Annotated in this window: 63 protein-coding genes and 3 tRNA genes (1 of these 66 only partly in view); 30 read left to right on the forward strand and 36 right to left on the reverse strand. The window is 50.2% G+C overall.

The features are described 5' to 3' along the window. From JTN23_RS17290 to JTN23_RS17305, 4 genes are all read right to left on the reverse strand, one after another. A protein-coding gene (locus JTN23_RS17290; RefSeq protein ID WP_247236285.1) for an efflux transporter outer membrane subunit crosses the window boundary here: on the reverse strand, window positions 1-1,287 show its 5' portion. 156 nt of this gene lie to the left of the window's left edge; the window shows 1,287 of its 1,443 coding nt (coding positions 1-1,287); the start codon lies at window positions 1,285-1,287; the stop codon falls past the left edge of the window. Between the two features lie 13 nt (window positions 1,288-1,300). Beyond that, a complete protein-coding gene (locus tag JTN23_RS17295; RefSeq protein WP_247236286.1) occupies window positions 1,301-4,459 on the reverse strand; it encodes an efflux RND transporter permease subunit in 3,159 nt (1,052 codons plus the stop codon). A gap of 71 nt (window positions 4,460-4,530) precedes the next feature. Further along, the gene (locus tag JTN23_RS17300) at window positions 4,531-5,697 is read right to left on the reverse strand and encodes an efflux RND transporter periplasmic adaptor subunit (protein ID WP_247236287.1); all 1,167 of its coding nucleotides are present in this window, start codon (window positions 5,695-5,697) and stop codon (window positions 4,531-4,533) included. Between the two features lie 173 nt (window positions 5,698-5,870). Then, window positions 5,871-6,302, reverse strand: coding sequence for a hypothetical protein (locus tag JTN23_RS17305; RefSeq protein ID WP_247236288.1), 432 nt, complete (start codon window positions 6,300-6,302; stop codon window positions 5,871-5,873). Window positions 6,303-7,045: 743 nt separating this feature from the next. On the opposite strand from JTN23_RS17305, the gene JTN23_RS17310 reads away from it, so the two are divergent. Next, on the forward strand, window positions 7,046-7,714 hold the full coding sequence (locus JTN23_RS17310; protein ID WP_247236289.1) for a sterol desaturase family protein: 669 nt from the start codon (window positions 7,046-7,048) through the stop codon (window positions 7,712-7,714). A gap of 92 nt (window positions 7,715-7,806) precedes the next feature. Here the strand turns inward: JTN23_RS17310 and JTN23_RS17315 are convergent, their stop codons facing one another. Together JTN23_RS17315 and JTN23_RS17320 are read right to left on the reverse strand one after the other, a co-directional pair. Next, window positions 7,807-8,472: a YdcF family protein gene (locus tag JTN23_RS17315; protein WP_247236290.1), complete on the reverse strand. Its 666-nt coding sequence runs from the start codon at window positions 8,470-8,472 to the stop codon at window positions 7,807-7,809. Between the two features lie 44 nt (window positions 8,473-8,516). Further along, complete coding sequence (locus JTN23_RS17320; RefSeq protein WP_247236291.1) at window positions 8,517-10,955, reverse strand: malectin domain-containing carbohydrate-binding protein; 2,439 nt, start codon at window positions 10,953-10,955, stop codon at window positions 8,517-8,519. Window positions 10,956-11,283: 328 nt separating this feature from the next. Here JTN23_RS17320 and JTN23_RS17325 point away from each other — a divergent pair, with 328 nt between their 5' ends. Further along, complete coding sequence (locus JTN23_RS17325) at window positions 11,284-12,204, forward strand: hypothetical protein (protein ID WP_247236292.1); 921 nt, start codon at window positions 11,284-11,286, stop codon at window positions 12,202-12,204. Window positions 12,205-12,278: 74 nt separating this feature from the next. Here the strand turns inward: JTN23_RS17325 and hemA are convergent, their stop codons facing one another. Further along, window positions 12,279-13,541, reverse strand: a complete 1,263-nt coding sequence (hemA, locus tag JTN23_RS17330) for a glutamyl-tRNA reductase (RefSeq protein ID WP_247236293.1) — start codon at window positions 13,539-13,541, stop codon at window positions 12,279-12,281. Between the two features lie 280 nt (window positions 13,542-13,821). On the opposite strand from hemA, the gene JTN23_RS17335 reads away from it, so the two are divergent. The 3 genes from JTN23_RS17335 to JTN23_RS17345 all read left to right on the forward strand — a co-directional run bounded on the left by JTN23_RS17335 (window position 13,822) and on the right by JTN23_RS17345 (window position 18,057). Continuing rightward, window positions 13,822-15,090: a sensor histidine kinase gene (locus tag JTN23_RS17335; protein ID WP_247236294.1), complete on the forward strand. Its 1,269-nt coding sequence runs from the start codon at window positions 13,822-13,824 to the stop codon at window positions 15,088-15,090. A gap of 403 nt (window positions 15,091-15,493) precedes the next feature. After that, on the forward strand, window positions 15,494-16,576 hold the full coding sequence (locus JTN23_RS17340; protein ID WP_247236295.1) for a hypothetical protein: 1,083 nt from the start codon (window positions 15,494-15,496) through the stop codon (window positions 16,574-16,576). A gap of 2 nt (window positions 16,577-16,578) precedes the next feature. Beyond that, complete coding sequence (locus JTN23_RS17345; RefSeq protein WP_247236296.1) at window positions 16,579-18,057, forward strand: MBOAT family O-acyltransferase; 1,479 nt, start codon at window positions 16,579-16,581, stop codon at window positions 18,055-18,057. A 160-nt stretch (window positions 18,058-18,217) separates the two neighbouring features. On the opposite strand, the gene JTN23_RS17350 is transcribed toward JTN23_RS17345, so the two are convergent. Then, complete coding sequence (locus tag JTN23_RS17350) at window positions 18,218-18,745, reverse strand: hypothetical protein (RefSeq protein WP_247236297.1); 528 nt, start codon at window positions 18,743-18,745, stop codon at window positions 18,218-18,220. Between the two features lie 131 nt (window positions 18,746-18,876). Here JTN23_RS17350 and JTN23_RS17355 point away from each other — a divergent pair, with 131 nt between their 5' ends. Next, window positions 18,877-19,929, forward strand: a complete 1,053-nt coding sequence (locus JTN23_RS17355) for an acyl transferase (RefSeq protein ID WP_247236298.1) — start codon at window positions 18,877-18,879, stop codon at window positions 19,927-19,929. A 53-nt stretch (window positions 19,930-19,982) separates the two neighbouring features. Here JTN23_RS17355 and JTN23_RS17360 read toward each other — a convergent pair whose 3' ends face one another. Both JTN23_RS17360 and JTN23_RS17365 read right to left on the reverse strand, forming a co-directional pair. Further along, window positions 19,983-21,146: a sigma-54-dependent transcriptional regulator gene (locus JTN23_RS17360; RefSeq protein ID WP_247236299.1), complete on the reverse strand. Its 1,164-nt coding sequence runs from the start codon at window positions 21,144-21,146 to the stop codon at window positions 19,983-19,985. A 291-nt stretch (window positions 21,147-21,437) separates the two neighbouring features. Continuing rightward, window positions 21,438-22,136 (reverse strand): DsbA family oxidoreductase, encoded by a 699-nt coding sequence (locus JTN23_RS17365; protein ID WP_247236300.1) that lies wholly within the window; start codon window positions 22,134-22,136, stop codon window positions 21,438-21,440. 246 nt (window positions 22,137-22,382) lie between these two features. On the opposite strand from JTN23_RS17365, the gene JTN23_RS17370 reads away from it, so the two are divergent. The 7 genes from JTN23_RS17370 to JTN23_RS17400 all read left to right on the forward strand — a co-directional run bounded on the left by JTN23_RS17370 (window position 22,383) and on the right by JTN23_RS17400 (window position 32,254). Continuing rightward, a complete protein-coding gene (locus JTN23_RS17370) occupies window positions 22,383-22,982 on the forward strand; it encodes a gluconate 2-dehydrogenase subunit 3 family protein (protein ID WP_247236301.1) in 600 nt (199 codons plus the stop codon). An 81-nt stretch (window positions 22,983-23,063) separates the two neighbouring features. Further along, window positions 23,064-24,785 carry a GMC oxidoreductase gene (locus JTN23_RS17375; RefSeq protein WP_247236302.1) on the forward strand — a complete coding sequence of 574 codons (1,722 nt, stop codon included), beginning with the start codon at window positions 23,064-23,066 and terminating at the stop codon, window positions 24,783-24,785. A 100-nt stretch (window positions 24,786-24,885) separates the two neighbouring features. Next, window positions 24,886-26,541, forward strand: coding sequence for a CotH kinase family protein (locus JTN23_RS17380; protein WP_247236303.1), 1,656 nt, complete (start codon window positions 24,886-24,888; stop codon window positions 26,539-26,541). Between the two features lie 2 nt (window positions 26,542-26,543). After that, the gene (locus tag JTN23_RS17385; RefSeq protein WP_262918554.1) at window positions 26,544-27,767 is read left to right on the forward strand and encodes an acyltransferase family protein; all 1,224 of its coding nucleotides are present in this window, start codon (window positions 26,544-26,546) and stop codon (window positions 27,765-27,767) included. A gap of 191 nt (window positions 27,768-27,958) precedes the next feature. Further along, window positions 27,959-28,822 carry an alpha/beta hydrolase gene (locus JTN23_RS17390; RefSeq protein WP_247236304.1) on the forward strand — a complete coding sequence of 288 codons (864 nt, stop codon included), beginning with the start codon at window positions 27,959-27,961 and terminating at the stop codon, window positions 28,820-28,822. Between the two features lie 147 nt (window positions 28,823-28,969). Further along, window positions 28,970-31,015 (forward strand): beta-L-arabinofuranosidase domain-containing protein, encoded by a 2,046-nt coding sequence (locus JTN23_RS17395; RefSeq protein ID WP_247236305.1) that lies wholly within the window; start codon window positions 28,970-28,972, stop codon window positions 31,013-31,015. Window positions 31,016-31,150: 135 nt separating this feature from the next. Beyond that, window positions 31,151-32,254 (forward strand): DNA topoisomerase IB, encoded by a 1,104-nt coding sequence (locus tag JTN23_RS17400; RefSeq protein WP_247236306.1) that lies wholly within the window; start codon window positions 31,151-31,153, stop codon window positions 32,252-32,254. Between the two features lie 131 nt (window positions 32,255-32,385). Here the strand turns inward: JTN23_RS17400 and JTN23_RS17405 are convergent, their stop codons facing one another. From JTN23_RS17405 to ruvB, 5 genes are all read right to left on the reverse strand, one after another. Further along, window positions 32,386-32,685 (reverse strand): hypothetical protein, encoded by a 300-nt coding sequence (locus JTN23_RS17405; RefSeq protein ID WP_247236307.1) that lies wholly within the window; start codon window positions 32,683-32,685, stop codon window positions 32,386-32,388. Between the two features lie 948 nt (window positions 32,686-33,633). Next, window positions 33,634-36,444 carry an ATP-binding protein gene (locus JTN23_RS17410; protein ID WP_247236308.1) on the reverse strand — a complete coding sequence of 937 codons (2,811 nt, stop codon included), beginning with the start codon at window positions 36,442-36,444 and terminating at the stop codon, window positions 33,634-33,636. Window positions 36,445-36,715: 271 nt separating this feature from the next. Next, window positions 36,716-36,961 carry a hypothetical protein gene (locus JTN23_RS17415; protein ID WP_247236309.1) on the reverse strand — a complete coding sequence of 82 codons (246 nt, stop codon included), beginning with the start codon at window positions 36,959-36,961 and terminating at the stop codon, window positions 36,716-36,718. A 105-nt stretch (window positions 36,962-37,066) separates the two neighbouring features. After that, window positions 37,067-38,083 (reverse strand): hypothetical protein, encoded by a 1,017-nt coding sequence (locus tag JTN23_RS17420; protein ID WP_247236310.1) that lies wholly within the window; start codon window positions 38,081-38,083, stop codon window positions 37,067-37,069. A gap of 150 nt (window positions 38,084-38,233) precedes the next feature. Continuing rightward, window positions 38,234-39,262 carry a Holliday junction branch migration DNA helicase RuvB gene (gene ruvB, locus JTN23_RS17425; protein ID WP_247236311.1) on the reverse strand — a complete coding sequence of 343 codons (1,029 nt, stop codon included), beginning with the start codon at window positions 39,260-39,262 and terminating at the stop codon, window positions 38,234-38,236. A 122-nt stretch (window positions 39,263-39,384) separates the two neighbouring features. Here ruvB and JTN23_RS17430 point away from each other — a divergent pair, with 122 nt between their 5' ends. Together JTN23_RS17430 and JTN23_RS17435 are read left to right on the forward strand one after the other, a co-directional pair. Beyond that, a complete protein-coding gene (locus JTN23_RS17430; RefSeq protein WP_247236312.1) occupies window positions 39,385-39,576 on the forward strand; it encodes a hypothetical protein in 192 nt (63 codons plus the stop codon). Between the two features lie 160 nt (window positions 39,577-39,736). Beyond that, window positions 39,737-41,029 (forward strand): M23 family metallopeptidase, encoded by a 1,293-nt coding sequence (locus tag JTN23_RS17435; RefSeq protein ID WP_247236313.1) that lies wholly within the window; start codon window positions 39,737-39,739, stop codon window positions 41,027-41,029. 5 nt (window positions 41,030-41,034) lie between these two features. Here JTN23_RS17435 and JTN23_RS17440 read toward each other — a convergent pair whose 3' ends face one another. Together JTN23_RS17440 and JTN23_RS17445 are read right to left on the reverse strand one after the other, a co-directional pair. Further along, complete coding sequence (locus JTN23_RS17440) at window positions 41,035-41,697, reverse strand: type II toxin-antitoxin system VapC family toxin (RefSeq protein WP_247236314.1); 663 nt, start codon at window positions 41,695-41,697, stop codon at window positions 41,035-41,037. Continuing rightward, window positions 41,645-42,256, reverse strand: coding sequence for a hypothetical protein (locus tag JTN23_RS17445; RefSeq protein WP_247236315.1), 612 nt, complete (start codon window positions 42,254-42,256; stop codon window positions 41,645-41,647). The genes JTN23_RS17440 and JTN23_RS17445 overlap by 53 nt, the downstream gene beginning before the upstream one ends. Before the next feature lie 86 nt (window positions 42,257-42,342). Here JTN23_RS17445 and JTN23_RS17450 point away from each other — a divergent pair, with 86 nt between their 5' ends. Beyond that, the gene (locus JTN23_RS17450) at window positions 42,343-42,807 is read left to right on the forward strand and encodes a hypothetical protein (RefSeq protein ID WP_247236316.1); all 465 of its coding nucleotides are present in this window, start codon (window positions 42,343-42,345) and stop codon (window positions 42,805-42,807) included. On the opposite strand, the gene JTN23_RS17455 is transcribed toward JTN23_RS17450, so the two are convergent. The 7 genes from JTN23_RS17455 to rimP all read right to left on the reverse strand — a co-directional run bounded on the left by JTN23_RS17455 (window position 42,804) and on the right by rimP (window position 49,972). Then, window positions 42,804-43,043 carry a hypothetical protein gene (locus tag JTN23_RS17455; RefSeq protein WP_247236317.1) on the reverse strand — a complete coding sequence of 80 codons (240 nt, stop codon included), beginning with the start codon at window positions 43,041-43,043 and terminating at the stop codon, window positions 42,804-42,806. The two genes, JTN23_RS17450 and JTN23_RS17455, sit on opposite strands and share 4 nt — an antisense overlap. A gap of 18 nt (window positions 43,044-43,061) precedes the next feature. Then, entirely contained in the window at window positions 43,062-43,739 is a 678-nt protein-coding gene (locus JTN23_RS17460; RefSeq protein WP_247236318.1) for a hypothetical protein, read from the reverse strand. A 243-nt stretch (window positions 43,740-43,982) separates the two neighbouring features. Further along, on the reverse strand, window positions 43,983-44,333 hold the full coding sequence (locus JTN23_RS17465) for a hypothetical protein (protein WP_247236319.1): 351 nt from the start codon (window positions 44,331-44,333) through the stop codon (window positions 43,983-43,985). Window positions 44,334-44,386: 53 nt separating this feature from the next. Further along, a complete protein-coding gene (locus JTN23_RS17470; RefSeq protein WP_247236320.1) occupies window positions 44,387-44,719 on the reverse strand; it encodes a hypothetical protein in 333 nt (110 codons plus the stop codon). A 203-nt stretch (window positions 44,720-44,922) separates the two neighbouring features. Then, on the reverse strand, window positions 44,923-48,036 hold the full coding sequence (infB, locus tag JTN23_RS17475; RefSeq protein ID WP_247236321.1) for a translation initiation factor IF-2: 3,114 nt from the start codon (window positions 48,034-48,036) through the stop codon (window positions 44,923-44,925). 124 nt (window positions 48,037-48,160) lie between these two features. After that, complete coding sequence (gene nusA, locus JTN23_RS17480) at window positions 48,161-49,402, reverse strand: transcription termination factor NusA (RefSeq protein WP_247236322.1); 1,242 nt, start codon at window positions 49,400-49,402, stop codon at window positions 48,161-48,163. An 87-nt stretch (window positions 49,403-49,489) separates the two neighbouring features. Further along, complete coding sequence (rimP, locus tag JTN23_RS17485; protein WP_247236323.1) at window positions 49,490-49,972, reverse strand: ribosome maturation factor RimP; 483 nt, start codon at window positions 49,970-49,972, stop codon at window positions 49,490-49,492. 169 nt (window positions 49,973-50,141) lie between these two features. Between rimP and JTN23_RS17490 the strand changes: the two genes are divergently transcribed. From JTN23_RS17490 to JTN23_RS17500, 3 genes are all read left to right on the forward strand, one after another. Further along, on the forward strand, window positions 50,142-51,227 hold the full coding sequence (locus JTN23_RS17490; protein ID WP_491630935.1) for an endonuclease/exonuclease/phosphatase family protein: 1,086 nt from the start codon (window positions 50,142-50,144) through the stop codon (window positions 51,225-51,227). A 123-nt stretch (window positions 51,228-51,350) separates the two neighbouring features. After that, entirely contained in the window at window positions 51,351-52,070 is a 720-nt protein-coding gene (locus JTN23_RS17495; RefSeq protein WP_247236325.1) for an HAD hydrolase-like protein, read from the forward strand. 25 nt (window positions 52,071-52,095) lie between these two features. Beyond that, window positions 52,096-53,238 (forward strand): TIGR03364 family FAD-dependent oxidoreductase, encoded by a 1,143-nt coding sequence (locus tag JTN23_RS17500; RefSeq protein ID WP_247236326.1) that lies wholly within the window; start codon window positions 52,096-52,098, stop codon window positions 53,236-53,238. Here the strand turns inward: JTN23_RS17500 and JTN23_RS17505 are convergent. From JTN23_RS17505 to JTN23_RS17520, 4 genes are all read right to left on the reverse strand, one after another. Next, window positions 53,165-54,466 carry a DUF5690 family protein gene (locus JTN23_RS17505; protein ID WP_247236327.1) on the reverse strand — a complete coding sequence of 434 codons (1,302 nt, stop codon included), beginning with the start codon at window positions 54,464-54,466 and terminating at the stop codon, window positions 53,165-53,167. The genes JTN23_RS17500 and JTN23_RS17505 overlap by 74 nt on opposite strands. 159 nt (window positions 54,467-54,625) lie before the next feature. Further along, the gene (locus JTN23_RS17510) at window positions 54,626-56,512 is read right to left on the reverse strand and encodes a CocE/NonD family hydrolase (protein WP_247236328.1); all 1,887 of its coding nucleotides are present in this window, start codon (window positions 56,510-56,512) and stop codon (window positions 54,626-54,628) included. Window positions 56,513-56,610: 98 nt separating this feature from the next. Beyond that, window positions 56,611-57,138 (reverse strand): DinB family protein, encoded by a 528-nt coding sequence (locus tag JTN23_RS17515; protein ID WP_247236329.1) that lies wholly within the window; start codon window positions 57,136-57,138, stop codon window positions 56,611-56,613. A gap of 153 nt (window positions 57,139-57,291) precedes the next feature. Then, the gene (locus tag JTN23_RS17520) at window positions 57,292-58,215 is read right to left on the reverse strand and encodes a PE-PGRS family protein (protein ID WP_247236330.1); all 924 of its coding nucleotides are present in this window, start codon (window positions 58,213-58,215) and stop codon (window positions 57,292-57,294) included. Between the two features lie 90 nt (window positions 58,216-58,305). Here JTN23_RS17520 and aspS point away from each other — a divergent pair, with 90 nt between their 5' ends. Next, complete coding sequence (gene aspS / locus JTN23_RS17525; protein WP_247236331.1) at window positions 58,306-60,066, forward strand: aspartate--tRNA ligase; 1,761 nt, start codon at window positions 58,306-58,308, stop codon at window positions 60,064-60,066. A 321-nt stretch (window positions 60,067-60,387) separates the two neighbouring features. On the opposite strand, the gene JTN23_RS17530 is transcribed toward aspS, so the two are convergent. After that, on the reverse strand, window positions 60,388-60,777 hold the full coding sequence (locus tag JTN23_RS17530; RefSeq protein WP_247236332.1) for an HIT family protein: 390 nt from the start codon (window positions 60,775-60,777) through the stop codon (window positions 60,388-60,390). A 154-nt stretch (window positions 60,778-60,931) separates the two neighbouring features. On the opposite strand from JTN23_RS17530, the gene JTN23_RS17535 reads away from it, so the two are divergent. Then, window positions 60,932-61,615 carry a 3-keto-disaccharide hydrolase gene (locus JTN23_RS17535; protein ID WP_409049457.1) on the forward strand — a complete coding sequence of 228 codons (684 nt, stop codon included), beginning with the start codon at window positions 60,932-60,934 and terminating at the stop codon, window positions 61,613-61,615. A gap of 108 nt (window positions 61,616-61,723) precedes the next feature. Then, entirely contained in the window at window positions 61,724-62,602 is an 879-nt protein-coding gene (locus JTN23_RS17540) for a hydroxypyruvate isomerase family protein (protein WP_247236333.1), read from the forward strand. A 106-nt stretch (window positions 62,603-62,708) separates the two neighbouring features. On the opposite strand, the gene JTN23_RS17545 is transcribed toward JTN23_RS17540, so the two are convergent. From JTN23_RS17545 to JTN23_RS17555, 3 genes are all read right to left on the reverse strand, one after another. After that, window positions 62,709-66,674 (reverse strand): AAA domain-containing protein, encoded by a 3,966-nt coding sequence (locus tag JTN23_RS17545; protein ID WP_247236334.1) that lies wholly within the window; start codon window positions 66,672-66,674, stop codon window positions 62,709-62,711. 2 nt (window positions 66,675-66,676) lie between these two features. Next, window positions 66,677-67,777 carry a TerC family protein gene (locus tag JTN23_RS17550; RefSeq protein ID WP_247236335.1) on the reverse strand — a complete coding sequence of 367 codons (1,101 nt, stop codon included), beginning with the start codon at window positions 67,775-67,777 and terminating at the stop codon, window positions 66,677-66,679. Between the two features lie 204 nt (window positions 67,778-67,981). Next, window positions 67,982-69,106, reverse strand: a complete 1,125-nt coding sequence (locus JTN23_RS17555) for a type III polyketide synthase (protein ID WP_247236336.1) — start codon at window positions 69,104-69,106, stop codon at window positions 67,982-67,984. A 144-nt stretch (window positions 69,107-69,250) separates the two neighbouring features. Between JTN23_RS17555 and JTN23_RS17560 the strand changes: the two genes are divergently transcribed. The 4 genes from JTN23_RS17560 (at window position 69,251) to JTN23_RS17575 (ending at window position 70,571) form a co-directional block, all read left to right on the forward strand. Further along, window positions 69,251-70,123, forward strand: a complete 873-nt coding sequence (locus JTN23_RS17560; protein ID WP_247236337.1) for a UbiA family prenyltransferase — start codon at window positions 69,251-69,253, stop codon at window positions 70,121-70,123. 114 nt (window positions 70,124-70,237) lie between these two features. Beyond that, a tRNA-Gly gene (locus tag JTN23_RS17565) sits at window positions 70,238-70,310 on the forward strand. Window positions 70,311-70,380: 70 nt separating this feature from the next. Next, window positions 70,381-70,466: transfer RNA gene (locus tag JTN23_RS17570), tRNA-Leu, on the forward strand. Between the two features lie 32 nt (window positions 70,467-70,498). Next, window positions 70,499-70,571 (forward strand) — tRNA-Gly (locus JTN23_RS17575). Window positions 70,572-71,191: 620 nt separating this feature from the next. Here the strand turns inward: JTN23_RS17575 and JTN23_RS17580 are convergent. From JTN23_RS17580 to JTN23_RS17590, 3 genes are all read right to left on the reverse strand, one after another. Beyond that, window positions 71,192-72,229, reverse strand: coding sequence for a formylglycine-generating enzyme family protein (locus JTN23_RS17580; RefSeq protein WP_247236338.1), 1,038 nt, complete (start codon window positions 72,227-72,229; stop codon window positions 71,192-71,194). Window positions 72,230-72,681: 452 nt separating this feature from the next. Beyond that, complete coding sequence (locus JTN23_RS17585) at window positions 72,682-74,190, reverse strand: sulfatase family protein (RefSeq protein ID WP_247236339.1); 1,509 nt, start codon at window positions 74,188-74,190, stop codon at window positions 72,682-72,684. 317 nt (window positions 74,191-74,507) lie between these two features. Beyond that, on the reverse strand, window positions 74,508-76,148 hold the full coding sequence (locus JTN23_RS17590) for a hypothetical protein (RefSeq protein WP_247236340.1): 1,641 nt from the start codon (window positions 76,146-76,148) through the stop codon (window positions 74,508-74,510). Window positions 76,149-76,465: 317 nt separating this feature from the next. On the opposite strand from JTN23_RS17590, the gene JTN23_RS17595 reads away from it, so the two are divergent. Continuing rightward, window positions 76,466-76,852, forward strand: coding sequence for a hypothetical protein (locus JTN23_RS17595; RefSeq protein ID WP_247236341.1), 387 nt, complete (start codon window positions 76,466-76,468; stop codon window positions 76,850-76,852). 242 nt (window positions 76,853-77,094) lie between these two features. Next, on the forward strand, window positions 77,095-80,055 hold the full coding sequence (locus tag JTN23_RS17600; RefSeq protein ID WP_247236342.1) for a DEAD/DEAH box helicase: 2,961 nt from the start codon (window positions 77,095-77,097) through the stop codon (window positions 80,053-80,055). A gap of 14 nt (window positions 80,056-80,069) precedes the next feature. Here the strand turns inward: JTN23_RS17600 and JTN23_RS17605 are convergent, their stop codons facing one another. Next, window positions 80,070-80,591: a phosphoribosyltransferase family protein gene (locus JTN23_RS17605; protein WP_247236343.1), complete on the reverse strand. Its 522-nt coding sequence runs from the start codon at window positions 80,589-80,591 to the stop codon at window positions 80,070-80,072. A gap of 137 nt (window positions 80,592-80,728) precedes the next feature. Here JTN23_RS17605 and JTN23_RS17610 point away from each other — a divergent pair, with 137 nt between their 5' ends. Together JTN23_RS17610 and eutC are read left to right on the forward strand one after the other, a co-directional pair. Continuing rightward, entirely contained in the window at window positions 80,729-82,099 is a 1,371-nt protein-coding gene (locus tag JTN23_RS17610; protein WP_247236344.1) for an ethanolamine ammonia-lyase subunit EutB, read from the forward strand. Between the two features lie 29 nt (window positions 82,100-82,128). After that, complete coding sequence (eutC, locus tag JTN23_RS17615; RefSeq protein WP_247236345.1) at window positions 82,129-82,896, forward strand: ethanolamine ammonia-lyase subunit EutC; 768 nt, start codon at window positions 82,129-82,131, stop codon at window positions 82,894-82,896. Window positions 82,897-82,978: the final 82 nt, after the last annotated feature.

Here is an 82,978-nt window from a genome sequence, read left to right on the forward strand (position 1 = left end):
AGAGACCGAAACCGCCTGCTGGAGCGCCAGTGCCTCCTGTGACTTAAGATCCGCTATTTTTTCCAGGTTCTCAATGCTTCGCATGCTGGTCACCACTTCCTGATAGGCTCTCACAACGGCCTGATTATAGATAGACAATGCTTCCAGACTACTTGCCTGCGCCCATAGCCTTCCGGCCTCCAGTGCTTTACGATTGAGTAAAGGTGCCGATAAGCCCCCTAGCAGGCCGTAAGCCAGCGAAGCAGGATTAAATAGATAAGCGGCCGTGAAGGCATTGAACCCAGCGTGCGCCGAGATCGTAAGCGAGGGTAGAAAAGCCGCCCGCGCTGCCTGCAGATCAGCTCTGGAGGCCCTCAGCTCAAGCTCGGCCTGCCGGATATCCGGACGACGGCGCAGCATACTAGCCGGCACACCCGCACTAAGCTCCTCAGGCAGCTTCTGCTGAAGGATAGATTCGCCCCGGGTGATGGGCTGCGGGAACCGGCCCAGCAGGGCGTTGATCTGATTTTCGACCTCAATAATCTGCTGCTGCTTCTGCACCTCGAGGCTCTGGGTATTCAGGAGCTGAGCCTTAAACTGCCGTACTGCCAGCTCGTTGGCCCTCCCCGCTTCTTTTTGAATCTGGATAGTCTCCAGGGCTGACTCCTGCAGCGTCTTGTTCTTCCGGATGATATCCAGCTCATTATCCAGCGTGAGCAGTTGGTAGTACAGACTGGCTACTTCCGCGACCAGCCGGGTCACTACTAGTTGCCGTCCCTGCTCAGTAGCCAGGTACCGGGCATAGGCGGCTTCTCGCAGAGTTCTTAATCTCCCCCAGATATCCACCTCCCACGAACTCCGTAGTCCCAGGAAATAGTCGGGCAGGACACGGGGTATCCGACGGTCCTCATCAATATTAGGCGAGAAGTTGGTGTCGTAGTTACCGACGCCATCCATGGTGTAGTCTCCGTACTTGCGTACTCCGGTCGAACCCTCTACCTGAACCGACGGGATCAGAAGCCCCTTGGTACGGAGGACATCCGCCCGTGCCATTTCGATACGCTGCACCGCAATCTTCAGATCAGGATTACTCCGCAGGGCCGTATCAATCAGCGATACCAGGTAAGGGTCCTGGAAAAATTCCTTCCAGGGTACCCGCCCGATACTTGTGGTGTCGGCCTGGCCGGTAAAGGTTTCTGTTGCCTGAATGGTGGAGGGCATCTTGACGGGGGCCAGCATTTTACAGCCCCCCAGCGTCAATAGCCCCAGTAGTAAGCTTACTCTATATAAATATTGGAACGAATGCATAGGTAAAATAAAGTTAGTAACTCGATACGGCATCTTGCTCCATTGGCTGGGTCTTTCCCGGCTTACGCCGGTCGGTCAGACTGGCAAATAGTACATACAGCCCCGGGATCAGGATAACCCCGAACACAGTACCTATCAGCATTCCTCCGGCGGCCGCCGTACCGATTGAGCGGTTACCAAGGGCACCCGCTCCGGTAGCTATACACAGAGGAATCAGACCCGCGATAAAGGCAAAGGAGGTCATCAGGATCGGACGCAGACGCTCGGTAGCTCCCTCGATGGCGGCCTTCACCACCGACAGCCCCTCCTCGCGTCGCAGAATAGCGAACTCCACGATCAGAATGGCGTTTTTACCTAATAGACCAATCAGCATCACCAGTGATACCTGTGCATAGATGTTGTTCTCGAGGCCCAGCAGCTTCAGGGCCAGGAAGGCTCCGAATATACCCGTTGGCAAGGACAGGATCACCGGTAGGGGCAGCAGGAAGCTCTCGTACTGAGCCGCCAGCAGCAGGTACACAAACACCAGACAGATCAGGAAGATGTAGATAGCCTGGTCACCCGACAGGATCTCTTCGCGGGTCATACCCGACCACTCGTAGGTAAAGCCTTTGGGCAACTTCTGCTTGGCTACTTCCGCTACGGCGTTGATGGCATCCCCACTACTAAATCCGGCCGACGGACTACCGTTGATCATAGCCGAGGTATACATGTTGTAGCGGGTGATCTGCTCCGGACCATATACCCGCTCCAGTCGCGCAAACGAAGAGATAGGGATCATCTCACCCCGGTCGTTCTTCACAAACATCTTGTTGACATCCTCCGGCGCCAGGCGGTAGTGCGGATCTGCCTGTACCATTACCTTGTACATCTGCCCGAACCGGATGAAGTTGGAGGCATAGAAGCTTCCGAACAGCGTCTGCAGGGTACTCATGGCGTTCTCCACCGTTACCCCCTTCTGGGCGGCCACATCCTGATCCATGTGGATGAGGTACTGCGGATAGCTGGCATCAAATCCCGAGAAGGCATTGCTGATGGCCGGATGCTTCTGAAGCTCTTCGATAAACGCATTGGCAACGCGTGCCGTTTGCTGTAAGTCGCCGCTACCGGTCTTATCCAACAGACGTAGCTCGAAGCCACTGGAGTTACCGAAGCCGGGTACCGTTGGTGGCGGGAAGTACTCGATCCTGGCATCGTAGATGGACTTGGTTTTTTCCTCCATCAGGGCAATGATGTCATCCACCGACCGCTCCCGCTCATCCCAGGGCTTAAGGTTGATCATCCCCATCCCATACGAAGCCCCTTCCGACTCCGTCATCAGACTATATCCTGAAAGCGTCGATACCGACTCTACCTCATCAATAGAGGCGGCAGCCTTCTGAACTGCATCCAGTACGGTTTCTGTCCGCTCCACCGTAGCACCCGCCGGGGTAGTGACGTTCACATAAAGCATCCCCTGATCTTCAGTCGGAATAAAGCCCGAAGGAAGAACTGTATTAACTCCCCAGGTAGCTACACAAAAGGCGATCAACACGCCCAGGGTCACCACCCGCCGGCTGACGATACGGCTCAGTAGTCGCTGGTAACTACCCGCTACGGAATCATACCCACGGTTGAACCCGTTAAAGAAGCGCTGCAACCATGTATTTTTCTTTTCTTCGTGGTGCGTATTTTTCAGGAGCAGAGCGCACAGAGCCGGGGTCAGGGTAAGCGCATTGATACCTGATATAACGATGGATATAGCCAGCGTCAGTGAGAACTGCCGGTAGAATACGCCGACCGGGCCCGTCATGAAGGCAACGGGTATAAACACCGCTGACATTACCAGCGTAATGGCTACAATCGCGCTACTGATCTCTTTCATAGCCGAGAATGTAGCCTCGCGAGCCGACATGTCTTCCTGGGCCATCTTGGCGTGGACGGCCTCTACCACCACAATGGCATTATCCACCACAATACCTATGGCCAGTACCAGCGCAAACAGGGTAAGCAGGTTGATGGAGAAGCCCAGCATCTGCATAAACGCGAAGGTACCTACCAGCGCCACCGGCACTGCCAGGGCGGGTATGAGCGTGGAGCGGAAGTCCTGCAGGAACAGGTACACGATAATAAATACCAGTATGAAGGCTTCAAACAGGGTACGTACTACCTCCTGGATTGAAGCATCCAGGAAGCGCGATACATCGTACGAAACGCTGTATGTCATGCCCGGCGGAAAGGATGTTTCCTTAAGCTCGGCCATCCGCAGCTTCACGTTTTCGATTACCTCGCGGGCGTTGGAACCCGGACGCTGCTTAAGCATGATGGATGCCGAGGGGCGTCCGTCCGACTTGGAAGCAATTTCGTAATCCAGCGATCCGAATTCAATTTCAGCTACATCCCTCAGCTTAAGCATGGAGCCGTCCGGATTGGCCCGAATGACTATGTTTTCGTACTGCTGGGGCTCAAACATCTTACCCGTGTAACGCAGTACATACTGAAGGCTTGGGGAGGTGCGGCCTGAGCCTATCCCTGATTTACCGGGGGCGGCTTCTACGTTCTGAGCCCTGATGGCCTCGATTACCTCCTCGGTTGATACATTGTAACCTACCATACGATCAGGCTTAAGCCATACCCGCATGGAGTAGTCGCGATGGCCCATGATCTGGGCAAAGCCTACGCCGTCAATCCGCTTAAGCTCAGCCAGTACGTTGATGTCGGTGAAGTTGTACACAAACTTCTCCCCTACTGTAGGGTCCGAGCTTGTGATATCGAGGTACATCAGCATACTGTTTACCTCTTTCTCCACCATCACCCCCGCCCGGATTACCTCTTCGGGCAGCTCATCAATAATAGTCTGTACGCGGTTCTGAACGTTAACCGCGGCCAGATCCGGATCAGTACCTACCTCAAAGAACACCGTAATAAGGCTCATTCCGCTGTTGGAAGAAACGGACGTCATGTAGGTCATGCCTGGCACCCCGTTAATAGCTCTTTCGAGCGGAATAGCCACTGCCTTGGTACAAACCTCGGCGTTGGCCCCGTTATAGTTGGCCGTCACCGTCACCGAAGGAGGAACAATCTCCGGAAACTGTGTAACAGGCAAGCCTATCAGCGCCAGTACCCCCAACAGGGTAATGATCAATGATATGACCAGCGAAAGGACCGGCCTCTTTATAAAAATATCAAACATGTAGTGTAGTCAGTTAAGTACCAATAAATTAGTATCGGGTCGTATCCCTCTATCTATTCTCTGCTTGTAGCCTATTCTCTGCTTGTAGCCAGACGCTCCGACTCTGCTGGTCCTTCTTTACTATCCAGCGATACATACTTAGGCAGGATCTTAGCTCCATCCTTGAGGCTCTGGATACCTTCGTACACTATTTCATCTCCCGGCTCAAGACCTGACTCAACGACGTAGAAGTCCGCGGTGCGCGTCCTGGGCAGGAAGTTTTTCATCTTTACCTGCTTGTTCTTATCTACTATGTACACATAGTTTTTGTCCTGTATTTCAAATACGGCCTTCTGTGGTACCAGCACGACGTCCTCAATGGTATTGGTGAGTCGTACTTTACCGGATGAACCATGCTTGAGTATGCGTGTAGGATTGGGAAAGCGGGCCCGGAAGGCAATGGAGCCGGTACCTTCGTCAAATTCGCCCTCCATAGTCTCTATATTACCCTTATTGGCGAAGTGCGAGCCATCGGCCAGCATAAGCTCAACCTCTTTGTTATGATTACCCTTGTTGAGTCGGTTGGCTTTGACGTACTCGAGGTACTCTTTTTCCGAAACATCAAAGTACACGTACACCGTATTGATATCAGAAAGGGAAGTAAGCAGCGTACCTTCGTCGATCAGACTACCGACCTTGTAGGGGAGCCGGTTAATGATACCGCTAAAAGGGGCTTTGATGGTCGTATTAGCCAGACGAATGGAAGCATTGGCGAGAGCAGAGCGGGATTCCATGATTTTGGCTTCCACGGCAGCGTACCGGGCCTGGGCTACTTCGAGTTCCGTTTTGGAGACTACGTTCTTGTCAACCAGTAGCTTTACCCGATTCACTTCCAGCTGGGCTGCCTTGGCTTCGGCTATTGCACTCTGCAGGTTAGCCTTGGCCGAGGCTACTTCCGCCTCATATTCTTCATTATTGATTCTAAAAAGGGTTTGTCCTTTGCTTACATATCTGCCTTCGTCAACATACACTTGCTCAAGGTACCCCTTTACGCGGGCGTAGATATCCACGTTTTGTATCGCCTGGATATCTCCCACATATTCGCGATGAAGATCTGTTTGTTGGGCCGTCAAGCGCATCACCGGAAACTCCCGGACCGTACTTACCGGTTGTTCGGTTTCGCTTTCCTTGCTGCTTACTGTACAGCCACCAAGGCAGACAGCCAGCAGGAAGAGCGGATAATTCAGAAACTTATTCATAATAAACTTGTATGGTTGGGTTGAAAAATTGCTTAATAGAGATCTACCCAAGCAGTAGCATTGCCCATGGGTATAGGATTGTCACAATCACCGAAATGACAGGACAACCACCGAAGCGGAACCTATACAGGCACCACATCGGCATCCGGAAAAGTCACAAGGAATGGAAGACGTTACCCCTGCGGAGGAGGTACCGGTAATTGTATAAGTGGATGATCCCACTTTAGCAGATAAAGCATCATAGATGCCCGGCTTCGCAGCTCCAAGTAGTCGGAGCCAGATGACAGGACAGTATCATCATCATAATCCAGTTTGATCTCCTGATCAGCCGAATCATGCTTACTTAGGCCGGTAGTAGAGTCTACGGGAATAGCCTCCAGAGGACCATCATCCTGGGAATATATATTTTTGATTAGAGAGCGGTAGCAGCGCGGCCACTTGGTTTTGAGGATCTGCTCTTTAGCGCAGCTGCTTTTATTACCAGCTAATAATAGCTCAGTCCTATTATTTAGCAGAATGTTCACATTCTTGGCAGAACATTCCGTACTCAGAAAAGAAGAGTGGAGTAATGTCAGAATAAGTACTATGTGCAGTACAGTATTCATAATTTTGGTTTGTAACTGGTATGTATCTGCCTTACTTTAATAAAGCATCTGGTTGTATTTTTCTAATATACTCAAAGTAATAAAATTCTGAGGTAATATGCTCTATATTTCTTCATAAAATATACCTAATTGTCCATAAGTTACAATTTTATGCACTTGTCCGGTTCCAGAAGGAGTGTAATGAGAGATATATGTGGCGAATCTCCGACTCAATGGCACAATAATTTATTATATAGATAGCTCCCTCCGCAGCGGCCCTTCATCAAAAGAGTACAAGCGCTTCCAGGATCTAACCAGTGCGCACGGAATTCACATAAATATAACAATATAACATGAGGCTGGTTTATAGAATATATTCAAGAGAAACGATTAGAATATACCTACTAGTCACGGCAAATAAGCTTTTTTAGAGATGGATAGAAACGGAGCGGGGCGAAGAAAAAGTAAGGCATTAAGCCAGCACAAACTAGTGAAATCATAGAGCTGGCGGAGCAATCCTGAGAGCATGAAGGAGCAAAAATTTGATTAAGAATTTATTGACTCATACCACCTTATAAAGCCTCTGTGTTACAGTCAGAATCCCTATAAAACTGACACTTTCACAAAGGTTGTGTAACGACAAAATAAGGTGGAACAGGAACCAAAAAAAAAGCTCGAATGTAAATTAATCATTGAATTCCGCCTGTCTGAGTAACTTTTTGACTTAGAAGTTTTATTCGTCAACCGAAAAAATCATCAACGCCATGGCAAAAGACTACGTTAATTCCTACAAGCCTAAACATAAGGGTTCCAAACAGCTTTTCGAAAATCCAGTCCTTGAAAGGCTATCGCGTACACACATTTCCGTTCCGGTCTCGATGTACCTCGTTACATCAGTTGCGTTTGGCTGGTATGCCTTTACGTATACGGATATGAGCAACGGATGGATACTATCTCTGTTTTTCCTGGGCCTGCTGACATTCACGTTTGTAGAGTACTGGGTACACCGCAGCATTTATCACATAGAGCCTACTACTCCTGCCCGGGCTAAGTTTCAGTACACCATGCACGGCGTACACCACGAGTACCCCAAAGACAAAAGCCGCCTGGCCCTGCCTCCGATCCTGGCCATTCTGATTGGTGCTATGCTCTTCGGGATTTTCTTCGTATTGATGGGGGAAGCCTCCTATGCATTCTTCCCGGGCTTTCTGGTAGGATATGCCGGGTACCTGACCATTCATTTCCTGGTGCACGCGTACAATCCGCCCAAGAACTTCTTCAAGTACTTATGGATCAACCACGCGATTCATCACTACAAAGACGGAGATACTATGCTGGGCGTGTCGTCGCCACTGTGGGACCATGTATTTGGTACAACCGAGCCCAAAGCGGATGAGAACCTAAAACGACAGGCCGTAGAGCGTGGCCTGTAGTAGTAGCAGCTACCGTTGGGTAGCTACTACTCACTTTATAGCTATTGTACAGGAGCTTCGGCTCCTTTTTTTGTTTCTGAAGGAAGACCGGGCTACTTCATCAGGTGCCCGTCAAAGCCCAGCTCGACCAGGCGCTCCCAGGCTTTCCATACCTGTTCGGGAATCTCCTGATGGATCTGAAAGCCCAGGGCCGGGTACTCCCGAATTCGCTGCAGATCTCCTACCATGATATGAATCACCCGCTCCATGGTAATATCTTCGTTGGGATAATCCTGGAAAGACAGCTGCGGAGAAGTTACTATTAACTTCTGATGAGGCAGGTACATACGGCAGGTAGCATAGGCACGTCGCTCCATATTGGGCTTTTGTACCACTATATACGACGTAGGAGTAAGCCCGCGCTCAGCTAGCAACCGGTGGGTAAACTGCAGGTTTTCGCCTGTATTGGTGGATTTGTTCTCTACCAGCATAGCCTCGTCCGGTACTCCCATTTCGCGGGCAATTCGCGCAAACTGATCGGCTTCCGGCTCGGTCCATATCTCTTTGGTAAAGTTGCCCAACCCACCCGAAAATATGAGCAGCGGAGCGTAACCATCCAGCCAGAGTTGGGCGCCTCTTTCGGCCACCCGCGGGTCGTGGCTTCCTAGTACAAATATACAATCGGCCTTTTCGAGCGTATGATTCAGACGGTGGTAGTCCCAGATAAGCTCAGCTAACTGTAGTACCTCCTCGGTAAGCAAAGTCTTCGTGTTATGCATTGGTAATAGGTCGCAAACTTTCAATAGCAGCAACTACTAAGTAGTTACTGTTTTACTACTTTGCGAATATATACCTTTTCAGGCGTAACTACCTTAAGTATATAAGTACCACTTGCCAGATTATCCAGGTTAACAGAGCGGGCGCCCTGGGCACCAGCTACCTGGCGTACTACCTTGCCGCTGTTATCCAGCAGGTAGTAGCTGGCCTGGCCGGTGCTGCTACGCTCGATGCCTTCTTCGTCCGTCTCTACCAGATCCACAAATACTTCGTCGATGGCCGGATTGGGATAGAGCGTCAAAGAAGTGGCCCCGGCTGTACCTGCCTTACCCTTCAGGGTAGCTATATCAGGCTCAGTAACTCCGACTCTGGCCCCTGAGGGTGCTGTGCTCAGGCCATAGATCTCAATGCCACATACCAGAGGATCTTCGTTGATACGCTCAAACAGTACGGTTAGCTTGCCATCGGCTACCTGTACTTCAAAAGTCTTTTTGAGGGCATTCCTGAGGCCTGCTTCTTCCCGGATCTGGAAGTTAGAGGCTACCGTACTTCCTTCCATCAGGATATTGAATACCCGGGTTACACTGCTTACCGACTCTACAAAGTATAGATTAACCCGGTACCAGCCCGACGCTGCCGCCACAGGAAACTCCCACACCATGTTGCCTCCCCCCCGACTGTCACGACGCATAGTCTGGAATAGCTCGGTAGGTGCGCCGGTTGTATTGGTAGTTACTGCCATGGTACCAGGTGTACTGGCGGCGGCCGCTACGTTGGTGTAAGGGCTGGGGCTAGTCTGGGTGTCAGTAGACCAATTCAGCTCCGAATTGATCAGCTCAGCACCTCCGGCATTGACTCTGAATAGCAACTGAGGAGAAGCAGGCGTATCAAGTACATACAGATTGACCACCTGGCTGCTGGTTCCGCCCGTACCATCACTGACTGTAATGGTAAACTGAAAAGTACCCGTCTGCCCCTGAGGGTTGATAGACAGCTCGGCTGATGTAGCAGACTGCTGCGCCAGGGTCACAAAGGCAGGTAATGACTGGGCACCGAAAGTAAGCGCATCTCCATCCGCATCAGTGGCAGTCAACGCTACCTGTAACGTTTCCGTTTTTAGTAAAGAGATATCTTCAATAGTAGTAAGTACCGGCGGATTCTGCTCTGACTCGTAGGCACCTATTTCAAAGGCTCCCCCCAATGGACGTACCCGTCCCTGCAGGTCGCTCACGATACCCCAGGCGCTTACATCGGTACCTGTATTAACAGCCGGTGAACTAACAAGCAGGTTGTAGTTACCCGCCGCACTATTCACAAAGTTGGCCTCACTTACCTGCGCTACTTTGATATTGGTACTTTCGGTACTGGTAGCGCCGTTACCATGTACTACATACAGCCCGTTCTGAGGGGCCACCAGCAGGTTGTTATACAAGGCCTTGGTAGTACGGCTGCCGTACATCCGGATTGTTTCGCTTCCAGGCGTCACGATGGTATTATTGGCAATCGTAAGACCTGAGCCCTGGGCGGGTACAGTACGGTCGTCGGTGAAGATGCCGTAGCCTCCCGGCGATACGATAAGGTTATTATAGACCTTAAGCCCTCCTACATAGTCCGTTACGAGTATACCATTGCCCGTACCATTGAGCACCTTATTGTTGTAGCACAGTCCCCCGGCTCCGGCTCCGATCTGTATACCCATGTTCTGGTGAGCAGCAAAGGGATCAGTACCGTAGGTTTCCACCTGGTTGTTGTATACTTCGGCATCGGGTGCACAGGCGTACTGTATACCGTCGGCCCCGGTTTCCTTTACAATATTATTATAGATTTTTAGTCCGTAGATCAGGTGGGGCAGAGCCGTGACAGTAGTACCATTGCAGGTCAGGCTGACGCCCTGGTAGCTGGTATGCCCAATGTATATACCCTCCGCACCGGTGTTGTGAACGTAGTTATCACGCACCACTACATTGTTCATGGTGAAGTTTTGCCGCCAGGTAGTTGGGTCACAGGCAGGGTCGGTTTTGATCAGCATGCCAGCAAATCCCGTCCCGCTGATCTCCACATGATCAATTTCGATATCGGTGGTTTTGGCACCAACCACCAGGCCGCTGGCTCCACTACCGGTGCCGCTGATAACGATCCCGTAGGGTGTAGCACTATCACCGGCACCCGTTAGCTTTATATGCCTGGATTCCCATATATCCAGAGCGCCAAAGTAGGTGGCATGAGCTATGTTGACAGCTCCGCCACAGTTCTTGATTGTGATAGGTTGCTCGGCCGTTCCCTGAAAGTTAATGAATCTGAATCGTGAGTAGGTACCAGCCTGTATACATACGACATCCCCCGGCTTTACATCCATCTGACTTCCGTCATAGATACCGCTGGCAGTAATGGTAGTGGTGCAGCCACAGGCTTGTGCCCGTGCGACCTGGGGTAATACACTTAACAGTACGAGGAGTAAACAGATGGAGTAGAAGTTTTTATTCATATCCAGACGGTTAAAGATAGGTAGTTGCTTATAATCGAGTACTGTAAACCTTTGTCCTACGGGAGGAACCCGATTCCACACTTCATACTGTTGCAATTTCCCTATTCACTCGTCCAGATGCTTTACCATTCTGGGGAAGTCACGTTGAGTAATATCTCTGCTCTAAAGGCTCCTAAACATAGTGTTTTAGTACTAATCTAACAAGTTTTTGGAGGCCTATTGTGTAAGCGGAGCCGCCTTAACAGGATTATATTTTACACCGTACCTTTGTTCCATTCATTCGGATTCCAATCTTTACTAATTCTGAACCGACCAAACCTGTTCATTCATGCTTTACTTTTTACTGGCTGTAATATTCACGGTAGCGCTGTACCTAATTATGAGGGCCTACCCCCGCTACAAGGTCAATTCTTTTCATGCCATTGTGTTTAACTACTACGCCTGCGTAGCCACCGGCCTGGTCCTGATGGAAGACTGGTCGCAGTTCAGGGAGATAGCCTGGGGATCGGCCCCTACCCTTCTCACCTTGGCCCTGGGTTTACTATTTGTAACAGTCTTTGTACTCATTGGCCTGACTGCACAGAAGGTAAGCGTAACAGCTGCTTCCCTGGCGGGTAACATGTCGCTGGTCATCCCGGTCGTATTCGGGTTGTTTGTGTTCAAGAATGCTAACAAGGTATATACGCTGTGGAACTACATCGGGCTCATCACCGCTCTGGTGGCACTGGCTCTGGGAGCTATTCAGAATAAAGAGGCTTCTACCACCACGACAGCAACCCGTACCGCGGCTCAATTCCTGTGGCTGCTCCCGATTCTGGTATTTCTGGGCAGTGGCACCAACAATACGCTTATCAACTACCTAAGCATGAGCTACTACCGGCCCGAGCAGACTACCCTGTTCATGATCATTGCCTGTACGGGAGCCATCCTGGTAGGAACTACCATACTGGTCTTTCGTCTGGTGCGGCAGGGGGAGCACCTGCAGGTACGGAGCGTGGCGGGGGGGCTGATGCTGGGAGTACCTAACTTCCTGTCGCTGTACTTCCTGCTGAAAGCACTGGCCGCTTTTGGTAACAGTGCCGCCTTTGTATTCCCGATCTACAACATCCTGACCATGCTGGTCTCCTCGGCTACGGCCTGGCTGATCTTCCGCGAACGCCTCAACGGTCTCAATCGTCTGGGTCTGGTGCTGGCGGTGATTGCCATTATTTTGATCTCTTACCAGGAGCTGGGAATCAATCTGGAGTAAGTTCTTAAGCACCAAAGGCCGATCTGATCAGATCGGCCTTTGGTAGTATATCCAGTACAGTAGTAGTAACTACCTTAGTGTTTTTCTTCGGGTTGTTTTTCCAGGTTGAACAGGTCATTCAGCACGTCGATCAGTGTCTCGGCTTCACCACGCTTACAGGCCGCTTTCAGCTGCAGTACAGGTAGCTTAATGATTTTCTGCATCATGCTGGATGTAATACGCTCCAGCTTGGCCGCTTCAGCGTCGGTCATACCCTTCATATAGCGGGCCATTTCCTCCTGGCGGATCTGCTCGAGAGCATTTTTCAGTTTCTGGATGGTTGGAGATACGATCATCTCCTTCGACCAGTCGTTAAACTCGGTTACAGCTTCTTCGATGATCGATTTTACCTTAGGTACTGCCTGCATACGACGTACCAGCGCCTCATCGGCACGGCTACGTATGGTGTCAATGTTATACAGTACTACGCCGGGTACTTCTTCTACTTCGGGCTCTACGCTGCGGGGTACCGACAGGTCAATGAGGTACTTGAAGGTAAGGCCGCCCAGCTTGTTCATGAGCTCCCTGGTGAAGTAAGGCTCGTCACGTACAATAGAAGATACTATCACATCCGCCCGCATGATCTCAATGTCAATATCTTCGAAATCAGCTACGCGGAAGCCCAGCTCAGTGGAGAGGGCATCGGCTTTGGAGCGGGTGCGGTTTACCAGTGTGATATCAGCGCCTTCCTTGTTAGCCAGGTTGCGGCATACATCGGTACCGATTTCACCCAAACCTACCACCAGTATCTTAGGATTGACGGTAAGGGTATCCACCAGCTCAACGGCTGAGTAAGAAACCGAAGCGGCGCCATCGCGGAAGGAAGTCTCCTGCGCTACGCGCTTATTGGCAAAGAAGATGGTATGCATCAGGCGGTGCAGGAACGGCCCCGCCATATTCAGATCGGCTGACCACTGGTACGACTGTTTGATCTGATTAGGGATCTGCATGTCACCTACTACCTGCGAAAGCAGGCCGGTGGCTACCTCGAACAGATGGCGTACTGCCTCGTCACCGTTGCCAAACTGCTCAAAGTACGGCAGGAAAGCATGTACGTCGGTAATACCATTCTGAATCAGAAGTAGCTTGATCAGCTCTTCGTTCAGATTCTCAGAAGCAGAATAGTAAATCTCAGTGCGGTTGCAGGTTGATACAACCAATACGTCTGAAACATCAAAGAATTCCCTTATACGAAGCATTAAAGCCTTGGCTCCCTCTTCGTTAAGTGCAATTTGCTCCCGAATTGCAAGGGGAGCGACCTTATACGATAAACTGACGGATTTGAACTGATTATACATTACTTACGCCTGAATTCTGACCACAAAAATAGGGTACAATCTCCACATTATGAAACGTCTTTTGCACAGGATGAGTTTATTTAGAAATAGTATAAATAACTACCTGAACAACTGAACAAAGTTCGCAGTTATAGTCAATCTAAATTATGACCTGGATCAGTTTTTTAGTTGATTTAACCCCGCTATAGTAAATACAGTAAATGACGGAAAATCGTTTATATTTACAGTATACAGCCAAAATAAAATCCTAAATTCTCCTGGTACAGTTGTCCACTACTACATGAGTACGGTAAACGACGAAAAACGCCCCCGCTTCTTCCTGCATCCGGTAGCCCTGCTCAATAGTCTGCGTTTGCGCCGTACTCTGCTTGATACCTACGGACAAAAAAACAGCTACAAGTTCCTGATCGGCCTCAACCTGTTCCTGATCAGTGTAGGGTCGCTATTTTACACCAGTGACCTGGTGACAAAGCTGGAAGAAAGGGAGCTGCGCCAGGTAAAGCTGTACGCGGAAGGCCTTCGCTACGCGATCAACAGTGACTTCGACGAAGACTTTAACGTCGTAATGCAGAATATTATTGAAGCTAACTCCTTCTACGAGATTCCGGCCATCTATCTAGATGAGAACAACATGCCGGCTGCTCATAACAATATATCGTTTCCTGAGAATGCCAGTCCGGAAGCCATCGAACGTTTGCTGGAAGAACGACTCAATCAGATGAAGGAAGAGCACGCTCCTATCGCCGTAGAGCTTGGTGACGGCCGTACCGGCTACGTATACTACAGCAATTCTTTCCTGCTGACTCAGCTCAAGTACTACCCTTACATACAGCTCTCGGGGCTATTCCTGATCGGGTTTCTGGCCTACCTGGCATTTAGTTCGGCCCGACGGGCCGAGCAGAACCGGGTGTGGGTAGGACTGGCTAAGGAAACGGCCCACCAGCTGGGTACTCCCCTGTCGTCCCTGATGGCCTGGATCGAGTACTTTCGCTCTGACCCTGATTTTGATCCGGCTATTGCCGAAGAACTGGAAAAAGACGTGCAGCGCCTGGAAATGATCACCACCCGCTTCTCCAACATTGGCTCGGTACCTACGCTGAAGGAGGAGAACCTCGCTCAGGTCATTACAGAGTTCGTGACGTACCTTCAGAAACGGGTATCTTCCAAAGTCGCCTTCCACATAGACAACCAGCTCACCGAGGGACAGACGGTACTAATTAACCGTAACCTTTTTGAGTGGGTGGTGGAGAATATCTGTAAAAATGCCGTAGACGCCATGGCCGGGATAGGCGAAATCAGAATCACCATCATTCCTCATAAGCCCCAAAAAGAAGTCTTCATTGATATACAGGACAACGGCAAGGGAATCAGCAAGAGCAACCTGCAGAAGATATTCAGCCCCGGCTTCAGTACCAAAAAGCGCGGCTGGGGCCTGGGCCTGACGCTGGCCAAGCGCATCATCGAGAACTACCACAACGGCAAGCTGTTTGTCAAAAGCTCCGAACCAGGCAAGGGTACCACCTTCCGGATTGTACTACGCGATGAGTAGGTCACGCCTGCTGATTGGTACCTGTAAGTGGCTGAATTCTACAAGGAGATAATTGACGGAAGTACAACCTTACCGGCCACTATGACCACTTGATAAAATTTTGCTATAATTTGCTGTAAGTTAGAATATTAACCTTTATCTTGTCTACCATTTTTCGATTATTGGATACAACTAATTCGGGTAGATCTTCTTTGGGGTACTTAGGTGCCCAATATGTACATCTTCTGGTATCTGGAACTGACTAAAAGTCAGTGTAGGTGAGCCTTCTCCCATAGGTACTTTACTGACGCTCAATCGGCAAAAGAGCCCTTCTAAGGCAGGAGGTCATCCTGCTAATGCTGGATAGTATGTATCCATGCACGCACCTACTGCTCATCCCCAACTTCTTTCACCCCATTCACTAATGCACTATTCTCCTTTCGTCAAAGCAGGGTTACTGGCCCTGGTCGTGCTCATTAGTACCCTTGTAGGCTGGGAAATCTATCTGCGTAGTCAGGGATTCGAAATTTCCTACAACGACGACAATGACCTGTGGGCCTACCACCGCCAGCAGGTATACAAGGCTACCGCCGCCAATCCTGTCATTATCGGGTCTTCCCGGGTTAAGTTCGGGATAGATCTGGCTACCTGGGAAGCTACCTCCGGGGCGCCTCCCACCCAACTTGCCATGGTAGGTACTTCGCCCCGACCAATACTGGCTGATCTGGCCCGGGACAAGGACTTCAAAGGAACCGTGCTGATAGGCATAACCGAAGGATTATTCTTTTCACCTACCGGAAGCTATCCCGAACAGCAAGCTAACAAATGCACCGCTTACTATCCCCAATGGTCTATTGCTCAGCGGACCGGCTTCTACCTGAACCGCCAGCTGGAGTCCCGGTTGCTTTTTCTGGACATCGAACGATTCAATCTGCGCTCGTTGCTGAATCGGGCAGGTGTTGCCAACCGACCGGGGGTATTTGCCCTGCCTGCTTTTCCGATGAAGTTTGTTACGGATGGGTTTAACCGCCAAACCACTATTACACAGGATTTCATGGCTGATACAGCCATGCAGAATGAGCAGAAGGCCATCTGGATGTACGTATTTACAAAGGCTCCTCAGGCACCTATGACCGACAGCTTGCTCACCACCATCTTCGGAGCGGTAAAATCGGATGTTGCCACCATCAGGAAACGCGGCGGTCAGGTCTTATTCGTACGTATGCCAACTTCCGGAAAAGTATGGGAGTTGGAAAAGCAGGTGTTCCCGCGGGAAAAGTACTGGGATCGGTTACTCGCCGAAACCGGTGTGCCGGGTATACACTTTCAGGACTATCGCGAACTAGCCAGATACGAATGTCCGGAATGGTCACACCTGAGTCCGGCTGATGCCCGTACTTTCACAAGAGATCTGATCCGAATAGCCGAGCAGAAAACCGGCTGGCGCATCGCGCGCTCCTCCGTCGCTTCCGCCTCTACCAACTCGTCCACCTTAGCCGCCCGATAATCATGGTTTTCAATTCGTATACCTTCATTGTGTTTTTGGGCGTGGTGCTGCTGCTGCACAACCTGCCCCTATCCTGGAAAGCAAAAAAGGTGAATCTGCTGGTGGCCAGCTACCTTTTTTACGCCGTCTGGAACCCGCCCTTCGTATTGCTCCTGTGGCTTTCGACTGTAGTAGACTACCTGGCGGCCCTGGCGCTGGGGCGGGAGGAAAATCAGTATAAGCGCAAGGGGCTTTTGGTCCTAAGCCTGGCCGTCAATCTGGGTATGCTGGGATACTTTAAGTACGGGGGCTTTCTGATGGATAATTTCGTGGCGCTGCTTTCGCTGGCAGGTGTTACGTACCAGCCTCCCCAGGCAGATATTATCCTGCCGGTAGGTATCTCGTTCTATACGTTCCAGACGCTCTCCTACACCCTTGACGTATACCGCCGGAAGTTTGCTCCTGAGAAGTCCCTGCTTGACTTTTCGCTGTTCGTCACGTTCTTTCCGCAGCTGGTAGCCGGTCCTATTGTCCGTCCGGGCGAGTTGATACCCCAGTTCAAAGTACCTCATCAGGCTACCCAAACCCAGATGATCCGGGGGCTATTTCTGCTCACGCTGGGCCTGTTTATGAAAGTAGGTATTGCCGATGGGATGCTATCAGAGACGGCTGACTCGATATTTGGTGTTCCTTTTCCACTGCATCCGCTGGATGCCTGGGCGGGGGTACTTGCTTTTTCAGGTCAGATTTTCTTTGACTTTGCCGGTTACTCCACCTGCGCCATCGGAGTGGCCCTGTGTCTGGGTTTTATCCTGCCCGACAACTTCCGCTACCCCTACGCGGCTATAGGCTTCTCTGACTTCTGGCGACGATGGCATATTACGTTGTCTACCTGGCTGCGCGACTACCTGTACATTCCGCTGGGCGGCAACCGCCTCGGCGCCACCCGGACGTACCTCAACCTGATGATTACGATGCTGCTGGGAGGCCTGTGGCACGGCGCCAACTGGAACTTTGTAATTTGGGGAGCCCTGCACGGGGTCTTTCTTGGAGTAGAAAGGCTATTCAGAGACCGGCCCGCCCGACTTCCCGAAATGCCTCTGGCTACGGATACGGTCATCACTCAGGCCTCTATGCTTCCGGCTATTCCCATCAGTCGCTCCGTGTCGCGGTTTGGACTGGCTTTGATGACATTTTTTCTGATTAGCCTGACCTGGGTCTTTTTCCGATCTCCCGACTTTGGTACCGCTATGCGGCTCCTGCTCTCGATGTTTGGTGTGATTCCGGTTCAGATCAAGTTCCTGGCTACTATTGATATGTACAAGGTATTTGTAGTAACGGTGGCCCTGCTGGGTTGCCACTGGCTCATGCGTGATAAATCGGTAGTAGCAGTAGCCGAGCGTACCCCCTGGTGGCTGCTTGGACTAGGCTGGGCTGCCATGCTGCTGGTACTGGTACTTACCCAAAAGAGCACCGGATCATTTATTTATTTCCAGTTCTGATCTACCCCTACGGTGCTTCCGGGCTCTTACTTAAGCCTGTTATAAACCAGAAGTACCTGACCAGGTTTGGTCAGGTACTTCTGGTTTATCTATATTCTACAACTAATATTAAAAGTAGGTTTCTATCGGATAGATATACATCCCAAAGAGTCTCCTCCCACTAATCCAGCGGAACGGATATGGTATCGGTTTCGATCACGTTGCTTACCCGAAGGGCACGGTCACGTACTCTGACCTGGAACTTCAGCACGGTAGGCTGGGCAAAGCGTGAGTAGAAGAAGATCTGGGAGAAGTCAAGCTTGCCTTTGATAGGACCTGGCTTACCGTCGCGCTTGAGTACCGGAAAGAAAAGCTTGCTACTCACGGCGGAAGGTACCTCCACAAAACGATCATCTTCCTGACGCAGAATAGTCAGCTCGTAGTTACCCCAGCCGCTGTACTTGGTGTTGAGCAGTGTGGTATCGCTGCGCTCTTCCGGCGTTACCCCCAGGTCGCCATCGCCATCTTCAAAATCAATGGTAATCACCACCGAGTCTTTCTGAGCGTTAGGTCCCGAGAACGGATCCGGAACAGTATACTTGTCTATACTGTTGAACTCTATACGCGGGGTATTATCAAAATTAGGAGTTTCGACGCAGCTTGCCAGTGCCAGAGCGGCAAATAGTACTATGTAAAGAGTGTAGCGCATAGTGCAGGTGAAGTATCTGAGGTTTGGCTTTTACTACTAACAGATTCAATCCTCATAGGTTTAAGAATCTGCTTTTGAAATATCTTTGTATATATATTCTAGAATAAACACTACCCACGAAAGTAACAGGATTGGAACTACCACGCAATAGCTCACCCGCAGTACTTCGGCAGGCACTCCGCCAGCAGGTGATAGACCTTAGCCCGGATGGCTTTGAGGCAACAGCCCTGCGGATATTCAGGTATCAGGCTCAGTACAATCCGGTGTACAGCGCTTTTCTGTCTCACCTGCGTATCCGGCCCGACCAACCGCAGCGTCTGAACGAGATACCCTTTCTACCTATTCAGTTTTTCAAGAGCCATACCATCCGCACCGGACAGCCGCCCGAGAGCGAGACCACTTTTGAGAGCAGCGGCACCACGGGCACGGTTACCAGCCGTCACACGCTCTACGACCCGGCCCTCTACCACCAGGTGAGTGAGCGCATCTTTGAGCAGCAGTATGGTCCTTTAAGCAACTTCCACGTACTGGCCCTATTACCTTCATACCTTGAACGAAACAACTCGTCACTGGTGTATATGGCGCAGCATTTTATTGAGAAGACAGCCTCCCCCTACTCCGGATTTTACCTGTACGATACCGAGGCGCTCACCCAACAGCTACGCACACTGGCCCGGCTCCGGGATGGTCGCCGGGTACTGGTACTGGGGGTTACCTTTGCCTTGCTCGACTGGGCAGAAGGTATCGGTGACGCGGCGTTTCTGAGAGAGCTTCCGGACCTGATCGTGATGGAAACGGGGGGGATGAAGGGCCGGCGCCGTGAAATACTCCGCGAAGAAGTACACGATGAACTCATGAGCCGCCTGGGCATCGGCGAGGTACACTCCGAATACGGCATGACCGAGTTGCTGTCGCAGGGGTACTCACACGGACAGGGGGTATTCAGGCCGGGTTACACCATGCGCATTCTGATTCGGGATACCAATGACCCGCTGGATGTGAAAGCACCGGGTACTTACCAGCGCACGGGAGGGATTAACGTCATTGACCTGGCTAATCTGGACTCGTGCAGCTTTATCGAAACGCAGGATCTGGGGCGCCTGGGGGATGAGCCGGATACCTTCTATGTAATCGGACGGTTTGATAACTCAGATATACGAGGGTGTAATCTGATGGCCCTATAAACGCAGCAGGCCCGACCGTGTGGTCGGGCCTGCTGCGTTTATAACTTCTGGTATTAGCTACCGATACTGGCGTACAGCTTCACATCATCCAGCGTAATGATATCGCCACACAGGATGATCAGTCGCTCGATTACGTTACGGAGCTCGCGAACGTTACCGGTCCAGGGGAGTGTCTGCAGGTGCTGCATAGCCTCTGGTAATATGCGCTTGGGCGCACTACCGTACTCCTCGGCTATGTCATGCAGAAACTTATCGGCCAGTAGTGGGATATCCACAGCCCGCTCAGCCAGAGGCGGCACATAGATCAGGATCACACTCAGACGGTGGAAAAGGTCTTCACGGAAGTTACCATCCTGTATCTCCCGCCGCAGGTCTTTGTTGGTAGCCGCAATAACCCGTACGTTGACTTTTATTTCTTTCTCGCCGCCTACCCGCGTTATTTTATTTTCCTGCAGGGCACGTAGTACCTTGGCCTGAGCCGACAGGCTCATATCGCCTATCTCGTCCAAGAATATGGTACCTCCGCTGGCCTGCTCAAACTTGCCAATACGCTGCTTGATAGCGGATGTAAACGCGCCCTTTTCGTGACCGAATAGTTCGCTTTCGATCAATTCGCTGGGTATAGCGGCGCAGTTCACCTCCACCAGCGGCATATGAGCCCGTGAGCTCCGCTCGTGGATCTGTTTGGCCACCAGTTCTTTTCCCGAGCCGTTGGGGCCGGTTATAAGTACCCGCGCCTCCGTAGGAGCCACCCGCTCGATGGATTCCTTCACCCGTCGGATCGGGTCGGAGTTACCTACTATTTCGTTGATTTTGTAGATCCGCTTCTTGAGCTGATTGGCTTCGGCTACCAGTTTGTACTTCTCGATAGCGTTGCGGACACTGATGAGCAGCCGGTTCAGATCCGGTGGCTTGGTAATGAAATCGTAGGCTCCACGCTTGGTGGCTTCTACGGCATTCTCCACGTTGCCATAGGCCGACACCATAATAAACTGAGTACTCCGGCCCATCTCCCCCGCTTTCAGCAATAGCTCCAGACCATCCATCTTGGGCATACTGATGTCGCAGAGCGCCACGTGGTAGTCATTACTTTTGATTTTTTCGAGACCTTCGTCACCATCTTTAGCCTCATCTACTTCGTAACCTTCATATTCCAGAATGTCCCGCAGGGCGTCCCGAATGTTCTTTTCATCATCAACGATGATTATTTTAACCATGGTAATGGAGTGGGAAGATTTATAATGTTTGCGAAAATTAAGGGAAAGTCACCTCTAATTGCAATGATAAAAGTAATATTTACTGAATACCTGCGCAAAGATTCTTTCCTTATCCTTGGTGTCAGCCCTCTCTGACCTCCCTGTTTAGCTACTTTCCTACGTGCCTTCCTGCTCACAAAAAAGCAAGCATAGTATGCTTGCAGGGAGATGTACTCAGGCTGTCTGTACTAATACAAAACAGAGCCCGCCTGATTTATACTACCAGGCAGGCTATCTATTGTTTAACTTTCATTAGCAACCTTCTGGTCCGCAGGCTTGTCCGCTCATGGCTTCCAGCATCTCATCACGAACAGTGGTAAGCGCCTGAACAAACACTTCGGAAGGCTGGGCTCCCGAAACGCCGTACTTATTATTCAGGATAAAGAAGGGTACTCCACTGACACCCATGCTCTGGTAGTGCGTGATCTCCTGCTTTACTTCGTAGCCGATCGCGTCATCAGCCAGTATGGCCTCAACCTTTTCCTGATTCCAGCCGAAGGGCTCAAACAGCCCGGCCAGTACCGACGCCTCCCTCAGGTCTTTGCCATCGGTAAAGTACGCCTTAAACAGGATTTCTTCTGCCTGGTCCTTGAAGCCTTCCTGACCGGCTACGTGCAGCAGCTTGTGCAGGGAGATGGTGTTCAGCACGTAGGTGATCGTATCAAACCTGAAATCAATACCTACTTCATGACCTACATTGGTCAGGTGAGCGTGCATCTGCTCCACTTTCCCTCCATTGCCGAACTTCCGCAGAAAGTATTCATTCCGCTCCATACCGACGTCGGGTATGGTAGGGTCCAGTTGGAAAGGGTGCCAGCTGATCTTGACTTCTGAGCCTTCCGGCAGCTCCGTCAGTGCTTTTTCCAGGCGCTTTTTGCCTACGTAGCACCAGGGACACACTACATCCGAAACAATATCTATGGTAATAGCTGGAGTTATTGGCTTAAACATATTCTTTTATTTTAGGTGATTCCGAAGAACTGTCTTTTTGACAACAGCTCTTCTCCGAATTTAATTCAAACCTGACCCTGATGATCAGGTCCTGCGATTTCCCAAAAAAGAATATGCCGATGTTTAGATTTTAACTATTTTAGGTACAAATATTTCAAAAATAAAGACGTTATTATTTCATATTTTGTACATAACGAATGTATTTTTACATTCTGCATTGTTAACCCTTTTTACTAATCCAACATAATGAATAGACGTGATGCTCTTGCCCGTGTGGCGTTACTAATGGGGGGAACTCTCTCGGCTCCCACTTTAGTCGCCTTTCTGGAAGGCTGCAAGACCGCTGACGAAACCTCCAAAGCTACCAGCTTTGCGTTCTCGGACGATCAGCTGAGTCTTGTTTCAGAAGTTGCTGAAACTATCATCCCACGAACAGATACCCCTGGTGCCAAAGACGCCAAAGTCGGAGAGTTCATACAGGTGATGTTGAAAGACTGCTACTACACCAAGGATCAGGAGAAATTTACCGCCGGTCTGGAAAAACTCAACGATGAGGACTTCATGAAAGCGGCCCCTGAGAAAAGAACTCAGATCCTGACGGCCCTTGAGAAGGAGTCTATCGAAGAGCTGAAGAAAGTCGGAGACGAGCGCAACAAAGCCAAAGAAGCCGGCAAAACCTTTGAAGAACCAGGTGTACCTTTCTTCCGCCTGATGAAGGAACTTACTCTGCTGGGGTACTTTACTTCGGAGCAGGGAGCTACTCAGGCTCTGGAATACGTAGCCGTACCTACCAAGTACGAAGGATGCATTGACCTTAAACCCGGTCAGAAAGCCTGGGCTATATAATCTATTATCATAGGTAGACAGCGGGATTTAACCCTCCCTCCTGTTTGCTTTCAGTTAATCCCTTTTATATCAATACTACTGATGAATCTTAACATAAAAGCCAAACAACAAGCTACCTACGACGCCATCGTGGTGGGATCGGGTATCAGTGGAGGCTGGGCCGCCAAAGAGCTTACCGAAAAAGGTCTCAAGGTACTTATGCTGGAGCGCGGACGTGACATCAAGCACGTAGTAGACTACAAGACGGCCACGCTCGCTCCCTGGGAATTTGAACACCGCGGCCGGGTAAGTACCCTGGCTCGTGAAGAATACTGGGCGAACTATCGTACGGGCTATACCGCCAACGAAGAGCACCGCCACCATTTTGAAAATGATAAAGAAAACCCATACCTGGAGGACCGTCCCTTTGACTGGATCAGAGGGTACCACTTGGGCGGGCGCTCCATTATGTGGGGCCGCCAGAGCTACCGCTGGAACGAAGCCGACTTTGAAGCTAACGCCAAAGAAGGCATTGCCATCGACTGGCCGATCCGCTATAAGGACATCGCCCCCTGGTACGATTACGTGGAGCGGTTTATCGGAGTGAGTGGTTCACGGGATGGTCTGGATGTACTTCCTGACGGACAGTTCCAGCCCCCTATGCAGATGAACTGCGTCGAAACACAGGTAAAAAGTGCCATTGAATCTAAATTCCCCGGACGGCATTTGATTATTGGCCGTACGGCTCACCTGACAGCTCCTCAGGAGCACCAGACTGCCTTGGGCCGGGCGGCTTGCCAGTTCCGTAACATGTGTATGCGCGGATGCCCGTATGGTGGCTATTTCAGCACCCAGGCGGGCACCCTGCCCGCTGCCCAGAAAACCGGCAACCTTACCCTGGTTACTGACGCTATCGTGACGGAGGTAATCTACGACGACAAGGCCGGAAAAGCTACCGGCGTACGGGTAATTGACCAGAATACGATGGAGGCCCGTGAGTACTTTGCCAAGATTATATTCCTGAATGCTTCGGCCATTGCTTCGGCGTCAATCATGCTCAACTCCAAGTCGAGCCGCTTCCCCAACGGACTGGGTAACGAGAGCGATCAGCTGGGCCGCAACATCATGGACCACCACCTGGCCGTAGGGGCAGGCGGTGAGTTTGACGGCCACCAGGACAAGTACTACTTTGGTCGCCGGGCCAATGGTATCTACGTGACCCGTTACCGCAACTGGGGCAACGACAAGCGTGACTACCTGCGTGGCTTTGGGTACCAGGGTGCCGCCAGCCGTGAAAGCTGGGGACGTGGTGCGGCCATGGAAGGTTTCGGTGCTGCCTTTAAAGAGGAGATCTCTAAGCCGGGTATCTGGCGCATGAACCTGGGCGGCTTTGGTGAGGTACTGCCTCAGGAGAGCAACCGCATGTACCTGCACGCCAGCCAGAAAGACAAATGGGGACTGCCGCTGGTGGTATTTGATGCAGCGTACGGTGAAAACGAGCGTAAAATGCGCGTAGACATGATGAACGATGCCGCCGAAATGCTCGAAGCATCCGGATTCAAAAACGTAACGCCGTACAACGATACGACCAAGAACCTCGGTATTGGTATCCACGAAATGGGTACTGCCCGTATGGGTCGTGATCCGAAGACGTCGGTACTTAACGGCAACAATCAGGTATGGGGTGCCGAGAACGTATACGTAACAGACGGAGCCTTTATGACGTCGGCGTCCTGCGTCAACCCTTCGCTCACCTACATGGCTATGACTGCCCGCGCCGCTGACCATGCTGTTAAGGAGCTGAAAAAGCAGAACATTACCTAGAAGTACATTAGCTTTAACAAGAAAGCCTCTTTCCTACCTAGTGGGAAGAGGCTTTTTTTATAGTACCCTTCTCTGTTCACCAAATAGCTCTATTTAGCCTATGAAAAACTTACTTTTACTTTGGATAGTATCCGGTATTGCAGCTATTGGTAGCGGAGGGCAGGCGGAGGCTCAATTGCTGGATAATTCCACCTTACCCATACTGATCATCGACACCCAGGGACAGGAAATTCCTAACGAGCCCAAGATCGTGGCCTCCCTGAAGATTATTGACAATGGTCCCGGCAAGATCAACCTCCCTACGGATAAGCCAGCCTTTGAGAGTAAAATAGGGATAGAGCAGCGGGGCTCCTCCTCCCGGATACTTTTCCCCAAGAAGCCCTACGGATTTGAGCTGCGGGATGCCAAAGGCGAAGAGGGCGTTAGTGCCTCGCTGCTGGGTATACCTGCCGAGGAGGATTGGGTACTCAATGCTACCTACAACGACAAAACACTGGTTAGGGAAGTACTGACCTACGGCCTGTACCGGCAATTCAGCCCCTACTACGCCACCCAGACCCGCTACTGCGAAGTCATCCTGAACGGTCAGTACCAAGGCCTGTATATCCTGATGGAGAAAATAAAGCGTGACCGAAACCGGGTCAACATCTCCAATCTTAGAAGTACTGACACAGCCGGCGATGCGCTGACGGGTGGCTACATACTGAAACTGGATAAAGTTGAAGGTAGCCCGTCCCGCACGTGGGAGTCGCCGTTTAAGTCCTCGTCTAACAAGACTATCCCCATACAGATAGAATTTCCTAAGATCGGGGATATCACCGAGGCGCAGTTCAACTACATCAAAGACTACCTTACTGCCTTTGAAACAGCACTAAAAAGTGAGAGCTACCAGGATGAAGCCACCGGCTACCCCAAGTACATAGATGTAGACTCCTGGGTAGACTACCTGATCATTAACGAGGTTTGCCGCAATGTAGATGCCTATCGGATAAGTACTTTCTTTTATAAGGACCGTGACAGCAAAGGCGGAAAGCTGGTAATGGGCCCCATCTGGGACTTTAACCTTGCCTACGGCAACGTTGACTTCTGCCAGGGTGAGTCGTACATGGGCTGGGCCTTTGACTTCAACTCTGTATGTCAGAATGAACCCAACCATATGCCATTCTGGTGGAACCGGCTGCTGATGGATTTCAACTTTGCCCGCAAAGTGCGGCTACGGTACCAGTCCCTGCGGCAAAATGTACTTAAGACCGAGCACATCAACCAGTACATTGACTCCACCATCACCAGTATGCACGAGGCCCCGATCCGTAATTTCCAGCGCTGGCCGGTGATAGGGCAGAAACTATGGCCCAACCACTACGTAGGCAATACCTATCAGGACGAAGTCAAGTACCTCAAGGACTGGATCAGCCTGCGCCTGAACTGGATGGATGGGGCCCTGCTCCCCTTTGGGGCTGATGTCATGAGTTCCCCCAGCGCCGTCAGCAACGAGATACAACTGCTAGTTTCGCCCAATCCCGCCCCCCATAAGCAGGTACAGGTACAGTTTAACCTGCCTGCTGCCTCTGCCGTCAGGATCGTAACCGTAGATCTATGGGGCCGAACTACCATCCGGAGGGATATGGGCAGGCTCACTTCGGGTCTTCATAGTTCGGAAGTGAATCTGGAAAATACTAATGGCCATCTGATCCAGCTCATAGCCCTGGAAGCGGACGGCAGAATCATATCAACTAAAAAACTACTACAACCGTAGCGATGGATACAATCCTGAATCCTTCCCTGCCCCGGCAGGAAACCGTCACCCGCTCCATTCCACAGCGGGTATCCTCCGTAGATACCTACCGCGGATTTGTGATGCTGCTGATGATGGCCGAAGTACTTGAGTTCGGCCACGTAGCCGAAGCTGCCCCCGGTAGTAGCTTCTGGGCGTTTCTTCACCACCACCAAAGCCACGTGCCGTGGGTAGGTTGTTCGCTGCACGATCTTATCCAGCCTTCATTCACGTTCCTGGTGGGGGTAGCGCTACCTTACTCTATGGCTAGCCGGTCCAGCCAAGGGCATAGTGCCACCTACCTGTGGCTCCACATGCTGCGCCGGTCGCTGATCCTGATCCTGCTGGGTATATTTCTGCGATCTATGTTCAGCCAGCAGACCAATTTTACCTTCGAGGATACCCTTACGCAGATAGGTCTTGGCTACCCTTTCCTGTTCGCGTTAGGGTTCAGTACTCCCCGGGTTCAGTGGGGGGCTCTGGCGGCAGTACTGGTAGGCTACTGGCTCCTCTTTGCGCTGTACCCCCTGCCCGGCCCGGATTTTGACTGGTCGCAGGCCGGAGTAGCCGCCGACTGGCCGCACCACTTGCAGGGCTTCGCGGCCCATTGGAACAAGAACACCAATGCCGCCTGGGCCTTTGATCGCTGGTTTCTGAACCTGTTCCCACGTGAGCAGCCCTTCCTCTTCAACGGCGGAGGCTACGCCACCCTTAGCTTTATCCCTACGCTGGGTACCATGATCCTAGGCCTGCTGGCCGGACAGTGGGTAAAGGCGGCTACCTCAGCCGGTCCGCTTCTGAAGCGGCTGCTGATTACGGGTGTACTCCTGCTTACGGTAGCTACTGTACTCAACTGGTCGGGTATAGCACCCAATATCAAGAGAATCTGGACGCCCACCTGGACCCTGTTCAGCGGGGGCTGGTGCTTTATTCTGCTGGCGGGCTTTTACTACCTCGTCGACGTACAACAGACCCGCAGGTGGTTTATGCCACTGATCGTTATTGGTATGAATTCCATTGCCGCATACGTGCTGGCGCATACGGTAGTAGGCTTCATCGACCAGTCGTTCCGGATTCATATAAGCCCGCAGTATGACCAGGTATTCGGCCCTATATACCGTACATTAGTGAGTGGAGGAGTGGCTTTGCTGGTGCAGTGGCTGGTCTTGTATTGGATGTACAAGAAAAAGCTTTTTATAAGAATTTAAAGAAAAAGTACCCATTTTCCCGGTTTTATTGCCGATTACTAAATGGCTGGTTGTATAACACAGGGATGGCATAGGTTTTATACTACATAGTTCATCTTTATTACCTGCTTCTACGTACATTTTATAAGGCAAAACAGACATAAACATATGTGACTATGGGTACTTTCTATATTTCTCGAAAAGGAATACGTATGGCCGTATGCCTTGCCCTTAGCGTAGTTTTTTTTGGTCTTAGCGGTTGTCAGGATCTGGGGCTTATTGATCCTGACAGTACCTCTATCAATGACCCGATTATTGATTACGTAGAGATCAATGACGTGCCGTACGGAAAAGGTCCGCTGCAGAAACTGGACATAGCGCTGCCACTTTCGCTGGAGAAGAATCCGGCCGAAGTTGTCATACTGATCCATGGTGGCGGCTGGACTACCGGCGACAAGTTTTATCTGGGGTCTACGGTAAATCTGCTCAAAAAGGCCAAGAAAAATCTGGCTATTGTTAACGTGAACTACCGCATTGCTTCGGATACCGGCAATCTGATCTCGCTCCAGCGTGAAGATATCAGCTCGGCGGTTGCGTACCTGGTGGAGAACGCCGGTAAGTATAACATCAAAGACAAGGACTACATGATCGCCGGAATCAGTGCGGGTGGCCACCTAGCCCTGACACATGCCTACGGTGACAACAAAAATCAGATCATCAAGACTGTGGTCGCCGCTTCTGCCCCTACGGAGCTATGTATCAGAGAGATGGTTGATGCCAGCCTGCAGCCCAACGTACAGTACCTGGTAGGTGCCAAGTACGAGGGGCCTCTTGATGCTTTTATTGAAGCAAGCCCCTTCTATCTGGCCAGCTTCCGTTCTCCCCGCACCATACTACTCTATGGCGAGGACGATAAACTGGTTTCTGTCCAGCACGGGGCATTACTGCACAAAAAGCTCAAAGCTCTGCGGGTACCTCACTCCTATATTTTGTATCCGGGCGAGGCGCATAATGTATCAGCCGAAAAGATTACCCGGAATGTCTTTGCTGCGTTCCAGAACCAGCCAGCCAACTAGAGCCGGCGCTTGATCTTACTACACTTTATCTACATCCTGCACTCGCGAGTGCAGGATGTAGTGTTTTATACCCCTGCACGATTAGATGTGGGAGGGTTTCTGCTTGTGTGTTAAATAGCTCCTACTCAAACAACTGGCACTCCTACCATGAAATCCCTACTCCTTGCCGCCTCCTTGTTTCTGCTGCCCTCATTCAACGCCAGACTGCATACACCCGCGGCCTCTCCCACCCAAGCCGGTGATGAAGCTTATACCAGGCCTGTTTTTATTGAGCTGCCTCTGGGAGCTATCAAGCCGACCGGCTGGCTCCGTAATCAGCTACTGATCATGCAGGAAGGTACTACCGGGCACCTGGACGAGGTACATGCCAAAATTAAGAACGACAACGGCTGGCTCGGAGGTAAAGGGGACGGCTGGGAAGAAACGCCCTACTGGCTGGATGGCGCGGTACCCCTGGCTTACCTGCTGGACAGCAAGCCTCTGAAAGAGAAAGTACTCAGGTACATAAACTGGACGCTCGATCACCAGCGGCCTTCGGGGTACTTCGGTCCTATCACTAAGGCCGAGCGGGAGCTGGGCGTACAGATCACGGCCGACAACTGTGAGCAGGGTGAGGACTGGTGGCCCAAGATGATCATGCTGAAAGTACTGCAGCAGTACTATACGGCTACGCAGGACCCGCGCGTCATCCCGTTCATGACGAAGTACTTCCGCTACCAGCTACAAAGCCTCAGGAAGTGCCCCGTAGGTAAGTGGACCGAGTGGGCTACCTCGCGAGGTACCGACAATGCCATGATAGCACAGTGGCTGTACAGCATCACCGGCGATAGATCACTACTGGAGCTGGCCTCGCTGGTGGAGTCACAGTCGTTTCCCTGGAGTACCTGGCTGGGCAACCGCGACTGGGTAATTGGAGCAGCCACCAACCAGAACAGCCAGAACTGGATGCACCGGCACGCGGTAAATGTAGGTATGGCCCTGAAGGCACCAGCCATTAACTACCAGCGCACCCATGATGAGGGCTACCTAAAAGCGCTTAAAACCGGCTTTAATGACCTGATGACGCTCCACGGGCTACCGATGGGTATCTTCTCCGGAGATGAAGACCTGAACGGCAATGATCCCACGCAGGGTGTAGAGCTATGCGCCATTGTAGAGTCTATGTTCTCGCTGGAGCAGATCATTGCTATTACAGGAGATATACAATACATGGATGCTCTGGAACGAATGACGTTCAACGCGCTACCTACCCAGACCACCGACGACTTCAACGCCAAGCAGTACTTCCAGATTGCCAATCAGGTACAGGTATCCCGAGGAGTATTTGACTTTTCCCTTCCCTTCGACCGCGAAATGAACAATGTATTCGGCATGCGGAGTGGCTATACCTGCTGCCTGGCCAACATGCACCAGGGTTGGACCAAGTTTGCGCAACACCTGTGGTACGCTACACCGGGTAAAGGAGTGGCCGCATTGGCGTATGCTCCCAACCAGCTCAAAGCCAAAGTAGGTAGCGACAACACCGAGATCACCATCGACGAGGTAACCAACTACCCATTTGACGATGTTATTCACTTTGAAATAAGTACCCCTAAGTCGGTGGCATTCCCGTTCCAGCTCCGGATCCCGGCCTGGTGCAAAGAAGCTACTATCATGGTAAACGGTAAAAGGCTGAGTACCGTAACGGGCGGACAACTATATACGCACCATCAGACCTGGAAGAACGGCGACAAGCTGACGCTGCAACTACCTATGGTAGTAACTACCTCCAACTGGGCCCGTAACTCCAGAGCCATTGAACGAGGGCCGCTGGTGTATGCCCTACGGCTGGAAGAACGCTGGGAAGAAGGGCACAATGAGGCCGAAGGGAAGTACTTCAGCATTTACCCTAAAGGCGACTGGAACTACGGGCTGGTAGAACAGGTCATCAAAGAGCCTCTAAAAAACATACAGGTCACTACCAGGCCGGTAGCTGACCCATTTGTATGGAATATCCATAATGCACCCATTGAACTCAAAACCACCGCCCGCAAAATACCCGGCTGGCAACTGGTAGATGGCCTGGCCCGACAGCCGGTTACTGACCGCAACGGACTGTACAAAGGCAGAGTCAGCGATACCACCGAGACCATCTCTTTGATCCCCTACGGGTGTACCAAGGTAAGGGTGGTGGCTTTTCCGGTAGTCAAATAGCAGGAGGCTGAAAATCCTCATCATAAAGAAGTTGCTGGCTTACATGAGTACATCCTTCCGCAACTTCACGGGCCGTACAGGGTACTTTGGGCGGGTACCAAATTTGCATACTGACTATTCTAATTAGAATAAAGTATGTCAGTAGCATCCACCCAGGGAGTAGCGCCCGTAGAGTTTCCGGCTCTTACTCCCAAAGAAATAAAAAAGCTGCGCAAAGACCCTGCGCGTACAGCCGAGGCAGTCGGCCTTACCTATGTGCGAAGTGATGAAGCCCCCGGTTATCAGCGCAAACGTGCCGGTAAGGGCTTTTACTACGTAGATGGGCAGGGAGCACGTTGTAAAGACGCCGAAGCCCTTAATCGCATTAAAACCCTGGCTATACCGCCTGCCTGGCAGAATGTATGGATCAGTGAGGACCCCAATACGCACCTGCAGGCGACGGGCATCGATGAAGCAGGCCGTAAGCAGTACCGGTATCACCCCTTCTGGAACCAGATCCGAAATCATACCAAGTACTACCGACTGTTGAATTTCTCGGATGCCCTACCCAAGCTACGCGAGCAGGTAGAGACCGACCTGCGCCACCGCAACGACGACCTGTACAAGGTCACGGCGCTGGTCATCAAGATCATGGAAAAGACCTGCATACGGGTAGGTAATATGCGGTACAAGGTTCAAAACGGTTCGTCGGGTATCACGACGCTGGATGCCAGACAGGTTACCGTCACCGGCAATACCATCCGCTTTACATTCAAAGGCAAGAAAGGAATCAAGCATGATATAACGCTGCGCGACCCCCAACTGGCGCGACTGGTCAAGCACTACAAGGAGATGCCCGGCCGGCGTCTTTTTCAGTATATCAACGACAACGGTAAGCGGAGTACTCTGAAAGCCGAACACGTTAATGAATACATTCGTACCCATACCGGGGGCAACTACTCCGCCAAGGACTTCCGTACCTGGATGGGTACCGTAACGGCCTTCGAATTTCTGAGCGCACAGCCTTCCTGTACCAGTCAACGCGACTTTAACCGCAAGGTCAACGCCTGCCTGGATGCCGTAGCGGCTCACCTGGGCAATACCCGGGCCGTATGCCGCAAGTACTATGTACATCCAGCCGTAACACAGGCGTATGAGCAGGATCGGCTGAAACGCTTCCTGAACCGTACAACCGACGATAACTCACTGCTTTCTGAAACGGAGCAACGGCTGAAAGCTTTGCTGGCCAGTCAGAAGTAGGACAGGTAGTTTATACGTACAACTATACCGGATAGTATACAAAAACAAGAGGAAGCCTATATAGGCTTCCTCTTGTTTCACTTAAAAAGTTAAGGGTGGTTTATTATTCGGAATAATCAATTATATCAGTATTACATAGCCGCAACTCGCTTGAATCCGCCCATAGATGTAGTACCTCCCCAGGCCTGACGCGTACCTACCTCTTTGGCAAGTACCTCATACAGATCAGAGAGTCTGGCTATGTGCTCATGCATCATGCTGGCCTCTTCACTATCTTTGTCCAAAAACTTAAGAACTTTCTGGTAGCAGTGTATAGTCGAGTATTCGGCATCTTTCAGCAGTCTTGCCAAAAGAGTACGATCTTCTACTCTATCCAATGAAACAGCGTTGGTTTTGATGGGGTTTTCGCGTAGATCACAATCATTCAACATGCACTTGAAGTAATCGTAAACCCACTGAATTTCTTTCTGAAATAGTAAAGCACTAATGTGGCCTTGATTGCATACACGTCGCAGCGAACCTAGGTCCTCCTTCTTCATCGCCTCTACATATAAGGCCTCTCTCTTCTTATGCTCGTTCCAAAGCATTGCTGTGCATTGTACGAACTCTTTTAGGTGCGCTTTATCCATGATGCTCACTCACAAACTGTTGAAGGTTAAAAATGGAAGTAGATATATACTCAATAAGATTTTAAAATAACTATACCACATTGCTTCCTAGTGTAGCGTTTTTCAAATCTCTCCACCTTCTAAAGCTCTCATAGAGAGCATATGTGCATAAAAAATTTTTTATAAGATTTTCAGCCATGATCAACAGGAAGTGTAGAAGGTGTGGACAAAGCGCCCCTACCTCTACACACTTTCCCCAACCTGCGAAAAATAAGTGTGTATTATACAATTAATATTAGATATAGCTGATATACAATATGTTATGTTTTGGCATTTTATTATCCTAAAAAAAACAGCATCTGTACTCTCTGAGGGAACTTTTTATAAAATGCCCAACTGGCGCCTCATATCTATTGTACAATAACTCACAGGTAATCAAATAATAGTAAATCAATTATAGAGATGCCCAACAAATAATGATGCCAATAGGCTCTATATGTAACCAAACTCCCACCAGTAACTACACTCTTACACTATACGTAAGGCTACACCTGGCATAAGCTAGTAACTGGTCCAGCCGGTAGTGCTGATCTATTCAGGATGCATCCAGCCACGAGACTATCTGCTGATGCCACTACCCAAAGCCACTGCGGTCTGATCGATGGCATCTTTAAGATTTATGGTAAATTAAGTGGCAAGACTTCGGAGAGTAGTTGTAGTATTTTACCTGGCCGGACGAAGATCTATTTCTTACTTCACGATCTCGTATGGTTAAGCTTGTTGGTAGGGCAGTAGAATGGTAAATCTGGCACCGCTTCCGGGTTTACCTTCTGCGTGGAGAACACCATTATGGGTATCAACTACTTTTTTGCAGAGCGCCAGACCAATTCCATAGCCTCCGTACGAACTGCGATCATTGAGCCGCTGAAAGATTGTAAAGATCTTATTGGCGTATTCCTGGTCGAAGCCAATCCCGTTGTCCTGTACCAGTATCTCTACGTAGTCATGGTGTGGCGGCAGCTTGGGAAACTGCTCCCTCCTATCAGCGTCCAGATGCTGTGCCCTGATGGTGATCTCCGGCTGCACATCCTCATTCGTGAATTTCAGAGCATTGCCGATCAGGTTATAGAACAGCTGGTTCATCTGCAGGGCAATCGCCTCTATAGTTGGGAGTTCGTCCAGCCTGATGATGGCATTCTTCTGATTGACTAACAGTTCGTAATCAGTCAGCACATTTTGAACAACCGCATTTAGGTCTACTTTCTCAAACCGGGAGCGATTCCTGGAAAGACGGGAGTAGTCGAGCAGGCTACTGATCAGGCCCGACATTCGCTTGGCCGACTCATCCACTTTGTCGAGGTACGGGTGGATGTCGCTCTCCTGATCCAGCTTCCCGGCAGCCATGTTGTTGAAGACGCGTATCTTCCGTAGGGGCTCCTGCAGATCATGCGACGCCACGTAGGCAAACTGCTCCAGCTCATCATTTGATCGCTTCAGATCCTCCACCAACTTTTCCAGCTGGAGTTGTGTCTCCTTAATAGGGGTCACATCCGTAAATACATTGATCAGGCGATCTTCATCCATTTTTGCCACCGACAGCTCAAGCCACCGGCCGGTAGTTTCCAGATAGTACTGTGTTATAAAGGGTTCGCCTGTCTCAAGCGTACGCAACGCTTGCTGGAATAAGGGGCTTTCCAGGATGCCCGGTACATTCTCTGAAATGGTATTCTTCAGAGATAGCTCTAGGGGAATACCGGTATGAACTTCGGAGGTGGCATTAGCGACAATGGTTCGACCATCTATGATTTCGCCCTTTTCGTTACGGATCATCTCAGTGACCGTAATACCACTCGGTGAATGCTTCAGAATGTTGTCCAGCAGGTTCTTCTGCTTCTCGATCTGGATGGCTGCTTTTCGCTGAGGAGATATGTTAGCAAACGTAACTACGATACCTTTTTCATCCCGCTTAACCGCCGAAATATCAAACCAGGAGTTCAGGTTCTGATTTACCGAGTAAAACTCCTTCCTATCCGACTGACCGGTTGTATATACCTGCTTGTACAGGTCGAAGATTCCGTTGTGCCGGGAGTTGGGAAAATAGAGGAGATAGCTTTTGCCTATAATGGACTCATCCAGACCAATGGTCGTGGAAAATGCTTTATTGATCTTCATGATGCGCAGGTCAACCATCTCACCACTGTCATCCAGAATAGCATCCAATGCAAATACGGCGTTGAAGGAAGCATCCAGTATACTATTGGCAAAAGCCGACTGCTCCTGTAGAGACTGCTGGGAATTTTTGAGCTCAGTGATATCGGTCAGCATACCCAAAAAACCATCATCCAGCTTAACGATAGAAAGGGTCAGCCAGCGGGCAGTACGCTCAATGTACTGCTCCCGCTCCACCGCCACTCCTGTCTCTACCACATCGACATAGCGCTGAAACTGATCCAGCGAATTAACGCCTTCCAGAATCTTTCGGAAGCTGTACTCTCTGCGCTCCTCATCTGTATAGCCAGTGAGCTCATTACTGCGCACGTTATAATGCAGCACCTGGAAGTCGATAATGGACCCGCTCTCATCACGTATAGCGGTGTAGACGACTATGCCAGTAGGCGAATGATCTACGATGGATCGTACGAGATGATTAGTGCTATGTACTCGTTGTTCGGCCTCCTGTATTTGCTGCTCCAGTACTTCCTCGGTCCTCTTCTGCTCCTGAATATCGGTCGAGGCTCCGTACCACTTCAGGATATCACCATTACTGTCCTTCATAGGTACACCTCTGGCCAGAAACCACCGAAAAGTACCATCGTATCGTTTAAGGCGGTATTCTACTTCATAGGCACTGCCAGTCTCTCTGGCCATCTGCCATGCCTTCTGTACTTTCTCATAATCTTCCGGATGTATGGCATGCATCCAGTTGCTTCTGAGCTGCTCATGGCTCACCCCCGTATAGTCCGAAAGGATCTTGTTGAAATAGGTAGGCTCGCCCTCAACATCCCTGGCCCAGATCAACTGGGGGATATTGTTGGTTACGAATTCAAGTTCTTTTTGAATAATGATGTGATTCAAACTGGTGAGCCTTTGCTCTATCTCGTGCATGACCATATGGGCAAAGCGCACCAGTAAGTGCTTGTCCAACTCGGAGAATGCTCTGGGCCGGGTGTCGACTATACAGGCCGTACCTATCTGATATCCACTCTTTGTTATCAGAGGCGCCCCTGCGTAAAATCTGATGCCACCCTCAGCGGCTACATACGGATTATCTTCAAAGCAAACCTCTCCGGAAGCATCTTCAATAATCAGGGGCTCTGTACCCAGTATAGTCAGTGAGCACAGACTGTCCTTTCGGTCTACCCGGTCCCTGCCGAAAGGCCCTACCTGCGACTTGTAGTACACATAGTCTTTATCGACCAGTGATATAAAGGCCATAGGTGCCCTATACACCTGGGCCATCATGTGGGTAATGTTATCAAATGCTTCCTCTACTGGGGTATATAAGATTTGGTACTTATATAAGGCTTCCAGTCTTTCTGCGTCATTCGGGGGTATAATATCTCGTAGTAAAGCTTCAAACATTACCAGACAAGGTTACTTTCATAAGTTATAGTCGGGGGACGATGCAACGTAGCAACTAAACCAGCCAACCCTGTTTTTGTTTTGGTCAGAAAAGCTTCCGGGCAGGTACCCGGAAGGTACTATTTCCTGTCCCTGCTCTTACCTGTCAGTATATTAATCTTCCCTTTTGAAACCGTTACTGAGTGTATAGTCTGGCTATGTACTATTAGACATAAAAAAAGCCTGACTTTGAACAGCCAGGCTTATATAATCACAGAGGAGGGTACGTATGTTATGCCCGCTGATGTACAGGTACAATAGGCAGGTCGAGTAATCGCGCTACTTCTAACTCAGCTTTCTCAAAGTCAACAGCCTCACAGGGCTCGCAGTGTAAAGCCTCAATCAAAGCGACATTGAATTTGGTCCGCTCGATCGAAGGATTGAATTCATACAGGCAGACGATCTTTACATGATCACCCTCCCGTTTGAAATACTGTCCTCCACCCTGACTGCGGAAGAAATCTTTATTCTCTTTCATCTTGTATCTCTATTTCAACTTTATAAAACAAAACGCTATTAAACAACTATAAAATATCTATGCCTGATACCTTAACTCGCTGACTACCAACCCTCACTCTCACAATTAACTAGCCATTCGGTACGGCATTTCCATGGGCTTGACTTCGACCAGCAGAGGTTTTATAGCCTCCTCATACCGCTTCTGTACAAACCCTTTTCTCAGATAGCCGGGTAGTTTCTCTATGAACTGCTCGTACTGCTGCTTACCCAATGCCCTGGCTACGTAAGCCTCGTGGATAGTATTTATGTACTGTACAGTTTCGAGCAGGCAGTGATGAAACAACCTGAAATCTATGTCGGCCTCTACAAATCGCTCTATCTCACGGTGTGTAGCCGATATCTTCAATCGTGAGAACAGATCAAAAAACGTAGTCGGACCTAGTTTATAAGCTACCGCCTCCCAGTGCTTCTTACTGAACTTCTTCAGTATCTCACCAGTGCTGGTGTTACGTTGCGCCGTTTCCGGATCGGCCTGCTGGCGTCGCCGCAACGCCTGTGCCTGCATGGTACGGGTAGTGCGCAGAAACTGCCCTACCTGGGCCTGCGACTCCTTAGGACTATCCACCAGCTGCAGGTTAGGCGTCCGGAAGCCCTCAGGCAGTGCCCGCAGACTAAAATGACCGGGAGCACCAAAGGCAGCAAAGCTAACCGGATGAGTATACCAGCCTTCCGTCACCAGACGTCCCAGGCGTAGCCTTACTATATTCTCACTTGTCGCTATACCTCCCTGAACCGCCAGGAATGCTTTGGCTCCAAACAACAGGCAGTAATAAGCCTGGGGAAAGGTCCAGTGCAGAGCGTTCCGGAGGTAGGATTCGTCGCCGTTGGCGGCCGTAGCACGCAAGGCATATTCAGTGTTCCAGCATTGGATAAGCATCTTTTCAGCATGCTCAATCCGCTCTTGTGTTAACGTGGGAGCGAATGACTGAAACAGGGGCAACTCTGCCAGCGAATAGTTGTCGCGCAGGTGCAGGATGTGCCTCTGAATTCCGAAGAAATGGTTAAGAAAGACCTGTGCCGGAATAGACCTCCGCCACTGCTCCTGCTCTTCCCACTTCACTTTCTCATTTGCTTCTTCCATTGCCATTGTATTTCAGTAATAATATAACACTACAATAACTATAAAAATTCCATATTACAGACTACACCTTATAAGTAATAAGCTGTTTTACAAAAACCTAAGTCACTGTCTCTTATTAAGTTGCAGTCTGTAATCAGCCGTGTACTGCTACTAAGCCGCCTGATTGAACATAAAGCGATCGGGCAGGTTGAGTCCCAGGTGCAGGTAAGCCTTTTCGGTTACCTCACGGCCACGAGGAGTACGCTTAATGAATCCCTCCTGAATCAGGTAAGGCTCATATACTTCCTCGATCGTTTCGGCTTCATCTCCAATAGCCGTGGCGATAGTACTTAATCCGACAGGCCCACCCTTGAACTTATCAATGATAGCCATCAGGATACGATTATCCATATCGTCCAGCCCTCCCTGATCTACCTCCAGAGCCACCAGCGTGCGCTTCACGATTTCCAGCGTAATGGTACCATCACCCAGTACCTGCGCAAAATCGCGCGTGCGGCGTAGCAGGTTGTTAGCAATACGCGGGGTACCCCTGCTTCGGCTGGCCAGTTCAAAGGCTCCTGCGTCATCAATGGGGCTCCCAAGAAGTGTTGCCGAACGGCTTATGATAGAAGCCAGTAATTCAGGCGAGTAATACTCCAGACGGGCATTGATACCAAAACGAGCACGCAACGGTGCAGTAAGCAAGCCGGCCCGGGTAGTAGCACCAATCAATGTAAACGGACTCAATCCAATCTGTACTGTGCGGGCATTAGGACCTGTATCCAGTACAATATCGATCTTGAAGTCTTCCATAGCCGAGTAGAGGTACTCTTCTACCACGGGATTGAGCCGGTGAATCTCATCTATAAAAAGTACATCGCCCGGCTGCAGGTTGGTCAGGATACCAGCCAGCTCACTAGGCTTATCCAGTACAGGGCCGGTGGTGGTCTTGATGCCTGCTCCCATCTCATTAGCCAAGATGTGGGAGAGCGTAGTTTTGCCCAGACCGGGAGGTCCGTACAGTAGTACATGATCCAGGGGCTCCTCACGCTGACGGGCCGCCTGCACAAATACCTTCAGGTTTTCTACTACTTTTTCCTGTCCGGTAAAGTCATCGAACGAAAGTGGCCTCAGCGCCCTTTCCAGTTCTACTTCACCATTCGAAACAGGCTTTTTTTGCCTCACTATACTACTGCTCATAGGACTATAACAGGTTGTTTATCTATAGTCAAATATACTAATTTTATGTTTAAGTTTTATCATACATGAGCTATAATATGATAAAATATTGCGCTATATTTACCATATAAAACAAGGTCAATATGAAAGGAAAACAAGCCGCACAACTAGTCATCAAGCAGGAGGTAGCTAACCTTGGTTATATAACCTCTAACTGCATCAGGATCAAGGAAGAGTGCAAAATGAACCGGTCAGAATTTGAAACAGCTGTAAGAGCAGGGCTATCGCTCTATGATCAGAGAGCCCTGGTACAGAACCGCCGACGCGCTGCCTGATCGCTACTGTACGGGCATTCAGACAGATCCATGTAGTATACATCAGGCCATTAGGTAGGTACTGGCATAGATTTGTATTCTACTAGTACAGTACTAATTGACTGTGAACTACATGAAATGCTTCATACATAGATTTTTAATACTATTCCTGGTGGGGAGTATGACTTCCTGTAACATCCGGATTCCGCCCATTACCCAATGGTTTCCGACTACTCCCAGGGAGATTTACGAGCGTGACCTGCGGCGTCAGAAACTGGACCGTACTCCCGCCGGTAGAGCCTGGCTGAGACAGGGCGAAGCAGTTCTGTCGGACTCTCTGCTGGTGGGTATCCCATACCGGGAAAAGAATTACTTTGCAGATTCGATTACTGCCCATTCCTACCGATTCACACTACCCGCTGGCCGTCGGCTGAGAGTATCGACTGATCCTATTGGCAATGATAGTACCTTACGCCTTTTTGCTGACTTGTTTCGGATAACTGAGACCGGCACTACGGAGCGGGTAGCTTATATGGCTAAGGATGATTCTGTTATTAGCTATGGAGGAAGCAAAGATGAATCACTGCTGCTACGCCTCCAGACCGGGCTTCACAATAAAGCTACCATTACACTTGATCTTACCACCGAACCGGTACTAGGATTTCCGGTAGCTGGCCGTGGACGTGCTGACATTATCAGCTACTGGGGAGCCGACCGTGATGCGGGCAGGCGTCGGCACGAAGGCATTGACATCAGAGCTCCCCGAGGTACTCCGGTAGTAGCGGCTGCCGACGGATTTGTATCCAATGTAGGTACTAATAATCTGGGAGGTAAGGTAGTGTCAGTATCTGTTACAGGATTGAGCGTGTCGTTGTACTACGCCCACCTGGATACGCAACTGGTATCCATAGGGCAGCGGGTAAAGCAGGGGGATACACTAGGTACTGTGGGCAATACCGGTAACGCCATCACTACAGCACCTCACCTGCACTTCGGGATTTACGGAGGCTGGTCGGGAGCTCGTAACCCACTCCCCTACGTAGATGACCGCCCGGAGAGGTTGCCCAAGCTGGCTACCTCCCGCTGGATAGGTGATACAGCCCGACTTGCGCAGAAGGCTACGGTATTTCGTACGTCAGATCTGAAGGAAAGGGTGGCCAGTCTGGATCGGCATTCAGTAGTATGGGTTACGGGTCAGACGGCCAGGGGTTACCGGGTACTGCTACCGGATGGTACCCATGGCTATATAGGTACTACTACATTACAGCCTATTGAGGGGCAGATCACCCGTAGAAAGCTAAATACCCCACTACCGCTGGTGGCTCAGCCCGTAGATGGAGCCGGAACGGTCCGATCACTTACGGGAAATGAGACAGTAGAGGTACTGGGGTACTACGAAAATTTTCAGCTGGTAAGGACTGAAGATGGCGCTACGGGCTGGCTCCCGGAAGAGCAGCCCGCCAGTGGTCGATAGTTATATTACCACAGTACTTTCAGACCAGCCTTTTTATAAGCTCCAAAGTTCAGGTCAGGAGTCAGCAACGGGATCTCCAGAGATACTGCATGGGCTACCAGCCAGCGATTGTATATGTTCTCACTACTGAGCAGCTGGTTGGCTGGCCCTGACTTGGAATCAGCCGCTACTTCGATAGTCTGATTAGTAGCCTGAATACGAGTAAACTCATTCATGGCCTGCGGATTCATCTCAGCGGTAGTTAAACCGAAGCTCTTGCTCATCCGGGTCACAAAGGCACCAAAGTCAGCGCGTAGCATGTATTGCCCTTCACGGACTTTCTCGGCCCACTCCCACCAGGTAGCCATACTTACAACGCACTCAGTATCGGCATCATTCAGGATCAGCAGGGCGTTATGTGAGAGGCGGGATGGATCCCGCACCAGGTAGTCAAGCGTAGGCGTATCTACCAGTACACGGGTAGGCAGTTTACGCAGGTCGGCAATGGTTTTGTCAGCGTGATAGCGCTCAGAAAAGTCGGTCCCCCATACGTCCGGACTTACGTATACGACATTCTGTTTGATCCACTTCTGCCAGGCTACTTCTTTTCTGGCATCTGTTTTCTCTGCTTCTTTTTTAAGCGGCTTGGCCGGTGTTGTTGGTAGTACTGCGAGTTTCTGCTGCTTCATTTCTACTATTAGTTTTTAACCAGTGAGGGGGACATTGATTTAAAATCCATTCAGGTAATGGTTGGGAAGAATCAGTAAAGCTTCGGTGCCATTCTTCCAGCTTCTGGCTTTTCCACTCAAGGTACTCAGTCATAATACCTTCGGGTGAGTTATGGGTAGTACCGGCGCGACGGAAAGCATACATAATATCCTTGACGCTTTCGAGGGGATATGTAGTGAGCAGAAACTGCGCATGCTTACGCAGCTGCTCCACCGATGGTACGGTAGTCCGTCGGCGACTTTCGTACTGCACCCACGCAAATGCCAGTAGTTTCAGTACAGTCTCTTCGCCCAGGCGCGGCATTATATCTCTAAGCTTGGGAGCCTCAAAGGCATCCTGAAGCCGAACGCTCAATTCCACCGCTCTATACGCCTCCAGAGCCCGGTCATCGCTATCAGCAGCTATATCCTGCCAGCTCATACCGTTCAGCCATTTTAGTAGCAGGTCTTCGGGCCTCCAGCGTATAGTACTGGAAGTTCCGCCCTCACCTAAATTGTTTTTATACTCTGAACCACTCATGGTTAAATTATTTTTACGCTTTAAGTTGTTTAGATAAATAAGATTTATCTAATTTTGAAATAAATGCAATTAAAATATAATACACCATGGCTCATAAGTCCCCCGAAACTGATAACCCAAGCGATATTTACGGCTGTCTTGAATATATAATGGCTTCCAAAGGCCTCACAGCTTATGCGCTCAGCAAAGAGCTTGGTTTTGATAAGCCTGCCAAACTTTACACCATACTGCGCCGCAAGACTAAGCCCAGCTATGAAACCCTGATTAGTATCGTCAACCGGTTTGATGATATCAATGGTGACTGGCTGCTACGTGGATCAGGAGAACCCTTTAAGTCCAGGCAGTCACACCCGGCAAACAAATCAGCTGAAAGTACCTCTCAGGCAGACTCCGCAGCGCCTTCTAACGAAGTCATTGTACTGCGTGAACGGAACAATATGCTCGAACGACAGCTAAGCGACCGCGATGATACCATCCAGCTTCTCAAACAGCAGATCATGATTCTGCGGGAGGTGATTCATCGTGAGCCGGGCAACCTGACCGCCCTCTAAAAGGGCAGGTCGTTTGCACGTGTCAATGGTGGCAAAGGAGATAGCGTCAACAGGTTATGCAAGTCTTCCGGCCCGCACAGGTGCATCAACGCTTCCAGGTTCTCATCGGTATCCACTACTATAGTCTGGTGGGTGGTGACCAGCCGTGTCTGACGCGGCTCCACCTCCACAAGCTCTACCATATCAGGATTGACCAGATATAGTACCTTATCTCCTTTTAATGCTATCATTGACATACTGATAGTTGCTTGTTGTCAGGCTGCTTCTGCCGAGCTGTTCAGTGAGTAATCGTCCAGCGATTCCAGGGCATTATAGTACGACCGTGAGATAAGCTTGTGCTGAGCACCACTGGTCAGCGTCTCGCTGCGGTACACACGATGGTCACGGGTATACTCACGCAACTCACGAACGCGGCTGGCTGGAGCTGTCTCGTAAGAGAAGCGGGCAATGTACCACGACTTGGTAGGATCAGCCTTGCTGAACACCTTCTCCGGACGCACGGTCACCATTACATCACAAAGTGTCTGCCGCTCGTACAGAATAGGCTCCATCATACGATACAGTTCGTTGACAGAGGTGTTATTGAACATGATGGACGATACACAATCCTCATCATCTACAAAGAATATCTCCGCCCACAGTTCGCGAACGGTACGACCAAAGAGAGTATCTTCAAATATGCGGTAGGCTATAGGCTGAAACGAGAAGCTTGTCAGCATCCGTCCTTTCTCATCGGTCAGGATACGCTCACCATACAGGTTGAACTGACCGCTCTGCCCGTTGAAGCGATATTCACGCGGACGACCTTCAAAGTACAGGTACTTGTCCATGATCAGGGTTTCACCTGACTCTTCATCCACTCGCATCAACTGATAGGAGCGCAGGTTCTGCTCTTCTCCATTTTGAGTGCTTAGCTCGTTGTTTGCTTTCATGTCTGAGTGTACAATAGAAATAAGTAATACAGTAAAACAATTGTGTGACAAATCAGCTCTAAAAGCTGTTTAACGCCCACCTTTGTATTACAAATATAAAACATATCTATAATATATATATCACACACACTAATTATTTTTTGGGCTAAACACACATTTTTTTTACATACGGGTAGCCAGCCTCTGATATAAAAAAGACCGCCAATAGGCGGTCTTGCGGTGTTATAAGCGTAGGTACTTTATCTATCTGAAGTCATCATCATCTTCGTTATCCTCCTTCTCGAGATCTTCCATTGTGAGATCTTCCAGATCATCCAGATTCATATCCAGCCCTTCCTCTTCGTTGGTTCGGCGCTCAGCCTCAAAGAGATCATCGACTATGTGCAGATTGTTCTCTAAGGTCACATCGCCAATCAGTTCCATAGGTATGTCGTTCTGAGCATGATCGTAGCGGGTAGAGTGGTTTTTGGTTCCGTTGGGGAACGTACTCTCGCCCGGTCTGCGGTCAATCATTGTCAGGTTTGTTCTTTCCTGTCTTATGCGGTCCTTGTCCAAATTCTCATTGTCCTCAGGAGATATATCCCTATTTTTCATGATTTCTCTGTATTTATTGATTTTACAGTTTCTTTCACAGTTTTCTCCTCCGGCTACTCCTCATTCTGACTGTTCTTCTTCATCATTTCATAGCTGTCCTGGAGGTCTTCATTCTTATTCTGGTCCGACTGTCTGCGATCCATATCTTCATCTGCCAGGGGCAGCGTAGCTTCCCATTTGGCCTGTCCTCCGTTGGCGCTGTATCCCTTGTCAGGGTCAGAGTCTTCCAGAGGAATATCCCGGTACCCATTTCCCACTTCTATTGTGTTTTCAGGCATCTGGTCGTCCGGATCGTACGTCTTTGGCTCATTCTGCCTGGTGTTATCATCACTCTGGTAGTGAGCCATCGAATTATCTTCGTTATCACGTGTCTTTGACTTATTCATAGCAAATTCTGTTTTGAACAGGTTATGCAGACCGTGGTAAAATAACTGTTCCGTCTTGTCAAAGCAGCTTAATGTTGTTGGCAGGCTCTTCTTGAGTAGGGAAAAGAGGAAGTATTTCCTCAATAGGGTAGAAAGACGACGAACATAAAAAAAGCGGCCTCCTGAAACCAGGAAGCCGCTTACCCACTAGTAGTGGAGTTATATTATAATGTACGCTTCACTTCGCGTAGCTCAAAGCTTTCGATGATATCACCTTCTTCGATGTCATTGAAGTTCTTGATGTTCAGACCACACTCGTAACCTGACCGTACTTCATTGACGTCATCTTTGTAGCGCTTGAGGGAGTCGATTTCACCGGTATGGATAACGATACCCTCACGGATGATCCGGATCTTGTTATTACGCTTCACAAATCCGTCAGTTACGTAACATCCGGCAATGGTACCGATGCGGCTGATCTTGAAGGTTTCACGAATCTCGATATTACCAGTCACCACCTCTTCAACGGTCGGTGCCAACATACCCGTCATCGCATCCTTGATCTCCTCAATAGCACGGTAGATAACCGAGTAGTGACGAATCTCGATCTGCTCCTGCTCAGCCATTTTCTTGGCGTTAGGCGAAGGACGTACCTGGAATCCTACGATGATCGCATCCGAAGCAATAGCCAGGTTCACATCCGATTCGGAGATCTGACCCACGGCCTTGTGGATGATGTTAACCTGGATCTCCTGGGTAGACAGCTGCAGTAGTGAGTCAGACAAGGCCTCTACTGAACCGTCCACGTCACCTTTCACGATCAGGTTAAGCTCCTTGAAGCTACCGATTGCCTTACGACGACCAATCTCTTCCAGTGTAATGTGCTTACGGGTACGCATGTTCTGCTCACGCAGGATCTGCTCACGTTTGTTGGCAATATCACGCGCATCACGCTCATTCTCCATTACGTTGAACTTATCACCTGCCTGTGGCGCACCACTCAGACCCAGCACCTGCACCGGTGTAGAAGGGCCTGCTTCTTTAAGACGTTTACCACGGTAGTCGGTCATGGCCTTCACACGGCCAAAGTTAGCTCCCGCCAATAGTACATCTCCTACTCGTAAGGTACCATTCTCTACCAGTACGGTAGTCACATACCCACGACCTTTATCAAGAGAGGCTTCAATGACAGTACCTACGGCGCGACGGTTAGGGTTGGCTTTCAATTCAAGAAGCTCCGCTTCCAGTAGCACCTTTTCAAGCAGATCATCAATACCCATTCCGGACTTCGATGATATTTCCTGAGCCTGGTACTTACCACCCCAGTCTTCGACGAGGAGGTTCATATTGGCAAGCTCTTCACGGATCTTTTCCGTGTTAGCACCGGGCTTATCTACCTTACTGAATGCAAATACGATAGGTACACCGGCTACCTGGGCGTGGTTGATCGCTTCACGCGTTTGAGGCATGACGCTATCGTCAGCCGCGATAACAATAATAACTACGTCCGTTACCTGGGCTCCACGGGCACGCATCGCCGTGAAGGCCTCGTGACCAGGTGTATCCAGGAAGGTCACCTGCTTGCCCGTCTTAGTTTTAACACTATAGGCACCAATGTGCTGCGTAATACCTCCGGCCTCACCGCCCGCCACGTTGGCTTCGCGGATATAGTCAAGGAGTGATGTCTTACCGTGGTCAACGTGTCCCATGATCGTAACAATAGGCGCACGCTCTACCAGATCCTCCGGACTATCTACTTCAACCGAAACATCGTTCTGTACTTCTTCTTCGGCTGAGATAAACTCTACTGCATAACCAAATTCATCGGCGATGAACGTAATGGCTTCGGCATCCAGACGCTGGTTGATCGAAACGAACATACCCATGCTCATACATACCGATATTACTTCCTGCACGGTTACATCCATAAAGGATGCCAGGTCGTTGGCCGAGATAAACTCGGTCACGCGCAGTACTTTTGCCTCATCCTGATCTGAGTTAAAGTCATCCTGCTCTGAACGGTCACGACGACGGCCTCTTCCTTTGGCACCTCCGCCCCGTACATTACCACCACCCATACGGGCCATTGTGGCTTTGATATTATCAGATACCTCTTTCTGAGATACTTCTTCGCGACGGTCACGACGACGTCCAGGACCAGAACCTGCTTTATTAGCATCTTTTCCTTTGGCGCCAGGCGCTGTTGTAGCAGGTGTATTGCCTGTTTTGGCAGCGGGTGCTCCCTCTTTGGGTTTGTTACCAGCCGCCCCCGGAGTAGCATTGGCAGTAGCGGCTTCACCGGCCACAGGACCAGCGGCTCCTTCACGGATACGCTTCCGCTTCCGACGACGTTTCTTATCGGCATTGGAATCACCACCACCAGCAGCCGGCGTCTCCTTCTTACGGTTCCGGTCGGTAGGTAGTTCTATCTTTCCTACCACGCGCAGACCACGTAGCTGCTCACCCTTAGCCTCAATGAGCTCGGGAGGAGTAGCCTCGGGTACAGGCTGTACAGCAGGCTTCTTGGGCTCTTCCTGCGGCTTGGCAGGCTGAGGTCTTTCTGCTGCTACCGGACGCGGAGCAGGACGCTCTTCCCGAACAGGAGCGGGCTTCTCTGTATTCACTGGCGCAGGCGCCTCTGGCTGCTTGGCTACCGGAGTAGGCTCTGCTGCCTTGATAGGCTCAGGAGCTGGAGTTGGCTTGGCTTCCGGCTTAGGCTCCTCACGAGGCGCTTCTACCTTAGCTGGAGCGGGCTCTTCCTTGGCAGGCGGCACTATAGCCTCTGCCTTGGGAGCTACTACTTCCGGTTCTTTTCTGACAGGCTCTTCGGCCTTGGGTGGGGTAGCTGGCATAACCGGCTCTTCTTTCTTAACTGGCTCTTGTGCTATCGCACTTTCCGGCTGAGGAGGAGTTACTGGCTTTCCTGTACCCAGATCTATTCTTCCGACTACCTTAATACCAGGTAATCTGTTTTCGGTTGAAACCCGTGATGACTCCACTTCTCTTTCAACCGGTGTATCGTTTTCTGACTTATCGGCCGCTTTGGCTGGCGGCGGTGTACGGAAATAAAGTATATCCTCAAAATCGCTTTTGACTTTTTCCTCCTTCTTCTCTGCAGCAGGTTCTGCCGGAGCTGGCTTGCGCGGAATAACCGCCGACTGCAGCTCATTCGACTTGAAGTCCTTGGCCAGGAATTCAATCTGTTCGGAGTTGATTTTGGTATTAGGATTGGTTTCCACCTTAAACCCCTTGGCAGACAGATGATCCACGATCGTAGAAATACCTACGTTCAGGATTCGTGCCACTTGGCTTAGGCGCATCATTTTATCTTCTGCCATACTAGCAAGTAAAAAAGTGTTTTCTTTTATGGGTAATCAATTATTAGCAAATTAGTTCCGTAACACCGCCTGCTGCATTTAGGGCTGCCGCCCGCAAAACTGCCACTTCGATTATCGAAACCTGCTATTCAAATTCTTTGCGGAGAATATCCATGATCTCCTCCACGGTATTTTCTTCCAGATCAGTGCGGCGTACCAGTTCTTCTTTGCTTAGAGCCAGTACACTTTTGGCTGTATCCAAACCGATCTTACGAAGCTCCTGGATCATCCACTCGTCGATCTCATCCACGAACTCATTCAGATCCACGTCTTCTTCGTTCTGCTCCTCGATATCGCGGAATACGTCAATCTCCATGTTTACAAGACGACCGGCCAGCTTGATGTTCTGTCCTCCCTTACCGATGGCCAGTGATACCTGGTCAGGGCGCAGGAACACCGATACGCGCTTGGCTTCGCGGTCGATCTGCATCGAGCTTATCTTGGCCGGGCTCAGCGCACGGCTAATCAGCAGCTCGAGGTTATCAGTATAGTTGATTACGTCAATGTTCTCGTTGCCCAACTCACGTACGATTGTGTGGATACGTGATCCTTTCATACCTACGCAGGCTCCTACCGGATCTATACGGTCATCGTATGATTCAACGGCTACCTTGGCACGGTCACCGGGCTCACGTACGATACGACGGATAGAGATCAGACCATCGTAAATCTCCGGAATCTCTGTTTCGAACAAACGCTCGAGGAACACCGGTGAAGTACGCGACAGGGTGATCTTAGGAGTACCATTGATCATCTCTACTTTATGGATAACCGCCTTCACGGCATCTCCCTTGCGGAAACGATCTTTTGATATTTGCTCGGTACGGGGAAGGCTCAGCTCATTACCTTCGGCATCCATCACAATCACCTCGTTACGAAGTGTCTGGTATACTTCACCCGTGATAAGCTCTCCTACCTGGTCCTTGTACTTTTCGTACATCATTTCTTTTTCCAGGTCCTTGATCTTCTGGATCAGGGTTTGGCGGGCCGTTTGTACTAGGCGACGACCAAAATCTACCAGCTTTACCTCTTCGGCTACTTCTTCGCCTACTTCAAAGTCAGCCTGTATCTTACGGGCTTCTGACAAGGGTATCTTGTCGTGATCCCATATATCTTCTGAGTCATCATCCACGATCTCACGGGTACGCCACATCTCGAGGTCACCGCTTTCGGGGTTGATGATCACATCAAAGTTGTCATCGGTACCGTATTTCTTACGGATCATGGTACGAAATACTTCCTCCAAGACGCTGATCATCGTAGGACGATCTATGCTTTTCGAGCGAGCAAAGTCTGCAAATGACTCGATCAATACTACGCTATCCATTGGTTTTTAAGGATATTTGCTGATACTAAGTTACTAATTATATCCCTGTTTGAAACAAACAGTTGTAAATACTACATGATTTTCATTCTATTTGAATGAAACTTGTATAATGGCTTTGGCTATATCGCTTAGCTTGATTTCCGGCCGAAGAGCAGCTTCGTCAACCGGTAGCTTTGATTTCTTCTTGGGGGCTGGCAACTGAAGCACAATGCTTTCCTCCTTTACCTCTACCAGATTGCCCGTCAGGATTTCTCCCGACAGCATGGTTACTTTCAGATCACGTCCGATGTTTTTGCGGTACTGGCGTATCAGCTTCAGGGGCTGATCCAGGCCGGGTGAAGACACTTCCAGTGTATAAGCCTCTTCAATTATATTTTTCTCTTCCAGCTCCTGGCCCAGCTTCCGGCTGATTCGGGCACACTCCTGGATGGTGATTCCTTCGTCACTATCCAGCAGGATCGACACCTTCTGACTGCCTCTTGATGGCTTCAGTAGAATATCTACTATAAAGTAATCACCTTCACGCAAGTAAGGTTCCAGGAAATGCTCGATTTGTTCTCTCAGCGACATGAATGATTAAACTACAACAAAAAAGGGGATTCGCTATCCCCCTCGATCTTTGAATTGAAACGAAATATGCCGCAAAGATAACACTAATTTACAATTTGTACAAACAGTACGCATAACTCTGTATTATTCCAACGGTTATTCTAATTTTGGAGCACAAAGAGTACCTGTTATGCGATTTTTAAGGAGAAGTATCTGGTTTTTGTACATGCTGTTCGCTTTATACACGGTGGTTGTCTATGCACTCTGCTACTGGCTGCCTACCAATCACTGGATAGCCGGATTCCTGATGCTCTCGTTTCCCATCGTTCTGGTTTCCCAGTTCTTCTTCCTAGGCTTTTGGTTGGTGTTGCGGCCACGCTGGGCTGTAGTTCCGGCCTTACTGGTACTGGCGAGCCTTCCTTTCCTGGATCGTACCTATAAATTCAGGACGGAAAAAGAAGGCACCTCCACGCCCAGGACACCAGCTCTTAAAATCGTAAACTACAATGTATCAAGCTTTTTTCTCCATAATAATAATGAACTTGTCACCGAAAAAGTTCTGGAATGGCTTTCTGATGTAGACCCGGATGTCATTTGTTTTCAGGAGTTTGCCAACCGGAAGCAGGAGGGTAGGCAATCAGTAATTGACCAGTTGAAGAAGGCAGGCTATCCGTACCATGCCATTATGAATAATCCGGACGAAGAGTCATCCTCCTATATTACCGGGGTAGTTACTTTTTCTAAGTACCCGATCCTGAGCAAGCAGGACACGTTGTTCTCCAATATGAATGGTATGCTACAAACGGATATCCAGTGGCAGGGAAGCCGCATGCGGATCATCAATGTACATATGTACTCTATGACGCTGAAACTAAACAAGCTTGCCAGCCAGAAGGAGTACGTAGGAGTAAAGCGGGAAACGCAGGGTACCATTCGCCGGATGAAAAGAGGTTTTGTGGAGCGCAATGAGGAGGTAGAAATACTGGAGTCATGGGTTGAAGACTCTGACCACCCGGTAATAGTATGTGGCGATTTCAACGAAACCCCCTATGGCTACGTGTATGGCCGGATGCGTCGGCACTTGTCCAATGCTTTCGAAAATCGGGGTAATGGATTTGGTTTCAGCTATAATAACCTCCCTTATTTCATCCGGATCGACCATCAGTTTTACAGCAACGACAAGCTTGACCTGCAGGAATTCAATACACTACGCAAAGTCCCCTACTCAGACCATTATCCACTCGTAGGTTCCTATTCGTTGACTCCCCGGGAGTAGAATTAACATTTATTTCATAAAAGGGATAGCCCCAGGATTCACCGGGGCTTTCTATCTTTGGTGCTTACTATACGAGCATCTCCCACCCACTTTGCCCTGAACTTACCCTTACCTACTTACCCGATGATCCAACTGGTTACCCTTGACATGGCCGGTACTACCGTCACCGACCACCACGAAGTAGAAGCTTGCTTTGCCGAGGCTGCTCTTAAAACCGGCCTTACCGTAAGCAAAGAACGAATACTGGCCATGCAGGGACTACATAAGTACTTTGTATTCCAGACCCTGTGGGAGGAGCACTTTGGCACCCGTATGCATCCCGAGTGGCAGATGCGGGTAGACAAATCGTATAAGGTATTTACAGAGGTACTTGAGCACCACTACCTCACGCACGAGGTCACACCTACCGAGGGCTGTCTTGAGCTGTTCGACTACCTGCACCAGCAGAACATCCAGATAGCTCTGACAACGGGCTTCTACCGAAAAGTCACGGATATAATCCTGAAAAAGCTGGGCTGGCTGGAAGGACTCGATGAGCAGCGGGTTGGAACCTCTGCTACCGTTATTCAGGCCTCTGTTACCAGCGATGAGGTAGAAAAAGGAAGACCCCACCCCTTCATGATCCAGAAGGCCATGCGGCTGCTTGGAGTGGACGATACTGGTAAGGTACTTAATGTGGGCGATACGCCGTCAGATATTCAGTCGGGCTTCGCCGCTGGATGCCGTATGAGTGTAGCCGTTACCAATGGTACCCATACACGGGAGCAACTGGCATCCCACCAGCCCGATCGGCTGATTGGCTCGCTCCGGGAGCTAGTAGATGTACTGGAAGAATTGAAATAATAAGCCCTGCCCTATTTACTTTATCATGACCCACTTTGATCTTATCGTAGTAGGTGCCGGTATACTGGGTACCTCCCACGCGCTACAGGCCGCTCGCTTGGGCAAGAAAGTACTGCTCCTGGAAAAGGATAACTTCCCTACCAACGCTACCGTCCGCAACTTCGGGCAGGTAGTCCCCTCGGGGCTATCAGGGCGCTGGCACCGGTACGGGCAGCGGAGTATAGAGTTATACAAAGAAATACAGGCTGAATACGACATTAGTGTACGGGCCAATGGCTCCGTCTATGTAGCTTCGGACGAGCCGGAGTGGCAGTTGGCGCATGAGGCCGAAGAACTATTCAGGGATAAAGCCTATCCGGCCCAGTTGCTTTCCGCGGAGGAAACGCTGGCCAGGCATCCGTACTTAAAAGCATCTTACGTAAAGGGTAGTCTGTTTTTTCCTGATGATGTAAGTGTGGAGCCAGACCGGTTGGTACACCGACTCATCCAGTACATTCAGCAGAAGTATGGGGTCATGTACCTTCCCAACACCGCGGTCCTGGATTTCCAGTCTGGGGCTGAAGGGGTGGAGGTAGTTACGGCACGTCGGGAGAAGTTCAAAGGACAGCAGGTCGTGATCTGTAACGGCAGCGAGTTCCGGCTACTTTTCCCTGACCTGTTTGCCAGTAGTGGACTGGTGGTGAGTAAGCTGCAGATGCTACAGACTCTTCCTCTACCCAATGTTACACTAGCAGGCAATATCCTCACCGGCCTTACCATCCGCCGCTACGAGTCGTTTGAAGAATGTCCTTCCTTTGCCCAACTCACTACCCCTACTCACTACGAAGAGCTCAAAAAGTGGGGCATCCACCTCCTGTTCAAGCAAGCCATGGACGGCTCCATCATCATCGGTGACTCCCACGAGTACGCTCCGGCTGACCGTACCGACGAACTGGGCTTCGACGTGAAAGAACCTATCAATGAACTCATCCTACGAGAAGCGGAGCGAATTGTGGAGTTCCCGGTAAGAGGGATAGCCCGCGCCTGGGCTGGCTACTACGCCCAACACCCCGACGAAATACTGGAACGGGAGATAGCCCCCGGACTGCACATCATCACCGGGATTGGGGGGAAAGGGATGACCTCGAGCCTTGGGTATGCTGAGGAGAAGGTAAAGGAGTGGTTCTGAACTTCCGCCAGAACGTGAAGTAGGACAAACACGTAAGTACTATGTAAGCTCCGGACATCCCATAGCACCCGTACACAAAGAACGTCTGAAAGCTGATATTGGGCTGTCCGAAGTTTTTGTAGAGTAGTACGGCCACGCTACCCAGGTACCCGTACCAGTCGGCCAGTGTAACCAGAAAGCCCACGGTACTTACGTAGCGGAACGAAGCCACCAGCCGCTCAAAATAAAGCCCATTGCAAGGCACATAAGCCATGTACATACCCAGGCCCGTAAGCATAAACCATACCCCAGCCGATAGCCCTCCCAGTTGATAGATCCAGGTACTAAATCCTACCAGCACTCCTCCGGCCAGCATAATGCCATTGATAAGGGTAAAGGCAAAGAAGTTATTCTCTACCCAGCGCAGCCCGGCCATCAGCACCAGGATGATCAGGGCAATAAGGGTTTCAGTCTGGGCAAAGATGGCGGGATTACCCACGGCCGAGGCGCTCAGGATTTCGGGAGCAAAGTTGTCCCGAAAATCACGAAAGGCCGAGAGCAGTACATAGGAAGAGATTAGTAGCGTAAGAGCTACCGGAAAGGTACCTATAAATGCCTGTCTTTCCACCCGGTTCATCGGCTTGCGCTCCGTACGGGCTACCTCATCTTCCACTGATGGTGGAGGTAGTTTGGCCAGTCCCCATACCGACAGCAGCAGGGGCAGCACAAACAGGAGCCCGGTCAGAAAGGGAGCCCAGTGCTCCGACACTCCCTCCTGCATCAACAGCAGCGCTACGGTCTTCACCAACCCTGAGGCAAAGATAAACGAAGCCGTCAGGGCGGCTACAAGTACCTCAGTTTGCCGGCGTCCCTCCAGAAAACCCAGTACGGTACCATACACCATCCCCAGAGGAAGGCCATTCAGAAAAAGAAAAACAATATTGTAAGGCGGAGGTACCACGGCAAAGCCAAGCAGGGCCAGCTCAGAAAAAAGGACGAGCCCCAGCACAAAAAGCGGGCGCTGGTGGGGCTTCATCTCGGATACTACCTTTACGCCTATCCCCTTGGATACTGCGTAGCCAAGTACCTGAGCCGTAATGAGCCAGATCTTATAATCTATCTCCAGAAACTCTACCCCTTCAAACCGCACGGCCGTAATTCCCTTGCGAAACCCGTACATACTGGTATAGGTGCAGAAGGCCGCTAAGGCACCCAGTAAGGTCACTAATGCAGAGGAAGATTTTTTCACTGGTTAGGAGGTTAAGAGTGGCCTTGGCTAATAGATTGCAGTGTTGAATGTAGCTGTTTTTTAGCTCATCATGGATAGCGCTCGTATTAAATAATCTTTACGCAAAAAAGAGAGCCGGTCGACTAGTCGACCGGCTCTCTTTTTTGCTGAATTAGGCTACTACTCAAGTACTTCTACCACCAGGCTACTGGCAGCATCGGACTGGTGATACACACGGTGCGTGGCTTTGGTGAAATCCGAAGCTTCTGCTTTATAGATATTCTCTACGTACTTCTGGGGGTTGCGGTCAAAGAGCGGGAAGGCCGTGCTCTGTACCTGCACCATAATGCGGTGTCCCTTCTTAAAGGTATGCAGTACGTCCTGCAGGCGGAAGTTGATATCGGTGATCTGCTCAGGCTTGAGCGGCTCCGGCTTCGAGAAACTGTTCCGGAAGCGGGCCCGCATGATCTCACTGCGTACCATCTGCTGGTATCCGGCCAGTACTACTTCCTTATCCGTCAGGTACGCGTGATTCTGCACGGTATCAGGATATACATCAATGAGCTTTACAAAAAAATCAGCATCGGAGCCGGTCGTACTGATCTTTAGCTGCGCCATGATCTCCCCTCCCAGCGTAAGGTCCTCCGTCAGTACATCCGTCTGAAATACCAGCACATCGGTACGGGTAGAGGCAAAGCGCTGGTCCTCGGACATGTAGTTGAAGGGCGTAAAGCCTGTCATCTGCTGAAAGTCCTCGGTATAGGGGACTGGCTTCAGCGGATCACTGATGTAGGAACTGAATGAGTTGCGTGAAGTAGGGCTATTAAACCCTAACCTACCTCCCGGCTGAAAGTACAGGCGCTGCTTCTTAGCTTGTGCAACCGGCCATTTCTCATACTGTTTCCATTGCTTGGTACCTGTGTCAAAGAGGTAGGCTTCGGGAAGGCCCGTCTTACCGTCACCGGCGCCTTTCAGGAAGTGGTTAAAGAATACCTGCTCAATATTCCGCTGGTAAAACGTAGCGACGCTGTCGCCAAAGTAGATATCGTTGTGCAGGGTATGGCCCGTTTCGCGGCTCCAGCGCCCATGCCCAAAAGGCCCCATCACCAGGGTATTATAGATATTCGGATTGTTCTTTTCGATAGTCTTGTAGGTAGTGAGCGGTCCGTACAGGTCCTCGGCGTCAAACCAACCTCCTACGGTCATATAGGCATGCTTCACCCCCTTCAGGTGCGGCAGGATGTTCCGCTTCTGCCAGAACTCATCGTAGTTGGGGTGGTTGATGGTTTCCTGCCAGAAGAAGTTGTCCTTATAGTACTGGTTAAAGTTCTTCAGCGGCCCCATATTCAGGTTGAATGTATAACCATCGGGCTTGGGTTGAATAAATTCATCACTGAACCAGTCCTGTGCAGTAGGTTGCGGATGCTGGATACCAAATACCGGGAAAGTGAGGTAGTATCCCTGCGTAAAGACACCATTGTGGTGAAAATCATCAAAGAAAAAATCAGCGATGGGCGCCTGTGGCGAAGAAGCTTTCAGGGCCGGATGTTCACTCAGCGAACTGGCCGTCGTATAAAAGCCGGGATATGAAATACCCCACTGCCCTACCCGGCCATTGTTGTTAGGTACATTCTTGAGGAGCCATTCAATGGTATCGTAGGTATCCGAGGCTTCGTCTACTTCATTCTTACCTTTCTTATTAGGTATATGCGGAGTCATGTTGGTCCACACACCTTCGCTCATGTAGCGACCGCGTACATCCTGGTACACAAAGATGTACTTCTCCCGCATCAGGTGGGGGCTTGGTCCCAGCCTGACCGGGTACTTATCCGGGCCATAGGGAGCTACGCTGTAGCAGGTACGCTGCATCAGGAAGGGGTACTTAGTACCGGCCGAGGCATCCTTGGGTGTATACACAATGGTGAATAGCTTGATGCCATCCCGCATAGGGATAGAGTACTCCGCCTTGGTGTAATTTTCGCGGATATAGGCTTCGTCCGAGGCTGGCTGAGCGTATACCAGTACCGACGCCAGTACCCATGCGAGCGTTAGTAATTTTTTGAGCATAGTAGAGGTACTACAGGTTTATGATGAAGTTAATTTAGTGCATACTTAGGTAATAAAAAAGTCCCTCCTGATTGAGCGGAGGGACCAGGAAAATCCTTTTAGAACAGCTTCTCATTCGGCGGCTTAATACCCTTCATCCGAATGTAAGTAGTAGTCTGCCCGCGGTGGTGAGTCTGGTGCTCAAATGCCTTAGCATACGCTACACCCCGGCTCATATCACGACCAAACAGCTTAATAGAGGCTCCCATATCACCGTCTTTCAGTCCTTCGAGGCTCTGGATGACGAAGTCATAACTTTCGGCCACAGCTTTGGACAGAGCCTCTTTACTTTTTAACTCCTCCATCTTCTCCAGGTTTTTGCCCTGATGGGGATTGGCTTTGCCCGAAGCGGCGGCCGCAAAGTTATAGTTGCCGTTGGCCAGGTGCAGCATCTGCTCCGCGAAGGAGCGCACGTCCGGAGTAGGCTTGTAGCCCACACCATCGGCGGGCATGGCATCAAGGTACTCCTGCGTGTACTCTTTAGCCCGCTTCCAGTCGGCTACCATCTGGCTGACAGTTTGCGCAAGGGTGGAGGTACTGATAGCTACCAGGAGCATGAGGGTACTTAGTACTGATTTGCGTTTCATAGTGGAATGTATGGTTAGTATTTGCGGACTAAATATAGCAATAGAAGTCTGCAATGATAAGTAATCAACAGTGGATTACTGCTTTCCCGAACTTTCCCCCGGCTTCCGATCACTACACAGTACCTCCCCCCTCTCCTCTCGTACTTCAGGCTTCTACTTCCTTTTGAAATAGTTAAGAGTTACGCTGGGAGCAGTACTGCGCTCACCCAGCGTATAGTACCCCTGTGCATCTTTGTCAAAGCAAACGGCCTCGCCCTGGGGCTCCAGTACATAGGGCAGTGACTTGTGAGGAGGCTGCGAGAGTGTCTGCGCTACGGTCTCATTGGGGTTGCGCTTCCAGTAGTAGACGCTCGTGTACGTGCGAATCAATATCTCCAGTCCATCGTAAGAGATGTCTCCTCCCGTAGCTAACATCACCGAAGGAATAGTACCTACCTTTTCCGCGGTCATGACGTTTTCCGCAGGTTGCGGATAAGGCAGGCGATACATGTTGGTAGTACCCAGTTCTTTGGACACAACGAATAAATCCTTGGTAATCGGATCAAACAGGAGCGTTTCGGCATCGCGGGGACTATCCGGGTAGCGGTACATGATCCGCTCAATATCGCTGTTCTGAAATGACCCCTCCAGGCTTGTCAGCTCAGGTACCCGGTAGATATAGCTGATATCAATGGACGGATCAGCATTGTTATTACCAAAATCAGCCATGTACAGGTAGCTTACGCCATCGCGTGGTCCGCTCCCTACGGCTATATCCTCCCAGTCACGCGTTATCAGATCACCCATTGTGTACCGCCGTATCTGTCCCCCGTCTTTCTTAATCAGGCCTATCAGATTACCATCATCATTATGGGCCCAAAGGTACCCGTCCAGCGTACGGCTATAGGCCAGCCCTGAGGCTTCATCTATGAGTCCGGGTTCAATGGGTATGCGCTGTGGCACGGTCTCAAACACACTGGAGCGACCTGTATCCGGGTCGGGATCAATGGGCTTTTCCCAACAACCTGCCAGTAATAGCACAGGCAGCGATAGTATAGTAAGTGTCTTGTTGATGGGAACTCGGGTTGTGGATTTCATGAGTGTTGCTAAATGTTGATTTGTTAAAAATACGTACTTTTGGGCCGTTACTTGTGAAGCCAAAACTATTTTACAGTATAAATTGATTTTATGTTACGAACTCACACCTGCGGCGAACTGCGCATAGAGCATGTTAATCAGGAGGTTACCCTTTGCGGCTGGGTGCAGCGCGTCCGCGACAAAGGAGGTATGATCTGGATTGATCTTCGCGATCGGTACGGTATTACCCAGCTACTTTTTGAAGAAGGCAAATCATCTCCCGAAACACTGGAAACAGCCCGCACCTTAGGGCGTGAGTTTGTGGTTGCGGCCAAGGGACAAGTCATTGAGCGTCTATCCAAGAATGACAAGATACCTACCGGAGCTGTCGAAATACGTGTATCCAGCTTACTGGTACTTAATCCGGCCAAGCTCCCCCCTTTCCTGATCGAAGACGAAACCGACGGTGGTGATGACCTGCGCATGAAGTACCGCTACCTCGACCTGCGCCGTTCAGTAGTACGCCGTAACCTGGAGCTACGCCACCAGGTGGCCCGTCATACCCGCAGCTACCTGGATAATCTTGACTTCATCGAAGTAGAGACTCCGGTACTGATCAAGTCGACGCCCGAAGGTGCGCGTGACTTTGTAGTACCCAGCCGCATGAATCCGGGCGAATTCTACGCGCTGCCCCAGTCGCCGCAGACATTCAAGCAGCTCCTAATGGTATCCGGCTTTGACCGCTACTACCAGATCGTAAAATGCTTCCGTGACGAAGACCTTCGGGCTGACCGCCAGCCTGAGTTTACGCAGATCGACTGCGAGATGTCCTTTGTAACACAGGAGGATGTACTCAATACGTTTGAGGGACTGATTAAGCATCTGTTCAAATCCGTAAAAGGCATAGATCTTCCCGAAGTACCCCGCATGACGTACGCCGACGCTATGAAGCGCTACGGTTCTGACAAGCCTGATGTACGCTTCGGGATGGAGTTCGTGGAGCTTAAAGGCGAAGGACGGGACCTTACCAGCGGCAAGGACTTTGGCGTGTTTGACAGTGCTGAGCTGGTTGTGGGTATCAACGCTCCCGGCTGTGCCGAGTATACCCGTAAGCAAGTCGACGAACTGACCGAATGGGTAAAGCGCCCTCAGATTGGCGCCAAGGGGTTGATCTACCTGCGCTACAACAGTGACGGTACCCTGAAATCATCCGTAGATAAGTTCTATGGTGAAGAAGACCTGAAGAAGTGGGCCGAAGCCTTCGGTGCCAAACCCGGTGACCTGATGCTGATCCTGCCCGGACCGGCTGATAAAACCCGCAAGCAGCTCAACGAGCTACGTCTCGAGATGGGGAACCGCCTCAGCCTACGCAACCCGGATGATTACAAGGTGCTGTGGGTAGTGGACTTCCCGCTCCTGGAGTTTGGCGAAGAAGAGCAGCGCTGGTTTGCCATGCACCATCCCTTCACCAGTCCGAAGCCTGAAGATGTACCTCTGCTGAAGACTGATCTCGGCAAGGTACGCGCCAATGCGTATGATATGGTGATCAACGGTGTAGAAGTAGGCGGTGGCTCGGTGCGTATATTCCAGCGTGACCTCCAGCAGCAAATGTTCGAAATCCTCGGTTTTACACCCGAAGAGGCGCAGGCTCAGTTTGGTTTCCTCATGAATGCGTTTGAGTTCGGAGCGCCTCCGCATGCCGGTATCGCTTTCGGTTTCGACCGTCTATGCTCGCTGTTTGGCGGAGCCGACTCCATCCGTGACTTCATCGCTTTCCCGAAAAACAACTCAGGCCGCGATGTCATGATTGATTCCCCCTCTCCGATTTCTGAGCAGCAACTCAAGGAGTTAAGCATTAATACCGTGCGATAGTCAATTGCGGGTCTAGCAATATTTATTCAAAAAGCAGCCGAGTGAGTCTGTTCAGACTCACTCGGCTGCTTTTTTATGTATACTACTGACTATCTTTAAGATAAAAATAATACCAATTTTAGTTGGAATTATTGATTGTGGACAACTACAGAAAATGTGGATAACTTCCCGTAAGGGTTAGTTTATATAACAACTTACTTAGTTACTATTCACTATTGGAGCCCCACGCAAGCTACTATTCCTGTTAATAAGGTAAGCAACTTATCAACACAGTTCTTAATGCCTGAGAATCAATACTTAAAATAGTTACATAAACTTACTCTACAAAAAGCTCCTGATTTTAGCCGCTGTTTCTGCCAGATCCTCCTGCGACATCTTTATCTTCTTGTTGAAGTTCATATCGTCCATGCTGTTGATGGGGATAAGGTGGACGTGCACATGGGGGACCTCCAGACCTATCACACTCACCCCGATGCGGCGGCAGGGTACTGCTCTTTCCAGGGCCGGTGCGATCTGCCGGGCAAACTGCATCAGCCCCAGGTACTGGTCTTCATCCAGATCAAAGAGGTAATCCACTTCTTTCTTGGGTATAACCAGGGTATGACCCGGAGCCACCGGAAAAACATCCAGAAAAGCCAGAAACTCGTCCGTCTCCGCCACCTTATGACAAGGGATCTCGCCTGCTACTATCTTGGAAAATATGGAAGCCATGTAGGAGTAAAAAGGTTAATGGTTTATGAATCTGGGGGTACTATAGTGTACCTATCCTTCACAAAGTAAAACAAAAATTAGCTTTTTAACGGTAAATGCCATAGGTTTCGGCGTTTTAATCAAAAACAGTATTTTACGTATTACTATGAAAAAAATGTTTGTGCTGGGAGCTATGCTGGTAGCTCTTGTTGCCTTTCAACCGGCGGAGTCATTCGCTCAGAAAAAAGGCAAATGGGTAACCCTCTTTGACGGAAAATCATTTGACGGATGGAAAAAGTGGAAGGGTGGTGAAATTACCAAATGGGCAATTGAAGACGGTGCCATGGTACTTACCGAAAAAGGGGGTGGAGACCTGCTGACTGTAAATCAATACGGCGACTTCGAACTGGAACTGGAATGGAAGATCAGCGAAGGTGGTAATAGCGGCGTAATGTACCACGTGCAGGAAGGCGAAAAATACTGCTGCCCCTACTCTACCGGTCCCGAGATTCAGGTACTTGACGATGCCAAACACCCGGATTCATTTGCCGGTAAAGACGGAAACCACAAGTCAGGCTCGCTGTACGATATGTTGCCTCCCAACGACCTGAAGGCTGTAAAACCTGCCGGTGAGTGGAACAAGATGCGGCTTGTTATTAAGAATGGCAAGGGTGAAAGCTGGCTAAACGGTAAGAAGGTAGTTGACTTCCCTACTAAAGGCCCCGAATGGGATGCCATGGTGGCAAACAGTAAATTTAAAGGCTGGAATGGCTTTGGTACCTCTGATAAGGGACATATCGCCATACAGGACCACGGTGATAAAGTGTGGTACCGCAATATCCGTATCCGCGAACTCTAATTAGTTAGTTGTTTAGAGGAATAGATTTCCAAAAGAAGTAATTGGTAGAGGCCAGTTACTTCTTTTGGTATATAACAGATATTTTTAACCCGACTCAATACGCTGCCAATGAAATCTAATCGCAGAGATGCCGTCAAAAAAATGGCCGGACTTGCCGTAGGAGTACCGGCGGCCGAATCACTACGTGAACACATGGAAGCTGCCAACCAACTACTTGGTCCCGAACTGAAAGGACGCATAAACCACTCCGTCTGCCGTTGGTGCTACGGCAAGATCCCCTTTGAGGAGCTTTGCAAAGCAGCCAAAGACATGGGTATCAAGTCTATTGAGCTGACGGGGCCGGAGGAGTGGCCTATCCAGAAGAAGTACGGTCTGGACTGCGCTATGCCTTGGGGAGCCAACAAAAACCTGTCGGATGGCTTTAATGAACCCAAGTACCACGATGAGCTGATTGCCAGCTATGAGGCACATATCCCTAAGGTAGCCGCTGCCGGCTATAAGAACCTGATCTGCTTCTCGGGCAACCGCCGGGGTATGAGCGACGAGCAGGGACTAGAGAATAGTGTAAAGGGTCTGCAGCGCCTGATCAAAACCGCTGAGAAACATAAGGTAACGCTGGTGATGGAGCTCCTCAACAGCAAGGTAGACCATAAGGACTATATGTGCGACCATACCGCCTGGGGCGTAGAACTTTGCAAGCGCCTTGGCTCGGAGAACTTCAAGCTCCTCTACGACATCTACCACATGCAGATCATGGAGGGAGACATCATCCGGACGATCAAAGATAACATTCAGTACATTGCTCATATCCATACGGGTGGTGTACCGGGACGTAATGAGATTGACGAAACCCAGGAACTCTACTACCCGACCATCATGAAAGCCATCGTGGATACGGGCTACAAAGGCTACGTAGGCCAAGAATTTATCCCGAAGCGCGATCCGCTTACTTCGCTAAAGCAAGGAGTGCAGATTTGTGATGTATAATTTGCTTTAGGCTTTAAGCAATAGGCTTTAAATAAAAGCGGATAGAGCAGTAAACAGCTCCATCCGCTTTTTTTGTTGATAAGTGCATGAGAAATATATCGCTCTTTCACTCATTCGCTCTTTCGCTCCGCCAGTACTCCCGGCTATATATCCGCTTAAAGGGCCAGTTCTTTTGCTGCAGGATCATCGGCAGGTACGCATGGGGCTCCTTGGACGAAGGGCTCTGGTGGTACAGATCATCATCCGTCAGGATCAACCCCTGGTAGGTACCGCCCGAGCGAATGGTAAGATCCGCAAAAGGAAGCTCTTTGACCAGCCCCTTCTCCTGCTTAGCCAGCTTATCTTTAAGTAGCCAATCGGTACGGTAGGTATGGGTTGGCAGTGGCTGCGGACGGTAGTGCCCCTCCGATACATCCAGGGCATACTGCAGGTACGCCTTCAGGAGCTTAGGACCTTCGTTGGCCGTTTGCTCTACCTGTAATTGTGCAGGCCACAGACTGGTAACGACGTACACCCGCTCGCGCGCCCGGGTTACCGCTACGTTCAGGCGGTTCTCGCCGCCCTGGGTGTTGAGCGAGCCAAACTGCATCATCAGCCGCCCACGCACATCGGGAGCGTAGCCTACCGAGAAGATGATGACATCCCGCTCATCTCCCTGCACATTCTCAATATTTTTGACAAACAGCTCCGGTAACGAGATATTCTCCTGCTCAAACAGCTCCTGAATCAGCTGCTGCTGCTGAAAGTTAAAGGTCACCACTCCCACGCTTTGCCCGGTAGTACTCAGCCTCCTCACCAATTGGAGTACTTGCTCCGCCTCCGCCATATTGGTATTCTTTTCCCAGATACCGTCCACTTTCAGGTACTTGATACCCGGCTCAGCATCGTTGACCTGTCGGAAGTCGGGTAGTAAGCGTAGTGTATTTTTATAAAAGTACTGGTTAGAGAAGTCAATCAGGTCCAGCGAGCGGCTCCGGTAATGTCCGGTCAGCTGGTATTTGGCCAGCGACTGCGCCGCCAGGTCCAGCAGCGAATCCACCTCCAGGGCTACGGGTACATCTTCCTCTTCGGCGCTCTCCTCGAAGCGTACCCGGTACAGGTCACTTGGGGGCAGCTGCTTGCTATCGCCGGTTATTACAGTCTGACGGCCCCGGTAGGCGGCGGGTAATCCATACTCGGCGTAGCACTGGGAGGCTTCGTCGAATATCACCAGATCAAAAAGGTCTTTCTGCATCGGAAACATGGCCGACACCGACTCGGGTGAAGCCATCCAGCACGGTACCAGCCGGAACACCTCCTCCGAGTGCTCCTCCAGAAGCTTCCGGATGGGCCAGATCTTCCGCTTCTTGGTGACCTGGTGGAGCAGTTCCCGGTAGGTTACCCGGTTGCCCAGGCGATTGTTCTCCACATCCTGATAGGTCTCCTCCCGCAGTTTGATCAGTACGATGTCGCGGCTCAGGCTCTGCTTATGCCGGATACTACTCTGGAGCTGTTCTTCCCACTGCTGCATCCGTAGCGACGATACGGCCCTCAGGTCCGGGAATCGGGTTTCCAGATGCTCGATCCAGGCCAGGCGTAGACTGTTATCAAACAGAGCTACTACCGCCTCCGGCAGGGTATCGGCCAGTTCCTGACTTTTATGAAGTACCTGCTCCGTGGCGGACCGCTCGTGGGGAGCCATTTGCTGCCACAACCGGTCCATCTCCACCAGCGAATCAAAGTCGGCCTGTAACTGGTCACGCAGAAGGCTGGCCCGCTGCGGTGTATGTACCAGTACCTGTATCTGCTCGGGCAGAAGAAATGGGTTCAAGGTACTTATTGATCTCTCCCAGGCTTTTACCCACTGGATCAGCGTCTCAATAGCTTCTATAAAAGTACTTCTTGAAGATGCGTTTAGGGCCAACGTATGCAGTACCTGACTCCACTGTTTGATACGGAGCCTGACTACCGCGTCGGCGGCCTTCTCGCTCTTTTGAAAAAAGGAGATGAATTGCTGTTCCTTAGTGAGCTCTCTATTCAGATACAGCTCCTCAAAACCCAGCAGAGAATTCTGCAGCCATTCTTCCATCTGAAGGCGGTTGCGAAGCAGCAGGCTCAGCTTTTCCAGGTTTTCCAGTCGGGTACTTAGTCCGTTCTGAGTAGCTACCCGCCTAACGAGATCTCTATCACTACCAAACCACTCCCACCACTGGCTGCTGGCCCACGCTTGCTTCGCCGATACGGCCTTCATGAGCTGTCCTCTGAAATGGGTAAGATCAGACGTCGGCAAGGTAGTTTCCAGGCCCTCCCAACCTTCCAGCGTAGCCACGATCTGCCGGACCAGCGCCAGTCTTTTAACTGAATGTTCGGTGCCGCTGAGGTACGTCTGAAATAGTTGGAAGGTAGTATCGTCGGGTAACAGGTCACGAATATCTTCCAGGCGCTCAAGTACCTCCGCCCGATCCTCTATGAAGTCAGCCGTAAAGGAGGTGTTGGTGATAGATTCAAATTGCTGAGTCTGGCGCTGGACGAACGGGGGCCAGTCCTGCAAGAGTTGCTCCATCCGGCGCAGCTCACTTATACCGTAGCTGGCAAAACTCCTGCGCTGGTACCACCCATGCTCCGGACCGATACGCTGCGCGTAGGCGGCGTAGAGTCTGAGCCGGCGCCGGTAATCCTCTACGCTATCCAGCCGGAATGACCGGTAAAGTGGATGACCTTCGGCACTAGTCAGACTAACGTGGGGAGCGGCCGGACTGCTGGACAGGTATAGTTCCTTGACGGACACCCCACACTCCGACTCATCAAACAGGGCTTTCCGAAAACCTTCCAGTTCCTCCACAACCCGATCGATCTGGCGGCTCTCCTGGCTGAATTGCCGCTCCAGCACCACTGCATCCAGGCTGTAGTTCTGGCTGCGGTAGGCATCTACCTGCTCTATCTGGGTAGCCAGCTGACGGTATAGCTCGGGGCGATCGTTACGAAAATCATGGATAAGAGCGGCAAAAGGTGCCAATCCTATCGACTGTAGGCGCTGGTACACGACATCCAAAGCGGCGCGTTTCTGACATACCAGTAGTACCTTTTTGCCTTGTGCCGCAAAATCAGCCATCAGGTTGCAGATCAGCTGCGACTTGCCGGTACCGGGCGGCCCCTGCACTACCACTGATTCGCCTTTTTTTACCGCCCTGATTACCTTCTCTTGCGACACATCCGTCTGGAACGGCGTCAGGACCTGCTCTTCGCGCAGCAGTATATCTGATGTGTTGTTTAGGATGGCTCCTTCTGCATAGGAGGCTAGTATAGAGAAATCCAGTTCATCCGGGGAGGCTTCAAGTAGTACATCGTAGTCGGGTACCAGGTAAGAGCCTGCCTGCGGAAATATCCCCAGCACCGCCTCCGGGTATAGCTTCAGTTCGCCAGTTTTTTCCAGCGTCTGCAGATCACTGCTCTTGAATACCTCAAACGGCTGAACCTTATCTTCGAAAAGCTGCTGGTTGAAGTTGATACGAAAGGGGGTCGTCTTCAGCCACTCATACAGCTGCGTGCGGAACTCCAGCGCATCAGTCGGGAAGTCATCGAAGGTTTTCTCGCTGACCTCATCGGGTACGGCAGTCTCGTTGAAGTAGGCATAGGCCAGGGCAAAGCTACGATTGAGGGTTACTTCGGCATCATCGCGCCCGAAGAGGCACCACTGCTCCCGGTCCATCCGGAGCGTTACCGGAAAGAAGAGCAGCGGCGCGTGAATAACGGAGCCATCTGATAGCTTGCCCCGGATAAAAGGATAGCCCACGTACAGGTCGCGGGCTCCTCGTTCTTCTTCAATAAATCGTTCGGTTCGGGCTATCTTTCGCAGCTTACGGCTCAGCTCATTCACCCGTTCGTAGCGGGGATCCTGTACATCGCAAAGGGGTATGCGTGCCTTTCGCTGAATCAGCTGCCGAACCAGCTCAAAGGATGACTTCCCCAACAGGAAGTCACCCTCGTGCAGATCCACAAATTGTTCCCCCGGCAAACGTGTCAACAGCAGTGATTTGTTGCGACTACTAAGATTGGTCAGACGTTTGAGGTACGCTTTGAGGACTTTATTCATTTCTACTTTTTAATCTGTTCCTGCGGTTCTTCGCTATCATTGATCAGGTTTGGCACCTCCTCATTCTTCTTGGGGAAGATAACAGAAGCCAGTATACTGACAGCCAGAATCCCCAGGATGACGTATAACGAATAAGCCGTTTTGAAGCCGATTTCTTCCAGATAATGATGCGCCAGCATTTTTCCACCGATAAACATCAGCAGCACACCCAGCCCGTACTTCAGGAAGCGGAACAGGCCCATGATGTTGCTCAGGAAGAAGAACATGGAACGTAGTCCCATGATGGCGAAAATATTGGAAAAGAAAACGACGTAGGGGTCTTTGGTGATGGAAAATATGGCCGGTACCGAATCCACCGCAAATATAAGGTCCGTAAACTCAATGATAAGTACCACTACGAACAGTGGTGTAAAGAGCCACTTGCCGTGTTTCTTGATAACAAAATGCTCCTTTACGTACCGAGGATATACAGGCAGGTACCTGGAGGTGAACTTCACCACCGGGTGCTTGTTAGGCTCGATCTTTTCATCTTCACTTCCCTGAAAGAAGATCTTTCCTCCCTGGTATACCAGAATGACACCAAAAATGTAGATAATCCACTCGAAGCGCTGAATCAGGGCTGAGCCGACAAATATGAAGATGAAACGCATGATGATCGCTCCGAGTACCCCCCAGAACAGTACCTTCTTGAAGTACTTCTCACGTACGCCAAAAGAGGCGAAGATCAGGATGATTACAAAGATATTGTCGATGGAGAGCGCGTACTCCAGCAGGTAGCCCGTGATAAACTCGAGCGACATATTGCGCCGGTATATATCAAGACTTTCCTCAAAATTGCCCGGGATGAGTTTCAGGTGCGGAGCGTACTTGTCCTTGACCTGCTCGAGTTGGGCGTAGTTGTCGATACCATGTATAAGGTCACCATGGGTTTTGATAATGAAATAAAAGCCCAAGGCAAGGGCGATCCAGACGGCAGTCCAGATAGCTGCTTCGCCAAATTTAACCACGTGGTCTTTTTTACTAAAAACACCCAGGTCGAGCAGCAGCATAAAGCCAATAACGACAATGAAGCCGAGGAAAAAGAGAACTTCGTTTGAGAACATTTTCTGTAAATGGGTCGGTCGAAAATAGGTTGAAATTGTGTTGTGTCCCAGCTAAACGTATAGGGAGGCACAAAGTTCTTATTTTAAGTCTACTGAAAAAATAAATTTTGATAAGAGGGTTCCTGTCTCCCTTTATATACCTATTTAGTTGATAAGCGTATAATTAAAATAACAACTGTACCCTCGGAAAATATAATCCAGCTCCTATACACCTCTTACCCGAAGCAGGGCGGTTTCGGCCGTCAGACCGGGCCCAAAGGCGCTGGTAAAAATCCATCGTCCATCCGACTCACGATGGCGCTCCCAGAGTTGTCTGAGTACAAATAAGACCGTCACCGACGACATATTGCCGTAGTCACGCAGTACATCGTAGGCTGGTGCGTTGTCGCAGGCACAGATCCCCAGTACCTCTTCGATTACTTCCAGGATACGACGTCCTCCGGGATGAATGGCATACAGGCCTACATCTTCCCGCTGTATTCCCTGCGCTGCCGTAAGCCGGTCCATTACCGTCCGGATCCCTTTCTTAAGCACGTCCGGCACCCGAGAGGTCAGCTTCATTTCAAATCCAAAATCACTGATGTGCCAGGCCATATCCTCATTGCCTTCGGGTAGTACCTCGCACGCAAACTGGGCTACTTCCAGCGCGGCTACTCCCTCATCGCACGCCCCCTCTACCAGTATAGCCGACGAGCCATCCGCAAAGAGGGCATTAGCCAGCAGATGATCCTCTTCGTTCTTTTTCTGAAAATGGATAGTACACAGCTCTGTACACACCATCAGTACCTTTGCCTTCGGGTCGGCCTGGGCCAGGGCTACGGCGGCCTTCATCCCGTTAAAGGCTCCGTAGCATCCCATAAAGTTGATAGCCAGCCGGTGCGTGGAGGTCCGCAGCCCCAGCCGCTCTATGAGTTCTATATCAGGCCCCGGAGCATACATACCCGTACAGCTGACCGTAATCAGGTGAGTAATTGACTCCATCGGCACCTGCCGCTGCCGGAGGCAATCCCGGATGGCTTTTTCGGCCAGAGGTACGGCATGCTCTCGGTACAGGTCCATGCGCTGACTCACCGTAGGGAAGGGTTCCAGATCAGGGGTATTCGGATAAAATGTAAAGCTTCCTACCTCCTGTCCGTAATCAGCCAGTACCGAATACCGGTGCTGAATGCGGGTACTGCGGTACAGGGCCCGCAAACGACGCTGCCCCGACTCGTCGAGGTGTAAGGCATTTGCCATAAACTCAGCAATGCGCATCTGATTGAATTGGTAGGCCGGCGTAGCCGTACCGATGGAGGTAATGTATGCAACTTGCTGAGTACTACCAGTCACTTCTTATTGATTTTGTATTGAAAATGTAGTAACTTCCTAAAAAATACGTGCCACCATAACCTTTGGTGGAAACAGTATGTTTTCTACTGGTTCAGAGTGCTGTTCTTGCTTTTCTTAGTCCCACCTTAAAAGAATTGCCCGCCTATGATCCGGAATGTCTTTCTACACCTGCGTATCCCGTTTTCGGTGTTTCTGCTTCCTGTGTACCTGTTCGCTCTGAGTCAGACGCCCGCCCCTGATCTGCTCATGGCCTGGTGGTCGCTCGTGATCATCCACCTGTTCCTGTATCCGGCCAGCAACGCCTACAACAGCTACTACGACAAAGACGAAGGCAGCATAGGGCTGCTGGAGGTACCTCCACCCGTCAGTAAGGAGCTGCTGTATACCTCCTGGCTGCTGGACATCCTGGCTGTATTCATAGCCCTATGGACTGGCATGGGACTGTCCTTTGTCCTGTACCTGATCATCTATGGTACTATATCTAAGGCTTATAGCCATCCGGTGGTACGGCTGAAAAAGTACCCCCTGCTGAGCTGGTGTATAGTAGGTGTGTTTCAAGGAGCCTTTACCTACCTGGCTACGGTGCAGGTGATCGGGCAGCTTCCGGTGGCGGAGCTTCTACAGGCCAGGTACCTTATTCCGGCGCTTATCTGTACCTCCAACCTGTGGGCGGTGTACCCCCTTACGCAGGTATACCAGCACGAAGAGGATGCCCGCCGCGGCGATCTTACCTTCAGCCGTCTGGTTGGCATCAGGGGGACCTTTCTCAACGCGGCTCTCTTTTTCTCTTTATCCTTTACGGGCTTCCTGTTTTACTTCCTTACGTACGGCTCCGCCAATAGCCTGATCGTGCTTGTACTGTGCATGGGGCCGGTTCTGGCTTACTTTGGCTACTGGTGGAGGGCGGTTCTGCGGGACCAGGAAGAGGCGGATTTCAGACATACCATGCGCATGAATCTCTTTGCGGGCATAGGTCTAAATATTTTTTTTGGTGCACTATGTCTGTACCATTTCTGATTTACAGCCTGTTAATTTTTTGTTAATAATTTTCTCAAAAAAAACTTAGAAGCAACTATTGCGTAGTATCAATTGTCCCCCTACCTTTGCAGCACCTTAATCAAATAAGGAAACGCGGAAGTAGCTCAGCTGGTAGAGCGCAACCTTGCCAAGGTTGAGGTCGCGGGTTCGAACCCCGTCTTCCGCTCAAAATTGGCAAGCACCGGAAACGGTGCTTTTCTTTTAAAATAACATCGAACTTTGGTTCGTCATGTGAGGCCGGGGTGGTGGAATTGGTAGACACGCAGGACTTAAAATCCTGTGAGCCGAAACGCTCGTACGGGTTCGACCCCCGTCCCCGGTACAGCATCAGTATTCTGATTAGCACATAGTAATGCGGAAGTAGCTCAGCTGGTAGAGCGCAACCTTGCCAAGGTTGAGGTCGCGGGTTCGAACCCCGTCTTCCGCTCAAAGTTAAAAAGCACCGTTTCCGGTGCTTTTCTTTTTAAGATGCCAATTACGTTAAGGTTCGTACTCTTATCAAAGAACAAAGGGAGCTTCCAAACGAGGCTCCCTTTTTGTTTCTCCTCATGCTATCCAATATTTTACTGGCTGAGGCTACTTCCCTACTGAGTTATAACACGCTGCGAACGGAGATAGACTAAGCAATATAAGCTGGAAGGCTAGTGAAAAGCTATTAATATAGCCTACCAGCATAGCCGATAGGCTATATCAAACAACTTAGACTTAACCAGTAAAACTGGCTGGTATAAAGATAGTTACATTTAAATTAACCTATAACCAAACTTTATTGAACGGTTACATAAATAGTACTCCTGGCTCCTCACATATTGTAGCACAGTATTCGTGGTGTAACCTTGGCGGTATATATACAGGCGAGAGAGTCTTAAACTTTTGCCACTTTCACCTGGGAGTATACTTATAATATAGTCCTATTTATATCGACTCATAATATGAATGTATAGTTCTTGAAAAACTACCACTACTTCCCTTACAACAGAAGAGGGAGCCTTTGGACAGGCTCCCTCTTCTGTTGTCGTAATGAACAAGGCTTAGCTTAGGTGTTTCCTAACTCTTGTCCCTGACGCAACGAAAGCCCAGGTTGTTGCTCCCGCTGGTCGCTTCTCCTTTGCCACGGCTCCCGGCTTTGTAGCGGATGCAGTACTCGTCGCTACACAGGAAGGACCCGCCCCGCTGCACGTACTTTACTGCTCCCGGTTCTTCGGGATCATAGCTATCAGTCGGCCCTGTAGGATTCTTCCTGGCGGAGCTCATGTAGTAGTCGGGTCGGTACAGGTCGCTGCACCACTCCCATACGTTGCCATCCATATCGTAAAGGCCGTAGGCATTGGGAGGGAAGGTCTTGACCGGAGCTATACTCGCGAAGCCATCCTCAGCTGTGTTTTTGTCCGGGAAACTGCCCTGGTATATGTTGGCTACCCACTGGCCCTGTGGCTTCAGTTCTTCGCCCCAGTAGTAGGTTTGGTTCTCTTTACCGCTGCGGGCGGCGTACTCCCATTCGGCTTCGGTAGGTAGTCGCTTACCAGCCCACTTGGTATAGGCCACGGCATCCTCATGACTTACGTGTACTACGGGCAGATTTTCCCTTCCTTTGATGCTACTGTTAGCCCCTTCGGGCTGGCGCCAGTTGGCCCCCGGCACGTAGGTCCACCACTGCAGCGGATTAGCCAGATTGACCTTTTGTACAGTGGGTGTAAATACCGCTGAGCCAGGTACCAGCTTATCAGCCGGTACACCCGGAAAATCAGCCGGATTGAGTGGACGTTCGGCAACAGTCACGTAACCAGTAGCTTCTACGAAACGGGCAAACTCCGCATTGGTGACCTCATGAGCGTCCATCCAGAAGCCATCCACCTGTACCTGATGTACCGGGCGGGCATCGGTAAACTCATCATTACCCATCATGAAGTTGCCGCCTTCTACCCACACCATACCCGTGGTATCTCCCTTTATGGCTTTTTCAAGGGTAGCAGAGCTTGCAGTGCTGGAGGTTTCCTGGGCTGTTTTTTCGGAAGTGCAGCCGGTAACCATTGCAAATAGAAGAAGCAGGTAAGCAGGTATCTGGGGAAGTCGGAAAGAGAACATATTGGCAATAAATTATTGAGTCAGAGGGAATAGACAATTATAAGTAACAAAGGTATAATGAAATAACTAACTACTTATTGTACTCTTCGCATATCCAGCCTAAAAGTACTCCAGGATCAAGCGAATTAACTCAACCTGACTAAGTACTGCAATGGGAAGTGTTGGACTTAAGAAGAGATGTTTTTTAAAATTTGTTACCGTCCATTATCTACAATATAAATATTTATCCCTATCATTGTGTGTTGCTAACACATAGAGAGGTATACAAAGGGCTTCTTTATAACATGAGGAGGCACTAATGATGCTCAAGGCTAGTCTGCGAACTGACAAGCCTACCAGTACAGCAACTTTTCTGATGGAATAACAATATAAAAGGAGAGCAGGGGTTCCGCTCTCCTTTTTTGTTATGTTTTATTCATATCATCACTCTACTACCGCGTTCCCACAAGTAGTTATCGAACCGATTGCTCCGGTAGTTCTGATTTTATACCTTCATCCAGCGGCATCCGGTCGGGATGGGCACCCGTCATTTTGAGCTGGCGCGCCAGCTCGGCTTTAAGTTCTTTGAGCTTTCCGGCGTACTTGGGGTCACTGATCAGGTTATGGTCTTCACCTGGATCTGCCGCAATATGGTACAGCTCCGCCATATGCTGATCGGGTGTTCCGTCGCCGGTTGGATAATGGATGTACTTCCACTCATCGGTACGTATGCCACGCACGTTAGGTGTATAGGGGAACTGTTTTTCGTAGTTATATTCGTAAAACCAGGCCTTGCGCCAACCCCGGTCGTCGCCCTGTACCAGCCGCCTGAAGCTTTGCCCGTGTATGTCCTTCAGGGCAGGTGCCCCGCACAGGTCCAGGATGGTAGGCGCAATGTCCAGCGTAAGTACCTGCTTATCTACCACTACCGGCTTAGTAATAGGCGTCAGCCCCGGAAACCGCACAATTAGTGGAATGTGAATACTGGGGTCATGCATCGTCCGCTTATCCACCATACCATGCTCCCCGTTGAGCAGGCCATTATCCGACGTAAATACAAAGACCGTATTGTCAAGCTCGCCCATCTCCTGTAGGGTGCGGTAGAGTTCCCCCACGCTATCATCCACCGACAGAATGGTACCCCAGTACGCATGTACCATATTCTCAAAATCCTTTACGGCTTCGGGTGAGGAATCCGGGAACTTCTTCCGCCAGTCGAACAGAGGGCCGTATATCCCGTGCCAGGTATTCAGCCGCTGCTGAATCCACTTTGGCTTATCCTCCAGTTCAAAGGCACTCTGGGGGTAGGGAATACGTACCCCGGCAAAAGCCTTGGCGTACTTAGGCTCAGGTATATAAAAACTATGGGGAGCCTTGTGACCCAGGATCAGCATGAAGGGCTTGGAGCGTTTCTTAGTCAGCCATTCATTGGCCATTTTAGTGACTACATTGGTATAGTAGCCTTTGATCTCCTTGCTTCCCTGCCCATTGATATTGAACTCAGTATCCCAGTACTTGCCCTGGCCTTTGTGGGTGACAAAGTAGTCGAAGCCCGGACGCGGATTATCGTTCTCCTCCCCCATGTGCCACTTGCCGATGTAGGCCGTCTCATACCCTTCCTTCTGCAGTACCGCCGGAAAACTGGGCAGGTTGGTAGGGTACTCCGTAAAGTTGTTCACCACCCCGTGCGCATGCGCGTACTTCCCACTCAGGATGGAAGCGCGGCTGGGGGAGCAAAGCGAGGTGGTACAAAAGTAGTTTTTGAAGTACACGCCTTCGGCGGCCAATTTGTCGATGTGGGGTGTTTTGAGGTAAGGGTTCCCGGCTACACCAAGCGCATCCCACCGCTGATCATCCGTCAGGATCACGACTACGTTCGGCTGTTTCCGCTCCTGTTTGGCATCCCTGGTCCAGCTGATCAGGCAGAACAACACAGCTACCACTATACCCACTTTGAGTGTCACGTTTGCAAGTACTTTCATAAAGTTATTTAATTATACAAGGTAGCCATTACTGTTTTCATACAGAATGCTTACGCAGCAATGGTACTTTTCGTAGGCAGTTTACAATACTCTGTAAAGTGCTCTAAGGACGAACTCTACTTTTATCCTGATATACCCATGCCAAGTGCTACTTGCAGATAGTAAGGAGTACTTACATCAGATACCACTGATTGTTCTGAAACTACTATATACGTGTTACCTAAAAAGGAAGGCCTCCACAAGAGACCTTCCTTTTTAGAGTGTAGAGTAAAAGTAGACCCTATATAGGCATAGGTAAAGTATAAACCAGTAGTTACTTAAAGGACGTATCTTGATGAAATTAATATGCTTTGCGGACGTTTATTTTTTATCCAACAGATGCTTACTTTATATGCGTCTTTAGGAATCTTTAATGGAAAATAACCTGAAAACGTACGGGTAGAGTCATTAAAAATGGTTTTCAACCAGCTATCTTTATCATGCAAGCCAACTAAGTAACACTTCGATGTATCCCGGTGACTTTGAAACAATAAAAAAGATTCGTCAGGTGGTATACTATTAGGAACATTATGAACTTCTAAATCTAAAATAGGATGGGTGTAGTCGCCGTATAACCTACTAGCGGGCACTTCTTTTGCAGTAATTTTAATAGCCGAAGAATGAGGCGAACTTCTTTTCCAGGCATGGATAATTCCTTGGTGAAAATAGTCTGGAAATTCGTAGTTCTTGAAAAAGCCCTGGGGCGGATCTGGAGAATTCTGATGCAGCAAAGTCTGATTGTTTCTGTAATTGTACGCATCCGCTTTTAACTCCTGCCTCCATATAGCTACCGCTTTTTCATATTTTAAGTATGAGTAAATATTTATGAAGATACTACCCACTACAAACAAGACAGCCATAGGACCATTGACCTGAATAGTACGGACTAGTAGCAGGTAAAAGAGGATCAGAATACTGATTGAAAAAATCTGGAACCGAACTGCCATCATCTCTTCCGCTCCATTGTAAGATCTCCCTATAGCAATCATGGCACTAGTCGCCAGTAACCTCAGAAAGCAGATATCTATGAATTCAATACGAAGAGGCAACCTGGCTGCTACACGTAGTTTGGGATCATCGGCAGTGGTGCGGTATAGGAACAACACAGCGCAGCCAAACAGGATAAATCCGCCCAGAATAGTAGATACAGCCACTGCATTGGTATCTGACAGCACTTTAGCGGAAGATCCGACAAAGGCCACAAAGTTGCTAAGTATGGTAGAAAACGAGGCATTAGAAAAGCTCTCAGACGATGCCCCGGAGAATTGAAAGTCAGAAAAGTAGATCAACAGCCATACTACCGCAAAAGCAGTATAAAGCAGGCTCTCGCAATAGCGACGCTGAACAATCAGCCAGAACAAGCCAACGGGTAGTACACTTAACCCATCCAGTATGGTCAGACTGGCGGCCATTGCAAATGGCAGGGACCAATACCACCTAGTCTTTTTTTCTTCACTGAGAAAATATAAACTAATGATAGAAAAAGCTACTGATAAAGTATGTTGGTAGGATGAAATACTACAGATATGGTTGGCATATACATTAGGCGAGAAAAGTAAAATAATAACAGGTATAAAAAGGCCGATACCTTTTCGAAATGACGTGTACACCAAGTAAAATGCATAGGCCAGTAATACAAGATTAAAGAAGCCTAAAAGAATAGTATATCTAAAATTGATTTTATCAGTAAAAAGGTAAACCGCCAGTACTCCCAACCGCGAAAAAAGAATGCGGTGATCGTTCTGCTGACGGACCAGTATTTCTAGAAGTTCATAAGGGCTAGCCTGTATTTCATTTATGGTAGACACCATGTCAAGGTCATCAATGTACGGTACATTGACAGCATTATAATACAGGTAGATAAAGAATAAAAAGATAGGAAGGAGCACAAGCACTCCTTTTGTTACAGTTGCCTTCATTGATAGTGTGGATTAACGTTAATAACGTGGGTTTACTACATAGAAAGGTAATTTATTTTAAAGTTTAACAACAGTAGCACGTTGATATTATTTATTGATAGAAGTATTTATCGTACGGTATGCAGCATGGAAGTTTTGGACTTTTCGTGGAGCTTAGTAGTGTATAAATGACACTATAATAACATATCATAACATAGGCGTTTCGGCTACAATATTACACGTAGTCAACATGTAACCGTTTAATAAATAGTACTAGCTTTTGATCATCCAAATACTTATACTTGTGTTAGTAACTTCCACACCAAACACGTCACACTATGCTGCTACTCATTTCTGCATGGATAGTCCTTTCTGTTATAGTAGGTATCCTTGGCGATGACAGAACCTGCGGGTTTGTTACTGCCTTTATAGTATCACTTATCTTTTCACCTTTTGTGGGTCTGGCAGTTGTCTTTGCTTCGAAAAGTAAAGACGAACTGGAGTTTCAAAAGCAGATGCTGGAATGGAATCTGGAGCACGCTATAAAGCTACCAGTCGAAGGTACCCGGGAAGAAGAGCTTTGTAAGGAAATAGGTAAGCTGGAAATACAAAAGGAGCTGGGCAAAGTGGGCCTAGACTATTACCAGGAGCGTATGCAGGGGCTGAAAAGGGCCATCCTTTACAACGACTCCAAGCCCACTTACGTCTCCATGCAGGAACACTAAGCAAGCCCTGTACAGCACAGGCCTGCTCCTACTTTTTGTCATTGAGCCACTCACTAAAAGACCTTCTTCCGGAAGGTCTTTTTATTTGTTTTTGAGTGGCATCCTCGTATATTTGATTTCGCTTTGTACCATTTTGAAAGCATCAACCCTCAGGAACAGCTCTTTCGGCTTCGTTATCGCATTTGTTTTAACCCAATAGCAACGCCTCAAAAGCGGCTGCCTCCTAATATCTTGTTTTCTGTATGAAGGTTTCCACCGCCGCACCCTTTCGTATCATTTATTCACTCCTGGAACACGAGTTTCTGGGTTACCTCTTCGAGTCTTTTGTTGTTCAGCTCGATGCGCGGGGAGATCTGACGTTACAAATCCAAAACATATCTTCCAAGAATGTTAATGAGTTTGCCGCCGGTCTTGATGACAAGGATTTTGAACTTGTAAGGCTGATTGATGATATCCAGCAGGATGTAATACTGAAGAAGTTCAACAGCCGTAAGTTATCGCCCGTTGATTTCTTTCTGAAAATATACGATGCCCAGAGAGGCGATAAACTGATTCAGGAGACCATTGCTGGTTACCTGGAGAACATGAAGGCCCAAATCCTTGCCCGGCTGACTGGCAAGGAGATATTCATCATGGGTAGTGACGGGAACCCTACCTGGAAGCGGATTGAACTCATGCCCAAAGAGGCTACGGTTCGTTTTCATTTTGAACGTAATGATTTCAACACGCTTTACTACCCTACCATCAAGTACGATGGAAAAAGAATAGAATTCCATAACAAGGGCGGCATGATCATCTGCGACGAACCCGCCTGGTTGGTAGTAGACGAGGGGCTGTATCATTTCGGTGAGAATGTGGATGGCAAGAAGCTCAAGCCATTCATGACCAAGAAGTCCATATTTGTACCCCGCAAAGTCGAAGACCAGTACTTCCGGAAGTTTGTGACGGCACTTATTGCCTCGTACGATGTGGTGGCCGAGGGTGAAAAAAGTTTTGAAATCAGAAACGAAACCCTGTCGCCCCTGCCCCTGCTTACCCTTTCTGAAATGTACACCAGCAAAGCGAATGCCGCTGTGCCGGTTCTTTTTGGGAATGACGAATCCGGACTGGAGGAGACTTCCGACGAAGAGGGTGATGTAGTGTTTGACCTTTCTTTCCAGTACGGCTCTTTTTCGTTCCGGTTCGACAGCTTTGCCAATGCCTCTAATGTAGAGTTAGAGAAAAAAGGAGATGACTATATATTCTATAAGGTACGCCGCGACCTGATTACGGAGCGACAGCGCATCAACCAGCTGAAGGAGCTCGGCCTGGACCTGCGCAATGGCCGGCATGTCATGCCCAAGTCCGAGGCTTTCGGATGGCTACAGGCCCATGCCCTCTTGCTGGCCGAGCAGGGCATTACCATCCGGCAAAGTACCACCGACTCCAAGCGCTACTTCCTGGGCTACTCCTCGCTGGATGTTTCCATCACGGAAGGTCGTGACTGGTTTGATATTTATGCCCGTGTCCGCTTTGGTGATTTTGAGATTCCGTTCATCAAGCTACGTCAGTATATACTACACCGGAAGCGGGAGTTTGCGTTGCCTAACGGTGAGATAGCCGTTATACCGGAATGGTGGTTTACCAAGTACTCCGAACTGTTTTCGTTTGTGGAGCACAATACTGAGTCAGAAGGCCTGATGCTGCGCAAGCACCACCTGATGCTGGTTCAGGAGTTACAGAAAGAGAGCCTGGCCGCAACGGTCATCAGCCGCCGTCTTGAAAGTCTGCGCAACTTTGAAGAGATAGAGCAGTACGAGCAGCCCAGCGAATTTAAGGGTACGCTACGCCCCTACCAGAAAGCAGGCTACGACTGGCTCCGCTTCCTCAACCAGTACCGCTTCGGGGGCTGCCTAGCCGATGACATGGGTCTTGGTAAGACCGTCCAGACGCTGGCCCTGCTGCAGTCGCAGAAGGAAGCCGGAGCTCAGGGGCCGAGCCTGCTGGTAATGCCTACTTCGCTGCTCTACAACTGGGCGCTGGAAGCGCAGCGCTTTACGCCCGACCTCCGGATATTTATGTACACGGGTACCTACCGCGACAAGAACACCGAGCAGTTTAAGGACTACGACCTGATCCTGACCTCGTACGGTATCGTACGGCTGGACGTTGATCTGCTCAAGTCATTCCGGTTCCACTACGTAATCCTCGACGAATCGCAGGCGATCAAGAACCCTTCGTCACATATTACGAAGGCAGTCATGCAACTCAACTCGGCTTACCGTCTCATCCTGACGGGCACTCCGCTTGAAAACAGTACCATGGACCTGTGGTCACAGATGACCTTTGCCAACCCTGGCCTACTAGGCAGTCAGACCTTCTTCCGGAATGAGTACCAGGTACCTATTGAAAAGCGGAACGACGAAGAAAAGACCCAGCGGCTTTATAACCTGATCAAGCCATTCATCCTGCGTCGGCACAAGTCACAGGTAGCGACCGACCTGCCCGAGAAGGTAGAGAGTATCCAGTACTGCGACATGACCGAGGAGCAGGAGAAGAAGTACGAAGAAGCCAAGTCGTACTACCGCAACCTCATCCTGCAGAGCATTGATAAGGACGGCATGGCACGCTCCCAGATGATGGTACTTCAGGGCCTGACCAAGCTACGTCAGCTGGCCAACCACCCGCAGATGGTGGACGAAACGTATGAAAGTAACTCAGGTAAGTTTGCGGATGTACTCCATAAGCTGGAAACTGCCATTGGCGAAAATCACAAAATCCTGGTATTTAGCCAGTTCGTCAAGCACCTGGACCTGTTCAGAAAGTACCTCGACCGCAAGCATATCTCCTATGCCTACCTCGACGGCTCGACTAAAGACAGGCAAACACAAGTGGAGGAGTTTCAGAATGATGAGTCCATCAAGGTATTCCTGATATCGCTCAAAGCCGGTGGTCTTGGTCTTAACCTCACTGCTGCCGACTACGTATTCATCCTGGATCCGTGGTGGAATCCGGCCATAGAGGCACAGGCCGTTGACCGGGCCCACCGCATTGGGCAGGATCGTACGGTATTTACCTATAAGTTTATTACCAAGAATTCGGTAGAAGAGAAAATACTGGCGCTGCAAAGGTCTAAGCGCCAGCTGGCTGATGAGTTGATATCTAACGAGGAAGGATTTATCAAATCCCTCACCCGTGAGGATGTCATGGCCCTGCTGGATTAAGAGGTAGCTATCAATTATTTAAGATATACCCCTTCATTTTCCGGATCGCTCAGTATGACCTCGACATGCTCGTTGATGGTGGTACTGAGCGAGTACCCTACGTAGTCAGCCGAAACAGGAAAACGGTGGTGGTTACGGTCTACAATTACGGCTACCTGTAGCTTCTTGATCCGTACCTTCAGAAACGGTTGTAATGCAAATGCCAGTGTACGGCCGGTATTCAACACGTCGTCGGCTACGATAATCGCCTGATTTTCCAGATTGATGGCATCGCCATTAAACTCCACCGAGCTTTGGTGAGGGTTTTCTTTATCAAAATGAAGTCCTGCCAGTTGTACGTCCAGAGGTGAGATGGCCCGTAGCTCCTCCACCAGCCGTTGTGCAAATGCATAACCTTCGCCCATCACTCCTGCCACGATGATCCCCTGCTCTTCAAAGTTCTGTTCGTACACTTCGTAGGCAATACGACGGATTTTCTGCCGGGTCTGTTCGGAGGTAAGAATCTGCTGACGGGAGGTAGGGGTTGAAACAGGCATAGGTCTAAGCTTTCATTTGTAATCTACTGCGACTTTTGGACAAATTTATAGCTTTTATAACGATTCATTGGCTATTTTAGCAAAGAGCCCTTATTAAATATACATACCGGCATCTAAACATCCTACCATATCTACCCATGGCTTACCGGCATACCGTTCGCGGATTTACCTACGATTTCAAGGATCTGAAGTCGGTGATGGCCAGGGCCACGCCCCTACGCTCGGGTGATCAACTAGCTGGTGTAGCCGCCCAAAGCTATCAGGAGCGGGTAGCGGCCCAGATGGTACTGGCCGACCTGCCCCTTCAAACCTTCCTGACCGAACATCTTATTCCCTACGAGCAGGACGAAGTTACTCGCCTCATTATAGATAGTCACGATCGGGCTGCTTTTGCACCTATCCGCCACCTGACGGTCGGGGAGTTACGGGAGTTTTTGCTTTCTGAGCGTACCACTACGGCTACACTGCAGCGCCTGGCGACCGGCCTAACGCCCGAAATGGTAGCCGCCGTGAGCAAGATCATGCGCGTACAGGATCTCATCACGGTAGCAGCCAAGTGTGAGGTAGTGACCCGGTTCCGCAATACCATCGGCCTCAAAGGCCGTCTTTCGACCCGCCTCCAACCCAACCACCCCTCCGACCACTACAAGGGCATTGCTGCTACGGTTATAGACGGCCTTTTTTATGGGAATGGAGATGCGGTCATAGGTATCAATCCTGCCACGGACAATGTCGCTTCGGTGGCCCGCCTGCTCGACATGTTGGATACCATCCGGCAGCGCTTTGACATACCTACTCAAAGCTGTGTACTCTGCCACGTAACTACTGCTATGCAGGTGATCCGGCAGGGGGCTCCCATCGACCTGGTGTTTCAGTCCATTGGTGGTACCGAGGCAGTTAATACTTCGTTTGGAGTCAATCTGTCTCTGCTCCGGGAGGCTCAGGAGGCGGCTCTTTCGCTCAATAGAGGTACCGCTGGTACTAATGTCATGTACTTCGAGACCGGACAAGGCTCGGCCCTGTCGGCCAATGCGCACCATGCTCTGGATCAGCAGACCTGCGAGGCCCGGGCCTATGCCGTAGCGCGCGCCTACGCTCCCCTGCTGGTCAATACGGTAGTAGGCTTTATAGGTCCGGAGTACCTTTACGACGGCAAGCAGATCATCCGGGCGGGATTGGAAGACCACTTCTGCGGTAAACTGCTGGGCCTGCCCATGGGTATCGATATCTGCTATACCAACCACGCCGAAGCCGACCAGGATGATATGGACACCCTGCTAACTCTCATGGGAGCCGCGGGTACCAACTATATCATGGGCGTACCGGGAGCCGACGATGTGATGCTCCACTACCAGAGTACCTCCTTCCACGATGCGCTGTACCTGAGGGACCTGCTGGGCCTGCGGCCCGCGCCGGAGTTTGAGGCCTGGCTGCTGAAGATGGGCCTGTTTGACGAGGGACTGAAGCCCATTCCCTCGGCCAACCGACGACTGCTGGAGCTTTTGTAGACGTTATCAACGACTCAACCTAACTACCTATGAGCGATCTGGTCCACTCTGATGACTGGCAGTTTCTGCGGCAGTACACCCCCGCCCGGCTGGCGCTCGGCCGATCGGGCCATAGTCTGCCTACCCGTGCCTTACTGGAATTCAACCTTGACCACGCTCGGGCTCGTGATGCCATATATGCTACTTTTGATAAAGAAGAGCTGGCACTACAACTTTCCGGGCATGGTTACCAGACACTTCTTCTGAGCAGCCAGGCCACTGACCGGCACGAGTACCTGCTTCGCCCCGATCTGGGACGGCAACTGAGTGAAGAGTCGAAGAAGGTACTTGAGGAGCTTCCTGCTTCACCTTGTACTTTGTCTATTGTAATAGCAGATGGCTTATCGGCTACGGCCGTCAATACACACGCCCTAGAGGTAGTGAAGCAATTGGTGGATGTACTGAATAATGACGAATGGAAACTAGCGCCGGTGTGCCTGGTGGAGCAGGGACGAGTAGCCATTGCGGATGAGATAGGGTACTTATTAAAGGCAGAGATGGTACTTATCCTGATTGGCGAACGCCCCGGCCTTTCCTCCCCCGACAGTTTGGGAGCCTACCTCACCTACGCCCCCCGCCCCGGCCTGACCGACGAAAGCCGCAACTGCGTGTCCAACATCCGTCCCGAAGGATTACATTATAGGGCTGCCGCTCAGAAGCTGCACTACCTGCTCTCCGAAATGAAGCGTCACCAGCTTAGCGGGGTAGGACTGAAAGATGAGATGGACGATAGTGCGCTCTTATTAATGCGTGAGTAGATCCGTAATAGTCAAACCTTGTACTTATTATGGCAAGCTATAAACAAACCGAGTACGAAGTGCTACGCCGGCGCTGTGTCGC

It is taken from the genome of Telluribacter roseus (assembly GCF_017355915.2).
Taxonomy (GTDB): Bacteria; Bacteroidota; Bacteroidia; order Cytophagales; family Spirosomataceae; genus Telluribacter.

What these genes read in the sequence shown, in the direction of transcription:
- JTN23_RS17530 (WP_247236332.1), bottom strand. Translation starts at nt 60,777, where the DNA reads ATGGCTTCCATATTTTCCAAGATAGTAGCAGGCGAGATCCCTTGTCAT.
- JTN23_RS17320 (WP_247236291.1), bottom strand. Translation starts at nt 10,955, where the DNA reads ATGAATAAAAACTTCTACTCCATCTGTTTACTCCTCGTACTGTTAAGT.
- JTN23_RS17535 (WP_409049457.1), top strand. Translation starts at nt 60,932, where the DNA reads ATGTTTGTGCTGGGAGCTATGCTGGTAGCTCTTGTTGCCTTTCAACCG.
- JTN23_RS17345 (WP_247236296.1), top strand. Translation starts at nt 16,579, where the DNA reads ATGGTTTTCAATTCGTATACCTTCATTGTGTTTTTGGGCGTGGTGCTG.
- nusA (WP_247236322.1), bottom strand. Translation starts at nt 49,402, where the DNA reads ATGGATAGCGTAGTATTGATCGAGTCATTTGCAGACTTTGCTCGCTCG.
- JTN23_RS17610 (WP_247236344.1), top strand. Translation starts at nt 80,729, where the DNA reads ATGGCTTACCGGCATACCGTTCGCGGATTTACCTACGATTTCAAGGAT.
- hemA (WP_247236293.1), bottom strand. Translation starts at nt 13,541, where the DNA reads ATGTATAATCAGTTCAAATCCGTCAGTTTATCGTATAAGGTCGCTCCC.
- JTN23_RS17560 (WP_247236337.1), top strand. Translation starts at nt 69,251, where the DNA reads ATGATCCGGAATGTCTTTCTACACCTGCGTATCCCGTTTTCGGTGTTT.
- JTN23_RS17430 (WP_247236312.1), top strand. Translation starts at nt 39,385, where the DNA reads ATGAAAGGAAAACAAGCCGCACAACTAGTCATCAAGCAGGAGGTAGCT.
- JTN23_RS17415 (WP_247236309.1), bottom strand. Translation starts at nt 36,961, where the DNA reads ATGAAAGAGAATAAAGATTTCTTCCGCAGTCAGGGTGGAGGACAGTAT.
- JTN23_RS17360 (WP_247236299.1), bottom strand. Translation starts at nt 21,146, where the DNA reads ATGGTTAAAATAATCATCGTTGATGATGAAAAGAACATTCGGGACGCC.
- JTN23_RS17350 (WP_247236297.1), bottom strand. Translation starts at nt 18,745, where the DNA reads ATGCGCTACACTCTTTACATAGTACTATTTGCCGCTCTGGCACTGGCA.
- JTN23_RS17300 (WP_247236287.1), bottom strand. Translation starts at nt 5,697, where the DNA reads ATGAATAAGTTTCTGAATTATCCGCTCTTCCTGCTGGCTGTCTGCCTT.
- JTN23_RS17585 (WP_247236339.1), bottom strand. Translation starts at nt 74,190, where the DNA reads ATGAAAGTACTTGCAAACGTGACACTCAAAGTGGGTATAGTGGTAGCT.
- ruvB (WP_247236311.1), bottom strand. Translation starts at nt 39,262, where the DNA reads ATGAGCAGTAGTATAGTGAGGCAAAAAAAGCCTGTTTCGAATGGTGAA.
- JTN23_RS17450 (WP_247236316.1), top strand. Translation starts at nt 42,343, where the DNA reads ATGGCTCATAAGTCCCCCGAAACTGATAACCCAAGCGATATTTACGGC.
- aspS (WP_247236331.1), top strand. Translation starts at nt 58,306, where the DNA reads ATGTTACGAACTCACACCTGCGGCGAACTGCGCATAGAGCATGTTAAT.
- infB (WP_247236321.1), bottom strand. Translation starts at nt 48,036, where the DNA reads ATGGCAGAAGATAAAATGATGCGCCTAAGCCAAGTGGCACGAATCCTG.
- rimP (WP_247236323.1), bottom strand. Translation starts at nt 49,972, where the DNA reads ATGTCGCTGAGAGAACAAATCGAGCATTTCCTGGAACCTTACTTGCGT.
- JTN23_RS17340 (WP_247236295.1), top strand. Translation starts at nt 15,494, where the DNA reads ATGCACTATTCTCCTTTCGTCAAAGCAGGGTTACTGGCCCTGGTCGTG.
- JTN23_RS17470 (WP_247236320.1), bottom strand. Translation starts at nt 44,719, where the DNA reads ATGAATAAGTCAAAGACACGTGATAACGAAGATAATTCGATGGCTCAC.
- JTN23_RS17590 (WP_247236340.1), bottom strand. Translation starts at nt 76,148, where the DNA reads ATGAAGGCAACTGTAACAAAAGGAGTGCTTGTGCTCCTTCCTATCTTT.
- JTN23_RS17405 (WP_247236307.1), bottom strand. Translation starts at nt 32,685, where the DNA reads ATGTTGAATGATTGTGATCTACGCGAAAACCCCATCAAAACCAACGCT.
- JTN23_RS17520 (WP_247236330.1), bottom strand. Translation starts at nt 58,215, where the DNA reads ATGAAATCCACAACCCGAGTTCCCATCAACAAGACACTTACTATACTA.
- JTN23_RS17595 (WP_247236341.1), top strand. Translation starts at nt 76,466, where the DNA reads ATGCTGCTACTCATTTCTGCATGGATAGTCCTTTCTGTTATAGTAGGT.
- JTN23_RS17510 (WP_247236328.1), bottom strand. Translation starts at nt 56,512, where the DNA reads ATGCTCAAAAAATTACTAACGCTCGCATGGGTACTGGCGTCGGTACTG.
- JTN23_RS17420 (WP_247236310.1), bottom strand. Translation starts at nt 38,083, where the DNA reads ATGGAAGAAGCAAATGAGAAAGTGAAGTGGGAAGAGCAGGAGCAGTGG.
- JTN23_RS17440 (WP_247236314.1), bottom strand. Translation starts at nt 41,697, where the DNA reads ATGAAGCAGCAGAAACTCGCAGTACTACCAACAACACCGGCCAAGCCG.
- JTN23_RS17410 (WP_247236308.1), bottom strand. Translation starts at nt 36,444, where the DNA reads ATGTTTGAAGCTTTACTACGAGATATTATACCCCCGAATGACGCAGAA.
- JTN23_RS17465 (WP_247236319.1), bottom strand. Translation starts at nt 44,333, where the DNA reads ATGAAAAATAGGGATATATCTCCTGAGGACAATGAGAATTTGGACAAG.
- JTN23_RS17400 (WP_247236306.1), top strand. Translation starts at nt 31,151, where the DNA reads ATGTCAGTAGCATCCACCCAGGGAGTAGCGCCCGTAGAGTTTCCGGCT.
- JTN23_RS17550 (WP_247236335.1), bottom strand. Translation starts at nt 67,777, where the DNA reads ATGTTCTCAAACGAAGTTCTCTTTTTCCTCGGCTTCATTGTCGTTATT.
- JTN23_RS17305 (WP_247236288.1), bottom strand. Translation starts at nt 6,302, where the DNA reads ATGAATACTGTACTGCACATAGTACTTATTCTGACATTACTCCACTCT.
- JTN23_RS17375 (WP_247236302.1), top strand. Translation starts at nt 23,064, where the DNA reads ATGAATCTTAACATAAAAGCCAAACAACAAGCTACCTACGACGCCATC.
- JTN23_RS17370 (WP_247236301.1), top strand. Translation starts at nt 22,383, where the DNA reads ATGAATAGACGTGATGCTCTTGCCCGTGTGGCGTTACTAATGGGGGGA.
- JTN23_RS17335 (WP_247236294.1), top strand. Translation starts at nt 13,822, where the DNA reads ATGAGTACGGTAAACGACGAAAAACGCCCCCGCTTCTTCCTGCATCCG.
- JTN23_RS17295 (WP_247236286.1), bottom strand. Translation starts at nt 4,459, where the DNA reads ATGTTTGATATTTTTATAAAGAGGCCGGTCCTTTCGCTGGTCATATCA.
- JTN23_RS17605 (WP_247236343.1), bottom strand. Translation starts at nt 80,591, where the DNA reads ATGCCTGTTTCAACCCCTACCTCCCGTCAGCAGATTCTTACCTCCGAA.
- JTN23_RS17455 (WP_247236317.1), bottom strand. Translation starts at nt 43,043, where the DNA reads ATGTCAATGATAGCATTAAAAGGAGATAAGGTACTATATCTGGTCAAT.
- JTN23_RS17365 (WP_247236300.1), bottom strand. Translation starts at nt 22,136, where the DNA reads ATGTTTAAGCCAATAACTCCAGCTATTACCATAGATATTGTTTCGGAT.
- JTN23_RS17500 (WP_247236326.1), top strand. Translation starts at nt 52,096, where the DNA reads ATGACCCACTTTGATCTTATCGTAGTAGGTGCCGGTATACTGGGTACC.
- JTN23_RS17580 (WP_247236338.1), bottom strand. Translation starts at nt 72,229, where the DNA reads ATGTTCTCTTTCCGACTTCCCCAGATACCTGCTTACCTGCTTCTTCTA.
- JTN23_RS17540 (WP_247236333.1), top strand. Translation starts at nt 61,724, where the DNA reads ATGAAATCTAATCGCAGAGATGCCGTCAAAAAAATGGCCGGACTTGCC.
- JTN23_RS17495 (WP_247236325.1), top strand. Translation starts at nt 51,351, where the DNA reads ATGATCCAACTGGTTACCCTTGACATGGCCGGTACTACCGTCACCGAC.
- JTN23_RS17380 (WP_247236303.1), top strand. Translation starts at nt 24,886, where the DNA reads ATGAAAAACTTACTTTTACTTTGGATAGTATCCGGTATTGCAGCTATT.
- JTN23_RS17315 (WP_247236290.1), bottom strand. Translation starts at nt 8,472, where the DNA reads ATGCATAACACGAAGACTTTGCTTACCGAGGAGGTACTACAGTTAGCT.
- JTN23_RS17390 (WP_247236304.1), top strand. Translation starts at nt 27,959, where the DNA reads ATGGCCGTATGCCTTGCCCTTAGCGTAGTTTTTTTTGGTCTTAGCGGT.
- JTN23_RS17395 (WP_247236305.1), top strand. Translation starts at nt 28,970, where the DNA reads ATGAAATCCCTACTCCTTGCCGCCTCCTTGTTTCTGCTGCCCTCATTC.
- JTN23_RS17445 (WP_247236315.1), bottom strand. Translation starts at nt 42,256, where the DNA reads ATGAGTGGTTCAGAGTATAAAAACAATTTAGGTGAGGGCGGAACTTCC.
- eutC (WP_247236345.1), top strand. Translation starts at nt 82,129, where the DNA reads ATGAGCGATCTGGTCCACTCTGATGACTGGCAGTTTCTGCGGCAGTAC.
- JTN23_RS17515 (WP_247236329.1), bottom strand. Translation starts at nt 57,138, where the DNA reads ATGAAACGCAAATCAGTACTAAGTACCCTCATGCTCCTGGTAGCTATC.
- JTN23_RS17600 (WP_247236342.1), top strand. Translation starts at nt 77,095, where the DNA reads ATGAAGGTTTCCACCGCCGCACCCTTTCGTATCATTTATTCACTCCTG.
- JTN23_RS17310 (WP_247236289.1), top strand. Translation starts at nt 7,046, where the DNA reads ATGGCAAAAGACTACGTTAATTCCTACAAGCCTAAACATAAGGGTTCC.
- JTN23_RS17325 (WP_247236292.1), top strand. Translation starts at nt 11,284, where the DNA reads ATGCTTTACTTTTTACTGGCTGTAATATTCACGGTAGCGCTGTACCTA.
- JTN23_RS17490 (WP_491630935.1), top strand. Translation starts at nt 50,142, where the DNA reads ATGCGATTTTTAAGGAGAAGTATCTGGTTTTTGTACATGCTGTTCGCT.
- JTN23_RS17545 (WP_247236334.1), bottom strand. Translation starts at nt 66,674, where the DNA reads ATGAATAAAGTCCTCAAAGCGTACCTCAAACGTCTGACCAATCTTAGT.
- JTN23_RS17435 (WP_247236313.1), top strand. Translation starts at nt 39,737, where the DNA reads ATGACTTCCTGTAACATCCGGATTCCGCCCATTACCCAATGGTTTCCG.
- JTN23_RS17385 (WP_262918554.1), top strand. Translation starts at nt 26,544, where the DNA reads ATGGATACAATCCTGAATCCTTCCCTGCCCCGGCAGGAAACCGTCACC.
- JTN23_RS17460 (WP_247236318.1), bottom strand. Translation starts at nt 43,739, where the DNA reads ATGAAAGCAAACAACGAGCTAAGCACTCAAAATGGAGAAGAGCAGAAC.